Raw genomic sequence first — 95008 nt, 5'->3', positions numbered from 1 at the left:
CGTTCCTCATCTTCGATGAGGATTTGGAAAAGTGTTGAATTGTACCCCACCGCTTGTCAAGGAAGACGCTTGACAAGCTCACGCCGGAGCACGAGGCCCGGGAGCAAACGAAGGTTCGGGAGAGAATTTGCGTTGTCCGTTTGCACTAAGTTTTGAAAGAAACTGAACGTGCGTTTCTAGCTTGCAAGGGCTCTCCCTGACGAAGGCATAACATGTGGTAACCAACCCACGGATAGCAGCGTGCCGACCGTCGCTCGCATTTTTGCTCTCGCGCCACGTNCTCAGGCAGAGTTAAAACCGAGGGCTTGACAAAAACGTTCATAGCAACGGACTCCACAGCCCTTATTTAGGTTGTTTCAGTCGAATTCTTGCCCGTACCCGCCTTATAAAGGCATTCCGGTCCGTTAGAACAGGAAATCGCTGGGAAATCAGAGAATAAGGGCCATACGGTCCGTTAGCTGAAAACTCAAAAAAAGCACCAGGCTGCCAATAAGACAGCCTGGTGCTTCGGCCGGAGCGTCGCCTACCGGTCCGGCAGGCTGGCCCAAGCGTCCGGCGGGACGCGGGCCACGATGTCGTAGCCCTGCCCCCGGCCGCGCGAGTGTACAATAACCGCTCCCATTTCGGGGACAATCATTTCTGGATGGTTAACTCCATTCTTGTTATACTAAGACTATGAAAACCACGACAACTACAACCCAATCGGAACCAAAGCTTACGAAGAAGGGGAGAGAAACGCGCAGCCGCATCATTGCGGCCGCCGCTAAACTGATGTTCGAACGCGGAGTCGCGGGAACGAGCGTAGAGGATGTGCAGAAGGAGGCCAAGGTCAGCTCCTCGCAGCTTTATCACTACTTCAAGGAGAAGCGAGACCTGGTGCTCGCCGTCATCCTGTACCAGAGCGAGCAGGTGTTAGGTTCACAAGAACCGTTGCTTAGCCATCTGGACAGCATGGAGGCGCTGCAGACCTGGCGCGACGCCGTCATCCAATCGCAGGTTGAACGGCAGTATCAGGGCGGCTGCCCCATTGGTTCATTGGCCAGCGAACTGGCCGATATGGAACCCGCAGCCCGCGCTGCGCTGGCTACCTGCTTCCTGCAGTGGGAGCAGTCGATTAGCCACGGGCTTCGTGCGATGCGGGATCGCGGAGAAATGCGCGCCGACGCCGATCCGGACCAACTGGCATTAGCGCTGCTGACGGCGCTGCAAGGCGGCCTGCTCATGACGCAGGTTCGCAAAGATATCAAAGCCCTGGAGGCCGTGCTCGACGCGATGCTGGAGCATATCCGCACCCATTTAGTTTAGACACACCCGAAATAGAAACAGAATAAGGGCACTTTAGAAGGAGGGAAATCCGTAATTTTTATCACCCCGTAACCGGCGGAAAGCGCTGGGTTGCGGGGTTTTTGCGTTTTCAGAATTGGAGGGATGCCAAAGTCCGAAAAAAATGGAGTTGACAATCCAAAAAATTTAAAATACAATGAGTTCATTCATAAATGGAGTGTTTACTCCAAAAAAAGAGCGGAACTCCCATCAACCCTTCGCCAATCGCACGCTATAAATATGGGCCTCCGTAATCAACGAAAATGAGGTGTATAGAGATGACGTTCAAACAAGAATTGGAACAAATGAGACAAGAGTATGTCGCAAATTCCCCAGCGGATGTGTATAACGAAATCAACCGCTTGATTACTGAACAGCAGCAAGCAGGCCAGGCACTTGGCCTGGAGGTGGGCCAGAAAGCGAAGGATTTCACCTTGAATAACACGCTGGGGCAACCCGTGAATCTTTATGACGAATTGGCCAAGGGTCCGGTGGTGCTGACCTTCTATCGTGGCGGCTGGTGCCCGTTCTGCAATATGCAGCTGCGTTCGTACCAGAAGGTACTGCCTCAAATTGAGGCGATCGGCGGCCAATTGATCGCTGTCAGCCCGCAAAGCCCAGACAACACATTGACGCAAAAAGAGAAGGAAGAGCTCGAATTTCAGGTGCTGAGCGATACGAACGGATTAGTCGCCGCAGCTTACAACATTCTGTACGACGTACCGGATTATATTAAGGACATTTTCCTGAACAAATTCAACTTGGATCTGGCAGAATACAATGCCACCAATCGCTGGATTCTGCCGATTACGTCCACGTTTATGATCGACGAGTCGGGTATCGTCCGCTCCGCCTATGTGGAACCGGATTACATGAAACGTCCTGATCCAGAGGATATCCTGGAGCGGTTGAGACATCTGTAATTATCGTCTTAGATCCGCGATCCGAAGCATGTCCCGGTCGATACTGGAACCCCACCCGCGCCGTGTCAGGCGAAGGGCATTCAAAATCACCAAAATCACGCTGAACTCATGAATAAACATCCCCGAGGCTAAATAAATCCGCCTCGTTAATACCCCCGCCAGCAGCAAAACCACGACCGCGATGGCAAAGAATACGTTTTGCTTCATATTGCGAACCGTGCGCTTCGCCAGCTGGCGGGCATATACGAGCTTATCCAGCCGGTCCGCCATAATGACCGAATCCGCAGTTTCTATCGCAATGTCCGTCCCCGTGCCTCCCATGGCCAGCCCAATGTCCGCGGCGGCGATCGCCGGCGCGTCGTTGATGCCGTCGCCAAGCATCGCCACACGGCAGCCCTGCCGCTTCCACTCCTGAATCAACGCCATCTTATCTGCTGGAAGCAGCCCGGCGTGCACCTGATCCAACCCCAGCTGATCCGCAACCTTACTAGCCACATGTCGATTGTCGCCAGTCAGCATCACCACCCGCTTCACGCCTTGCCGCTTGAGCCCTTGGATCACTTCCTTCGCTTCGGCACGAATCGGGTCTGCGATGGCGATAACGCCAATCAACATGCGGTTAACCGCGGCAAATACCACCGTACACCCGCGCTTCTCTTGACGTTCTGCCTCGTCCCATACCTCCTTGCTTATGGACACGCCTTGCTGCTCCAACCACTCCCGCTTCCCGACCCGAACCGTCTGTCCACGAACCTCACCGTAAATCCCGCTTCCTTTGTGTACTTCCACCTGCTTCGGTCGATCCGCCGGCTCTACCTTCCGAGCCTTCGCCGCATTTACAATCGCTTGTCCAAGCGGATGCTCCGAGGCCGCTTCCACTGCAGCCGTCAGCTCCAACAGCTCGCGTTCCTGCATGCCGCCGTAGGTGTGTACCGCAACCACGGAAGGGTTCCCCTCCGTTAATGTCCCGGTCTTATCGAACGCAACTACCTCCGCCCGGGCCAGATTCTCCAGCACCTCCCCGCCTTTGATCAGCAAGCCGTTTGCGGCGCCGTTTCCCAATCCGGCAACCATTGAGACCGGTGCGGAAATCACCAAAGCCCCCGGGCAAGCGATCACCAGAAACGTCAGCGCGAGCTCGGGATTCCGAGAGACGAGGAACACCAGTACCGCCAACAGCAGCATCCCCGGCGTATAGTAGGAAGCGAACTTGTCCAAAAACCTTTGCGTCTTCGCCTTAGATTCCTGGGCTTCTTCCACCAGCTCAATAATTTTGGCAAAGGTTGTTTCCTCCCCAACCTGCTCGGCAATGACTTCCAGGTAGCCCGTATCCACGGTCGTTCCGCTGAACACTCGGTCACGGACCTGCTTGCCGACGGGTACCGGTTCGCCGGTAATCGCCGCTTCGTTAACTAGGGCTTGGCCGGAAGCGACCTGGCCGTCGACCGCGATCTTGCTGCCGGACGGCAGAAGCACCCGATCCCCGCGCACCACTTCGGACGCGAGCACTTTGACCTGAACGCCGTCCCGCAGGACGAGGGCTTCCGCCGGGGCCAGATCGATCAAGGCTTTCAAGGCGGAGCGCGTCTTGCCCAACGTAATCGCCTCAAGGTATGCCCCGAGCCGGAATAAGAAGGCCACCGCGGCAGCCTCAACGTATTCGCCGAGGATAACCGCCCCGATCATCGCGATCGTCACCAATAGCTCGATGCTGAAGACGCGCATGCGGAGCGATCGAAAGGCTCGGACAGCGATCGACCAACCGGATAGGGCCGAGGCCAGCAGCAGTGCGGCGCTTCGGGCCACCTCCCATCCCAGGAGGTAGAACACCCCCGCCAGGGCCAGTATCAGCCCCGACGCCAGCAGCGCCGCCGCTTTACGAGGCTTGGCCATCGCCATGCCCTCCCCCCGCCAGCACCGGATACCCCAGCTTCCCCAGCATGCTCTGCAGCGGCTCCTCCTGCACCAGATTCTCATCGAACCGGACCTTCACTTGGCTAGAGTGGAATAACACTTTAACTTCCTGTACCCCCGGCTGTTTCAACAGCGCGCTTTCGATTTTCTTGATGCAGCTTGGGCAGGTTAACTCTTCTACGTTCCATTTGACGGTGATCATTGGACATATCCCCTTTCGGTTATCGATGGCTTCATCGTAACTCGGGTTCCAGGTGCTTTCCTTGATTCGCGTCAATTTAAAGATGTCCTAGAGTTCAGAAGCTCTGCGCCAGCCGGTCAGCCGCGGTGGAGCGGCGGATTGATCAGGATGCCGTGCTGGCCCTCGCGACAACGTAATCAGGATGCTGCCACTTGCAACGGTTATTTTCGCGATACCGCCTCACGCACGATTGATCCAGGATAACACCTTTTGCGACGGTTTGAACGTGATGCCAGCCTTTGCGACAGATTGAACGTGATGCCAGCTCTTGCGGTGGATTGAACGCGATGCCACATCCTGCGACAGGTTGATCGCCGAATGCCACCTCTTTGCGACCTATTGATCGTAGTACCACCCCTCGTAAGTCTAACGCTTATGACAAACGCTATTGCCGCCAAAATACCCGATTTCTAAATCTAACGCTTGCCACACACTCTATTTGCTCCATTTTCCGCATTTCACCGCGCTTTTTCCGCAAATAAGCACGCTCACAAGCGTTAGAACGCCAGCCCCTCTGTTTTTCGCCAAATAAGACGCCTGGTAAGCGTTAGCGACACTCGAAGCGACACTCAACGGAATTCGAAGCGACACTTGGAACGAAACTCAAATCAAAACGCTAATCGAAACTGCGAAACGAAACTCAAACCGTAAACAAGTCCCTCACTTACCAAAAAATTATTTTAAATTTACTATTGCCCTCCGAATCAGTTCCTGCTAATATTAAGGAGCATGATTTTTGGAAAGGTTGTATTCAATATATCGCGAGTCTTTCCAAGCAGATAATTTTTTGACCACTTTCTTCGGAAAGTTAAGGCCATACGGACAGCCGGGTCAAATGCCGATTGGCAACTTAGTTGCCTTATTGATTGAGTTAAAAGCTCAAATTTTATAAGTTGGTTACTTTACAACCAGTGCATAATGCACATCAACTTGTGAAACGGTCAATAAGAGTGGTAAAGGCGAATTATTTGCTAAATAGACTCTGATCAAACATGATATATTGAATATTAAGAATTCCGGAGCGTGCGTTCGTGCGAAGTCATTTCGTGCGGCGATGAAGACGGGCGTTCGTCCGTTGTGATGGAGCTTTTCTTAATATTGACTATATCAGAAGCAAGTGATGCGCAGGTTATGCGTTGAATCACTTGCTTTTTTTACGTTTCACAGCACTTGTCAAATTTTAAAGAAGGTAGGAGATGGACAAATGGGAAAAGCATTAATCATCGGCTGCGGCGGCGTGGCTTCCGTAGCGATCCACAAATGCGTGCAAAACAGCGAGGTATTTGAAGAAATCTGCATCGCCAGCCGCACCAAGTCGAAATGCGATGCGCTGAAAGCGAAGCTGGACGGCGGCAAAACCAAAATCACGACAGCTCAAGTGGATGCCAACAATGTCGACGAGCTGATCGCATTGATCAACGAAGTGAAACCTGACATCGTGATGAACCTGGCTCTGCCGTATCAAGATTTGACGATCATGGAAGCCTGCTTGGCAACCAAAACGCACTACCTGGATACCGCGAACTATGAGCCGGAAGATACGGCGAAATTCGAATACAAATGGCAATGGGAATACCGCGAGCGCTTTGAGAAAGCCGGCATTACTGCACTGCTGGGCAGCGGCTTTGACCCTGGCGTAACGGGTGTATTTTCCGCCTATGCGCTGAAACATCATTTTGACGAAATCGAATACATCGACATCCTCGACTGCAACGCCGGTGACCACGGCTATCCGTTTGCGACGAACTTCAACCCGGAGATCAACATCCGTGAAGTGTCTGCGAAGGGCAGCTACTGGGAGAACGGCCAATGGGTCGAAACCGAGCCGATGGAAATCAAACGCGTCTACAACTTCCCGGAAATCGGGGAGAAAGATATGTACCTGCTGCACCATGAGGAAATCGAATCCCTGGCCCTGAATATTCCGGGCATCAAACGGATCCGCTTCTTCATGACATTTGGTCAAAGCTACCTGACCCACCTGAAATGCCTCGAAAACGTCGGCATGACTTCCATCGAGCCGATTGAATTCGAAGGCAAGCAAATTGTGCCGCTGCAGTTCCTGAAAGCCGTCCTGCCGGATCCATCTTCGCTCGGACCGCGCACGAAGGGCAAAACGAACATCGGCTGCATTTTCAAAGGGAAAAAAGACGGCAAAGAAAAAATGTACTACCTGTACAATGTCTGCGACCACGAAGAATGCTACAAAGAAGTTGGCTCTCAAGCCGTAGCTTACACGACGGGTGTTCCAGCCATGATCGGTGCGATGATGATCCTCAACGGCACTTGGAACAAACCGGGCGTCTACAACATCGAAGAGTTCGATCCAGATCCATTCATGGATGCGCTGAACAAGTGGGGCCTGCCTTGGAAAGAAAGCTTCAATCCGGTACCGGTGGATGCCTATCCGGAAGAGGAAGTGGCCGAAGAGCGTAAAGAAACGGAGTACGTTAGATAATATGCGCTTCGAGGAACTGCCAACACCTTGTTACGTGGTCGATGAGAAACTTTTGGAGCAAAACCTGAAGATCCTGGCCGGGATTATGGAGCGGACGGGGGCCAAAATTATTTTGGCGCAAAAAGCATTTTCGATGTACACGACCTACCCGCTGATCGGCAAATATTTGAGCGGCACGGCGGCCAGCGGCTTGTATGAAGCTCGGCTTGGCCACGAGGCGATGGGCAAGGAGAATCACGTCTTTGCCCCGGCCTACCGAGAGGATCAAATCGACGAAATCATCGAGCTGTGCGATCATGTGATCTTCAACTCGTTCTCCCAAGTGGAGAAATATCGCGATCGGGTGCTGGCGGCTGGCAAAAAAGTCGGTCTGCGCATCAATCCGGAATGTTCAACCCAAGTGGGCCACGATATCTATAACCCTTGCGCGTATGGCTCGCGGTTTGGCGTGACGATTGAGAATTTCCGTCCGGAGCTGTTGGATGGCATTTCTGGCTTTCATTTTCATACCTTGTGCCAGCAGAATTCGGACGACTTGGCCACGACGCTGGACGCGGTGGAAGAGAAGTTTGGTCCATGGCTGTCGCAAATGGAATGGATCAATTTCGGAGGCGGCCACCATATCACGCGCGAGGATTACGATATTCCGCTGCTGGAAGCGTGCATTCGGCGGATGCAGGACAAATACGGCTTAGAAGTGTATCTGGAACCAGGTGAAGCGGTGGCGCTGAACGCCGGTTACCTGATCACGACGGTGCTGGATACGATGAAAAATGGCTTGGATATCGCCATCGTGGACGCCTCGGCTTCCTGCCATATGCCGGACGTGCTGGAGATGCCGTACCGTCCGCCGCTGTTTGGCTCGGGCGAACCTGGCGAGAAGCCGTATACGTATCGGCTGGGCGGACCAACCTGCCTGTCCGGGGATAATATCGGCGACTACTCGTTTGATGAGCCGCTGAAGCCGGGCGACCGTCTGGTGTTTGGCGATATGGCCATCTATTCGATGGTGAAGAACACCACTTTCAACGGTATGCCGTTGCCGGCGCTCGTCCTGCAGCATAAGGACGGCGATTGCGAAATTTTACATCAGTTTGGTTATGAAGATTTCAAAATGCGGTTGGCGTAAAGCACCTCAATCGCTTAAGCGGGGACTGCCCGGTCAATGAACTGACGGGCGGTCTCTTTTTTTGTCCAAAACCATCAGTGCGGTATCTAAAATGACGGGTGCCGCCTTTGTGCTGAAGGAACGGGATAATGATGAAAAAGTCGATCAGGAGAGAGACCCTGACCGACCTTTTGGGTGAACCGGAGAGAGGACTTAGATCGGCAACAGCTTCATACGCTCCTTCGCTTTCAGGCCCTCCACCATGTCGTACCACGCTTGCGGCTTGTTCGGCAGCACCGTGTAATACCGCTCCAGGAATTGCACAATCAGCGCCGTTTCCAGGCTGTCATCGTTGCCGTCCATCGGCAGGAAGCAGAGGTTGAGCCCGCTGACCGCTTCTCCGTCATTGTTCCAGGACGGATGCACGTACGGGAAGTCCAGGCGCATATATCCGAGATGAGACAAGACTTCGCGGCGTACGTAGGGATCCATCGGCTTCACGCCGCCGAATTCGTGATGCTCCACCCGGTAAGGATCGTAGATTTCCGCGAACATGCCGCGCAGCTTCTTGCCGTTCGCTTCGGCTAATGCGTGTAAATCGCGCAACCGGTGATCTGCCAGGAACCGCCCGATGCCCAGCCCAGCTTGGCCGATAATCGTGAAGTCGGTCATCGCCACGTTGAAGTCCTCATAATAGCGATACTCCGTCGCCCCAACGACCTGGCCTTCGTGCACCGCCACAAAGACGCGAATGCCGGGGTCTTCCAGCGGCTCTTTCCATAAATCGAATTCCAGTACTTCTTCTGGCGGGAACACGTTTTGCATCAGCTGATGCATCGATTTGAATAAAGGATCCTGAATATTCGTAATTCGGATGTATTCCATAAAGGTACATTGCCTCCTTTTTTGTATTTTTATATTATATACCAAACAATACGGCTCCAGCTAAAATAACAGCCTTTCCGCCCCCTTACGGGAAGCGGAAAGGCTGTGGCAATTCCTTCATTGCATTATTGGATTTTTTGGGTCATTAATTCGACAATGGGATATTCTCCGCCGCTGGTGCAGGTTCAAACGCTCTGCGGTTCGTCCACCCCACAACAACAGCAATTGCGCTAACCGCAGCCGCCAGCAGATATATCGACGCCACGCCAAAGAGATCCGCAACGATACTCATTGCCATTAAGGAGATTCCATAAATTAAACTTAAAACCGTGTACTGCGCACTAAACACTTTGGGCAACAACAGCGGGTCAACACTCCTTTGCGCCAACGTTCTTCTGCAGATATTGGACATCTCAGTCATCGGTCCGGTCAGAAACATAATGAGCAGAGCTATGACAGGCACGGTATTAACGGCGTACAATGCTGTAATTGCCGCGTAACCGAAAGTTCCAAAAAGCAAGGCTGCAACTATTTTATTTTCCAACCGTTTAACCAACATAATTAGGACGATGCCGCCCAATACCGACCCGCCAAAATAACTCGCGTTGATATAACCCCACCACCGTTCGCCTTGTTTTAAGACATCGATCACGAAGACGAGCATAAAGGAACCGGCCCAAACCGCCCCTCCAAATTGTTCGGTGGCATCCATAATCAGCAGTGAGCGTAGCCTTCTCGATTTCCAGAGGAGTACCCAGCCTTCCTTCAGCGCCTGCCAATCCGAGGAATCGGCAACGTCATGCTTCCGCCTGCTTCTCAGGCTCCATACGGAGGTTCGCGGGGTCTCGGTTGGATCCGTAACAAAAATGGTGAACGTCATGGCTAATCCATAACAAACCGCTACGACGCCTATAACGTTGAGCGGCCCGGCAAAGGACAGTAAAATCCCGCCAAGCGCCCAGCCGGCAAATTGGACGATTTGATCGGATGTGGAAATCAGCGTATTCGCCTTCATCAATCCGCTGTCATCCACCAACCGGGGAACCAAAGCATTGCGTGATGGCGTAGACCAGCCGTCAAGAAATGATAAAAGCAAAACAATAATGAGGATAAAAATCAGGTTCGGTCCCCCGGATTGATCAAACCATAGATATACCGTCAGGCAAGCGAAAAGAACAAACTGCCCCATTTGCGAGATGAACAACAAAGCAGGCAACCTGAATCGGTTGATCAAAAGCGGGGCAAAAAAACCGCTGATCAGACGTGAAATGACCGTGATAAACGGGATTAACGTAGTCACAATAATCGAGCCGCTAGTATCCAGCACCAATATCGTTAAAGCGAGCGTATATAACAAATCGGCCATGTTGGCTATGGTTTGCGTACTCCATAAATAATAAAAGGATTTATGATACATGCCGGAACCTTCTTTGCCTATTTCTTTTTCTTGTGAATTTTCAAATCCTCACTGTATTTATAAATTAGAGACGGGCTGTCTATGATATGATTTTGCAAAGTTTTGGCTACGGCGTTTTGGCTTTGAACCGCGTAACAATACTGACAGTTAAACTTGCATGTATTGTACACGCCCACGTCTACCGCTGCGGTGCAAAGACAGGTATTCCGCTGATTTTTATCCTTGGCATAGTCCAGCTCCCGCCCGATGATGCTCGAGAGGAGCCGGGCATCAATACAACTGCCATGACGAATTCCGCAGTGCTCCAAATCGGCGGCTTCCGAGCAAGTCTCTACGGAAATACCATGAGCGGCTCCGATACGGCTTATGTTCGCGGCAAATTCGTCCAGTTGTTCTCTGTATTCGGGCAAAGTAATATCGGTGCATAATACCGCATGGTTTTGCTGCAGTTTATTGAATCTCGCCACCGTTTTCCCGTAATAATCCATAAAACTTATCACCAATCGATGGGTGTACCCTTCCAGTTGGCCAGCTAAACGTTCCAGGCGTTCAAGATGGTACTCCACCGGGGTGATATTGCTGATGATGATCGGATCGTACCTCCAGATAACCCGGTTTGCCCCAAGCCGCTCGCTTAACTCACGGAAATAGTCCACGCGGCTCGCAGCGAGGGGCAAATTAGGCTCAAAAATTTCCGGGTAATCATTTAGTGTGTATTGAAAATAGTACATGTAGCCTTTATCGTCCAATTGTGACAAGTGCCTCATGAACGGCTTGGGATTTTTAGTCCAAAACACCATGCCGTCCACATCTTCGGGCAATAAGCTAAAGGCCGTTACCTGCTTGTAATTAAACGGATTCACCCGGTGAAAATACCCTTCGGCAATTCTGCGCATAAACCAATCTCCGAAAAAGGCCGGGATATCCGTTCTTCTGCTGGCGCTAATAATCAACTTCGCTCACCTGCGGTTCACCATATATTTAAGTTAGGCTGTTCAACTTTAATTTTATCAAATAATCCAGGAAAAACAATTTTCCCCATATAAACCAGTTTGGCTGCCCTTTGCCCGGATTCCAGGGAGCGAATATAAAACTTCAGCGCTCTAAGTTTATGCAAGTACCTATTTGCGTAACCCAACGTAAAATATTTCTCCGCAATATTTGCCCCTAACGCGTCAAGGCATTGCCGATGAAATGGATCCTTCTTATTCCAGAACTTCTTTTTCTTCTCTTTATTACGAACTCTTATTTTACACAATTCAATTTTCGTCCATTTATCCAACAACTCACGGTTTAGAGCAAGCTGTTCCAAGTCGAGTTTTTGCCGATCAAGAAAAGCGTACAGATTATCTTCACCATGATGATATATAAAATGGTAATCTTTGATAAAGCAAATATCGCTGTTTTGAAACACCTTCAGTAAAAACTCCGTATCCTCACAAGCCATCAAGCTTTCGTTAAAACCGCCGACCTGTACAACTACACTTTTTCGAATTACGGCGGTGTTAATATGGTAGAAATAAAAGTATTCCAGCAAAGAATACTCATAGAAACGTTGCCGAAAGAAGTAGCGATTCCCTTGAATCTCCGGCTTCAACTCATCGACAGCGTTTTGAAAATAATCTTCCCCTTCATAAGGTTCGTCAACTTTTAACCGCTTGTTTTGCCTTTCCTCGTACCACAGAGACAAAACCGCCCCGACCTTATTTTCCGTTAAAATCGCGGCGCATTCTTCAAGATGATGGCTTAACCACTCATCGTCAGAATCCAGGAATGCAATATACTCTCCTTCGGCTTGGGCAATCCCTCGATTTCTTGCCGAACTCACCCCTAAATTCTCGGAAGAAGCTGTAAATTTGATTCTCTTGTCCATTTCCATAAAACGCGATACGATTTCGGAGGTATTATCGCTGCTGCCATCATCTGAAATGATCATTTCCCAATTTGAATACGTTTGATTCAAAACGGATTGTATAGCTCTCGGCAACAAAAGCGCCCGATTATAGCTCGGGATGATGACGCTTATAAGCGGTTTGGTTTTCACGGTCGCAGCGCTCCTTAAGATAACATCAGATCGGGACAATTCGCACAAGAGGCCGGTGTCTCCTGATCAAGTTTCTCCAGTACTCCGTTTCGCTGGTTTAATATATAATCCATGGATTGTTGCCCGACATTCCCAAAAGCATAATCCGTTTTTTTTATATAGGAGCATCCCGAGGCAAAACCCCGGTGATTGATAAAAATCCCTTGTTTGAGCCATGTGCATTTAGCTTCGCAATCCTTATCGTACAGTTCGTCAAAAAAACCTCTAACCTTGATCCCGTTAAGAAGCTCTTGAATCTCGGCGTCCTTTTCCAATCCCGACTGAAATTGCTTGATCGTTTCGACCGAAGGTATCTCTTTCATCATGCCATCGTTGTAAGCTTCGGTATAGGTGTCCATATTCTGCAAATATTGAATCGTAAACTCGCCGTCAAGCGATAATTGCCGATATAAACGGACGATATCCTTAAATTCGTGAAATGTTGAATTCAGCAAGGTAACGGCAAAACCCAATACGGGGCGAGCCCTTCCTCTCTTTTGTTTTTTATCCATAAACCCCAGCATATTATCGATGATTTTCGGCAGATTCCCGCCGCGGATAGACCTGAATCTATCGGGATTTGGCGACTCTATCGAAACTAAAATACTGTATACATTAGGATTGTCTAATAATCTGTCCGCATTTTGGGAAGTGAGGAAGGTACCGTTGGTTGTAATCGAAACTTTCGCTGCGGGATGGTATTGTGCGATAAGGTCGAGCATGGCGAATAAGTCGGGGTGGGTAAAGGGTTCACCCTCGCCTTGAAGCTGAATATGCTTAACGTTGGACACACTGGTTATAATTTTATGAAATGTGTCTAGCGGCATGATCCCTTGATCCATGGTTCTTCCTACACAAAAACCGCAGGTAAAGTTGCATTTGGTTGTCGGCTCGATTTGAATATACGGAACATCGTAAGTCATCAGGCTGTTGCCCCCCTTTAAAATATTTCCTGGATCAAACCTTCTCCAATCCGCGCGGACGGAACAAAGCGCGGCTCTTCAAATAAAGGAATATACATTTTAAACAAGTAATCATCCTGTAACAGATAGGTCCCGTATTCCCATGAATCCGGCATCTCACCCTCATCCAAAATAATCGAATCATGCTGGTCTCCGGACAAATCATAGGCATATATTTCGGCATCAATCTGGGTAATGCGGGAGCGAGCAAGTTCAAGCGCTCGCGAATGAACTGAAAGATCGTGAGTAGAAATGAGCCAATTATTTCCTTTTTCTAAAAAATGTTCAATTTCTACTCGGTTTAAAACAACTCTTTGCGTCATTCTTAAGTGATACCACCCGGAACATTTCGTCATGTTTCGCGGATATCCAGCATTACAGTTTTCTTTCTCTTGCAAAAACACGTTCCGTTTAATTTCACTTCCCGTATCGACCACCAGATTGCCCCTCGTTTTAAGCGCCCCCTGCTCTATCGCGGAACTTAAAATATTCAGCGCGTCTTTGTCAAACAGGTAATCGTCACCGTCGAGCTCGATCAGAAATGAATCGTTGTTTGGCACCAGCAGATGAATCATGTTATAGAAGTTTCTGGCCGCATATTTTCTGGACAAGTTTTTAACCAAGCAATAGTCCACCTTGTGCTTGTGCAGAATCGATTCCACTTCATCCAGGACGTCATATTCCGAAGCATCGTCAATAACCGCCACCCCAATATCGTGCCGTCCGTTCTGCTCGCAGATCGAAGCGACGCACCGCAGCAGCTTATGCCGCTGATTTCTGCAGCAAATGGTGAAGACGAACCGATTCATCAGAGGTTTACCGGCAATTACGTTTAGTTGGTTCAGCGAGTCGGGGATAACAGGCGTCTTAATGATACGGGAAACCTGGTTTAGCACTTGTTCTAACCGCTGCCGGAACATATTCATCGTAGGCTGATTCCCAATCAAGGGATTGGCCCTGCGAACCATGAAGTAACGCAAGATCTCAACCGAACATCCATTGCTGGAATAGAACAGCCCCGTCTTATCCCCGCGGCTCGCCCGCCTACTCAAATCTTCGCTTTTAAACGCATCGTCCAGAACCATAAACCGGGCTTCGCGGGGAAGTTCGTCCGGCCGCATCGCGCTCATATCCGCATACTCCAGCGAAGCGGGGTTAACCTTTGGTTTTTGCGGAGACAGAGAGACAAACAGAATGTTCATTTCTGATGGAATAAGCGGATAACCCGACTTTTGCAAATGTTCGATAACCACATCTTCATTCAGCAAATAATCCGAATAAATGACCGCATGGGAGCTCCAGCTATGATCCAGGTTGCACTCCGAAAACTCAAACCGCGGTATAGGCAGAATATCGGACGGTATCTCATACCCCATAGTGAGTTCAACCAACCGCCGCTGTTGTTCATTCTGGTAAATAACGTAATCCGCCAATTTAATGAGCGGGATGGTTTGATAGTTTAACTCAACGACGTAAGCGGCGACTTTTTTGCCGTAGAAGGAACAATAATTTTGTTGGAATACCTCTGCGGTGTGATGGTCCACGATTAGCAAAACCACATCGGATTGCTGCAAATCAGTCCATTCCGCCTCTTCTTCCAGCTGTTCTATAAAAAAGTCATTGATCATGCGGCTCGTTGGCGGGTAGATAGTTAGTTTCAACACTGCTAACACCCCTGTCATCTTTTTATCACGAAGCAGGTCACGAAAGTGGATTCGACGTCGAATCTTGAATTCAGCCGGGCCTTCCGTTGCTCACGTAGACTCACCTACGCTCCGCTACTCAGTCCCTAGCTTCATCCGACCTAAAGCGTTTTGAAAAAACGCACATCGTAAGCATACGCTTCGGTGCTAAAAACCTGACATTTGCACAAGCCCTTTTATGGCTTCGGCAATCTGCTGCACGCCTTTAAATTCACCTACGACATGGGACAATTTCGCGGTTTGGGCCCGGGCGAAATCCCGGCTGGCGTCAGCCGTCGCGATCTCCCCTAAAGTTTTGCCCGCAAGCGCTGAAAGCTCACGCAGAAGGGGCGAAGCTGCTCCGGTCAGCTCGTCCATGTATCGCCGGTAAAAATCTTCGATCTTAAATTGCCGGGCCTCCGGAACTCTGGTGGATAACATCAGCTCGGGGAACGCCTCCCAATCGGCCGCGTCGGATACTCCGTTGCGATATAAGGTCATATAGTTGGTATAATTGCCGTCATGCTGTTCGGGGAGCACCAAGAGCGGAACTTCATAGGCCAGACATTCAAACATCGTCGCCATCCCCGCGGGTGCAATGACCAGCAGACAATCATCAAGCCGCTGCAAAAACTCCGGATGAGTCAAGGCGTAGACGTTCTCCGTCCGGAATACTTTTTTTACCGTATCGGCCAGCGACTCATGCACGGCGTAAACCATCTCATGCCCAGTTCCATATCGGTCCAGCCCTTCTCTTAAAATGGAACGAACGACAAAGAGATAAACGATCAAATCCAATTCGGTCACATAGGGATTGATCATGCCGGAAAATGAAATTAAAATCGTGTTCCTATGCGGCAAAGCCTTCCGATAAGATAAATCCACCATGGGATCCACGAACTGAATTTTGTCCGCAAAACCTTCCAGACTAGCGGGAAGCCCCTGATCAAACTTCTGAAGAAACACTTTTTGAGCAAGGGTATACATCACGCTGTAATCAAAATACTCGCCGAAATGTTGGAGTTTATTGCGAATCTCGCCGAAGCTCTCCTCTTTGTCGATCACCGAAACCGAAGATTGCAGCAACGGTTCTTCCCACTCCCACATCCAATACAAATTGTCTATGCTGACGGAGGGAATATCCTGCTTATAAGCCCATAACAAAATATCAGGCTCCATCACGCTGATCACCAGGTCATAGTTTTCTTGTATGGTAGGATAGCTATCGAACACCCGATGAAATTGCGTCTTATGCCGTAAAGCAAAATCAAGCGCAACGGACTCCCCGACAAAATCCACTTCGGCAAAAACTCCGATTTCCCGAAGCAGCAAACGCAAGGTAGCGCAAGGCCCGTATCCCCAAGCGCCGGCGCCCGTTAAAATTTTCATTTTTTTCACAGGTATCACAACCTTATCCGCGATGATCGCAATGATGAAATCAAATGGCGTACTTGGCCGGTTCGCTTGCCTTTACACGCTCCGCCGCCATCGCCAATTCGGCGGCTTCCGTAGGCGAAGAAGCAAACTTAACTTCCATATTCCTGCGTTCGTCAAAATATTTGCCTTCGTACAAAAAGCCAGGCAGCTTATCCGCCCAACCTCCCGTACCCAAAAGCACAATGAGGGGTACCTGTTCCAAGTAAGCCACCGAGGCTTCCCCCAATGTTCCGTTTCCTCCTCCCACCATAATCACGGCGTCGCTGGATCTGATGGCGAGCGAGCTTCTGACATCGTACCCCATCCCCGTGGGAATAATGATATCCAAATAGGGATTGGCTTCCTGTTCAATATCCCGCGTAGCCAGAAATCCGATCGTTAATCCGTTGTGGCGTTTAGCTCCCTTGCATGCCGCCTCCATCACTCCCGGCCCTCCGCCGGTGACCAGGCGCGATCCCCTTGCGGCGATCATTTCTCCTACTTGCTCCGCAAGCCTCAAGGTTTCCGGGGTTTCATCCTTCCATTTGCCGATCACGCATATGTTCTTGACCATACACGCTTCTACTCCCCTTTAGAAGTAATTCTCGTATGCCCATTCGCGGCAATCGTCGAATAGGATTTAAGCTTGTCCATCTTTTTCCAAAATTCAGTTTCGATGTCGATATTAAAGGCAACGCAGTTGCCAAGCAGCAAAATGAGCAAATCGGCATGTTCCTCCGCTAAATTCCCTTTATGTTTTGTGAGGCAGGAACAGATTTCGCCTACTTCCTCCATAATCAAATTCATGCGAAACAGAGCGTCCTCTCCCCCATTGTTTTTAAAATTATGCCGCTCATGAAGTTCCCGTACAGCTTCCAATAGATCATTCAAAGTCCGCTCCCTCCTTTCTCAACTGCCGCAGGATCCGCTTATCCTCTTCGCTCATCAGTTCTTCACTCGTCAAAATAACGTTATTCAATACCAGATACTCGTTCCCGCAAACACTGCATTTCAGCAATCCGCCCTGAACATCTGGCCCTGCTTCCCTGAACTCCATTTCGGAATGGCCGTTTTTGCATACAACCAAATCGAACAGGTTTTTGCTTTTTGTACTAACTCCCATACTAATCCCCTCTTTCAATAGAAAAATAATAGTGAATATAATTTTTATCCTCTCCAAGCTGACCATGAGCCAATATGGAGAAACCTGAACGCTTCAGCATTTTGTGTACGCTTTCAATGGATTTATAGTTCGCCGGCGCCCCATACTCGTATTTGATGGAATGAAAATATCCGCGGAACAATTTTTGGAGCGCGGGGGAATGGTCCGACGGAAACAAATCGACAATCACCGCTTTTCCCTTCTTGCTTAACAATCTACCAATTTCATATAAAGCTTGCTTCTGGTTATAGACGCTATGAAACATAAAAGCTGAAAAGATCGCATCAACGCACTGCCCGTCCAAATGAATTTCCTCGGCGGAAGAATTGATCAAATAATCATATACGTTCTTTTGGGCGGCGATGTTTAACATTTCACGCGAAATGTCCACGCCGATCAAGCTGGCGTTGGATCTATTCCTGACCTCTTTTCCGAGCACGCCGGTACCAACCCCCAATTCTATGGCCCTCCGGCCTTCCCGCAACTCAAGGGTATTGACGATTAACTCCGCCAGCTCCGGGTAAGAGTAACCTCTTTTAATCAATTTGGGCACAACTTCATTTTCATATTGCGGCGCCCAGCTATTGAACGCTTTGTAAACCCGTTTCATGTAATACTTCCGAATCATGATAAGCATCCTCCCTCCGTTCGATTAAGGAGCTATACTTCCCCCATACTTCCCGCCTTTGGCATATGGCCACGACATATTCCCCGGAAACGTCGAAATTACGCGTAAAAACCAACATTTTCTCGTACAGTTTCAGCAGAGCGAAGGCCTCGGAATATTTTTCCTGGTTGTAATCAAACAGTTTTTGCAGTCCGCCTATATCTTTCATGAAGGTGATATAATCGTAGAAATTCGCAAATTTAAAAATAAAACGTTCCTTCCAAATACGATAGGGAAAAAGACCTCCTTCGCTTAGGACCTCTTCCAAACCATCCAGCGAAAACCGCCCCAGCACATCTTTCCCATTCTCATGGAATGGAAATATTTCGCTTTGGTATTGTCCTCCAGGCACCATTAAAATGACGATTCCCTCGGGTTTCAGGTATTCCCTAATCTTTCTTAATACAAAGACGGGGTCATGCAAATGATGCAGTACCTGCTTTAGGATAATGACATCAAAACTGGCTTGTCTAAAAATACCGTCCTCTATATCCCCTACAACGTATTGAACGATATTGTTATGATTACCCAGCCGGTCTATTTTTGCCTTGGCGGCCTCGATCATATCCTTGCTGATGTCAAGTCCGACGATACGGCAGCGGTCATAATGCGCAGCGATATGTTCGAGCAGTTTGCCCGATCCGCACCCAATCTCCAAAATCTCCTTTCCATTGCCTAATTCGAATTCCAGTTCTTTCATCATCGGGTTGTCGCAGCCTTGCACTTCCTTGATGTGGTTCCCTTTCTTTTCCCATTCTTTCGCCAATTCCTTACTGAATACGTTTCCAACCTTTAGGCTCTGTACACTCATTTTCGTCACCTCATCTAAATTTGTGAAATATATCACATTTAATCCGATGATGAAAGACGTTAAATCGAGAACATGATGCCGTTAATGCCGTTTGCGGGAGTAGATTTAGCAAGTAAGGTAGAAGTTTGTTTTGAAAATTACGGTTGGGAGGTCAATAGAGTAGAATTTGGGAGTGTCATAAATAATATATAGCATAATTGTAAATATATATCAACAACTACCAAAAAAACACGAACCTTGCTGCAGCAGCCCGATAGGAAAAGGCTTGCCTACTTAACTATTTAAGAAAAACGCCTGACGGCATCCTTTAGTTCGTGCGATTTAGTTCATACGTGCAAAATAGCCGGCTGTAGGGAACAATCTATATCCGGCTTATTTTCTTAGTCACTAATCCTGTACTCGTAACCATGAATTCCTTTGTAATATTCCGGGTACATGCCTCCTCCACATTCTTCGCAGCGGAATTGCGGAGGTACGGTTGGATCTCCATAATGTTACCCTTTCTCCGTCATAAGCTTCGATCCGGCTCACCGCTATCGCTGGTCTTCTCATGTATCGCCCGATATATCCGAGTTGCCGCTTGACGTTCCCTTTCTGTTTCGGAGCATGCACATAGAAGCCTTCTCCATTTTCGGAGTAGGCTTTTTGCAAACGGGACTGCACTTGCCTTTTCTCTTGTTCGCTTAACTTTCGGCGAATCAGCTTCAACACAACCGTCTGCCATTGTTTACGCAACATCTCGAACGGAATAAAGTCGTATGTTTTCCACTCGCCGTTCTTCTTCATCCCTCCCATGGTTACTAGCATATGGACATGAGGATTGAAGTTAAGCCGTGCCCCAAACGTATGCAATCCGGCTATGATTCCGGGAGTTACCTTATGTTTCTTCTCAAAATGTTCTTTGACTAAGCGCACCGCTTCATCCATAAATTCTTTGAGCAATTTTGCCCGATGAAGCAGAAAGATTTCCCGCAATCCTTCGTCAATCGTGAAGACGACATGGCGGTGGTTGACTTGGAATACATCTTGTTCCAGGAGACGTGCCCATTCCTCTGTTTCTCCGCATGAACAGGTCGTACAGAATCTTCCTTTACAACGATACGGAACGAGCCGTAGGTCATGACATCCTTCACATACCATCAGCTTAAAACCGTTTCGGGGATCCCCGCATCGACGGAACTTCTCTACTTCCTTCCGCACATTGGCACGCAGCTTGCCACCATGTTTTGCCACAAACCGATCCCAGTGCCCTCGCTCATCAAAAAAGATGCGTTTCAAGATGTTCGTCTCCATATCCTAACCTTACCAAAAATAGAAATAAGGCGGAAGACCTGCTCCCACCCCAAAATTTATAAATTCTATAATGTGGAGCATAGGCGCCTGAACGCCGCCTTTGCCCATGATTTGCGGACGCCCCTCACCGTGCTGCGGGGTTATGCGGATTTCCTTTGTCAGTACGTTCCCGAAGGAAAAGTCGGGCAGGAGAAGCTTCTTGCCACGTTATCCTCCATCTCAAGGCATACGCTAAGGCTGGAAAGCTACGCCCACACGATGAGCGAAACGAATAAATTGGAGGATGTGGCGATTAGAGCGGAGAAGATCCGCGTCTCCGATCTGACCGGGCAGATCAATTCCGCGGCCGAGGCGCTGAAAGCCCAGTCGGCCGTGGAGATCAGCATCGTGAACCGGATAAGCGCGGAGTATGTCTGCGCAGATGCCCAGGTCGTTCTCCGGGTGGTGGAAAATTTACTGTCCAATGCCCTCCGTTTTGCCCATGAAAGGGTGGAAATCGGGCTGTGCCTGGAAGGTCCCCATCTCATCACCGAAGTGGCCGACGACGGGGACGGCTTTACGACGGAGGCATTACGTGAAGCGGCCAGGCCATATTTCCGGGAAGAGGCGGTAGAGCCCGGCCGCGTCCATTTCGGCCTTGGCCTCTATATTTGCCAAACGCTGTGCGAACGACACGGAGGCCAGCTTGTCTGGTGCAACGAAGAGCAAGGGGGCGCCAGGGTAACAGCCAAGTTCCTTTGCACAACCGAAAGTTGATAAAAAGTTGAATCGTGTTCTATATACTCTCCTTGAAGCTAATGGAAGGAGAGTTTTTTGTGGGAAACATGAACATCGAAATTCACAACTTGAACAAGGATTACGGCCAAAAACAGGCGCTGCAAAATATAAGCCTGACGATCGGACAAGGTATGTTCGGTCTGCTCGGCCGCAACGGCGCAGGCAAAACAACGCTGATGAAGACGCTGGCTACGCTGCTCCGCAAAAAGAGAGGAGACGTGACGGTATGCGGCATCCCGCTTGAAAACGCCAAGGAAATCCGCCGCATTATCGGCTAATTGCCGCAGGATTTTTCCATGTACGGGAATATGAGCGTGTACGAGGCAATGGATTATCTCAGCGTTTTATCGGGGCTAACCCGCGAAACCCGTAAAAAGAGAATCCCGCTGCTGCTGGAGCGGGTGAATTTGATTAACATCTGCCATACGAAAGTAAAGGCGCTGTCCGGCGGCATGAAAAGACGGCTGGGCATCGCCCAGGCGATTTTGCACGAGCCGAAGGTGCTGATCGTCGACGAGCCGACGGCCGGGCTCGATCCGGAAGAGCGCATCCGCTTCCGCAATCTGCTGAGCGAGCTGGCCGGGGAGAGAATCGTCCTGCTGTCGACGCATATCATCGGCGACATCGAAGCGGCTTGCGAGGAGATCGCCGTCCTGGAAGCCGGCCAGCTGCTGTACCGGGGAACGGTGAAGGCGCTCGCAGGCAGCGCGGCGGGCAAAGTGTACAATGCGGTAGTACCACGGCCGGAACTGGAGCGGCTAAGGGAAACGTTCGTCGTCACGGGCATGTCTATGTTCGATGGACAGGCCAGCGTCCGGCTGTTGCCCGACCGGAAGCCGACCGCGAACGCGGTGGCGTGCGAGCCGGACCTGGAGGACGGCTACATGCTGCTCATGCGCGACCACGGGGCCCAAACGGATCAGGGAGGGACAGCTTATGTTCAGGAAGGAAAGTAAAAAGACGCTGAAAACTTGGACGTTCTGGATCTATGTCGCGGTACTGCTCTTGTTTGGATATACGCAGCTTGGCACGGAGCTGGCCAAAATCGAGCCGCCCCAGCCGGGGCGCGAAAGCTACGGCATGAAATACGTCGACGACCCGGGGCTGATCATGGACGGCGCGGCCGCTTCCTTGAGCGGGGAATTCGCGGCGAACGCGTATATTGCGTATCCTCCTCCCTCAATAAATTAATGTTTTCTCTGTTTTTCTTGCTTTTTCTCATGATTTCATCTTTGACTTACGAAACACCCTTGGATAAGATTTGACGGAGAGTGAAAATATGGGATCGACCAGTTGGCGGGAACAGAGGTGCTGGTCACCTCGTTTTTTCAGCCATATGATCGCAAATGGATCTCCACATATACCCTTGTGGTTTACCCTCCCATATCTCCCTGGGTCATAGCCCTTACATTCCTTCGTTCTACCTCTCAAGGGGTGGAGGCCAGGCAAGCTCCTTTACGGGGTCGATGCCCTAATGGTGATGATTCCTCCCGGCCTATCCGTGCTTCGCTTGTCAAAGATCAACATGTGGATAAAACAAGTAAACGATCGAGTTGCTAACCTGTGAATAAATTAAGCTGCTGCTTGCAACTGAGCCTCCCGATGAGGGCCGAGTACTTTGGTGGCATCATAGACTTTCTGCTTGCGACCGAGTTCAAATAATACGCGAATCAACTTGTTGCAAATGGAAATCATCGACTGTTTCTTCTTGAGCGGATTATCCCTGCGTGTCGTAAAATACGTATGCAGAGCGCGGAATTCCGGATTCTTTGAAACCAGCACAAGGGCTGCACGGTATAAGATGGCGCGAAGACGGCAACGTCCGCGTTTGCTAATCGTCGTTTCTCCCTTATGCATGCCGGAACTGTTCTCACGCAAGCTTAAGCCGGCGTGGCGAACAATTTGCTGGCTGTGTTCATACTTTGCCAGGTCCCCGACTTCCGCCAGAAATCCAGCAACGGTGACCAGTTTCACGCATGGAATCGTCATCATCTCCGCTGCCCCGGGGATTTGCTTAACCAATTCAGCGACAAGTACCATCAGTTCTTCAATCTGCCTGCACAGCATGGCGTATTGCTCCAAATACATGGCTAGCTCATGTTTGGCGGCCATAGCTCCTTCCGTGAGGCCGATGGATTTTCGAGCTTTTCGGAACAGCAAATCCGCTCGTTTGGGCCCTACAGCCCGTTTCACGCCTTCTCTTTTCCATAGCGCCACGATAGAGGTCTCGCCCGCTCGGACGATCTCTTGCGGCAGCGGAAAGTACTTCAGCGTGATGAGGGAAGCTTTGCCTTCCCAATCTTTAAACACTTGTGTATATTCGGGAAAGAAGCGATCCAACCAGTTGTGGATTCTTCCTTTCACGCGATTGAAATCCCCGTTCAGACGGTCTCTTTGGTTCATGAGCACACGCAGTTCGGCATATATTCCTTCCGGCAGCTGCGGTTCGGTGTAACGACCGTCTATGACGAGCTTGGCGACGACTTTCGCATCTTTAATGTCGTTCTTCGTCGGAGAGTTGTCGTCGAGTTCCTTGCTTCTCTTTACATGATGCGGATTGACCAGCACAACCTGAACACCTTGCGGCTTAAGAAAATGAAATAACGGAAACCAGTAGTGACCGGTCGGCTCAACACCTAGGATGGTGTCGTTCATTCCGTGTTTTTCTTTAAGAGATTCAGCCCAAGCTAGAAGGCTCAGCAGGCCATTCTCATCATTTTGGAACAAACAGCGCTCCCAAGCTCAATCCCTCGGTAATTAAAGGCGCGGGCTACATGGTTGTTCTTAGCGATGTCCGTACCAATTGATGAGAGTTTTCTCGGTAATTCTTTCAATACGTTGATTTTGTTTGCTGGATTGACTATGATTCATATAGAGCGTCCTCCTCATGAATAAGGGCTGTGAATGTGCATCATTCCGAGACCCAGTATACAGGAGGCGCTTTTTTGTGTTCAAACCGCAAATTAATTCATTACAGGAATAGCTCCTATTTAAAATTGCGCTGGAGAAACGGGTTTCTCCATTCCATCAATGCGGCGTAATTCCGTGACTCCTCATCTTCCAGATAATCACGCACGACCGTGACCGGCGTACGGCCGCAACGCAGCAGGAAGGTGATCACCGGATCCTTCAGCTCACCGCTCACAACGGCATTGAGATACTGCTCCGCCGTCATTTCCTCTGCATACTTGTGATAGCCCGGCATTCTGCCGCCGCCCAGCAATCGCTCAAGGCCTTGCTGCACCACCAACTCGTACATGGACAGCATTAACCACTTGCCTAGGCCCCATTTCCGATAAGCCGGACGAACGCTGATATCTACAACGTACAGAGTATTTCCATCAGGCCGGTGGTTGCGGATGTACCCTTCATCGGTGATATCCGCCCAGGCGTGCTCCGGCTTGCCGGGGTCAAAATCGACCTTGAGCCCGGTCATCGAGCCTACCAGCTCCCCGTTGACTTCCACGCATAACGCGCCTTCAGGGAACAACCGCACATGGTTGCGGAGCTGCTCCTCGTTCCACCATAATTCCGAAGGAAAAGGAGGCGGGAAGCTCTCCTGCTGAATGCGGATCAACCCCGGAAAATCCTTCTCTTCGTAGTTCCGAATGACCGCCGGCACCGGCCGGCCTTGATCATTAAACACGTACCATTCTTTCCGATACATCATGTCTCTCCTCCATGGACAACCTGTGTGGCTTGGTTTAGTTCCAATCGGTGTACAGATCGGTCCGACGATCTCGCCAAGTGGTCACCGAGCCTTTCTCCCGAACCTGATAAAGCAGCTCCAAATCGAGATCGGCGGTTACGATCATATCGTCGTTGATCTCACCTTCCACCAAAATGCCGCGCGGTGGGAACGGTACGTCGTTTGGCGTGATCACCGCCGCCTGCCCGAAGTTGCCCCGCATGAAGTCCACCGTCGGCAGCGAGCCGACCGTCCCTGTAGTGACGATGTATACCTGGTTCTCAACTGCTCGCGCATGGCAGCAGTAGCGTACCCGGTGGAAGCCGTGGCGATCGTCCGTACAGGATGGACAGAAGATTACGTCCGCCCCCTTCGCCTTCGCCATCCGGACGATCTCCGGAAACTCGATGTCATAGCAAGTCAACATGGCGATTTTACCCTTGTCGGTTTCGAACACTTCCAGGCCATCGCCCGGCGTCATGTTCCATTCCGTCACCTCGGTAGGCGTAATGTGCAGCTTGGCTTGCTCCGCGATTCGCCCATCGGGATAGAACAGATGAGCGACGTTGTACAACCGGTCGCCTTTGCGCAGCACATGCGTTCCGCCGATGATATGCATGCCGGTCTGTCGAGCCAATCCGCTAAACAGCGTACGGTATTGCTCTGTGAAATCCGGCAGCTCCTGGATGGTCAATGCTCTCCCCTCCGGTGTTCCAATCGACATCAGCTGCGTAGTGAAAAACTCAGGGAACAGCACGAAATCCGCGCTGAATTCCTCCGCGGTTTTGATATAGTGTTCGGCCTGCCGGGCGAACTCGTCAAAGCTGCCAATCGTATGCAAATGATATTGGACAGCGGATACTCTTAATTTCATGGGACTCCCCTCTCTTGTCTTACTCCATCTTCGTAAATTTCATCATAAAGTCAGCCAGAATGCAATTCCGCCGCCCTGCAGCGAACCCCGCTCATAGATGAACCGGGAGGCCGGCTCCCAATACAATCTCTTGTTCTGTCACTATGGATTCATATGCCAGAAGCCGCACCCCTTGCCGGGAAGCTTCCTCCAAAGCGTTCGCAAAAGCCGGATCCATGTCCCGGTAAGGAGTAAATTCGCGGCATCCCTTCATTTGGATGACGAACAGCACCGTCCCCGTGTATCCTTCTTGAACCGCCTTAGCCAACTCCATAACATGTTTGGTTCCCCGCGTCGTTGGGGCATCCGGGAACATGGCGATCCCATCCTGCTGGAGGGTCACGCCTTTGACCTCGATGAACCCTCGTTCCTCGCCTTTTTCATAGTAGAGATCAAACCGAGAATCCCCATAGGTGACTTCACGCTTCGCGCGGCTGATCGTTCCGATCTCCGCGATCCACCCCGCCTTCAGCGCCTCGAACGCCACCGGATTTGGCGCTTGCGAATCAACGTTCACCCAGGCTCCATCCTTGGCCGCTGCAATCAAGGAATATTTCGTCTTCCGCTCAGGCCGGTCTGACACCTCCAGCAGCACCTCGGTATCCATTCGCAGAAGCTCCTTCAGCCGACCGGTATTTTTCACATGCACCTGTTCTATAACGCCATCCACTTCTACCTCAGCGATAAACCGGTTCATCCGCCGCTGAAACCGCCCGTGCACAATGTTCCCATATTTCATCTGTCTTCACTTCCCTTAGACGTTACCAAGCCGCGATCATGCCGTCCGTTCGGGATTCCGTCCCGCCGGCCAACACGCCGGTTTGCAGATCCCGCCAAATGATTTGGCCGCGTCCGAAGGCTCCTCCGTCCGGCATCACTTCGATATCATGCCCTTTTTGCCGGAGCGCCTCAATGAGCTCGCCTGGAAACTCCGGTTCCACCTGCACCTTCTTCCCGCCAACCCACTGCCAACGCGGCACATCCAGGGCCGCTTGAGGATTCAACCGGTAATCCACCGTATTCATGATCACCTGCATATGGCCTTGTGGCTGCATATATCCGCCCATGACGCCAAACGGGCCCACCGCCTCTCCATCCTTGGTCAGAAACCCGGGGATGATCGTGTGATACGTTCGTTTCCCCGGCTTCACGAAGTTCGGATGCCGTTCATCCAGCGAGAAGTCGGCCCCGCGGTTTTGCAGGCTGATTCCCGTTCCCGGGACTACGACACCTGAGCCAAAGCCCATATAGTTGCTTTGTATATAGGACACCATATTGCCTTCCTCATCGGCTGCAGCTAAATAGACGGTCCCGCCCTTCGGCAGATCGATCGGCTTCGGATCCAGTGCGTTGTCGCAGATCTGTTGAGCCCGTAACGAGGCGTATTCCCGGGACAACAGATATTCGGCAGAGACCGGCATATCCGCTGGCTCCGTGATCGAGGCTTGGCCATCCGTAAACGCGAGCTTCAGCGCCTCAATCTGACGATGCACGGTCTCCGCGTTGAGCCACTCAGGCTGCTCCAACTGCTCATAGATGTTAAGGGCCATCAGCGCAACCATCCCCTGCCCGTTTGGCGGAATCTCCCAAACGTCATAGCCTCGGTAATTCGTCGAAATCGGCTCAACCCACTCCGGCCGGTAGGCAGCCAAGTCGGCTTTCCTTAAAAAGCCGCCATGCTCCAACATCAAGTCCTCGATTTGCTGGGCCAGCTCCCCTTCGTAAAAATCCCGCGCTCCGCTGGTTGCAATCCGGCGCAAGCTCTCCGCATGACCCTTCGAGCTCCACACTTCCCCGATCTCGGGAGCCCGGCCTTGCGGAGCAAAGGTGTGGAACCAGGCTTCGAACTCCGGTCCCTCCTGTTTGCGGTACGCCTGGTAAGCCCGAGCCCAGTATTTGCCCAGGATCGGTGTCAGAGGATACCCCTCCTCGGCATATCGAATCGCGGGCTTCAAGCTCTCCGTCAGCGGACGTCTGCCGAACCTTTCGGCCAGCTCCGCCCAAGCCGCTGGGACTCCGGGGACCGTAATCGGCACCAGCCCCAGCTTCGGCATTTGCTTGTGCCCCCGCTGTTTCACGGCCTCCGCCGTCAGTAAAGCCGGTGCCGGCCCGGACGCGTTCAGACCGTGGAGCTTCCCCTTCGTCCAGACAAGGGCAAACGCATCCCCGCCGATTCCGTTGGAGGTCGGCTCGACGACCGTCAACGCCGCCGCAGCCGCAATCGCCGCGTCAATGGCGTTCCCCCCTTGCTGCAGAATTTCAAGCCCGGCCTGTGCTGCCAGCGGCTGGGACGTCGCCACCATTCCTTTTTTTGCAAAAACGGTATAACGCTTGGATGCAAACGGGTGATGCAGATAATCCATTGACCTCACTCCTTTGCTTAGGGTTCATGAAGAAGCGTCTAGGTGCAATGCAGCTTATCTCATGCTGGTATAATAACATAGACCTTTTCGCAGGAGTAGAATGGCACAAAAAAGACCCCCATAGCCTAAACACGTTGCTCAAAGCGTCTAGTCTATGGGGATCAGTCTATCTAGAGCCCATCAATCGATCATGCCAAGAGTTTGTAGCATTCTCACGAACACGGTGGCAGCCTGGGCACGTGTCGTTTCACCCTTCGGACTAAAAGTATCCTCGCTTGTGCCGGTCATGATGTTCAGCTTAACCATCAGACGAACGTCCTCCAAGAAGGCTGCGTTCACACTCGCCAGATCCTTGTATTCATTCAGAGTCACATTTTCCTTTGTTATTGGCAGCTGCTCAAGGGAAATCCCTACAGCTAACATGCTCGCCATCTCCTCACGCGTAAGCGGCTGATCTGGTTTGAATTGAGTCCCGCTCACAAAGTCCAGCAGTCCAAGCTCCTTGGCTTTAACGACTTCATCGAAATACCATGCACCTTGTTTGAGATCGTCATAGGGAGCTGTATTACCAGTAGAAATGTCGCGTCCAAGCGCCCGGACCAACATGGCGGTAAACTCCGCCCTTGTTACGGATCTGTTAGGGTCGTACAGTCCACCGCCCACTCCTTCAACAAGCCCTTTAGCTGCAGCAAGCTGGATATACGGTTTACCCCAATGATTTTTCACATCGGTGAAGCTTACTGGATTTTGCGCTGCAATAAATACGCCGTTGAAATAAGAATGAATCGACGCATTCCACACATCGTCAGCTTTTACCGCTCGAGCGGGGACAAAATCAAACTTCTCCGTCGTTTCGTTATAGCGGAACACCCCCCATTGCTCCGACATGCCAGTGATGTTCTTCGGTATCGGAATTATCCGGGGAAGCGCCTTGCTGAACGAATCTGCCGTACCGACAACTTCTCTCGTCTTGGTGTTGATGATATCCGTGCGCAAATCTACGATCGCGCCCAGGACTTGGCCTTCTGGCACACCGCTTGCAAACGCCGCCAGGATGTCCTTGTCGTCAGATTTGTCGGTCAAGGTGACCTTGAAGCTGATATCCTGAGGTTTTAGATGGTTCGCGGCAAGCAAGTCCGTCAACCCCGGAATCAGCGATGCCAAATCGACCGGCACCTGGTAGCTGGCGTAAGGGGTTTTGAAGTCGATGATAAAAGCAGCGGCACGTTCTACGCTCACTATCAGGACAAATACGACCTGATGGAAAAGTGCGGACGTCCTGATCAATGAAGATGAATGCCTCGTTCCGCCCAAGTATTTTGCTACATATGTAGGATGGACGCACATCGGCGTAATTCAACAATGGCTGGAGAACGGCGGGCAAGAGTCGCCCGAGGAAATGGCGCGCATCCTGACAACGATTCTGGTGCACGGTCCATTGTATGCGGCAGGCTTGAAGAAACTTGCCGCGTCTGAACATCCGTTGCCGAATCTTCCAATAGGGAGCACAAACTAACTCTTGATATAAAAAAGTTCCGTGTAGTTTTGCACTACTTGTTCTCATTCTATGCCAAGGAACAACTTGTAAAGGGCATTCCACTACAAACCGTGGTATAATAGCCTCTGGCATAAACGGTTGGAATGCATATTCCTCGTTTGATGCGGGTGGGAGAGGGATATTTTGAAAGTGTGATTTTTATCATGAAAGGAGTTTTTAAGCTTAAGCAACACCAAACGAACGTGAGAAGAGAGCTCATCGCTGGATTGACCTCGTTCTTCTCGATCGTGTACATCATCGCCGTCAACGCCAACATCCTGAAGGATGCAGGAATTCCGCTGGAGGCCGGGATATTGGCCACCGTGCTGTCTTCGCTTGTCGGCTGTTTGTTGGTCGCGTTCGTAGCGAACGCACCGTTAATTCTCGTCCCCGGCATGGGGATCAACGCTTTATTTACCTATACCATAGTAGGATCGATGGGACTCAGCTACCAAGAAGCTTTGGGCGCAACAGTGCTTGCGGGCATCCTGTTCGTCGTGGTGGCTTTTACCGGTTTGTCCTCCCTGATCTCCAAAGCTATTCCGGCTTCCCTGAAGGAATCGATTTCCGTGGGAATCGGGCTGTTCATTGCCTTCATCGGCTTGCAGAAGAGCGGCATTGTCACCGGTAACCCCAGTCACTTTGTGGCGCTCGGGGACTTGTCCGCACCGCTGGTTCTCGCTTCGATCATCAACCTGATCCTGACGCTGTTCCTGTTCTTGAAGAAGGTTCCGGGGAATTTTCTGATCAGCATTATTTTAGGAACGTTGGTGGCTTGGTTGTTCGGCATCGTTGACCTGGGATCGTTCGCATCCGCATCGCTGTCGTTTCAAAGCTATCGTGACGTCTGGATGAGCGCGGACCTCCGTCATCTGGCCAGCATTCCGTTCCTGACGGCGTGCTTCTCACTGGTGCTGGTACTGGTCTTCGAAAATATCGGGCTGGTTCACTCGCAAGTGGATGGCATGCTGAATGCTCCAGAGAAAAATGGGAAATCGCTCAAGGCCGTATCGATCTCCGCAGTGGCTTGCGGTCTCTTGGGCACGAGCCCAACGGTTTCGACGGTCGAGACAGCTGCTGGTATTACCGCAGGCGGAAGAACCGGGTTGACCTCAGTGACGACCGGGTTGTTGTTCCTGGGCGCTCTGTTCTTTATGCCCTTGATCAAAATGATCCCGGACGCTGCCATCGCCCCGATCTTGATTATCATCGGCGGATTGATGCTGACGAATATCACGAAGATCGATTTCAGCGATTTTTCCGAAGCGTTCCCTGCGTTTCTTGTCATTCTGATGATCCCTTTAACGTATAGCATTGTTGACGGTATTGCTTTTGGCTTTATCGCTTATCCGCTGCTCAAGTTGTTCTCGAAGAAGCGGGAACAGCTGTCGATCTCCATGTTCGTCATCTCGTTCCTGTTCCTGGTGAACTTCTTGCTGCAGTCGGTTCTATAAATCAATTTTGCATAAAAAAGTCGATCAGGATATCCTCCTGACCGACTTTTTCTATTTATTGGGATGGCCTTATCGGCTCATTAATCATGGTCTCGCAAAAATTTCACCAATGCCGCGTTAAACTCATCGGCATGCGTTACATTAAATCCATGCGGGCCGCCTTTGATCACTACAAGCTCGCTGCCAGGAATCATTTCATGCGCTCTTTGACCGCTGACTTCGAGCGGTACGATCGCATCCGAATCCCCGTGCAGGATCAGCGTTGGGATGTTAAACTTGGCCAGATCGCCGCGGAAGTCCGTGCGGGAGAACGCCCCGATACAATCCAGCGTCCCTTTCGGAGAAGCAAATGCCGCAATATCGCGGTTATACAAACGGAATGGTTCGCTGACCAGATCGGTACGGTCGCCGGCTGCGAAGAAGTTCGTCGTGAACATATCCAGGAAAGCCAGCCGGTCTGCCTTCACACCATCCTCGAACGCTTTGATGGTTGCATCGTCGAGTCCTCCTTCTGGGTGATCTGCAGATTTGTACAGATACGGCGGAACCGCACCCGCGAGAACTGCTCTTTTCACTCGATCTGTCCCATAAGTACCAATATATCGGGCCACTTCCCCGCCGCCCATCGAGAAACCAACCAAAGTCACATCACGTAAGCCCAGATGTGTAATCAGCTGATGCAGATCGGCAGCGAACGTATCATAATCATATCCGTTCCAAGGCTGCGACGACTGACCAAACCCGCGGCGATCATACGTAATGACCCGGTAGCCGGCATTCACCAACGCAGGTACTTGTTTCTCCCAAGATCTGCCGCTCAGCGGCCATCCATGAATTAAAATCACCGGTTTCCCGGAACCTACATCTTCATAGTGAAGCTCTACCGGATGTCCATTCTCTTGCCCTACTGTTACTTTTGCCATTTGAAATCCCTCCAAATATATTTTTTGATATTATATTGTGCACAATGTTTATGTTCACATCATACTCCCGTTGTTTTAAATTGTCAACAATTAAATTGCAAAAAATATATATTCTTTTTGAATCATCTGCTATGATGAAGGTAAACCTTATAAATAAAGCCAACCGAGGTGCATCATCTTGAAAACGAATGAGCAAAATTTAAAATTGGGGGAACACCTTTGTTTTTCGCTATACGCCTGCTCCCGGGCCATCCTGCGGATGTACCGCCCCTATTTGGATGAGCTGGAGTTGACCTACCCGCAGTACCTGGTCTTGGTCACCTTATGGGAGAGGGAGAAGAGCACCATTAAAGAGCTCGGAGAGGCCCTTGATCTGGACACCGGCACCTTAACACCTTTACTCAAGCGGATGGAAGCTGCCGGACTCATTGAGCGACAACGCGATTCCATCGACGAGCGCGTGGTGAATGTGTTGATCACACCGAAGGGGAAGGCGCTGCAAGAGAAAGCATCCTGCGTTCCGCAATCGCTGATTGACGCCACGGACATGGATCTTAAAGAGATTAACCAGTTGAATGAAAGCATCAACCTGCTGCTGCAACAAGTGAATGCTGCAGCGAAGAAATAAAAGGTCAAGTCAGAGATAGAATACGGATATACGCCATGAGCTCAGCGATTCCTTGATATTGGATCCTGAGCTTTTCATTTAGCTTCTCAAGTGCCACCTGAAAGGAACGATCAAGTTTAGGCAACCGGAACATTTCCACATCCTGCAATAGCTTCCGCAGATTCTCGATATAATATACTGTTTTGCGTAAACTACTGATCACCAGAATCTTGCGTAGTTCAGTCACCGAATAGATTCGATACCCACTGACCGGGTGCCGGGTCGAGGTGACCAGCCCCTCCTTCTCCCAATGCCGAATAGCAGACGGATTCACCCCCGCCAGCTCCGCTACCTTCCCGATCGTCATCGCATTCGTCAGCTTCCGGTTTTTATATACCCTGAAGTCCGCATGGCGAACCATCGTTAACAACTCCTCCACCCGCTGCTTCTCATCCTCAACTTGGGCCAGTTGATGATTAATCAACCATAGGGCTTCCGTGACGCGATCAGCTTTGATTTTCCGCATCACTTCATAGACGGTGGGAATGTCATAACCCGCTAACAAGGTCCGGATGGCGACAAATGCCTGGTAATGCACCTTCGCATAGACTCTATGGTTGCCTGCCGTTCTACATACCTCCGGAATCAATCCTTGTTCTTCATATCTTCTCAAGGTCGTTGTGCTAATATTCAACCGCTCGGCAATTTGTGCAGGTGTATATGTATCTGTCATAAAACGACCCCCTTGCTTAAAGTAAAACCTTCAAGTGCTACGTTAACTTATTCATCTTTAGATGACTATAACATTGGGGATTCCATCGAGCAAAACCGAAAGATTGCATGAATGTTATATCCTGAAGGTATCACATGTAAGGGAGTGAAATGAATGAGTCAAATCAAGCTTGTTACTTTATCTGACGGTTCAACATTGGAGGTTGGTCTGGCCGGGAAACCTTCCCGTCCGATCATCATGTTGCCCATCGCCAAAAAATCCGTCACGGACCAAGAAGCAGAAAGTTTGAAAATGTGGGGCGTCGATCCCGATTTAGGCAAACACTTCGTCGAGGGCCTGTCCGATCTGTTCCAGGTGCTGCATTTTGATTATGAAGGCCACCGGTTTCAGCATCCCCAGCCTGATCATTTGACAGCGGAGTATATCGCCAATGATTTCTTACACATCGCTGATGAGATGGGAGTGGATACGTTCAGCTACTACGGCTATTCCTGGTTAGCCTTAGCCGGCTTACAGCTGGCACTCCGGACCAATCAGCTGGAAAGTTTGATAATGGGGGGATTCCCGCCTTATGAAGGACCTTATCAGGAGATGTTGACGGTCACCGCCAAAACTCACGAACAAGCGCTGCAATCGTCCCCGTCCTCGTCTGCTCAGAATTCACATCAGGACGCCGTCAGCCCAGAAGAATACGATTGGGATCAGGTTCAAGTCACATTAGATCCAGCACAAACGAAGCAATTTCTGACTCTATACCAAAGCTTGTCCGATTTCGATGACACCTCTGTGCATGGAGATCTCTCGTTGCCCAAGCTGGCTTTCGCGGGCGAAGCCGACCGTATCGTTTATGGCGAGAACTTTGGAAGGGTGACTGTGGACATCGCTGGGGCTTTACGAAAAAATGAACCCACCTTGCGGCAGTTCGGCTGGGATGTGGTGATTATACCGGGGAACGTGATGGATCATACGAAAGCGATGCAGCCAGAGACCGTACTGCCTGTGATCAAGCCCTGGCTGGCTGCGAACTTGTTGAAATAAAGGTTACCTTCGACCTTTCATTTGGGTACCTCTTTTCATGCCTCTTTGCCACCATTATCCCTTTTGATCCGCGTACCTTGTTCTTTCTATGACCTGATGCAACGGGATAATCCTCAAAAGTAAGCGCAAAAATAAAGAGCTAACCGCAGATTAACCACGGATTAGCTCTTCAACATTTCACTTATTTGAAATTAGGACACTGAAGCTTCTTCTTGCTTCGTTCCCGATAACCCAAGGGCCTGCGCGGTTGATTGCTGAAGCGTACGGAAGAGTTCTGGATTCTCCGACAGTGACAAGCCGTACGAAGGAATCATCTCCTTGATCTTCGGCTTCCAAGCTTCGAGGTACTGCGGGAAGCATTTCTCAATAACCTCCAGCATGACATGCACCGCAGTCGAAGCTCCCGGGGACGCACCAAGCAATGCGGCAATCGAGCCATCCGCAGCGCTGACCACCTCGGTGCCAAATTGCAGTGTCCCTTTTCCACCCTCAACCGTATCCTTGATGACCTGTACCCGCTGACCCGCGACGATTAGGTCCCAATCCTCGCTCTTGGCTCCGGGGACAAAGTCCCGCAGCTCCTCCATCCGTTGTTCCTTCGACAACATGAGCTGCCCAATCAAATATCTCGTTAATGCCATCTCCTTGACCCCGGCTGCCAGCATCGTCAGAAGATTATGCGGCTTCACAGAGGTAATCAGATCAAACATGGAGCCTGTCTTGAGGAACTTCGGCGAAAAACCGGCAAACGGTCCAAACAACAGCGATTTCTTATTGTCGATGAACCGGGTGTCCAAATGGGGAACGGACATCGGTGGAGCTCCCACCGAAGCCTTGCCGTACACTTTGGCATGATGCTGTTCCACCACTTCCGGATTGTTGCACACCATAAACAGACCGCTGACCGGGAAGCCCCCAATCCGCTTGCCTTCCGGAATGCCGGATTTTTGCAGCAAATGCAAGCTCCCGCCGCCGGCACCAATGAAGACGAACTTGGCGGTATGACGCTCGGTAGCACCGCTGTTCAAGTCTTTAACCATCAATTCCCACAACCCGTCCGTCGTCCGCTTCAGCTTCTTCACGCTATGCTTGTAACGGATGTCCACGCCCTTCTCCTTCAAGTGGTTTAATAGCATGCGGGTTAAGGCGCCAAAATTCACGTCCGTACCCGAATCGATCTTCGTCGCCGCAATGGGCTCTTCCAGCTTCCGATCCTTCATCATCAGAGGAACCCATTCCCTAAGTTTCCCTGGATCCTGGGTGAACTCCATCCCTTGGAACAGCGGATGGGCAGACATCGCTTCATAACGTTTGCTCAGAAATTTAACGTTCTGCTCCCCGCGCACATAGCTCATATGGGGAAGCGGCATGATGAAATCCTGCGGATTGTGGATCAGTTGACGCTGAACCAGATAAGCCCAGAACTGTCTCGATACCTGGAACTGCTCATTTACCTTAATGGCTTTGCTAATATCAATGGTTCCGTCCGGCCGCTCGGTGGTATAATTCAATTCGCACAGGGCCGCATGACCGGTTCCCGCATTATTCCACTCGTTCGAGCTTTCCTCCCCTGCCCGCGCAAGTTGTTCAAACACCGTGATGTTCCAGTCCGGCGCCAATTCCTTCAGCAGGGTCCCCAACGTCGCACTCATAATTCCGGCACCAATCAAAATAACATCTGTACTTGTTTGTCCGTGATTCATGTTTACCGTCCCTTATGACCTTATTTTGCTGAAAGGATGTAAGCGCTGTCGATTTATCCTCGTTGCAAACTTTGAGACGAGCTGGCCCACACCTTTTCCGTAATTAGTGATCTATTTTAAGTGTAACAACAATAGTGAGGGATTGAAATATTTATTTCTTTAATATTAATAATTGATTTTTTTAAGCTATCCAAAAAGAACTTATCGCTTCACTCTTCCAAATTTATTCTTTTTCGATACATACACCTCTTTTATTAATAAATATTTATTGATTATCGATAAAAAACATGATAAATTAACCTCACACTAATCACGCGAGGTGCTGTTGTGATATGAAACGTGAACAAGGCTCTACCCTCTTCTTAAGAGGCGTCGTCTTCCTGATGGGCATCGCGATCCTTGCGGTCTGCGTATTCGCGGTCCCTCTGGCAGCCAAAGAAATGGTGGAGTATTATCCGCCATACATTTATCTGACCCTGCTTATTCCTATGTATGCTTCGGCTATTCCGTTCTACTATGCGCTTTACCAGACGCTGAAGCTTTTGGGCTATATCGATAAAAATACCGCTTTCTCCGAAGCCTCGGTGAAAGCTCTAAAGAGCATTCGAAACTGCGCGATCGCAATCTGTATCTTGTACGCGGTCATTTTGCCGATTCTATTCATTATTGCGGAGAAGGATGATGCTCCGGGACTCGCCGCAATCGGGCTGGTCATCTGCTTCGCTTCCCTCGTCATCGCCGTCTTTGCTGCCGTGCTTCAAAGGCTCTTAAGAAATGCCATCGACATCAAATCGGAAAACGATCTAACGATCTGAGGTGAGAAATCCATGGCCGTAATTATTAATTTGGATGTCATGCTGGCAAAACGGAAAATGAGCGTCACAGAGCTTTCGGAGAAAGTGGGCATTACGATGGCGAATCTGTCGATTCTGAAGAACGGGAAGGCCAAGGCCATACGCTTTTCCACGTTGGAGGCGATATGCAAGGCGCTGGATTGCCAACCTGGAGATATACTGGAGTATCGAGATGATGAAGAGTAACTCAAATTCGATTCAAAATAAGAGGGTGCCTCTAATTGGCGTACATTTGGGATATGCTCTGCAGCAGTTGGTTCGCTTTGGCTGGCAGCAAGCGTTGTCCTGCGTTTTTCCCGTTGTGATCTTCGCTTCACTGGCATTGACGCAGTGGATTCCTCTTCCTTGGCTGCCCCGCTATGATTGGCTTCTAATCATCTGCCTCGCCATGCAGGTCTGGATGGTTCGGTCTGGACTGGAAACCCGCGATGAATTAAAGGTGATTACTGTCTTCCACCTGATCGGCTTGGCGCTGGAACTGTTTAAGGTGCATATGGGGTCTTGGTCGTATCCGGAGGAGGGCTGGACGAAGGTTAACGGGGTTCCCCTCTACAGCGGATTTATGTATGCGAGCGTGGCTAGTTATCTGTGCCAGGCCTGGCGGCGCCTAAAGGTAGATCTCGTTCGCTTCCCTCCGCTCTGGCTGGTGGTTCCGCTTGCTGCCTCCATTTACCTGAACTTCTTTACCCATCATTATTGGATTGATGTTCGGTGGTGGCTTTCAGCACTGGTGTTGATCGTTTTCTGGCGGACTTGGGTTACCTATGAGGTTGGCGGTAAGCCTTACCGAATGCCGTTAACCCTTTCGTTTGTGCTGATCGGGTTCTTTATCTGGATTGCAGAGAATGTGGCCACCTTCTTTAGCGCCTGGAGGTACCCAAACCAAGCCGACGGCTGGCATCTCGTCCATCTTGGCAAGATCAGCTCTTGGTTGCTGCTGGTCATTATCAGTTTCTTGATCGTCGCAGCATTAAAGCGGGTAAAGGGACGACTTGGATAAGTTCAGTAAGCATCTACGCATGAATTGGGATATGAGCCGGCTAAAGCCAGCGCATATCCCAGTGCTGTCTTTATGTACCCCAGGGAAAACTTAACGCTGGCTGAATGTTCACTGCAAAAGCGGACCTTGTGCTAAACTAAGATATAGAATTGAAGCCTGGCGGCAGAAGAAAGGAGTCCTTCCCTTGGGCAGAAAACAATCTTACTCCCATTCCGAATTATTAAACATTACGAAACGTTTGGTGTTAGAACATGGTTATGATGGGTTTAATCTTAAAATGCTCTCAGAGCACTTGCCAGGCGCTCGAAGCACAATCTATCAGTACTTTGCGAATAAAGATGAAATCGTTGCTGCATGCATGAAACGCGTGATTGCATCCATCGTTGATAAAGCCTCCGCCCTGGACGAGACTGACCCAATGCAGGCTCTTCAGGAGTTGCTGGGCATCTATCTCGAAGAATACCAGCTGCATCAGCTCTTAAACGATGCCTATAAAATCAAGACATCGAATTCCGATGTAGCGCGTCAGGATATCGAATATGTGGAGCAGGCCCACGAATTGCTCAAAGTTCAGCTGACCCGTCTGTTCCAGAGCGCCCAGCAAGAAGGTAAATTAAGAGACGATATCCCGCTTCCTGTCCATATCGGCGTTTTTTTCAACCTGATTAATACGCCAAATATGATGAACGTTCCAGTTCCCCAATGGAGCCAGATGTTATTTGACGTATGGATGGGAGGAGCCAAGAAGTAAGAGGTTTTTTTTCCATAAGTTTATTTTGACACACGTGTCAAAATAGTGTTTAATCAAAGAGAAGTTGTTAAGCTCGTACCAAATTCGACACACGTGTCAAAAATCAATGAGGAGTTGAACATCATGTTTCTAGCCATGAGAGAGATCATGCACAGCAAAGTGAAATTTGCCATGATTGTCATTATTTTTGTGATGATGGCTTGGCTCGTATTCATCCTGTCCGGTTTGGGCAATGGCCTATCTTCGCTGGCGGCGTCAGCTTTCAAGAATATGCAGGCCGATTATGTTATTTTCGAGCAAGGGTCCCAGTCTTCCATGAGCAAGTCCCTGTTATCCGATCAATTGGTGGAAGAAGCTGAGAAGCTGCCGAATGTAAATGCAGCAGCTCCTATGGGGAGCACGATGGCCACCGCTCTGAAAGGGGACAGCTCCAAGAGTGATGATAAAGTGGATATCGCAATCTTGGGAATTCTGCCTGGCAGCTTCCTTGAACCGCAAGTGATTGAAGGCGATAAGCTGTCCGAGGATAACCTAACGGGTGTGATCGTAAATGACAACATGAAAGACGAGGGGTTCCAGCTTGGCGATACGTTTAAATTGGACGGATCCACCGTGTCATTAACGATTATCGGTTTTGTTGAGAATCAAACCTATAACCACCTTCCAGCCGTGTTTATCCCCATGCCGAAATGGCGGGAAATTGCCTTTGCCGCCCCGGGCTCCGACAAAGGCATTGAGGGGCCGGTTAACGCGATTATGCTGCAAGGACCGGATATTGATCCGGATACAATCAACAGCAAACTTGCAAATATCGACACTGTGACACGTGCCAAAGCGGTACAAGGCATGCCGGGCTACAAGGAAGAGAGTGGTACCATCTTAATGATGCTGGCCTTCTTATTCGTAATCTCAGCATTTGTGTTGGGCGTGTTCTTCTTCGTCATGACGATGCAGAAGACCAATCAATTTGGCATTATGAAGGCGATCGGTGCCAAAAATGGATTTTTAAGCAAAGCGATCGTGTCTCAAGTCTTTATCCTTTCCCTGGTTAGTATTGTCATCGGCATCCTTCTAGCCTACGGGACAGCGGCGATCATGCCAAAGGGCATGCCGTTTAATCTTGACACTAATCTTGTCGTCGTCTACTCGATTGTCCTTCTGGTCATTGCCGTGCTAAGTTCCTTAGTTTCGGTTCGTAAAATCACCAAAATCGATCCGCTTCAAGCACTCGGGAGGGTAGAATAATGACAACAACAGGTTTGCAACTTACGAATGTATCGAAATATTATGGCGAGGGCAGCACTCGGGTCTGCGCGCTGGACAAGGTATCCATCACCGTGAAGCCGGGGGAATTCGTCGCTGTCGTCGGCCCTTCGGGATCGGGTAAAAGTACCTTCTTATCCATTGCTGGAGCGTTGCTTCAACCTTCTGAAGGTGAAGTTCACTTAAATGGACAACCTATTTCTAAGCTCTCGGATAAAGAGTTATCCAGTATCCGATTAAAGGAAATCGGGTTTATTATGCAGTCTTCGAACCTGGTGCCTTATCTCACCGTACTTGATCAGCTGCTGGTTGTGAAGAAGATGTCAGGGAAGATCCGCGCAGAGGATAAAGCCCTTGCGACGAAGCTGCTGGAGGAATTAGGGCTGGGTGCGAAGCTGAAGAGCTTCCCAGAGGAACTATCTGGCGGCGAGAAGCAACGTACCGCGATTGCACGTGCTCTGATGAATCAACCTAACGTGATATTGGCCGATGAGCCTACTGCCAGTCTGGATACTCGGCGTGCGCATGAAGTGGTCAACCTGATCGCGAATCAAGTGAAAACACGCGGGATTGCAGCTGTAATGGTCACTCACGATGAGCGCATGCTCGAATATTGCGATAAGGTGTATCGCATGGAGGATGGCAAACTGAAGCAAGCTACACAGGTGCATCTGGCACACTAAATTGGGCATAAGGAGGGGTGAAAATGATCGTCGTCACCAACCGAATTAAGGTAAGAACGGGAATGGGAGCGGTTATGGCTCCTGGCTTTACGGCCTCCGGTTCGCTGGATCAAACGAAGGGGCTTGTGAAAGTTGAAGTGCTTCTGGCGCAACACGCAGATCATGATGAGCTAAATGTGAACATGCATTGGGAATCCATGGACGATTTCACAGCGTGGAGAAACAGTGATAGCTTTAAAGAAGCCCATAAGCGTCCGGAACCAGGCACCCATGGGGAGGTCAAAGAATCCCCGATTCTCGAAAGCCAGCTGATCACCTACGAGGTCGCCTCACTGAAAGAAATCGCGAAATAACCTTAAGACGCAAAACCAGCTCATTCAGATGGAATGGGCTGGTTTTATTACATAAAAAAACAAGCATCGCTAACGGATGCTCGTTAAGAAGAAAAATCAGAACGTTATTTCTAAACATATTTCTTGCTCTGCATACCCTTGTTATTTAACTGATAGTGATTGTAACTCAAGAGAAATCGCACATGATTTATTGCACGAAACTTGAATTTATAGGTCTTTCCTTTCTGTTTTCGCGCATTTTTCCTTGTCATCTTAATAATTTTCAATGTTTTCTTTCTTTGGTTTATCTTTCTTTTGGATTGTCTAACATGCGGTTTTTCCTTCCGTTTGCAGCGTTTCCGTTTCTTCCGAATGATAATAAAGCCTCGGGGGCCCCGCTCACCTTGTGGGCCAGGAACTCCTTGGGGCCCCTGTGGACCAGGTACACCCTGCATTCCCTGAGGGCCTCGCATGCCGGGTTCCCCTTGTTGACCTTGCGACCCGGGCACCCCCTGAGGGCCTCGGGGGCCTTGCTCCCCTGGCAGACCTTGCGGGCCTTGTTCCCCTTGAGGCCCTTGGGGACCTTGAGCCCCTGGCAGACCTTGCGGGCCCGGTTCGCCCTGGGGCCCTTGGGGCCCTTGAGGACCGGGTGGACCCGGAACCGGTGAGAAAGTACCCAGTTTGGTGACAAATGCGTCTTGATCCCCCATAAGGGAGGTTTGAAAAGCTCCAGGACTCGTCGGGAAATTAACAGACGAAGTAGCGCCGGTTACGTAAATATTAAACGAGCTATCTACGGCAACTCCATTCCCCGCATCTCTTAAACTTCCCCCTAAATAGGTAGAATAGACGAGCGCATTGCCAGCCGTATTGAATACTGTCACAAAGGCATCCTCCGTGCCGCCGAATATACTTTGAAAGGCCCCTGGAGTTATTGGAAAATCAGCGGACTCTGTTGAACCTACTACGTAGGCATTACCTGCTGTGTCAACGACAATGTCTAAGCCTATATCGGAGTCTGTACCGCCCAAATAGCTCGAGTAAAGAAACGCCGTACCCGAAGCATTGAGCTTGGTCACAAAGGCATCCATTGAACCCCCAAGTACCGTCTGAAAAGCACCTGGCGTTGTCGGAAAATTCATGGAGCTTGTAGAGCCGGTGATATACACGTTTTCTTGTTGGTCAATCGCGATGGCATCCCCTGTTTCAAAATCGCTGCCGCCGATGTAAGTGGAAAATTCCAGTGTGGATCCCGTCGGATCGAACCTTGTAACAAAGGCATCTTCAATTCCTCCAAACGCGGGTTGAGCTGCGTTTGCCGTGACTGGAAAGTCATCCGAGAAAGTACTTCCGCTTACAATCGGATTCCCTAGCGCTGTAATGACAATTCCCGTGCCAAAATTAAAGGAGGATCCGCCCAGGTAGGTTGAAAAAACAAGCGCACTCCCAGCAGCGTTTAATTTAGTGACAAAGCCGTTAATGATTCCTGGTGCAGAGGTCTGAAATGCCCCGGGTGTGACCGGAAAGTCACTCGACGTGGTTACCCCTGTGACATAAGCATTACCTGAGGCATCAATCGCAATATCATTACCGGTCTCATCACCGCTCCCCTCCAGATAGGTAGAATAAATCAAGGATGACCCGGTTGCATCCAATTTGGTGACAAAGACGGAGTTGACCCCCAAAAATGTCGTTTGGAATGCCCCTGGCGTAACGGGGAAATCTGGTGATCGCGTCTCTCCTGTAATAAACACATTACCAGCCGCATCAATGGCAAGGCTCGTCGCTCTATCAAAGGCGCTGCCACCCAGATAAGTGGAGAAAACAAGTGCGGTACCTGTCTCATTCAGCTTGGTAATAAACGCATCTGTATCCCCGGCAAGGTCTGACTAAAGGCACCTGGAGTGGTCGGAAAGTTGTCAGAAGAGGTGCTTCCAGCAACATACGCTTGGCCTGAGTCATCAACAACAATATGAAGTCCTGAGTCAATATTATCCCCGCCAAGATAAGTAGAGTAAATTAAGACCGGATCAATAATGATGGGATATTCGGGATGATAATCAGAGTCCACTTGGAAGCCAAAGCTATGGCAGCCTTGAGCATTGCTATGAAGAACAAACCGGCTTTCTACAGGCACTCGTTCACCATCAATATCCTGATAACTTACCGGTTTAGCTTCCTGCTTTACGCCTTGTCTCATATGGATCTGAAGATTCCCATCCCTATCTAGGGATAGGCTCTCTGCACCACGGTACGCCAAGCGAATCGAAGCGATATCCGCTGATGGATGGACCACAAGATCATATTTCAGCTTATTGCCGTCGCCTTTGAAGATCAGATCTATACCTGCCCATAAGTCACGATAGATGATTTCATGGTAGGTTGGCAGGTTTCTCCTCCACTGCCCGGGATCGTTCCCAACTAAATAATGAATCTTTCCCTCCGCAGGGTCACGGCCTTCCATGGTTACGTTCGCATTGGACTCGAGAAACTGTAGAACAAGCTCCTCGTATTTTCCGCCTCCTTTGCTTACAAATAATACTTCCATTGGAGCAAAGTAAATCGATAAGCCGGGCTTCTTCGTCTGAAACCCTGTCGCCGAAGATCCTTGTTCCGTATATTCCCAGAAGGTCAACGGCAACTTGCCGAAATCGTACGTCGCCTTTTGCTGTATGTCCTGAACAGCCGTCAAAGGCTTAACACCTCTTTTCTTGGGATATAAGTCTATACGCTCCAATGTATGAGCTAGTTCATAATCACGACTGGACAATTCCCCTGAGTAATTAGCATATTTTTCCTCTATACAATAGGGATAGTTTAAGAGCAATGTCTCCTAACAAAAAAAGAGGCTGTCCCGAAAGTTATCGTCTAGGATGACTTTGGGGAAGCCTCTTCTTGTCGTTCTTAACTTGACAGACATTGTAGCCCTATATACAGTAATAATAAAACTGTACCGTACAGTATTAAATAGAGCTTGGAAACTTATTCCGGAGATTGGGGGGACCAGTATGAAGAAAACAATGATAAGGGCAATCCCGGCATTCCTTATCATTCTGATGGTGATGGGAAGCTTACCAGGATTGTTCACGAAATATGAGGGCAAAGCGTATGCGGCAGAGAGCTTTGCCGGAGGGGCAGGAACGGCCAATGATCCTTACCAGATCGCAACTGCTGAACAGCTTAATGAGGTCAGAAACCATTCGACAGCAGGCAAATATTTCGTCCTAACAGCTGATATTGATCTTTCAAGTATGGGTAACTGGGTGCCAATCCCTAATTTTCAGGGGGTTTTTGACGGCAATGGTTATGTGATTTCGAAATTGTATATCTATTCAACTCAATACAATGTAGGTTTATTTGAAAGAACCACAGGGGCAACATTGAAGAACATTTGGCTAGAGGACATCAGTGTTCATCGTGACAGTGTAGGTAATGTAGGCGGTTTGGCAGGTTGGATTGACGGCGGCATCATTGAAAACAGTTATGCAAGGGGGACAGTGAGTGGTGCTGATTTTGACGGCGGCTTGGTAGGATATAATAAAGGTACCATTCGAAACAGCTATGCAGCGGTAAACACAAGTGGTGGGGGTTATGTAGGCGGCTTGGCGGCATATAACCATGGTGTCATTCAAAATAGTTTTGCAACGGGTGCAGTAAGTGGTTATACGTTTACAGGCGGTTTGGCGGGATATAACTATGGTACGGTTCAAAACAGCTTCTATGACATCAATACGACTCGACAATCGGATTCAGGCAAAGGTATAGGCAAGTCAAATGAAGATATGAAATTGGCATCTACGTTTGCTGATTGGAATCATGTCATCTGGCGTATACAAGATGGTCAATATCCGGAAATCAGAAATATTCAGTTAACACCAGGCACGGATGCAGGAACAACGAAGCTGACGCAAGTTGAGAATGGAATGGAATTTTCGGTAGAGGCTTCATCATTCAATTCGATTACGAGTGCAGTATACGATAACATTCCGGTTAACGTGGGGGATAGAATTACGATTCAATTCGCCTCGCAACCAGAATTGGGTAGTGTAACCAAGACGGTCAGATATATCGACATCCAACCGGCAGAAGCACCTGCGGCCTTATTGGAACAGGGCTCAACGTCTGGTACGACGAAGTTGGTGGGCGTCTCCGATTTGATGGAGTATAGCGTTAACGCAGGCGAATATCAGGATATATCAGATACGTTCGTTGACAATATAGAAGTCGATGAAGGCGATCAGATATATGTTCGAATGAAGAAGACCCTGCTGCAACCCGCTTCGAAAGTGCGAATATTAAATGTAACATCAGCGGATATCAAGCCTGCGGCAACGATCAGCATAGCAGAGATTACTGGGGTGACGGTGCCGGCGAGGGGGCAGATTCCGGTTTCAACATTGCCGGGGACGTCTGAATATGCGGCAACGATCGAGTGGTCGCCGGCGAATAGCGTATTTAGGGCGAATACGGTCTACATCGCAACGATTACGGTTACGCCTAACATAGGATACACGTTAACGGGGGTTCCGGCGGATTTCTTTACGGTAGCAGGTGCGACATCGGTGACGAATGCGGTGAATTCGGGGGTGGTGACGGCTGTATTTCCGGCAACAGGGTCAGACCCGGTAAGTGACAACGGCGGCAGCAATGCACCTTCCGTAACTCCGGCAGATAATCCACCTCCAAGCGAAACTCCGGCAGATCCTGAGCCCGCAACAGAAGAGGATACGATTTATAATAAATACATTATTGATGAAGATGAACTCGTAGAGAGGCTTAAAATCAAAGCGGCAGAAGCGAAGGAAGCAAATGCGGAAAGCGAGTTTGCTGACACGAGGGAACATTGGGCTGTAAAGACCATTGAGATCTTCGACCGATTGAAATTGATTACCGGTTATCCGGATGGCTTATTCAGGCCGAACAATGCGATCACACGGGCTGAGTTTGCAAGGATTCTAAATCGCGTGTTCCATATTCATAATAGAGACGGCAGCAATATAAGCATGGAATTGAAGGATATAGAGGGGAGCTGGGCTAAAGAGGATATTGAGAAGCTTGCGGCAGCGGGTGTAATAAGAGGCTATCCAGACGGTACGTTCAGGCCGAATCAGACGATCACGCGTGAAGAGATGGTGGTCATGATATCGTTTATTGTCAATCTGGACGTACTGGAGAAGGATACGATCAAAGGTCATTTCAATGATCTGGACGGTGCTTATGCAGCAGAGAAGATCATAGCGGAAGCACAGGCAGGTATCGTCAGCGGCAAAGGGGCGGGAAGATTCGAACCGAAGAGCCGTGCCACGCGCGCAGAAGCGTTGCGGATAATCTTGAACGCGCTGCAGCTTCACCCAGAGCTCAAGAAATCGTTAGATTCGCTTCTCTGACCCGTCATCTTCGTCCGTATACGTAGTGAGGGTCGAACAAACATTAGGCACATACGTATGACGGGAGACCGCTATAGACCGAAACAAACTGAGGATGGCGCAGGTTATTTCTGCGCCATCCTCATCTTTTAGTTAAGTACTTTGATTTCTCATGACGAGCTGTCTTCTACAAGTGATTATTATTCACTTATGGGACAACTCCTTCCTGTTATTAAAAACATAACAACGTACTCTATCGCTTAAAACGGATTTGTCGCAATAAAGCTGGCTGTTTTCACATAAACGCGTTGGCTGAGCTTCAATTGATTGACGATGAATTCCGCCAAATCTTCCGCTTGAATATATTTGGACTCATTGTTGTCCTTGATCAGATTCAAGTCCAGGGCCAAATCCGTTGCTACGGTACTTGGCGTTAGTGCCGATACCCGAATGTTGTTGCGGCGAACTTCTTGCGCAAGCGACTCGGTAAACCCGATCACCGCGAATTTTGAAGCGCTGTAGGCACTTGCGGTGGCTGCCCCGTTCAGGCCGTTCGTCGAAGAGATGTTGATGATGTCTCCGCTATTTTTTTCGACCATTTGGGGAAGTACAGCTCGTGTTACATAATAGGTACCCAATACATTGGTGTCGATCATGCCTTTCCATTCAGCCGGATCCATCTCCAACACCGTACCAAACGTGGCGATTCCCGCGTTATTGATTAGAATATCCGCAGCTCCCAGCTCGTTCTTCAGCTTCTCAACCGCCGTATCCACTTGTTCCTTCGAGGCGATGTCGGCTGCCGCGTAAGCGACCTTAACCCCCAGCCCTTCCAGTTCAGCAGCAACTTGCTTCAACGTCGACTCCGTTCTTGCCATTAATCCAATATGAACGCCTTCCTTCGCTAAGGCAACGGCGGTTGCTTTACCGATCCCCCGTGCTGCTCCGGTGATGATCGCAACTTTTCCTTTTAAGGATTGTGCCATTTTCTTTTGGCTCCTCTCTTTGTTTGGTCTTCACTCCTCCCTTATTATACTGCACTTAGACAGGCAAACGTAAATGCGAAGAAGCACAGTTGACTTAAACTAAGGTTTAAGTCGTATCATATGGGTTGTCGACAAGAATTCCTTAAGATTAGGAGGCCTCCATGATGAAGTACTATACCATTGGCGAAGCTGCAGCCATGTATCATATACCAGAGTCCACCTTGCGCTTTTATGAGAAAAAAGGTCTTCTCCCGTTTATCAAACGGGACGAGGCGGGCAGACGATTATTTTCGGAACGTCAATTGGCGTTGCTTCAAATCGTCACCTGCCTCAAGAATACTAATATGCCCATCAACCAGATTAAGCAATATATGGACTGGGTTGTAGAGGGAGATTCTACAGTAGAGAACCGACTCGACATGCTATTGAAGCATAAGCAAAATGTGCTCGATGAAATCGTGCTAATGCAGGAACACCTGAAAGAGATTGATTATAAAATCGATCTTTATCAAAAACAACTACGAGGTGAAGAGAACCAATGAAACTTTCTGGAAATACGATCTTGATTACTGGCGGCGGCTCCGGGATCGGACTTGCCTTTGCAGAGAGATTTGTGCAAAGCGGTAATACGGTCATCGTTATCGGCAGGCGGGAAAGCGTGCTTGAGCAAGCTCGGAAGCGAGTTCCCGGTTTAATCACCCGGGTGTGCGACTTGGCCCAAGAAAGCGATCGTGTCGCCTTGTTGGATTGGGTAACAACCAACTATCCCGACGTGAACGTGCTGATTAATAACGCCGGGATTCAACTGCGCTACAACGTGCTCAAAGCGGATGTGAGAGACAACTGGCGCGAATACAGCAAGGAGATCACCACGAACCTCGATGCACCGGTTCATTTGTCCCTGTTGTTCGCTCCATATTTCGCGAAGAAAGAATCGGCAGCCATTGTGAACATCACTTCTGGTTTGGCGTATACTCCTTTTGCGATTGCACCAGTCTATTCCGCAACCAAGGCCGCGCTTCACTCTTTCACGATGAGCTTAAGACACCAGCTGTCTGCCACATCAGTTGAAGTGATTGAAGTTGCTCCTCCGGCAGTAAACACCGATTTGGGAGGAGGCGGCTTGCATACCCATGGGGAACCGCTGGATGCGTTCACGGAAGGCATTTTCCAAGGTTTAGCCGAAGGCAAGCAGGAAATTGGGTACGGTTCTTCGGTTGCCCGCCTGCGGATGTCCCGCGACGATATCGACAAATATACGGAACAGCTCTACCAAGCCACGAAAGATTCTATTGAGTAATGGAAATGGAGCGTAACAAGAAGAAGCCGCTTCGGGATGAAGCGAACTTGAAGCTCAAAAGGAGATTGCCTTCTCCACGGACAGCAAGCCAGCCGCCTCAAACTAAATGTAAATGCATCAAGGGACGCCCGCTCAGGCGCCCCTTTTTGTTTATTATGCGTGATCATTCTTTCTTAATTTGCTCTTGCAATTAATTGCTTGTCTCTCCGGCCATGCAGAAGCATATAAATGACCAGTGACAGGAGGGCAAGGACCGCTAAGCCGATAAACAAGGAGCTATAACCAATGATCGGTTCCACAATACCGAGAAGCGAAGGACCAAAGCCAAGCCCTGCATCTAAGGCAATAAAGAAAGTGGATGTAGCCAGACCCGTACGTTCGGCGGGCGTAACACGAACCGCTATGGCTTGCGCGCCTGATTGCAGATTCCCAAATCCAGCGCCAATGATTGCTGCCGCAACCAATAGAATAAATCCAGAATAAGCACCGCTAATTAAGACAAGGCCCCCTGCAAAGAGAATAAAGCATGGAACCATCACATAGTTCGATCCTCTGGTATCCATCAGACGGCCGCTGAATGGACGGGTTAACAAGATCGCTATGGCATAGACTAGGAAGAAGAAGCTCGATGCGGTGACAAGATCCCGTTCCTGGGCAAAGAAATTAATGAAGGATAGGATGGCCGCATAGCCAAAAGACATCAGGAAGGTCACAATGGCGATGGAAATCGCGTTCGGTTCAATATAGTGTTTAAAGCTGAAAGCCTGTTTTGGTTTCTCGGTTACCGTATGGGCTTTGGAGGTCGGTACTGCAGGTGCCTTCAGAATAAAACTAATGATGAACGCGACAACAGCCAATGCCAAACAGAACAAGAAGATGTTCGTGTAGGACGTATTCTGGCTCAGGGTGATCCCCAAAAATGGCCCAATGGCCGTACCCAGTGTACTGCTCATACTGAAGTAGCCAATCCCCTCACTCTTCCGGGAGATAGGGACAATTTGCGCAACCATCGTACCCGTAGCGGTGGATGCAATCCCGGCTGCCATTCCGTTCACTAGACGTATGATGAGAAACAGCCAGATCCCAGCATACACAACATAAAGTCCTGTCGTAATAATAAAGGCAATCAGGCCAATGACTAATACCTTTTTGGTACCAGCCGAGTTAATCACACGCCCTGTAAACAGGCGGCCGATCAAGGTTCCGACGATATAAATCCCGGTAGCAAGCCCGCCTTGACTGGCTGAAGCATGATATTCACTAACGACGAACGAGGCTGTCGTAACCATCAATAAGTAAAAGATTAGAATGACAAAGAAGTTAATCACCGAAACGGTAAGAAAATCTTTGGTCCATAGTTTCTCCTTAATTCCACTCACTGCCTTTCTCCCCAACTCTCTTGATTAGATTTTGTCGAATTCGATGGATGATGTTCAAAAACAATTGTTGTTCTTCCTCCGTGATGCCAGCCGTAATCTCTTTGTCTAAAGCATCAATAAAAACACGCACTTGTCTATATATGGCGCGGCCTTTCTCAGTTACATGGAGATGTTTCTTGCGCTTGTCTTCTCTGGAAATCTCAACACTCACATACCCTGCCTGTACAAGATCTTTGAGGATTCTTGTAACGTTCGGTTTTTCAATCGTTAGCCTTTGGGCCAAATCAGCAGCTGTTAAGGCTTCATCTTGAATCAACTCAACCAATACGATCCATTCCAAAGGTTGAATGCCATGTTCTCGCAATATTTCGTTGATTTGAACTGCGAGCGGTCTCATCATCAACCCAAGATCACGATATATTTGGGGTGGAGAATTCATCAAATCTCCCTTTCACCTCGAAAATCTCCAAATTAGTTATTAATGATAACTAAATTTTTGTGCATTTTCATCTTATTACATTAATTTTCATGTGTCAATGTATCATTTAACCAACAAATAGACCCAAGCCTGAAAGTTAGCTTGGGTCTGTTTTGATTTCGGATGTCGTATTTGCCTTTACTTTGCCGAGCGGCCTCAAGCAGATAACCCTACACCTTCCTCTGATACGGACACCGGCTTGACGAGTGCTTTCTTCTCCCAAGCCCGGCTTCTCCAGCGAAGCAGCATGATGAGTCCGCGCAGCCATTCATCCACCGCAAACGCAATCCATATGCCAAGGAGTCCTATCTCCAGGTGAACACCCAGCAGGTAAGCCAGCGGCACCGATACGCCCCACATCGAGCATACGCCCATCAGAACGGGGAAGCGTGCATCCCCGGCGGCGCGCAGCGAATTGATGATCACCATATTGAAGGTCCGACCAGGTTCAAGCACGATCGACAGCAGGAAGATGCTGGCTCCGGTTGCGATAATCGCAGGATCTTCGGTGAACAACCCGATGAGGTCATGTCGGAAGATCGAAGCCGTCCCCACAATGGCCAAGGTGAGCAGAAAGCTGATCCGTACGCTTTTCATCAATCGCTTGTAGGCGGCCTTCATCGCCCCTGCTCCAACCATTTGTCCGACGATAATCTCCGTCCCCGCCCCAATCGACGCGGCCAATGCCATAAAATAGTTGGAGATGTTCATCACATAAACATGCGTATTTAATGCAGTAATGCTAATCATATTAACGAAGCCCATGATCATCAGGTACTGCGATTGCCAAGCCAGATGCTCTCCCGCCGCAGGCAGCCCCACGCTTAGGATCTGCTTCGCATACGTCCCGTTCCAAGTCACGTAGTCTTTCCCGTGAATCGGAGCAGGAACCCGGCGATACAAGATGAAGAACAGAACAAGGATGCCGACAAACCGGCTGACGACGGTTGAGATCGCTGCACCGGTCACGCCCATTTCCGGAAATCCGAGGTTCCCGAAGATCAGCAGATAGTTGCCGGTCACGTGGAGAAGATTCACGCCCAGCGTCACATACATGACGCTTTTGGTGTTGCCGCTCGAACGAATAACCGACGATACGGCATAAGACAGCGCCTCGATCCACATAAAGCCGCCGATGATCTTCAGATAATGGCTGGCAATGCCAATTTGTTCCTCATTTAAGTTGAGCAGCCGCAGAAGCGGCTCGCCTAAGCCAACCAGAACGAGGCTGACGAAGATCCCGAAGATCAGGTTCATCGTAATGGCCAGCGCCGAGACGCGGCTTGCTTCTTTCTCTCGCCCAGCACCGATATACTGCGAAACGGCCACACTCGTTCCGATGCCCACAAATCCAAACATCAGAATACAGAAATAGATAATCTCATTCGCTAAGCCCACCGCGCCGGTTGCCGTATCGGAAATGCGGCTCAGCATAAACACGTCAACGGTGCCCAGCATCATCCGTAACACCGAATCGATAAAGATCGGCCAGGTTACAGCGAATAGGCTAAGTTTCTTCCATGATGGTATACGTTCAGTTAGTGTCACGGTTTTACAAGCTCCTACTAGGTAATTTGCTTTGACGCCTTCCCTAGTGTAGCTCGCGATCAATGATTCGTCTATGGGAAAAATTATGTTTAACGAAGCTTGCCAAAAGAATAAAGGCGCCCACTATGGCGCCCGTTCCATACCTTAGGATGCTTCCACATACTTTTTGAAGTTATCCATGATCGCTTGCCAGCCGGCTTGTTGGAATTCGACCGGATGTGTGTTCTCCGCATCAAACGTCTCAACGACCTTCGTCCCTTGGCCTTCGGCAGCGAAGGTGATCTCCACTCGTCTTCCATCCCCCATCGTATAGGAGATGAACTCATGCGTTTTCACGTCATCGTACACACCGCCAAAATCAAAGCCTTCACTGCCATCCTTCGCTTCCATCCGAGTCAGAAACTTCCCGCCGGGGCGCAAGTCATTCTCCGATCTTGGCGAATGCCAATCCTCGGATGCTTGATTCCACTTCGTAATGTGCTGAGGTTCCGTCCAGCAGCTCCACACCTTTTCTACCGGGGCTTGAATGACCGTTTGTACAGTAACTTTGGTTGGTTGATTCGTTTCCATTTTACAAAGGCACCTCTTTCAAATAGGATTGTTTTTTGACTTTACATTCCTATAGACGTAACGCAAATTCGAAATTCATCGGTCGATTTGCTCCGGCAGCCCTAAACGCAAAAATAATTTCGTATTAATAAAATTCTGCACATGCAAAATATGATCTTCTTTCGTTTCAAGGACATGAATCCCCCAAGGCACCAGGTGATCCCCTTCTCGGCTTGGCATGTACTGCGCAAGCGCCGGGTACCCACCGTTAACCTTTACCGGTATAAACCGAGAACCTTCGCAATGCCACCGGGTAAGCGAGAAGAATTTCGCCAAATCCTCTCGGCCGCGAATCCACATGGGAAACGGCGGCATGGACATGCAGCCTTCCTCATGAAATAAGGCGACCAACCGGTCGATATCAAATTGCTCGAAGGCATCTACATAACGCGACAGCAGCTCCGCGTCCGGCTCACCTGCCATGCGGCTGAGCTCATCGGAACGAAGCCGGGTCCGGTTCATCGTCTCTCTTGCTCTTTGCAACGCACTGTTCACGGCTGCCGCCGACATCCCCAACGTCTCCGCGATTTGCTTGGATGACCAATCAAAGACATCCTTTAAAATCAATACGGCTCGTTGTCGGGGAGGCAAAGTCTGCAGAAGCGCAATGAAGCAGAGTTGCAAGGTATCCTTGCGGATGAGCGCCTCCTCGGGATTCCCCCCCAAATCAGGGGCCAGCCATATCCAGGCGGAATCGGGTAACGTCTCCCGAGGTTCCACGATCGAGCTCGCCGGATCAGACAGGTCGATGGGAAGCACCCGGCGTTTCGCTTGCCTTAGTTTATCCAAACAGAGGTTGGAAGCTATCCGATAGATCCATGTCTTCGGCGAGGAATCCTGCCGGAACGAGCTCCAGCTCTGCCACACGCGAATAAAAATCTCCTGAACCGCATCGTCCGCGTCATCGATCGATCCTAACATGCGGTAGCAGAACGCGGTAAGCTCCGGCTTCATTTTTTCCAATAACTGCAGGTCCAGGGGGGTTCCGTTCATATAAGCCTCCTTACAGGAAAAATGGAGATATCTAACCGATTTCCTCCCTAGTCGCCGTTCGACTCCCGATATGAAATCGATTCGCCCAGGACACCTCATTGACAGGAAAAATCCAGAAGAGACCTCTATTATATTCTATTTCTCCTATGGAATCCCTTTCAGAGGAAGGTTCTTTTATTTAAAATTTTTAGCACTTGCTTGCCTCCCTAAAAAAAGAGCACCCTACCCGAAATCTGGTGCCTACTCATCAGATGACCGGATTGTTAGAATGAAAGCGTTCTCCTATGTAAGGATTTTCCTAGTGTGCACAGGTTAGGAGAATGAGGACAATAAAGGGAGGGTATTTATGAAACGGACTCACTTTGCAGAAAGGCGGCTTGCTCGAGGTGTATTCAGCATGCTCCTGGCGGTCATCATGGCAGTTGGCATCGGTTTTGTGCCGACACCGGCTCAGGCAGCCGAGACCACCATTACATCGATGAGCTACTTCTCACCCGCAGACGGGCCGGTCATCACCAAGTCGGGAGTTGGACAAGCGAGCTACGGCTTTGTGATGCCTATTTTTAATGGCGGTTCGGCAACCTGGAACGATGTCGTGCAAGATTTAGGCGTTAAGGTGAAAGTGAACGGCAACTGGGTCGACATCGACAGCGTCAGCAGCTTTGTCTACAACCAGAACTGGGGCCACTGGTATGACAGCGGCTTTACCGGATATTGGTTCGTCCTTTCCGCAACCACAGAGATTCAGCTCTACTCCAAGGCAAACGGGGTTACCCTTAACTACACTCTCGTCTTCCAAAATATCAACACCACCACAATCACATCAATGACACCTACGCAAGGTCCGGTTATTACCGCTGGTTTTACAGGCGGGGCAGGCTTCACCTATCCCGTGTTCAACAACGATCCATCGATTCCTTATGCTGCGGTTGCCGACGACTTGAAGGTGTATGTGAAGCCGGTGAACAGCAGCACCTGGATCGACATCGACAACAATCCGGCCAGCGGCTGGATCTATGATCAGAACTTCGGCCAATTCACCGATGGCGGCGGCGGCTACTGGTTTAACGTCACGGAGTCCATCAACGTGAAATTGGAATCGAAAACTTCATCAGCGAGCCTCGTGTATACGATTATTTTTAATGAACCGGTAAGAAATTCGTACACTCTAACGCCTTATGAGGGAACGACGTTCACCGCAAATGAAAGCGGCGCCATTGGTCTGCCCCTGCCGAAAATTGACGGAGGCGCTCCCATTGCCTCGGAGCTGGAGAACTTCGTGTATCAGATCAACATCAACGGTCAGTGGGTAGATCTGGCGGATTCCAGTCAAAGCGGGTTCGTCTATTCTGCGAATGGTTACAATAACCTGTCCAGCGCGAACCAATGGGGCTATTGGGCTGACTACATCTATGGCCTGTGGTTCCAGCCGATCCAACAGGATATGCAAATCCGTATCGGCTATCCTTTAAATGGGCAAAAGGGCGGTAACGTGGGCAACAACTACGTCACTTACACCTTTATCGGTAATCCTAACGCCCCGCGGCCGGATGATTCCGATCAAGAGGATATCCCGCTGAGTACGCCAAGCAATCCGAACATCGACGGGTTGACCCTCATCTGGCAGGACGAATTTGACGGGACTCAGCTGGATCTAAGCAAATGGAATTATGAACAGGGATACTACCTGAATGATGATCCGGGCACTTGGGGCTGGGGCAACGCGGAGCTGCAGCATTATACGGACAGTCCGCAAAATGTCTTCGTTCAGGACGGCAAGTTAAATATCCGGGCGCTGAACGATCCCAAATCGTTCCCGCAGGATCCTAGTCGTTATGCACAATACTCGTCCGGTAAAGTGAACACTAAAGATCACTTCTCGTTAAAATATGGCCGAGTCGATTTCCGCGCGAAGCTGCCTACGGGGAACGGCATTTGGCCGGCGCTGTGGATGCTGCCGCAGGATCAAGCCTACGGCACTTGGGCCGCTTCCGGTGAGATCGATGTTATGGAAGCTCGCGGTCGTCTGCCCGGCAAGTCTTCCGGCGCGATTCACTTCGGCGGACAATGGCCGGCCAATACCCATCTCTCGGGTGAATACAACTTCCCATCCGGGCAAACGATCGCCAATGACTTCCATGTCTACTCCGTCGTTTGGGAAGAGGACAACATTAAATGGTATGTAGACGGCAAGTTCTTCTTTAAGGCCACCCGGGATCAATGGTATTCCACGGCTGCGCCAAACAACCCGAATGCACCTTTTGATCAGCCGTTCTACCTCATCATGAACCTGGCGATCGGCGGTAACTTCGACGGCGGCATCGCCCCAGGACCTGGTGATATCCCGGCCACGATGCAAGTCGATTATGTGCGTGTCTATAAGGACAACGGCAATGGCGGCGGCGGTCAAAATCCCGGGAACCCGGGAGATCCGGGCACGCCCTCCACGATTGTGATCGGCGATCAAGTGAAGGGACTGAAGAAAACCGGCGATAACCTGTTGTTCTACGTCAACGGCGCGACTTTTGCGGATCTGCACTATAAAATCAATAACGGTGTGCAGCTCAATGTCGCCATGACCCCGGTGGGGAACGGCAACTATACCTATGCGGTGAACAACCTAAGCCAAGGCGATGTGGTGGAGTACTTCTTCACCTATAACCCCGGGCAAGGGGCGCTCGATACCCCCTGGCAAACCTACATTCACGGGGTTACTCAAGGAACGCCGGAATAACATATGAAAGATAGAAAGGCCGTTCCATATTGGACGGCCTTTCTGTCACCTTATTTAATATATGTTATGTCATCCCTCGGGGCAAACCGCTCATTATTGAAGGGCACCGCCGCTAACTAACAGACGTTGACCACTCACATAGGAAGATAAGTCACTGGCAAAAAATTCAGCTACATTGGCCACATCGTCCAACGTGCCTAATCGCCGCATAGGATGGGCTTGGATAAGAGCATCTCTAAGTTGTGCTCGATCTCCCGGGTTTGTCCATAATCCCGCACCCTCGATAACCGTTGGTACGATCGTATTCACAGTGACCCCTCGGTATCCGATTTCCTTCGCCAGCGCCTCGACGAGATACATCGGTGCTACCTTGCTGCTGCCATATAAGGAGTACCCAGCCATAGCACTAGTGGTTGTGCTTGATGAAACATAGATGATGCGTCCGTTATCTGCTACGTGTTTGGCCGCTTCTTGAATGGTAAAGAATGCACCCTTGGTGTTGACTTGAAATAATCTGTCAAATTGTTCTTCCGTAATATCAACTGTCGGGATGTTTACAAGCTCTATACCGGCGTTCGCAACGACAATATCAATTTTCCCTAATTCCTGGAGTGCGATTTGGAACATTTTCCGGACCTCGGCTACTTGGCTGATATCAGCTTGAATAGCAATCGCCTTCACTCCGTATGCTTGCAAGCTGGAAACGGTAGCTTCTGCGGCAGCCTTATCACTCGTATAATTTACGGCAATATCGGCCCCTAAAGACGCATATCTTTCTGCGATGGCTTTACCGATTCCTCGTCCAGATCCGGTTATCAATGCGACTTTGTTTCTTAGGTTGGTCAAGAAATGCGCCCCCTTCTGAGATTAAAGAGACATGCCTCCTGAAACCTCAATACGTTGAGCATTAACCCAACGGTTCTCGTCGGACAGCAACGAAGCGATAGCCCCTGCAACGTCCTCTGGTTCCCCGACACGACCGAGCGCCGTCATTCCCCCGATCAGCTTCTTGAGATCATCATTCGTGCGGAGTCCGCTAAAATCTGTAGCGATCGCACCCGGCGCAACAACGTTGGCGGTGATTCCACGTGGTCCCAACTCTTTGGCCAAATACTTAGTGAGAACCTCAATAGCACCTTTCACGGATGCGTAAGCACCACTCTCCGGAACCGCAAAGCGTGTAAGTCCAGTGGAGATGTTTACAATCCGACCGCCATCATTGATAAGCGGCAACAGTTTCTGTGTCAGGAAGAAGACTCCCTTGAAGTGTACTTCGTACAAACGATCCAACTCTTCCTCTGTTGTCTTCTCGAATGAGTTATGGTGAGAGATCCCCGCGTTGTTTACGAGGTAGTCAAATTTGGTAGCGCCCATTTCTTTTAGCGCATCTTGTACATTTTGTACAAAAGCGTCAAAAGTACGGACATTGCTTGCATCAAGTTGTAGGGCGATTGCCTTACGTCCGGTTTCTCGGATCTCGGAGACAACTTTCTCTGCTTCTTCTTGATTAGAACGATATGTGAAGATTGAATCGACACCATGGTTTGCAAGGGCTAAAACAGTACTTCTGCCAATACCCCGACTTCCCCCTGTGACGATAGCAATCTTTGGATTGGTTTGTGTCATTGTGCATTCTCTCCATTCTTCATTGGATTCACCAGATAGTTTATCCAGTATCACTAGTCATCATCCTGGTAGGGGACACTTCATTAACTAACTGGTTGGTTATATAATAATACTAATTAACTAGTTAGTCAACTGTGTTTTTATGATATAATAAATCCTAAATCCAGGCTTCAATAAGGAGGGGCACCCATTGAGAAACGCTGAGGCAACAAGAGAGAGGATCATGGAGGCTGCTTTGGATGAGTTCTCTGCCTATGGTATTGCTGGAGCACGTGTTGACCGCATTGCTAAAAACGCGGGTTGCAATAAGAATTTAATTTACGTTTACTTTGAGAATAAAGAAACGCTATTTACAACCGTCCTCGAAAGACACTTAACACGTGTTTATGAGGAAATTGATTTCACGCCCGAGGATCTTGCGGGTTATGCCAAAAGAGTATTCGATTGGGCGATGACAAATCCACAAATTGTAAGGTTAATGTCATGGTATAGTTTAGAGCGGAAAGAAGACACGCTATCCGAGCGCGCCTCCGTGCGTGACAAGAAAATCAAAGCGATCATGAATGCACAAAACGAAGGTCTGGTGGGAAAGACATTCACTCCCGGCTTTCTTTTGACTGCCATCATGGCTTTAGCAACTGCCTGGACGCCAACTCATCCTTTCGGGCCTTCGCACGACCCGAATGCTGTGAACTTTCCGACGGAAACGAGGGAAGCTATTGCTAAGGCCGTTCGTCTGATTGCTAAAGGTGAATAAGTTGATATTCTGCTTCACAACCACCAGCAATTAGGGCCCCCGATTGGGGGCTTTTTTTATGACCGTTTTGCATCCGTACGAAGTTCGTTGAATACAATAACTCGGATTGAGGGTGTTGAATCTGGACAGAAAGGATGTCACTTCCGTGGAATTTCTGTTGAAAGCCATCTACCGAGAATATATCAGCAGTTTGAATAAACGGGACTTGTCACAACTGGGCCGATTTGTGCATGAGGATGTTCGCTATAATGAGCAGCCAATCGGCTTAGCCGGTTACCGCCAAATGCTGGAGGGCGATTACCGAGATATTCCGGATCTCTATTTTAATATCGATATTCTCGTTTGTGAGCCGCCCTATCTTTCGAGCCGCTTACGCTTTGATGTCACACCTAAGGGGCAATTTATGGGTTTGCCGATCAATGGACGAAGCGTGTTGTTTTATGAAAATGTCATTTACAAGTATGAAGGCGGAAAAATCAAGCAAGTGTGGTCCGTCATCGACAAAGCCGCGATTGAAGCCCAAATTTCTTGATTTCGCCCGGTGTTGCATCAAGAAGAAAAGGCCGCTCAACGTTGAACGGCCCTCCTGTCAGTTATATGAATACTCGCCCTTAATCACGAAGAACGAGCCCCGGATCGTACCGGCCAATTTCGACTTCTGCCGGGCAAATTTGAACTTCTTCTCCTCCAGCTCCTTCGGAACCTCCATGCCTTCAGACAGCTTAAAGCCCACGGCCCGTTTCTTTGGATCGTCCAGGGTGTACATGACGTTAACCCCTAAGCCGTCCTCGTAGAAGACGAACGCCCACCGGATGTTTTCCACCTGAAAAAACGACGTTTCTAACGGCTTTGCCGAGAACTCGATCCCCCGTTCTTCTTTTAAGATTCGGTTCACGTAATCCAGGGTTTCCTGGCTTTCGCTGGCTGGCTCAACCGTAAACACATGCTTATATTTGTTCATAAAATAACGCGCCTCATTGGCTCGCAGTCCGGCTAATGCCTCTGCTACAGGAGAGGACTCTAAACCGACAGTAGATACATTTTTGAAATCAACGACATAGGACATGCTTGCCCCTCCTCTTCTTCTCTATTTCCTTACGACAGGGATCCACATTTCTCCCGCGACGCGGCCATTCGCTTGTTCCATCAAGACGGCGGTGTTAGGCCCGCCAACATAAGCAACTTGATTCAGTTCCGGCAGAACTTGGCCAAAAGCGATCCCCGCCAGCTGATTACTTAGTTCATCCGGCGCGGTGCCTTCCCCTTTGACAATTACGTACTCTCCCTTCGGGAACTGAATGACCCGGGAGCCTTCGGCATTCGGCAGCGTTTCACGGCTAAGTACGCCAACGTAATACATCATCTTGTTATTAACCGCTTCGTTGACGGTAAAGACATAATCGTTCTCCGCAATCGCTTTAAGCTGGTTGAGTCGACCGTCCTCAGTGACGGCTTGCCAGAAACTCGATTTTTCCTGATTGATGCCGGCAAAATCCGTGTAATGACTTTTTAATTCTGTGCCCAGACCAAAGACCGTAAAGCTGTCCTTCTCTTCCAAAACATAATTCGCCATGTTTTAAAACCTACTCTCTTTTTAAATTTGTTTTCTGTTCTTGATGGGTTTATCATAACTTTAAATCATGTCAAAAAATGAACCTGTTTAGGAGTCACGATGAAAAAAGTTGAACGGATTAACACCATCATGCGTTATATCAACAATCGGTCCCACTTTACCATCACGGAAATTATGCAGGAATTTAACATCTCCCGCTCGACGGCGATCCGAGACATCCGCGAAATCGAAGCTTTAGGAATGCCGCTCGTTGCTGAGGTTGGACGGGACGGCGGTTATTCGGTGATGCACAACTCGATCCTGCCTGCCGTGCGGTTTACGGATAACGAGGTCAAAGCGCTGTTCATCGCCTTCATGGCCACCAGAAATGCCCAGCTTCCGTATCTCAAGAGTCGCCAATCCTTAGCCGAAAAATTGCTGGGGCTGATCTCGAAAAACCAACAGGATGATCTCCTGCTCCTGGATGACATCTTGCTCTTTGAAGGGACCAACCCGCATAATCCCGATCTATTGGAGCTTTCGGACCTTCCCCATCCAATGCTGGAGAAGCTGATTCAACACCTGCTCATCGACAGCTATTTATGGATTACCCTGGAGGAAGGGGATGGAATCAACTCGTATCCGGTTTTTCTGTTGCACCTTTATCGTGAGAAAAGTCTGTGGTGGATGGAAGTGTTGGATTTACAGGAAGAGAAGAAACGAATGTTCTCCGTCGACCAGCTTACTCAAGTCGAGCTCTACTCTCCCAAGAAACGAATGAGCCGAAAGAAAATTCTGGAGCTCCTTGGCAAGCAAGAGGAAGCATACAACCTGATCCTGGAACTCGGCCCTCATGCCATTGCCCAGTACAAAAAATATCATCCCTTAAAAGCATTCATTTCCTATACCAATCCGTATCAAACCACCGCCATGCTGAAGATGGTTGTCCAAGTAAATCAACGGGACGAGATCACCGAGGCGATCAACTGGCTGCTGTTTCTCGGGGAGGATTTCAAATTCAGGAAGGTACCGGAGGAAATCATCGAGGAGTTACGTCATAGAGGTAAGGAAATAGAGCAGACAGTAAAAGCTAGATAAGGAGGTAAGGATAGATGGAGAATCATTCTTCTACATCCGCATTAGGGGAGTTCATTAAATCACGCCGTCATCGGCTTCAGCCTGAAGATGCCGGGATCCAAACCTTGCCCGGCCGACGACGGACCCCGGGGCTTCGGAGAGAAGAAGTCGCCTATCTTGCCAACGTGAGTGTTACTTACTACACCTGGCTGGAGCAGGGGCGCGAGAAGAATCCCTCCCCTGAGGTGTTGTCCCATATCAGCCGGGCGCTGCAGCTGGACGAAGATGAACGCAGACACTTGTTTAACCTGGCTTCACTGGATCAGGTCAGTTATCCTCAGGCACCCAAACCGGAGAAACCGGATCCAAGCCTGCTGCAAAGCTTGGTGGATCAATTGCGTTACCCTTCCTTTATTGCAAATGAGGTTGCTGATATTCTCGTTTGGAATCGCGGGGCGGAGCGGGTCATTGGGGATTTCGGCCGGATGCCGTCCAACGAGCGGAACATGGCGACGCATTTGTTTCTGGATCCCGAGTATCCAAAAAGGCTGGTGAATTGGGAAGAATTCGCGCGGTACATTACCGCGTTGACCCGAGCCACTTACGACCTTTACAAAAACAATCCGTTGTACGTGGAACGATTTGAGCAATTAAAGCAGAATAGCGAGGATTTCGTACGGATGTGGGAGTGGCATGAGGTTCGGCAAAAGAGTACTTTCCACTACCCCATCCATTATCGCCTGCCGGACGGTCAGGTGCTGTCGTTCACGATCCATTGCGCTACAGCGATCGACAATGATCCCGGACTGCACTGGTGCTTCTTTGTTCCCACCCCCGGCTCAGGAACGGAGGAGAAGCTGGCGCAGTTGCTGGCAGAGGACCAAGGCAGCGAAGCGTCCTCACCGTCTAGTCAGGAGCTTAGCTAACCGTATTTGCAAGGTAGCTTTAGGGTCATCCCTTTGGGGATGACCCTTTCTCTCTCCTGTTTACTTCACCTGCTCCGTTCCCATTAGCTCGAACAATTAGGACGGGTTGGCAGCGATGAATATCGAATATCTTCCGAAATCTGTCATATCAAAAGAATAAAGACGCCGATGGGCGTCTTTATTCGAATAGGGTGAGGCAACCATGCCTCCGGGCAAGGTCCTTGCCAGGGCCAAGTTAGGTTTGAAGATAACTCAAGAAATTCTTCGCCAATTCCTGCGGAACAAGCCCCGCAGGATCACGTCCGCTCAAGATCCAGAAGAAGCAAGGGCCGATGAACAAGGCGGTGGCCTGATCCAGCGGAATTGGCACCTGATTCTTCTCGAATAGGTGCTTTAGAATGACCTGGGCCGTATCGCCGATCGGGTCTTTGGCAGAGAGTAACTCCGCCACTGCGGAGTCCTGCTGTGCTTCACCGAGCAGAGCTCGATAAGCTGCACCCGCCGGAGAGTTCGCAAGAAAGTGGATGAGCGCTTCGAGATAAGCGGTGAGATCCGCCAAGGGATCGCCTGACAATTGGATCGACAGTTCCTCCTCCGCATCCGCAGCGCTCGCCTCAAAGAGAATCTCCGCTTTGTGAGACCACCAGCGATAGATCGTTTGCCGGGACACTCTCGCCTTCTCGGCGATCCCTTTCATTGTCATAGCCGCATAACCAATCTCGACCAGGAGATCGTCAGCTGCATTCAGAACAGCCGCCCTTGCCTGTTCACTGCGAGGACGGCCACTAGGGTGGGTTTCTTTGTTCATTTCCATGTTTCAAATATACATCGAGTCCAATGCCTTGTCTATTTCTTAACGACGTGAGGATATGGATGCGGCAAGCCCTCCTGTGCATTTTGTTATCATCCAAAAAATAATTACTGGACACGGTGTATTGTTTTTGTTATATTATGAGACATGGTGTCTCGTAATTGCAGGTTTGACTGTCGAAACGAATCCCAGCGATGCGATGGACCGAAACAAAACACAGCCTTCAAAGGTTGTAAGGAGGTCATATTGATGAAAGTTTTTGTAACTGGAGCAACAGGATGGATTGGATCGGCCACGGTGGATGAGCTCATGAGAGCGGGTCACCAAGTGATCGGACTGGCACGCTCGGACGCTGCCGCTGCACTGCTCCAAGAGAAAGGGGCCACCGCTCTTCGCGGAGACCTTGATGATCTGGATTCCCTCCGCCGTGGAGCTCTTGAAGCCGAAGCTGTCGTTCACTTGGCGAATAAGCATGACTGGGCGAATCCGGCCGAGTCGGACCGGGCCGAACGTGCCGCTGTCGAGACCCTCGCCAATGCGCTGGTTGGAACCCGTCGGCCCTTCGTGGTTGCCAACGGGATATCCGGCTTAGTCCAAGGCAGACCTGTCCTGGAGACGGATCCATCACCTGCTGTCGGTCCAGAATCTGCCCGGGGCGGTGCTGAGAACCTTGCTCTTGATTACGTTGACCGCGGGGTAGATACCATTATTGTCCGATTCGCACCCACCGTTCACGGAGCCGGTGATTGGGGCTTTATTAATTATCTAGTAAACGCTGCACGCAAGCAGGGCGTGTCCGGGTATATCGGCGACGGTTCTCACGCTTGGTCCGCTGTCCATCGTTCTGACGCAGCCCGACTCATCCGGCTGGGGATCGAGAAGGCACCTGCTGGATCGCGTCTACATGCCATCGCCGAAGAATCGATAAGCACCCGGACCATCGCCGAAGTGATCGGACGTGCTTTAGACCTGCCCGTGGTTTCCATCCCGCCGGAAGAGGCAGGAGCTCACTTCGGATTTGTCGGCAGTTTCTTCAAAATGCCTATGATTGGCTCCAGCGAACAGACTCGCCAGCTTCTGGATTGGGCACCGGCCGGACCCACTTTGATGGATGACATTCTATCCGGCGCTTATAAAGAACCAGAGAAAGCATGAGTACTCCAAAGACGACGTCCCCAAATACCGTGAACCCCTCACGGTACCCGGGGCTGATCCTGGCGTGCGTGTGTGCGTGCACCGTTCTGGTCGTGGGCCTGGTCGCTGCCATCAATCTGGCAGTTCCGATCCTCGCCTCCAGCAGTCTGCATCCGAGTTCATCCGAGCTGCTATGGATCGTTGATGCTTATGTCGTCTTATTCGCGTGCCTCGTGATCCCGGGCGGTGCAGCCGGCGACCGATTTGGACGCAAGGGCATCCTGATCGCCGGGCTCGTCACATTCGCAGCCGGTGCGGCAATCTCAGCCGCTTCGGCCAATGTGACGAGCCTGCTGCTTGGACGTGCGATCACAGGTGTAGGTGCAGCGCTGGTGCTCCCCAATTGCGTCGGAGTGCTGGTGCACGCAACCGCACCGGACCGTCGCGGACGTGCTCTCGCCATCTGGGGTATGACAACCGGCTTGGGCGGACTTGTGGGTAATATCGCCGGAGCCGCCTTGCTGACTGCCGGTTCATGGAGAACCTTGTTCTGGGCGATCGTGCCGTTTGCGCTTCTCCTCGCGCTATGGACCGCTCTTGCCGTACAACGGAGCAGCCGCAGCCCCCGCAGCCTTGATCCTGCCGGAACAGTATTACTCGTCGCAGCCATCGTCGCTCTCCTGATCGGCATCATTGGAGGTCCCGAATACGGCTGGAACAGCACGGTGGTCATCACGGCATTTACGGTCAGCGTTATTCTCAGCGCGATCTGGGTCGCGGTTGAGCTGAGAGTACGTTACCCCGTACTGGATCCGCGTCTATTTCGGATCCTTCTGCTCAGCACCGCCAGCCTAGGGATGCTCGTGCTGTTTTTCGGCAGCTTTGGCCTGTTCTATCTTAATGCATCCCTCCTGCAGTATGGACGCGGGTATTCCGTGCTGCAAGCCGGGTTAGCCATCGTTCCGATCTCGGTGCCCATGTTGCTTGGTACACGAATCGTTCCCGATCTAGTGAAGCGCATCGGGATCCCCGCAACGCTGACCACGGCCTTCCTTGCCATCAGCATTGGATTATTCGGCTTGGCGTCGGCCGTCTACCAGCCTTATCTCGCTTACGCGGCTTGGTTGGTCCTGATCGGGGTCGGCATTGCCCTTGCGCTGCCCTGCTTGACCGCAGAGATTACGTCGGCCTTGCCCGCTGAGCAGGCTGGCGTCGCCGGGGGGCTTCAATCGGCGACCCGGGAACTTGGAAGCGCCCTTGGCGTCGCGATCGTGGGTACGGTACTCACTGAATCCTTTACCCGGCATCTTCCAGTAAATTTTCAGCAACATGCCGTCCCCCATACAGTTGCAGATGCGATTGCAGCAGCCCCTAATCAACAAGCCGCCATCATCAGCGCCTTCGTCTCGGGAGCTCAATCCGCGCTGCATGTCGCTAGTATCATTACGTTCCTCATCGGCATTCTTGTCGTGGCGGCAACCTTTCGAGCCAGCCGTCACTTGCCCGATCAGGGCCTAAATGCAGCAGGTTCAACGACCGCTCCCAACAGATAGCACATACTGTCCCACAGGAGACCCCCAAAATCAAATCGCCGTCCAGATCCAAGCAGGATCGGGGACGGCGATTTTTTTCAACAAGGCTCCAATGATCTGGTCAAGATGAAACCTATCTTACAGTTAAGGTCTGCCATCTTATGATATACTATATTTTCCGTATCCAGTTGAAAATGGCTGATTCGGGGTATTCTTATATAGTGATTGCCGCTTAGGGAGGAAATGACAGCATGACGGATTTAAACAAACAGCAAGTTGTGGAGAGTGTTCCGCAACGAGGATTTTTTGGACATCCCAAGGGATTGTTCACTTTGTTCTTCACAGAGTTTTGGGAGCGATTTTCCTATTATGGCATGAAGGCCATTCTAACCTACTACATGTATTACGAATTAAGTCGAGGCGGACTTGGCATGGAGGAGAGCGTGGCCCTTGCCATTATGTCCATCTACGGCTCCCTGGTGTACATGTCCGGTATTATTGGCGGTTGGTTCGCAGATCGGATCTTCGGGGAGTCGAGAGCCATATTTTACGGCGGCATCCTCATTATGCTGGGACACATCGCCTTGGCGATCCCGGGAAGTGTCGCCTTATTTTTTGTTTCCATGGTCCTCATCGTCTTAGGTACGGGCTTGCTCAAGCCTAACGTATCGAGCGTGGTTGGGGAGCTTTATAGCGAGCAGGACCCGCGCCGGGATGCTGGCTTCAGCATCTTCTATATGGGGATCAACCTGGGCGCGTTTATCGCCCCGCTGATCGTAGGAACCATCGGCCTGGATTACAATTTCCACCTGGGCTTCGGCATTGCTGCAATAGGGATGTTCTTTGGACTTGCGATCTTTGCCTATACTCGAAAAAGAAATCTCGGCCTCGCCGGCACCTTCGTCCCTAGCCCGCTATCGCCAGCGGAACGCAAGAAAGTGTTCCTGCGCATCGGCCTTGGCGTATTGCTGCTCGCGATCATCGTCGCCATCGCCATCCCGTCAGGTTGGTTAACGTTCAATTCGTTTATCGTGATCGTAGGGATCCTGGGGCTCTTGATCCCCACTTCCTACTTTGTGGTCATGTACCGCAGTCCGCGAACGAGCAAAGTGGAGCGCTCCCGTCTGATCGCGTATATTCCGCTGTTTATTGCGGCGATTATGTTCTGGGCGATTCAAGAACAAGGGTCCACCATCCTGGCGAATTATGCCGATAAGCGGACGCAATTGGATTATGCTGGATTTCATATATCGCCGGCTTGGTTCCAATCGTTAAACCCTTTATTTATTATCACGTTAGCCCCCGTATTCGCCTGGTTCTGGCTGAAGCTGGGTAAGCGGCAACCTACGATTCCGAAGAAGTTCGCTTTGGGCCTGTTGTTCGCCGGCTTATCTTTCCTGGTGATTCTTTTGCCGGCTTACTTTGGCGGCGAGAACTCCTTGGTGAATCCGTTATGGCTGGTGCTGAGTTATTTCATTGTGGTGCTGGGAGAGTTGTGCTTATCTCCGGTAGGGCTGTCGGCGACGACCAAATTAGCGCCTTCTGCCTTCTCTTCCCAGACCATGAGCTTATGGTTCTTGGCCAGTGCGGCGGCCCAAGCGATTAATGCGCAAGTGGTGAAATTCTATTCGCCGGCCACCGAAATGGCGTACTTTGGGGTCATTGGAGGAATCGCGATTGTCCTCGGCATCCTTCTCCTCGCCCTCTCTTCGAAAATTCAGGGGTTTATGAAGGGAATCCATTAACTCAGGGATTGGAGTTATAGGAGGAACATAAATGCATCCAAATCGCTTGGAGGAGCATTTGGCAAGGATGGCTTAATCGGAACTTCCTGAGGACATGATCATCCCCACACGGGAAGCAACATCTGCCATGTGGGGATGAAGGGGAGGTTTAAAGCAACTGGGCGATTTCCCATACGTAACCGTCCGGGTCGGCAAAACAAGCTGTCCGTCGCCCCCAGGGACGGGTGATCGGTCCATTCAGCAATTTTACGCCTTGCTGTTCGAGTTCGGTGCAGATCTGATCCACGTCCGACACTTGGATCGTAAACAGAAACCGCGTTCCCTCCCCTGCCCGACCTACCTGCGCCGGCTCAACCAATTCAGGGGCATTCTGCTGATTCAAGAGATTGATGCAGGTGTTTCCATAATCAAATACCACACAACCCGCGTCTTCATAATGAATCGCAAGCTGAAACGTCTCTTGATAAAACGCCTTCGACCGCGGCAAATCTGCTACAAACAAAGTGATTTCGGTAATCGGGTTCACCCATCCCGATTTCTTCATGTTCCTCAGCTCCTCACGACGGGTTTGTCTAATACTCCTCTACCTCTATATAGACGAAACTCGACTCCCAAATTCATCGTTTCTACTCTGCAAACCCATTACGGCTTCGACACCGATACGAGAAGCTCGTGATCCGCAGAGATCACCGTAACTTCGGGCGGCAGGACTAAGTCTTTGATAAAAAGAGTATCCCCGATTTCCATGGCACTGATATCCAGCTCCACCGAAGTTGGCAGATCTTTCGGGAACGCCTCTACCTCCACATACGGGTCCTGAATTTGCACCACTCCGCCCGATTTGGTCCCGATCGGAGTCCCGATGAGCTTCACCCCTAGCTTCGTACGGATGATCTCCCCCGACTGGACGAGCTGAAAATCCACATGAATCAGCGCGCGAGTTACTGGATCGCGCTGAAGATCCTCCAGCAGAACCGTCATAGATCGGCCTTCTTCCATCTCTAGCTGAAGGAAACCGGATGCCCCTTGCTTCAGCCATTTCTCGAATGGCTTCGTGTCAATATGAATGCTTTCATTTTCGGCATTCTTGCCAAATACCACCCCCGGCAACCGTCCCTTCTGACGTAACTGACGGAGTCCCGAGGTATTTAATTGGGGACGTCTTTCGGTATGAATTGTTGCAGCCATGCTCTACCTCTCCTTTACATGAGTGATCTTAAGCTCTGAAACAGCAGCCATCGAATCTCCCCTGAACGGGGATCAATAGAGAAACATAGCATCCAAACCTCCATCCACTAGGCAAAACGCCATACATTTAATGTAAAAAACCCACATACATAGACGAAGGCACCCCACTCCGGAGAGTGGAATGCCTATGGGTTTTATCTACCATATCATATTTAGACTGAAAGGGGTATAGGAAGAAGGTGGCCGATCGGCTGGCTCGCCTCCTGCATGAGCTCAATCTTCTCTTTCTCCCGCAGGTCTTGGATTCGAATTTGTTCGGAGGCCTTCGCATACGCTTCCCATACCAACACGCTGTCCGCTTCTTCCCAAAGGGTCATATATTCGTTCTCCACCAGATTGTAGAGCCGGCTTTTCTTGATGAGATTGTAAGTGAAGAAGTCGTTGGCTGTAATCCGATGATCATCTTCATCCCGATTATGCATATAAGGGCCGGTCACAATATGTAAATCGACTTTGTAGGTATCGCTAAATAAAGGCTTCTGCGTAAACCGCACCTCGCATACTTCCTCAACCGGACGACCCGCCTCCCGGCAAGCTTTGGCGATCGCGCTGAACACTTTGCAGTAATTGTCGATGACGCGGTCATTTTCACCATAGACTAACTTGAACCCGTCCATCCAAGGAGGGGAGATCAGCAGCTTCAGGTTAGCGCCTTGTCTGATCGCCTGCGATAGGCTGGGGGCAATTTTACTTGTCAGAATTAATCGGTAGCCGGAAACCCAGACTTCCCTGTCGCATGATTTCAACAGATGCTCAAGCAACTGCTGCTTATTAAAATGAAGATCATTGATGCCGAACTCGTGAATCCCTTCGAGGAGCTTGTCGTTTTCAAGGTTTTTATATTTCACATAAATATCCGAGACGAGCTGGAAGATCGAGGCGAGCAGCGAAGTAGCGCAAGCCAGCGCCAACTCCGGGACGAAGCGGCTCTCTCGCAACGGTGAAACATAGATGAGGATGGACCCCGCCACGCTGACAGCTAACATAATAACGACATACACATTGTTGTGAAGCTTGTACGCCTGGAGCTTCTGCCAAATGGATCGTCTGCTATTCACGATGTTGGTCCCTCCTGTAGAGCCTTGCGATAATAGACTGTGTCCAGGCCCGGCCCCCGTCCATCTTGAATACGTTGGACTTCCCGCATCCCGATTTTATGCAAGACTCGAAGGTGGCTGTGATTCGTTGACCAAGTCCTCGTCATGATCGGTCGGTTCTTCTGCTGTGCGATGACTTCCAGCTCTCCATACAGGCGCGTTGTCATTCCCTGACCGCGATAGGCCTCATCTACAATAACGGTCGTTACGTAGATCGCCTCCACGCGCTCGTCCGCATGTTCAAACACATAATGAGGGCGAAATGACATAAATCCGATCACTTGCTCTCGATCCAGTATCAGCAAGAACGCTTGCTCCTTTAATTCGTCAAAGTATCGCTTGGGTAAAGCGGTTGCCGCTGCACCAGCGGTCAGATCGGACTGATAAGTATGCTCACGTGCGGATAAGGGCGGGATGAATTCATGATCGTAACGGCATAGCAAGTCCCATACCCCTTCCAAGAGAGCGGGGTCCGTCAGCGTTTCATCATATCGGTATTGGATCGGCAAAGCGGGTTCACTCCTCTAGAGGTCCTAAGATGTATTTATCTATTATACTGCATCCTTTGTGCACTTTGGCGATTAATCATCGATTGAAAATAGTAAAATAGAGCTACCCCAAGAGGGATAGCTCTAAACTTTCAAGCTTACAGCGTTCTGGTGCCGGACATACTGGAATGCGCCGGATGTGACCTTAGCGCCTCAGCCGTTTCAAAGGAATGGATGCAATCCAGGGTAAGCAGCTTATCGAAGACTCGAAGCAGATCCTTGGAGCGCGGTTTATGCAGCTTGATTCGCAGCGTTCGCACGCTTTCACCTTCATCTTCCTGATCATCGTTCGGAGCCTCTAGAGACATATTCACAATGAGCAGTCCCTCCTGCTCGAACAACTCCGCAACCTTAGCGACGCCGCCCTCCTTATTCAGGATCCGAACGGTGACTTCATTTCGACTGCGTTTGTTGTGGAAGCTCTTCTCAAACTTATTGAGCAGCACCAGTATAATAATAACCAGTACCGTCACAAGCACCGCGCCAAAGAAGAACCCTGCCCCTACGCATAAGCCAATCGCTGCCACCACCCAAATGGAGGCCGCCGTCGTTAAGCCTGAAATACTGGAGCCGTTGCGAATAATCGCCCCCGCCCCCAGGAAGCCGATGCCGGACACCACTTGGGCCGCCAACCGCGCCGGGTCCATCCGGACGTTATATTCGTTCGAAAAGTCGCCAAACCCATAGATGGACAGCAGCATAATCACCGTGGACCCTACACAGACGAGAATATGCGTACGGAATCCGGCGGCATGGTTATGCCACTCCCGTTCTAATCCAATCAAGCCGCCCAACAGAAGTGAAATTACGATTCGCAGCGATAAGTCCACATAGGAAATGTTCCACAAACCCGCGTCAATCAGTTTCATTGCATAGACATCCCCTTATCTACTCGTCATGGTCACTACACGGGTGACACCTCGGCGATCACGGGATAATGATCCGAAGGATATCGACCTCCATACAGTTCTCGATCCACCGTAACGTTCTGAATCTGCAAGTCAGGGGATACAAAGATATAATCAATCGGCTCTCCCGATTCTCCGCCTAAAAAGTTATGAAACGTCGCTCCCACTTCCTTATTTTCCAGGTGCAGAACGGAATAGGCATTTCGATATCCTTCCTGCTCCAGTCCTTGAATCACAGCGTTTGCCGGTTCAACATTAAAGTCGCCCGTTAACACAACCGGAAGCCCCGTCTGCGCACGAAATTGCTTCATCCGTTCTCGAATTAACTCCATGCCTTTCTGTTGTGCTTCTTCGCTGATATGATCTAAATGCGTATTAAACGCAGCAAATTCTACGCCCGCTTGCGACTTAAATGTCACCCAAGTGCACATGCGCGTGTTTGAAGTATTCCAGCTCTTCGTCCCAAGCTGCTCCGGGGTTTCCGACAAGCTGAAATGCCCCACACTCCCTGCACTCCACTTGCTCTTTTTATATAAAATGGCCGTATATTCGCCTTGCTTCCCGCCTTCTCGCCCTTCTCCGATCCAAGCGTATTCCGGGAGTAATGGCTCCAAATCCGTAAGCATATTATGCAAACCTTCTTGAATGCCAATGAGGTCTGGATCGTGACGTTTGATCACTTCAGCAACCGCGCTGACACGAAATGGCCAGGCATTGTCCCCGTCGGATGGTTCATTGTATCTTAAGTTAAATGTCATAATTTTCGCCATCATTGAGTTCCTCCACTTCTGGAAACATCCACATAGATTCTAGTGATACTTAATTATCTTTATTACTTCTACCGTAAACAAAGTACATCGTAATTCCCGACATAATCATCAACACGACGGAATAAACCAGTGACATTGCACGGGCCGCAACCCCTGCTTCTGCGTCTGTACTGCTCTTGATCACAAGCCCCAGCGTCTGATACACAGGATGATATAAGAATACAGTTAAATCGTAATCATCCAGTATTTTAATAAAGTTAAGCGCTAGTACGGCAAGGGTGGACGGCAAAATGATTGGCAGCAGAACCTTTCTAAAAGTATAGAACGTCTTCGCTCCCAGGTTCTTGGAGGCATCCTCCAGGTTGCTGTCCAAGCTGAAGAAAGACGCTTTGACCATTCGCATGGTAAACGGGATATGAATAATGATATAACCAATCAATAGCATCCAAAGCGTCCCCGTAAGCACCGTATTCCCCGTCACTAAACGCGGAACATTATAAGTAACCACCAAGCCGATCGCAATCAGCGTGGATGGCAGAACCCATGGAATCAGCAAGGAGTATTCCAGAGCTGCTGCCAGTTTACTATTCTTGTATCTGTGCAAGATTCGAGATGCAAACAAAGCCAGGGCCACAACCGAAAAGGACGCTGCCGCAGCATACAAAATACTTACCAAGTAAGGCTTGAACGCACTCATGGTGGTAAATAATCGGCCGTAGTTCTCCAAGGTGAAGCTGTCCAAACGGAGCGTCGCTGTCGCAATACTCTGCGAATCGGTAAAGGAGAAAATCACGATCAGCGTTACAGGAATCAAGTAAATAACAAACAAGACATATCCAATCATATGCGTGATCACATTGGCGACCTTGTTGTTAATCTTTTGCTTCACCAAGACAGATTTGACTTTGGAAACAGACATATAGTTACCTTGTTTCTCAAAGCGGATCATGATCGACAGCAAAATGATCGTAGCCAGACCGAGCACAAGGGCGAGCAGAGCAGCCAGATCCTTGGAAGTGGAGCTCTTCGAGAACGTCAAGATCATGGGCGTAATCGTTTGAAACTCCGTCCCCCCCAGAATCAACGGGGCCGACATCGCCCCAAGACCCGTCAAGAAGGTTAAGATCGTCAAAGCAAAGATCGTGGGTTTCAACACCGGAAGGACGACCCGCCATAAAATATAAAAGGTCGACGCCCCCATACTTCTTGCTGCTTCAATGGTTTGGAAGTCCACTTTACGAATCGCGTTTCCCAAAAACAAGATGTGATTGGAGGTACACGCAAATGTCATTACAAAGAGTACGGCCCAGTATCCGTGGAACCAATCGGTATTAAAGGAAGGGAAAATGCTGGCTAACACGCGCGTAATAAAGCCATTTTCACCATATGCAAACTTGTAACTAGATGCTACGACCACACCGTGATACAGCAAGGTTGTAAAGAAACCCAGCTTTAAAATGTTCGCACCCTTGATTTTAAAGTACTCTGTGAGCAGGACTAACGTAATTCCTACGATATTTACCGTAAACACTAGAGATACGGCTAACACAAAGCTGTTGGACAAGCTGGACATGGCACGTTTCGATGACAAGAGCTTGTTGACGGCATCCAGCGAGAAGCTCCCATTCTTGAAGAAAATCTCATAATATATGTTTAGGTTCGGGTAAATGAGAAAAGCGATAATGAACCAGGCCAGCAGGACGTACAGCAGCAGCTGCCCATAATTCAGGGAGGCAAATTTGTTCTTTAGGGTCTGTGCGTTCAATTCGCTCCCTCCGTCCGATCATATTGCATGATATCCGCTGGTCTAATATACACATCCGCTTCGGTCCCGACCTCAAGCCCTACAGCCCCATTTTCCTTCTCAATGGTCTTCAACAGACTGCCGCCGGGCATTTCTAATACATACTTGCTATATAGTCCGTAAAACTCCCGATCCACGACCTTGGCCTTCAGGCGGATCACCTCACTGTCGGGCAACGGAGTTAAGTTTACTTTTTCATTGCGAATATAGGCGATCTTACCGGCTTGAACCACATTTTTTAATGGACTGTTGGCGATCAATGCCGAATCGATCTGATTAATGTCACCGATGAAATTACATACAAACTCCGTTTTCGAAGAATTGTAGATTTCATATGGCGTCCCCACTTGTTCAAGGTTACCGTTGTTAAATACCGCAATACGATCAGATAATGTTAAGGCTTCTTCTTGGTCGTGCGTGACATAGATGGTCGTGATCCCAAACTGCTTCTGCAATTCCTTCAATTCATTTCTGAGCTGAACGCGCAGCTTCGCATCCAGATTCGATAACGGCTCATCCAAGGCCAAAATCGACGGTTTTAATACGAGCGCTCTGGCAATAGCTACACGCTGTTGCTGCCCGCCCGATAAATCCGACACACGCTTATGCAATTGTTCTTCCTTTAAGTCGACCTTACGCGCAATGTCTCGGACCTCCTGGTCGATCTCGGACTTTGATGCTTTCTTGACGCGCTTGCCGAATGCAATATTTTCGTATACCGTCATCGTCGGAAATAACGCATAACTTTGGAACACCATACCGATTCCGCGTTTTTCAATCGGAGCATGTGTAATCTCTTTGTCGTTTAATAGAATTTTGCCGCCAGATGGAGTGATGAAACCTGCAAGACTTCGAAGAATGGTAGTTTTACCACAGCCTGAAGGGCCTAAAAAGGTGAAAAATTCCCCCTCGTTGATTTTCAGATTAAAGTTCTTAATGGCATGGAAATCTCCAAAATGAATTTGTATATCTTGAAATGTGATCATCACGTTCACCTTTTCTATTTAGGTTGTTGTAAGAAAGAACTGCATAGCCTGAACTAGCGCTATGCAGTTCCCCATCCATGCTGTTTAGTTCATGATTTGCAATTCAATTTTCTCTGCCCAGGCATCCAGATGTTCTGCAATGAAGCTCCAATCCAACGGCTGCGCCTTCAACTCGGCAAACATGGCTTTAGCTGAATCCGGAGCTTGTTCGGCTGCTTCTGCGATAACAGGCATCGCATTAAATTCCTTCGCAAAGGCTCCTTGCATTTCAGCGCTGCCAAACCACTCCACAAACCGTTCTGCCGTATCCTGCTTCTTCGTGCCATTAATAATGGCGATATGTTCGACAACCATAGGGACACCAATTTCAGGAATGACATAACCTGTTTTGACGCCGTATTCTTGTTCTCGCTTGGCGCGTTCGCCGGATACGATCGTTCCGATGGGAACTTTTCCGCTGGCCATATTCGCATACAGCTCCTCGCCTTCAATGACCGGAAGCCCATTATCGTAGAGTTGCTTTAACGCGTCCCAACCTGCATCAGAAATGCCCAGGTCTCCATTGGCGTCTTGATGGGGCGACAAAATCCCTGCGACAACCAGACGCATGGTAGCTCTATCAAGTCGGGTAGGCGCTTCATATTTCCCTTTAAACGCTTCGTTGGTATATAAGTCAGTCCAATCTTTCGGAGCCGTCTCCGGGGTATACATGTCCGCATTATAGCCAATCAGAATCGCTTGTTTTACGAGGCCATGATAGTAGCCTTCCAGATCGTTTAAGCCCTCGTCAACTTGCGAAGCCCACTGCGGGACGTATTTCGTTAGAACTTCCTCTTTCTTCAGATTTTCATAGAGAATATTATTTAAGCCGAATACCACGTCAGCAATCGGGTTATTCTTCTCTGCAATCAAGCGATTGGTTAAATCCGCACCGCCTGCACCCACGATTTCAATATCAAATCCCGCTTTTTTCGCTTGCTCCGTCCACCACTCACCGCGGCCGTCCGAATTTGAATTGGTATATACGATCAATTTCTCATTTTTGACCTGGCTCCCCGAATTTTCGCCGGATTCCGCCGAGTTTCCGCCGGCATTTCCACTATTATTACTTCCGCAGGCCGTGATGACTAAACAGCTAAGCACCACCATTGCCAACGCTTTCATCATTTTCGACATCTCATACTCTCTCCTTATCAAGTGATAATAAGTGGCTTCGATCGAAGACCGATTTCCTTTCAACAATGTTCGTTTGTATTTTGATCGTGAGATGTTGTTCCTTCGAATGATTGATACGCTTCATGAGCAGATCTACGGCTGCTGCGGCAAGCCGATCTGTATCTTGACGAACTGTAGTTAATGGGATGGGTGTTAATGCTGAAAGATAAGTATTCGAAAATCCAACGATAGACAGCTTCTCCGGGACGGATATGTTCATATGAAGTGCAGAAAACAAAGTAGAAATTGCGACTTGGTCGTCCGCACACATGATCGCCGTCATTTGCGGATTGCTTCTAATAAATTCCCCTTGTTCGGCATCATACTCATGAAAGCGGCCCGGTTCACAGCGTTCCGTTCTAAAATGAATATATTCGCTCTTCACCGGAATCCCATGATCAAGCAAAGCTTGAATGTACCCCTGATATCTTTCCTCTCGACTTGTGATGTTCTCAAAAATGTTAGACGAATACCCAATGTCCCGATGACCCTTCGCAATCAAATACTGTGCCATTTCATAGGAGCCTTGAAAATGGTCGTGATAGACGCAATCAAACGGAATCTCACGAAAAATCCGGTCGATGATCACACTTGGAATTTGTTCCGTTTTTAATCGAAGCACTTGATCACTGCAGGTTCGACTTCCCCAAGGAAATAAGATGATTCCGCTGATCCCTGCAGCCACAAGCTCCCGTAAGCATCGGTCTTGGTCGTCTTGGTCGCTGCTAATTTTTAAAATGAGCTCAAACTGATGTTTGCGTAACTCGTGCTCAACAGCCGAAATGATTCTGGATGTATAGTCGGACATATGCGGAATGATCAGTGCAACTTGTTTGCTTGCCTTCTTTTCGGGTAACCGTTGTACAGGTTCCTGTAATAGCTCACGACGTCTTTCATGTCGATCACCGGAAAGGAACGTTCCTCTTCTCGGCAAGCGGTAGACGATGCCTTGTTCGGCGAGTTGTTCCAAGGCCAATTTACTCGTCATTCGGCTGACGCCAAACAACTTGGCCAGTTCACCCTCAGAGGGTACAGGATCATGCGCTTGAAGCCCCCGGGTCTCGATGATTTCCAGTACCTTCTCCGCGACTTGCAAATACAGCTGTTGTTTCTCTCTTTTGGAAGTGCTTTCAGAACTCATGTCCGGACATTCCTTTATTATTTTTTAGTTGGTAAACCGCGCGTGCTCTACCAATCCGTTAGCTTAAGCTGACATAACCATACAATATGTCACTGACACATTCAATGATATTGAGATAAGGGCTTTTGCATGAAATTATTGCCATTATGCTTTATTGAAATATGCTAGGATTGAAGATTTAAAGTCATTGACATATTTCAAGTCAAAAAGAAGACCCTGCACGAAACACCTTGATTTCAGTGTCCCTTGCAGGGTACCCGCTAACGTCAGATCCTCTTTATTTTTGCTGTATAGGTGTACTTCGCAGCTCAGGAGTTCCGTTCTCCGGCTCTTCCCTTTCATAACTGGTATCATAATAAGTTTTCATATTCCGCAATACCGGGAACAGATACATCCAGAGTACAGCCACAACCAGTGTCCCGATTCCCCCAATAACGGTGGCAACCACGGCACCAAACCAATTGGCCATCGTGCCGGATTCGAATTCACCGAGTTGGTTCGATGTGCCGATAAACAGCATGTTGACCGCATTGACACGCCCTTGCATTTCACGCGGCGTATTTAGCTGAACCAGCGTAGAACGAATGACGACACTGACCACATCTGAGGCGCCGATTAGGAACAGGGCGACCAGAGATAATACGAGATTTTTAGAGACGGCGAACAGCACGGTAGACAAGCCAAAAATCGCCAGCGAGATAAACAAATACTTGCTGATCGAATTTTGGATTGAATAACGGGTCAGAACCAGCGACATCAGCAATGCGCCAACTGCCGGAGCTGTCCGGAGCAGCCCGAGTCCCCATGACCCCGTATGCAGGACATCTTCAGCGAAGATAGGCAATAGTGCCGTAGCCCCGCCGAGCAAGACAGCGAACAAATCCAGTGAAATCGTGCCTAGAATAACTTTGCGCTGGAAGACAAAGCGCAGACCGTTCAGCAGCGAATCCATACTGATGGTTTCCAACTTCCGTACGGCACGCTTGACTTGGATGGAAAGAATCAAAAAGGCCGAAATCAACAAAGCCGCAATGGATGTGGTGTACACGACCGATGGACCGAAGGTCAGCAACAATCCGCCAAGGGCGGGGCCGATGATCGAGGCCGTTTGCCCTGCCGAGGCCGACCAAGCTGCAGCTTGAGGGAGCTCTTCCTTGTCTACGAGATCCGGCACCATCGCCGAGTTTGTCGGGTTCTCAAAAGACCTCGAGGCTCCAAGAATCGCAGCGGCAATCAGGATATGATGACCTTGAATCCAGCCGCCTAGCGTTAACACAAGCAACAGCGCCACCACAGCGCATTCTACAAGCTGGCAAATAAAGATGATTTTGCGGCGTTCAAATCGATCCGCCACTTGACCGGCGATTAAGGTAAGCAGCAGCATCGGAATAAATTCAGCCAGACCCACCAGCCCTAACTTAAAGGCATCATGGGTTAATATATACATTTGCCAGCTGATGGCAACGGTAAGCATCTGAAAGGACGTCGTTGTAAAGATCCGTGCAAACCATAACCGGCGATAAGAGCGGTTTGTTCGGAGAACGTTGGGTCTTGATGCGGTGATGATAAACCCCTCCTGTTGTATCATTTTGTCCCGTCTAGTGTAGCACACACATCTCTACTGCGTAAGCCATCTTGTGTAAGAATTGCAGGAGGGGATACAGCCGGTTCAACAGAACGGCATGGTCCCGATTAAGGGTTTCAAACGAATGAGAATTGCTGTCTCAACCCAAGGATCCGATCAGTTGACGCAGAATGCTCGGCCACCAAGAACGAGCGGGTATATTCGTGTACAGGGATCTTCAAGATTGACGCCTCCTGTCGCTGCTAATTAGAAGAAGAGCCCATTAGCAATATAAAAGTAAGCCAGCAGGTTGGCTGCAAAGTGGGCAAGCCAGGAGACCCAGACATTTCGGGTTTGATAGTATATGATCCCAAATACAAGACTATCTAAGAACACCGATATCAAATCGATCGACACGATTTGCACAGATCCCTAAGACACATGCATGAGCGCAAATATCATGGAGGTTAGAGGGATCGCAAAATAAGGTTTAACATACCAGTTGAGTCTTTCTTGCAGCAACCCTCTGAATAAAAAATACGGCTGAGTAAACTCGGTATACCTCGGGATTTTAAATTACTTATCAAAGGGCCTAACCTATAAAGAAATTGCAACCCAAATGCATTACTCAGAGGGAACTGTGAAAAATTATGTTTCCATCGTCTATTCCAAGATGAATGTCAAGAACCGCATGCAGGCGGTAAATAAATATCAAGAAGTGTAACGACAAACAAAACAGATTGCACAAAAATAAAGCCCCCGAGAAGATTCGGGGGCCGTATTAAATTATACCACCAAGATCAGCCCAAAACGTTACCTCCGACGCGCCCTGCTCCCCCTCTTCATTTTGAATCTGTCTATTACCACGGAAGCGGACCAAACTCGTTGGAGAACGTGCCCATTGGGCCATTCTCGTCCAGGAGCGCCAGACGCACCGGTTCACGTGCGGCCTGTTCAACGGTTCGCGTCCCCGCGTAGTTATTAAAATCCGTTCCGGTGAAGCCCGGGCACGCCGCATTCACCTTGATGCCGGACGACTCAAGTTCGATGGCAAAGGCAAGGGTTATCGCATTAAGAGCCGCTTTGGACGGGCTGTAAGATGCGGTGAACACCGAGCGATGCGGAAAATTCGGATCGGAGTTCATCGTTAATGACCCGGATTCGCTCGATACGTTAACAATGCGGCCTGCCGGCGCTTCACGGAGGAGCGGCAGCATCGCTTGGGTAACAGCGATCACGCCAAACACATTCGTCTCGAATACGGCGCGCACTTCATCGAGCTTGGCAACACTCGGAAGGCTATCCTTCACCACCTCCTCGAGCGATCTGCCCGGCTTACCGGCATGGGAGATACCCGCATTATTGACAAGTACATCGAGTCGACCAAATTCGTTCCGAATACGTTCTGCCGCAGCGTTGATAGTGTCCTGGTTCGTAACGTCAAGCTCGATGGCATGTGCGCTCTCCCCAATGCTCTTCGCTGCAGTTACCCCATTCTCAAGATTGCGTGACCCGACGAGTACAGTAAATCCGTGCGCTGCAAGGTCTTTGGCGATTTGAAGTCCAATGCCTTTATTTGCCCCCGTGACCAAGGCAACCGGTTTATTATGCATAACGACTCTCTCCTTTTTTATGGATTGATGAAACAAACTTCCCTAAGCGATTAGGTTGATATGTCAACCAATGAAAGTCTATCTCCAGCAACTTCCCGTTCCCCATCCCAAGATTGAGCTGCGTCTTTTTATGTCAATCTTGCTTGTATCGTTCCTTAAGAATACCCGACCCGATTCCGGAGACAATCATCAGCACCAGTGGGCCAAAATTCCATAGGAATTTGCCGCCAAGCAGGTCAATATCGAGCGAGAATACTTTGTTCAGAATGAGGACACCGATCTTAATAAGTAGCAGAACAAGAGCTGCCAAAAATAGAACATCAAAGAAAAATTTTAGTTTCGGATGAGCCAACTGTTTACTTTCTTTGATCACCTTTTTTGTCAGCTCCTCATCACTTTTTAATAACTCATCAAGACTAATATCAAACAAGTCGCTTATCTTCAAAAGGGTTTCAATGCTCGGATAATTCAGCCCTTTCTCCCATTTGGAGACTGACTGGCGACTGACAAACAACTTCTCGGCTAATTCGTCTTGAGTCCAGCCCTTTTTCATTCGCTCCGCTTTTAACTTCTCACTAAAGATCATCACAACACAGCCTTCCTGAAATTGATAAGCTCATTTTAAGTGATGCCATCTCTAATGTAAAAGAACGGATTGGTTACATCCCAGCGCAACCTCAGGTTGCAAGCGTGATATTAAGCTAGACACGGCCTCTACGTCTATCCGCGCGAACGGCGCTCCGCCTTAAATGCGTAAGTCTTGCCTCTCCATACCGTAAACCAGATGATCAGTCCAAGAAGTGCAACGGCCCAAGCAAAAGATCCCGCCCCGGTGGAATCCAACAACAGTCCGCCAACGACGCCCCCTCCAGCAACGGCCAGGTTAAAGACGGTCACCAGCATCGATTGTGCCACATCCGCTCCCTCGCCTGCCGCATCCGCGATAGCCGTCTGCAGCAATGTGGGTGCACCTCCGAAGGTCAATCCCCAAATCGAAACACACAGATAGGTGATCGCATGGATTTCGCTAACCAGCCCAAGTGCGATGGAACCCAATACGAACAAAGCCAAGCTGATCAGTGTCAGGAAACGAAGCCGGACGTCTATAAATTGACCTGTGATCCAAATCCCAACGATGGATGAGCAGCCAAAGATCAGCAGAATGAGGTCCAGACGATTCGCAAGCCCGATGTGAGCCATAAATGGCGCGATGTAGGTATAGAGGATGTTGTGAGCCAAAATCCATACAAAAACGACGAATAGTACCGAGCGAACCCCAGGAATTAGGAAAACTTCGGGGATAGGCTGCCGTTGATCATGTCTTTGGCCTGGATAATCCGGCACTGCGGCAAGGATCCACACGATGAGAGCCAGCGCAAGGATGGAGATCATTCCAAAGATCCCCTGCCAATCAAGCAAAGTGCCAAGCCAGGTGCCCAGCGGTACACCTAGAGATAAGGCAATAGGCTGACCCACGCCCACAATCGCGAGTGCACGCCCCTGCAGATGATATGGCACCATTCTTCTCGCATAACCGGCTAGCAGTCCCCAGGTCAATGCTGCCGCCATACCTGCAACGAATCGAGCACCCAAGGTCAAGTAATAGTTGGTAGACAACGCGGTTACCGTGTTAAAAAGAAACAAGCCGCCGACTGCCAACAATAATACATGTTTCCTGCGCCATCCACGCGTTGCAGCGATCAGCGGAATGGCCGCCACCACCGAGCCAAAGGCATATAGCGATACAAGCTGGCCCGCCATCGCTTCGGAGATGCCAAAATCCTTGGAGATTTGCGGCAGCAACCCTGCCGGCATCGTCTCTGTTAATATGGCGATAAAACCAGCCATAGTGAACGCAAGAAGTCGCCAAACGGGAAGTCCAACTGATGCAGGTGCATCCTGAAAGTGAATGCCTGTTGGTGTAGATTCAATATTTTTAACTTTATTCATAGCGTTATCGTTCTTCTCACACCAATCCGGATGCAGCCATATCTTTGTCCTGATGCCCCGCTTCGAGCGCCCGCCGGAATCTTTGCAGCCCGGCAGCGGCAACTTCTGCAGTGAGATCCGCCTGCTCCACAGCTTCCATCACCAGTTGGGCGTCTTTGAGCGCATTCGCCACCGAGAAGCTGACAGGATAATCATTCGCAAGGATTAAAGCCGCTTTAGACTGAAAAAATGCACTATCCATCGGTCCGCCCTTCACCACATCCACCACCAACGCGGGATCAACGCCCAGCCCCTTGGCGATAGCTAAGCTCTCCGCAACACCATGTGTCAGTGCGAACGCCCAGCTATTTAATGCAAGCTTGAGCCGGCTGGCCGCTCCAATCTTCTCCGACACCCACACGGTCCGTTTGCCAATTGCATCAAACACGGGTTGCACGGTATCTCGATCTTGAGTTGGCCCGGACGCCATGATAACAAGTTGGCCCTGTTCCGCCGGTTGACGAGTGCCCTGGATGGGGGCATCAAACAGTCTGAGTCCATGCCGCTCCGCGAAGCTCGCCAATTCTTCGATCGCTTGGATGCCAACTGTACTCATCTGAATCCAGATCGCTCCCTGGGATAAACCGGAGGCTGCACTTTTCATCACTTCCAGCACGGACGCCCCATCCTTCAGCAGCGTAAGAATTATATTCGCACCTTCCACTGCCTCCTGTGGCGAGTCAAAAACATCCAAACCGGATGCGGCAAGCGCCTCTGCTTTGGCACGTGTCCGATTCCACACACGCACAGAGAAGCCCTGCTTCTGCAGATTACGCGCAACGGGTGCCCCAATAATGCCGGTGCCAAGTACGGCGATCGTTTTTGGATTTGATTTCGTCTCTGCTGCTGTCATTCGAATAACCTCCTCTTTTTTGGAACGTTCATTACAATACTCTGCAAAAAAATTCCTGCAAGGTGTACTGCAGGTTTTTTCAAGATAATTTAGAGCGGTGCGATGTTAGCCATTATTAAAGTACCTGAAGAGTGACCTCCACAACATCGAGCAAAATTTGCCGCCGATCCTGCCCAAGATACCCTTTACTTAACACTCGCATCCCTTGAATTGCATTGAGGATAAAGCGAGACAGTGCGCGAACATCCTTGTCTGCAGCAATTTCTCCGCTCTCTTGGGCATATAACAAGGTCTCATAGATGGTTGATTCAAAGGATTTTAAATTTTGCGTCACAATGGCAGCCACTTCCGCATCATGGCTTGCAAGCTCAAGAGCTGCGCTGGCGGTCATGCACCCAAGCCCTTTATCATCGCTGAGTTCTTCATTCACCACTTCCATCAGTAAAGCTCTAACGCGCGCTTTAACTGAACCAGGTCCAGATAACACCGCAATTTTCTCTGCCTTCAACTCCTGGTATCGGCGCAGCGATTGCTCATACAGTTCATGCTTACTGCCAAAGGCATTGTAAATACTGCTTCGACCGAGTTCTGTGCCTTCGACTAAGTCTTGAATAGAGGTCGCCGCATAGCCGCGTTCCCAAAACACATGCATGGCAGCATCCACGATCTCGTCTGGATTAAACTCTTTGGGGCGCAAATGCTCACCTCCCTGCGTCATTTTGAAATGGTCATTACAAAATAGAACATAAATCTTTACCCTTTTTTTGTCAAGACTGATGTGCGTGAGATGAACCTGATTTGAAAAATAGCCGGTAAACATGGGAGTTGCATCTTTTACCGGCTTTTTTCAACATAGCGAGGCCTTGTCAGACTGCAGTATCTTCTCGCAATATAAATTTACTTAAATCTTCTTGCAATTTCCGGGACATGTCCCTCAACTCCTCGGCAGAGCTTTGGATTTGCTCCATAGAGGCCAGTTGCTCTTCTGCAGCGGCCGCCATGTTCTCCGCTTCATCCGAAGTCTGATGAGAAATATCGGAGATCTCCGCAATAGAGGCAGTTACTTCCTCCATCTCGGCCGACATTTCTTCAGAGGTAGCAGATACTTCCTGAATCCGTTCGCTGACGAGCTTGACCTCATTCAGAATTCGATCGATGGCCGCTTGAGATCGTTCAATGGAATCCATCCCCGCATTCGTCTCGGTCTGCATCGAATTCATGGCAGCTACGGTATCTCCAACAAGGGATCGTATAACATTTAACAGTTCCGAAATGGTCTCCCCGGATTTGGATGTTTCTTCAGCGAGCTTTCCAACCTCTTGTGCAACAACAGCAAAACCACGACCATGTTCCCCTGCGCGCGCCGCTTCGATATTGGCATTCAGCGCAAGCAGCTTGGTTTGATTCGCAATATCCATAATAACTTGAATGATTTGCTCGATCTGCGCGGAATGCTCATCGAGCTTAGTTACAATCTGGGAGGACTCCAGCTGCGTCTTCTTAATGCTTGTCATTTGATTTACGGTCTCCACCAACTGCTGATTCCCATGATCTGCGTGATCATTCGCTTTCATTGCGATCATGGCAACCTCGGATGCAGCCTCAGCAACCCGCTGAACACCAATCGCCATCTCATTCATGGTAGCCGACGTTTCTGCGGTCGTTCTCTTCTGTGACGTTGTCCCTTCCGACACTTCCTGTACCGCAACAGCCACCTGCTGCATCGCCATGGTAGATTCATTGGAGATTTCAGATAGTTTCAGGGAAGCCTGGAATGTGGTTGCCGCAATTTGCTGACTATTGCTCAGCACCCGATTCATCGATCTTTGCATTTCATTAAAGGCAATCCCGACAAGCTGCAGCTCATCCTTCGTAGGTAAGACAATATCCTGAGAGAAATCGCCCTGGGCCATGGCTTCGGCACGCTGTTTTAAAGTACGAACGGTTTCGATCACGCTTCGATAGAAGGATACATAGAATTGGAATACCAACAGCAGTACCACAGCTGTAATCAATAAGAAAATATTTCGCACCGTCGTAATATCATGGATACGTTCCTGAAGCTTATCGCCCAATTCGATTGCGGCCAACTCGAATAGCTCACTCGCTGATTTAATGGCCGTCGTTCCTTCCTCAAAGAACACATTAGCATCCATGCTCATCCCGTTAGGGTTTAAAATTTCTTCATCCAGCAAGCCGAGAAATTGCTGAAGGTTCTGTACAGTTTGTTCCCCCTTCTTAAGGAGTTCCTCATTCATGGTGTTGTTCAACTCGTAAATTTTGGCCAGCGACTTGTTCAGATTGTCGAGTTCGACCTCACTCATTGAAACTTCTACTTGCAACTGAACTGCCATATCATTCGACAGTTTTCCTGTGACGAGAACCCCATTTCCCTGTCCCCGGAAGACCGCTGCGCTCTCAATTAATTGAGGCAGTTCCTCGACGGTCATTTTCATCAAGTAATAGGAGTTAATCTCATTATCCAGAGATAGGCTCGACTCATCCGCACTGAGAACGATCAGCTCTTTAGCCAAGGACACCAGATCAGAATGACGATCAAAACTCTCGGTTGCCTTTAAGCCTTCATAAGAGTTGAGCAGGACTTCCCATTCTTTTTTGAGAGAATTCCATTTTTCATAGGATTGGGGAAGACCATGCTCAAGAAAATGATGGTCCATTTCTTCAATTAATTGAGAGATCTCTTGTTGCTTCGCCTCAATTTGAGCCTTGGCATCTTTATTTCCGTTCAGGTACCCGTTTACAAGTCCGCGATGCTCTTGAACCCTCAGGATGAAAGGCATCAAGTCTTCGACTTGCTCCAAGCCAATCCGCTCATTCTTCATTGTTTTCAGATCATTTTGCTGCGTTGAGATCCAGATAGCTAGAAGGATAGCAATCGGAATCAGAAATAACAAACTGATCAGCATGAATTTTTGTCCATATTTGAGCCTCGTAATGATTGAGGTAAATGGACTTAGAAATTTGTCTAGCATCTTACCACACACCCTTTGCATATATATGCATTTCCTTTGATGCCCTTGTGTGTTGCCAAGATATTCGACCTGAGATTTAGTAGAAAAACCACAATCTATCGATTGTGGACTGAGGTAAACGAACCGTAATCTTTATTCACGATATCCGATCTTGATGTGTAAACCTGCTAGCTCCTGCTCGAATCCGGTCATACTTGGCTTCATAATCTTGAAAATTAACAATAACCCGTTCAATCTGCACGGGTAATCTCGCTCTGATCATCCTGCTACATAAGTCCCCGCAACAAATTGGATCAGATCAAAGATGAATCCTTGAATTCCATACTCTTATATTTAAAGTATCGGCAAAATTTTCTCTATTGTGAATAGATGCACAAGTAAATCTAAAATTTCTCCTCGCTTATCTTCATGCAGACGCAAAAAAGTAACCAGCTTAATGGCAATCTTGAACATACGAACTCCTCCCAAGACCTTACAATACCTATGATACAGCTATCCGTACCGTTCACAAGAACATACTAAAGGCCATCCTTCATAGGATGGCCTCACGCTGGCTACCGTGATCATCATCAAGAAAACTCTCTGGTCAACCTACCCCTGCGCTTCCCTCCAAGCCTTGTCCAGACGCTGCTTCTGAAGCAAATGATGGCGATAGTGCATTTCGATCAGGTGGAGCCATTCCAACGCATTTAATCCGCCGAATTGCGGATGGGCAACTGTATTTCGAGCGATCTCTTTACTCGATTCTGATCGACCCTCGGTAACCAGATCAAACACCAACGTAATCTTGGACTCCATCTCGCTCATCTTGCGTAATGTATCCTGCATTCCACCCACAAGCTGTTCTTTGCTTTCCGGTTGCGGCGGTGTGTATTGTGGGGACGGGGGAACTCGGACTCGATCTGGCGGAAAGCTCCCCATTGTGAACAGCTTCTCACCCAGCTGCGTCTTCCCCTCCCGTGAGACTTCCGTGCCGCCGCCCGGTTCAAGGCATAGTGCGGCATTCCTCAACTGCCACTGTGCAGAGCGGATTAAATGCATGTACATCTGTCCCAGTGACCATTCGTCCTCCGCCGGCTTCCATAGCAGTTGATCCAGACTTACACCATCCAATTCGCGTATATAAGTGGTGACGGTCTCCTCGAATTTACCCAATATTTCTTTCGTATCCATTACTGAACCCAACCCCTTCCTGTTCAAGTTAGATTCAGCATACCTAAACACTACTGACAACAGTTTGTCAGTAGTGTTCCAGCATTTTTTGGATTTCCTCTCGAACTTGGGCACGCAACGATTCCGGCTCCAGTACACGTACCGCCGCTCCCCATCCAAGCGTCCATGGAAGAAGGTCCTCCACCCGCCGAACGCGGAACGTCGCCAACCCGCCTTCCTCCCCCAGTTCGAACGACTCCATATAGAAATTGTCTGATTCCTGAACCCGGTCTGCAATGGCATGATCGACCCACATGCGGACGGTCACATTCCGATCGTCTACAGATCGGTGATCCTGAAAGCTAAAGCCCGGCACGATGTTGAACGACTCTTCCAGTACAACAAGCTCGCTCATACGAGACAGCCGAAAGTGCCTGATGTCTTGCCTCAGTTCGCAGAACGCAACAAGCATCCACACCCCTTGAGAAAAAACGAGCCCATAAGGATGCACCATCCTCACGCTATGACGATCTCCATCCGGATCCGGCCATTTTTTGGAGTAGCCAAACCGAACCTTCCGCTTCCGCAGAACCGCTTGGCGTAACTGTTCGAACGTCTCTTTTTCCTGCCCGCGCGTTTTCGTTCCATGTTCATTCAGCAGTCGAATTGTCGATCGAATCCGCTCGGTCTCCTCGAATACGTTCTCCGGCAAAATCGCCTCGATCTTCTCCTGCGCACTGCGCGCCTTCGCCCCGTACTCCGCGTCCAACCTCATGTTGACGAAATCCGCCCCGATAAGCAGCGCCACCGCTTCCTCCGATGTGAAGCTAACCGGAGGGAGAAAGTATCCATCCATTAAGGAGTAACCAACTCCCGGTGCCCCCGCCACCGGAACCCCCGCTTCGCTGAGCGCTTGGATGTCACGGTATATCGTGCGGACACTCGTCTCGAACTTGGCGGCCAAATCCTCGGCGCGCAGTACACCTTTACGCTGCAACTCAATCACGATGGCCAGCATTCGATCGGTTTTGTTCACATCATCCGCATCCTTTTTTTGAAACATCAAAATGACCTTTGTCTTTTATTCGCTTTCAATTACCCCGTTGCGTGTTTTCATACAACTGAAACATATCCATCTGCGCACCCAGAGCCTTAGCATTTTGGAAAGCCTCCCTGACGCTTCGTTTGTTCTGAATCAGATCGTAAAAGAACCTCAGGACAAACATGAGCGCATCATTTCCATCTGGATAGTCATTAGGTCCAATATAGAATTCACAGCCACTGTCGAGAAATGCTTGTGCCGTCTCAAATGCTCCAACTGAGCACCCGGTGCCGATGACCGTTTTCCCTGCCAGCTTGGCAAAGCGTCTGATCTCCTCCGGCCCAAAGTTCCCCTTAGGTTCCTCCGGTTCGTAGATGCTTTCTTCCAGCTCTGGCATGATCAGTTGGCCTTCGTCGCCATGGAAGCTAAGAATGATCGTGTCCGTATTCGGATATAGATCCTTGCCGGATAGGATATCTATCAGATCGCTTGGTCTGCCGACCCAATAAGTAAACACTCTTGCACCAAAATACTCCAGCGTGGCTCGAATGGCTTGGACTTCCATATCGCAATCAGGCCCGCATACCAATGCGACGTTCATTTCAGGTTTACTCATCTTCTTCCCCTCAAATGGAGGTCCGTCTCCTCCTATCATTTCCCAATATTTTACCATCAGGTGAGATGCGGGGGCAATTTGGGTGAGCACGATAATATTAAGAGGCTCTCGATTTGCGAGAGCCTCTTGCTTTGCTTATGTGTTTATGTAATCAGCGATAATACGAAGTAGTCAACGGAACAAAGACAGCTCCTCCATTTTTCGCATTCCCATTAACATATAGGGAGTTGAAACCGCTAATATCAACCTCAATCGTCACAAGTCCATCTTCCGGTTTAATGACATCGACAGTTTTCAGTACCGTTGAACCTTCAGCATCTTTAATTTCAAACTTTTCAATGTTTTCCCCGATGGCTGCAATTTGAAGATAGAGCTTTTGATATTGCTTCTTGGGATACAGCATAAAGCTGCTGCTACGATCGCCGGAAGCAGAATTATAATATACCTCTTTGTAATCTTTGCCTTGATAAGTTGTATATTGAGGGTCTTTCGTATGGTACATATCATCGAAGCCTTTGGCAATGGATGTTCCTTCAACTTTTTCTCCTAAGTTGACAGTATTCGTTGCTGCATCGAAGCTGACCGCAACGCCTAGAGCTTCTGATACCGCACGAACGGGCAAATAAGTTGTATTATCGTAAGAGATTGGAACGACTGGCTTACCATTTTGATTTGTAAGTTGCACAGCAGTTCCATTGACTACAATCTTGATGTCATGGTTTAAGTACGCTTTAATTTCCTGGAGTTTGGAACCTGCGAATACGCCTGTTCCCATACTGGCCGCTAAAGACAGCGCAATTAGAATCGCAAAATATTTTTTCTTCAAGTGATAACTCCTCTCTATATTGAAATTATTAAAATTAATTCATTATACCAAGTATTTAAAATTGAAGGCAAGCAAGGAATGGCTAAATCATTTTGTGTCATTACGAGAGGCCCTAATGCTAGATATGATGCCGATTGAAGCACACTTGCTTCATGCAATATTGCTCTTTTACGGTTTTCTTGTCGTCATACATGCGTGTGTCACAAGTATGATAGAGTTGCTCATAATTCATGCCGTCTTCGCCCACAAAGGCAACTCCAATACTAGGAACAATCTCGATTTGGATTTGATCCTGTCTATACAAGTTATATTGGAAAGCGTTCCGAACCTTGTTAACTTGCTTAAGAAATAGATCCTCGGAATTGATTTCTTCAAAGAACATCACAAATTCATCGCCGCCTAAACGTGCGAATAGATGTGGTTTCGGCAAGTGTTCACGCCAAAATCTCGCCGTAAAAATCAGCACCTGATCGCCAATTTGATGACCATACGTATCATTGATTTCTTTAAAAAAGTTTAAATCACATATGATCATCGCACCGTCTGGTTTTCGATCTTGAGCTAACTTTCGCTTTACTTCGCCTTCGAAGTAGGCACGATTGTATACACCCGTGAGTACATCGTGATAAGCTAAGTACTCATTTAAGGTTCTGAGCTGAAACTCCTGTGTTACCTCATGAATCATGCAATAATAATATGTTTCGCAGCCCAGATTCACCTTAGAAGCATCAATCAAAACGATGTTCTCGTTGCCATCTTCATTTAAATAATGGATCCGATAACCTTTGATGGTGAAGTTCTCATCTAAATGAGCAAACATTTGATCCCAAGCATCGGGATCATTTTGATAATTAAAATAATTTCTAAAATCCGTCTGAATTCTCATTTGATAGTTCAACTTTCCAATGTCATTGACCTCTAGCAATTGCTTATTATTATCGAGAATCACCATCGGTGTCGCAGAAGATTCCATGAGGGAAGAATAACGTTTGGCAGCACTGGGGACTAGATTCAACTTTACGATGAAGCAAGCAATGAGCGTACAGGCCATAGCCGACAACCATAAACCTGGTGTTGCTGGCACAACAAACGGGAAGGAAACGACAGGGATCCCCGAGAGAACTATACCGAAACACGCAATCGCCGCAAAACCAAAGCATACCTTAAAGAAGAGTTGATGTCCCGCAGACACTACATATTTGTAACCCATACATAAAAGAGCTAACACAACGGTACACGATCCGATATTCGCCAAGGTAGAAATGAGAGGCTGTGTCATGATGGTACTTCCTACATACCCCATACCTAGCATCAGAATAGAGAAGCCATAAAAGATACGAGGAAGCCCTGCCATATGGGAGGGTTGCATGGTTTGTATCATGTCATAGAGGATATGAACAATGAAGGCAAAGCTTAAGTAAAGGGCGATCACCCCAACATAAAGATGGATCGAGCGACTCCAATCCGTTGACACCATTAAGGCAATCAACTCGGCTGTAAAACCACCCGCACTGCATAAAATTCCTGCCGCTAGGAATCTTGCCGTTTTATAAGGGTACGACCTAACTAAGATGTAAGTAGCGAAAATCCATAAAAAAATACTAGGTACAAGCAGCGTTAATACATCACACATTACATTCTCTGTCCTCAATATCAACACCCTCTTAATACAGCAAAATGAAGGACACCCCTGCCAGGCATCCTTCACAGATACGATCTAAGTGATTCCTGTCATGTTTTCAACTGTGAATGAAGCCCTGACTCACTCAAATGGATTAATTCTAATTTAGCATGGTTAATTCCCACATATACGAAATGTAAAGAAAACTTTAAGTAGAACGAACCCCCGATTTTTCAATTGTCTTTGCACCATAAAATCGTATAATGTATAAAACTGGATCTGAAGATCTTTATCGGAATGGAAGTTCGGAGATCATGATGAAAAAAATTCTACCTTTCATGGATTGGGGCATATTCGCTCTTCGTTCGTACCATTATATTTTGCTGTTGTCCCGGCTTTTCATTGACGGCATGCCCTCAACCCGCACATCGTTATACATGATCTGGTTGCTGGCAGCGTTTATCGTCCCTATCCTATTCTGGTTCCCTGGGCGGCGGATGAACAAAACCTGGTTCTGCATCATGGAACTGCTGCTAGGCGGCTCTTATTATGTGAACTCGGTTTTCCATCCTGATTTGGCATCCAAGGCAGACTATTTGTTGCCGAGTCTTGCAATGGGGTATTTGTGCACTCGATACACACTCTGGATCATTCCTATCGTTGCTTTGATTCCTTTTACCTTTCAATCTCACTTCAAATTGTCTTGGGAGCAGACCCTCGGTATCGGAACAGATAACCTGATCTTTTGCTTTATCGGGGTATGGGCAAGCTCCGTAGCCAATGCGTACGATCAGAAAAATAAACTGGTAGCTGAAGTGGAGCAGCAAAATAAGCTGTTAACCCACTACGCCGCGGAAGTTGAGAAGATGACTTTACTTGAAGAACGCCATCGCTTGTCCAAGGAGCTTCATGATACGCTTGGGCACTCTTTTATATCGCTTATTATGAGCCTCGATGCTGCCATTGCCCTGTTGGATCACAAGCCGGCCGAAGTCAAGGATCGGTTAAATCGCTTAAGAGAATTAGCTGAGCGCAATCTGAACGAAATGAGAAGCATCGTCCATGAGATGGGCGACGAAGGAGAATCAAATCTTTACCAACAGATTGAGACACTTGCGTTCAATTTCCGGGTACATACAGGAACTGATGTGGTTTTAAACCTGTCAGGAACTGAGCCAGCGTTGCGTTTCCAAGCACGTCAGACCATCCTGCGAGTCATACAAGAATCTTTTACAAACGCATTAAAACATGGAAAAGCAACTCAACTGCATCTGGAGCTTCGGTTTTCTGAGACCCACGTGCATCTATTCATCCGAAATAACGGCAAGCCGATTAATCGGCTGGAATATGGCTTTGGCTTGACTGCTATGAAACAACGGGTTGAGCATTTGGGAGGAACCCTGTCTGTATCATCTGAAGCCGGAACGGCCCCGGTTACCGAGGTCAGCTGTCAATTTCCTCTGGAAGGAGTAATCCTGCATGTCCAAAATTAAAATGCTGATTGCGGATGATCAGGAATTAATTCTTGAGAGTCTCCATATCGTGCTGTCGATGGAAGAGGATTTTGAAATTGTCGGGTTAGCCAAAAATGGCGAAGAAGCCGTCAAATCCTGCGAGCAGTTACAGCCGGATATTGTACTGATGGATATCAATATGCCAGTCATGGACGGCGTCGCTGCAACAGCAAAGATTAAAGAGCGAACACCTGCAACCAAAGTCATTATACTCACCTCTTACCGGGAAGTGGAATATGTGTTGACGGCATTAAGCCATGGCGCGGAAGGCTATTTGCTCAAAGCGATTCATCCCAAGGAACTAGCTGCGGGCATACGTGTCGTTCATGCGGGAGGAACGTTAATCACGCAGGAGATGGCCAGTAAAATGATCAAAAATTTGAACCTCAGCCCTGCCCCAAAAATAAACGAATACGGACTTAGCGCTCGCGAAATTGAAGTGCTGCATAAGCTGGCTTCAGGCATGCGTAATCAAGACATTGCCGAGGCCCTGCATCTTAGCGAGGGAACCGTTAAAAATTACATCTCAACGATCTATTCGAAGCTGAATGTGGGAGGACGGCAAGAGGCCGCCCGTAAAGCCCGAGATTCAGGGATCATATGACTTTTTAATGACGAATACTCACTATGGTTTATGACTTTTTCAGCCTACACTCGTAATAAACGAGCAAAAAAAGGGGCTGAAACAACCATGAACAGCAAGTTCTCACGTTTTCCTATCACATGGATGTTGGCGGGGGCTTTGGGCATCATTTTGATCGATTCCCTATTTCGACCCTTGGCCTATCAGGCAGGAGAAGTCGCTTCCCTTGCGATTACATTCGTGGAAGGTTCGATTGCTATTCTCGTATATAAGCTGACAATGAAATACCTTGCTAACCGTCCAACTCCTGAATTAACAAGACAACGCGCAGGTATTGAAGCTGGGATGGGGCTTGTAACAGGGGTACTCTTTATCCTAGTGTCCATTTTGATAATTGTTGCTGCGGGAGGGTACACCTTTCAATGGTCGAGCTCTGCAGATACAAGCTCCATTCTGGCATCCTCCATTACCTCAGCTTTAGGCGCAGCCTTTGTAGAGGAGCTCATCTTTCGCGGGCTTATGTTTCAAGCCATTACGAAATTGGCCGGGCCCTGGCTCGCACTCGCTGTAACCTCACTCTTCTTCGGAATAGCCCATCTTGGGAATACAGGGGCAACACTATGGAGTGCGTTCGCTATTTCCATTGAGGCGGGCGTTCTGCTTGGAGCGGCATTTATATGGCGGCGGAACCTGTGGTTTGTCATGGGACTGCATTTCGGCTGGAATGCCGTCGAGGGCTTGCTTGGTATTCCTGTTTCTGGGCACACAACAACCGGTCTGTTTACGGTGAAAGCAGAAGGTGCCGCACTTCTCACTGGGGGAATGTTTGGCCTTGAAGCCTCTATTGTTCCCGTTGTGGTCAGTCTGGCGATCGCCATTCCGATGCTGATGGTTGCCAAGCGGAAACAGCCCTCGTTTAAAGAAATTTGATCTGATCTTACCGGCTGCTGATCATATTCCTCTCCTGCTTCCGGGGCGGGCATCATCCTTGTTCACTTCCACTTTTTCGTATTATTTCTCACATCCACTAGGATTTTACAATGCTATGTTAATTGTGTATACCTTACCCTACTTAAGTCCAGCGGTATGATGTCAAGCTGTTGATTTAATCGAANTGGAAATTTCCCGTGCCTGTTGAGCGCGGAGTCACGAAAAAAGGGCGCATCAAACCAAACCCAGCCAAAAACCATGTCAGATACCAGATTTTTACTGGGAATTCGTGAAGGACTAAGGCAAAGGAGGCGTTAATCCTTGGCGCTATTCACCTTCCTTCGAGGCGTGTAGAGTTGGCCGCTGCGTAGCAGCACATCGACCAGACGCACGAGTTTTCTTGCCGTTAAGACGAGGGCGCGTTTGTGTTGATTCTTGGGCACTTCGTGATACTTCTTCCGGTAATATTCACCGAATT

88 protein-coding genes and 6 pseudogenes are annotated in these 95008 nt (G+C 49.3%); 33 read left to right on the top strand and 61 right to left on the bottom strand.

Features of this window, described 5'->3' with window-relative positions:
- The first annotated feature begins 675 nt into the window (after positions 1-675).
- Positions 676-1305, top strand: a complete 630-nt coding sequence (locus M891_RS0108065; RefSeq protein WP_028538458.1) for a TetR/AcrR family transcriptional regulator — start codon at positions 676-678, stop codon at positions 1303-1305.
- Between the two features lie 296 nt (positions 1306-1601).
- Positions 1602-2246 carry a peroxiredoxin-like family protein gene (locus tag M891_RS0108060; RefSeq protein ID WP_028538457.1) on the top strand — a complete coding sequence of 215 codons (645 nt, stop codon included), beginning with the start codon at positions 1602-1604 and terminating at the stop codon, positions 2244-2246.
- Here M891_RS0108060 and M891_RS23535 read toward each other — a convergent pair whose 3' ends face one another.
- A complete protein-coding gene (locus M891_RS23535) occupies positions 2247-4139 on the bottom strand; it encodes a heavy metal translocating P-type ATPase (RefSeq protein WP_036699694.1) in 1893 nt (630 codons plus the stop codon).
- Positions 4123-4362: a heavy-metal-associated domain-containing protein gene (locus M891_RS0108050; protein WP_028538456.1), complete on the bottom strand. Its 240-nt coding sequence runs from the start codon at positions 4360-4362 to the stop codon at positions 4123-4125. The genes M891_RS23535 and M891_RS0108050 overlap by 17 nt, the downstream gene beginning before the upstream one ends.
- A gap of 1243 nt (positions 4363-5605) precedes the next feature.
- Here M891_RS0108050 and M891_RS0108045 point away from each other — a divergent pair.
- Together M891_RS0108045 and nspC are read left to right on the top strand one after the other, a co-directional pair.
- Complete coding sequence (locus tag M891_RS0108045; RefSeq protein WP_028538455.1) at positions 5606-6859, top strand: saccharopine dehydrogenase family protein; 1254 nt, start codon at positions 5606-5608, stop codon at positions 6857-6859.
- Between the two features lies 1 nt (position 6860).
- Entirely contained in the window at positions 6861-7988 is a 1128-nt protein-coding gene (gene nspC, locus M891_RS0108040; RefSeq protein WP_016314464.1) for a carboxynorspermidine decarboxylase, read from the top strand.
- Between the two features lie 192 nt (positions 7989-8180).
- On the opposite strand, the gene M891_RS0108035 is transcribed toward nspC, so the two are convergent.
- The 13 genes and pseudogenes from M891_RS0108035 to M891_RS23520 form a co-directional block, all read right to left on the bottom strand.
- Positions 8181-8852 carry a GNAT family N-acetyltransferase gene (locus tag M891_RS0108035; RefSeq protein WP_028538454.1) on the bottom strand — a complete coding sequence of 224 codons (672 nt, stop codon included), beginning with the start codon at positions 8850-8852 and terminating at the stop codon, positions 8181-8183.
- 145 nt (positions 8853-8997) lie between these two features.
- On the bottom strand, positions 8998-10269 hold the full coding sequence (locus M891_RS0108030; protein WP_036699691.1) for an MFS transporter: 1272 nt from the start codon (positions 10267-10269) through the stop codon (positions 8998-9000).
- Between the two features lie 17 nt (positions 10270-10286).
- Positions 10287-11222: a DUF1848 domain-containing protein gene (locus M891_RS0108025; protein ID WP_028538452.1), complete on the bottom strand. Its 936-nt coding sequence runs from the start codon at positions 11220-11222 to the stop codon at positions 10287-10289.
- 17 nt (positions 11223-11239) lie between these two features.
- Positions 11240-12313 carry a glycosyltransferase family 2 protein gene (locus tag M891_RS24870; protein WP_157688694.1) on the bottom strand — a complete coding sequence of 358 codons (1074 nt, stop codon included), beginning with the start codon at positions 12311-12313 and terminating at the stop codon, positions 11240-11242.
- 14 nt (positions 12314-12327) lie between these two features.
- The gene (locus M891_RS0108015) at positions 12328-13275 is read right to left on the bottom strand and encodes a radical SAM protein (RefSeq protein ID WP_028538451.1); all 948 of its coding nucleotides are present in this window, start codon (positions 13273-13275) and stop codon (positions 12328-12330) included.
- A gap of 17 nt (positions 13276-13292) precedes the next feature.
- Positions 13293-14978 (bottom strand): glycosyltransferase family A protein, encoded by a 1686-nt coding sequence (locus M891_RS0108010; RefSeq protein ID WP_028538450.1) that lies wholly within the window; start codon positions 14976-14978, stop codon positions 13293-13295.
- Between the two features lie 186 nt (positions 14979-15164).
- The gene (locus M891_RS0108005; RefSeq protein ID WP_028538449.1) at positions 15165-16394 is read right to left on the bottom strand and encodes a hypothetical protein; all 1230 of its coding nucleotides are present in this window, start codon (positions 16392-16394) and stop codon (positions 15165-15167) included.
- A 40-nt stretch (positions 16395-16434) separates the two neighbouring features.
- Entirely contained in the window at positions 16435-16986 is a 552-nt protein-coding gene (locus M891_RS0108000; protein WP_028538448.1) for a TIGR00725 family protein, read from the bottom strand.
- An 8-nt stretch (positions 16987-16994) separates the two neighbouring features.
- Positions 16995-17303 (bottom strand): hypothetical protein, encoded by a 309-nt coding sequence (locus tag M891_RS0107995; protein ID WP_028538447.1) that lies wholly within the window; start codon positions 17301-17303, stop codon positions 16995-16997.
- Positions 17296-17535 (bottom strand): hypothetical protein, encoded by a 240-nt coding sequence (locus tag M891_RS0107990; protein WP_028538446.1) that lies wholly within the window; start codon positions 17533-17535, stop codon positions 17296-17298. The genes M891_RS0107995 and M891_RS0107990 overlap by 8 nt, the downstream gene beginning before the upstream one ends.
- Position 17536: 1 nt before the next feature.
- Positions 17537-18202 carry a class I SAM-dependent DNA methyltransferase gene (locus tag M891_RS0107985; RefSeq protein WP_036699687.1) on the bottom strand — a complete coding sequence of 222 codons (666 nt, stop codon included), beginning with the start codon at positions 18200-18202 and terminating at the stop codon, positions 17537-17539.
- Positions 18156-19052, bottom strand: a complete 897-nt coding sequence (locus M891_RS24595) for a class I SAM-dependent methyltransferase (RefSeq protein WP_028538444.1) — start codon at positions 19050-19052, stop codon at positions 18156-18158. Before M891_RS24595 ends, M891_RS0107985 begins: the two co-directional genes overlap by 47 nt.
- A 471-nt stretch (positions 19053-19523) precedes the next feature.
- Positions 19524-20345, bottom strand: a pseudogene (locus M891_RS23520) (IS91 family transposase); the annotation flags it as partial.
- A gap of 72 nt (positions 20346-20417) precedes the next feature.
- Here M891_RS23520 and M891_RS24865 point away from each other — a divergent pair.
- The 3 genes and pseudogenes from M891_RS24865 (at position 20418) to M891_RS0107960 (ending at position 22313) form a co-directional block, all read left to right on the top strand.
- A complete protein-coding gene (locus M891_RS24865; protein ID WP_176222432.1) occupies positions 20418-21101 on the top strand; it encodes a sensor histidine kinase in 684 nt (227 codons plus the stop codon).
- Positions 21102-21142: 41 nt separating this feature from the next.
- Positions 21143-22078, top strand: a pseudogene (locus tag M891_RS23510) (ABC transporter ATP-binding protein).
- Positions 22059-22313, top strand: a complete 255-nt coding sequence (locus tag M891_RS0107960) for a hypothetical protein (protein WP_028538443.1) — start codon at positions 22059-22061, stop codon at positions 22311-22313. The pseudogene M891_RS23510 and the gene M891_RS0107960 overlap by 20 nt, the downstream one beginning before the upstream one ends.
- Positions 22314-22694: 381 nt before the next feature.
- Here M891_RS0107960 and M891_RS23505 read toward each other — a convergent pair.
- From M891_RS23505 to M891_RS25750, 6 genes and pseudogenes are all read right to left on the bottom strand, one after another.
- Positions 22695-23993: pseudogene (locus M891_RS23505) on the bottom strand (IS110 family transposase).
- 115 nt (positions 23994-24108) lie between these two features.
- Positions 24109-24789, bottom strand: coding sequence for a GNAT family N-acetyltransferase (locus M891_RS0107950; protein ID WP_028538442.1), 681 nt, complete (start codon positions 24787-24789; stop codon positions 24109-24111).
- 37 nt (positions 24790-24826) lie between these two features.
- A complete protein-coding gene (locus tag M891_RS0107945) occupies positions 24827-25684 on the bottom strand; it encodes a carbon-nitrogen hydrolase family protein (protein ID WP_028538441.1) in 858 nt (285 codons plus the stop codon).
- A 91-nt stretch (positions 25685-25775) separates the two neighbouring features.
- On the bottom strand, positions 25776-26462 hold the full coding sequence (gene sfsA / locus M891_RS0107940; RefSeq protein WP_028538440.1) for a DNA/RNA nuclease SfsA: 687 nt from the start codon (positions 26460-26462) through the stop codon (positions 25776-25778).
- 22 nt (positions 26463-26484) lie between these two features.
- Positions 26485-28086, bottom strand: a complete 1602-nt coding sequence (locus M891_RS0107935) for a gamma-glutamyltransferase family protein (protein WP_028538439.1) — start codon at positions 28084-28086, stop codon at positions 26485-26487.
- Between the two features lie 180 nt (positions 28087-28266).
- Positions 28267-28974 (bottom strand): S-layer homology domain-containing protein, encoded by a 708-nt coding sequence (locus M891_RS25750; RefSeq protein WP_232228311.1) that lies wholly within the window; start codon positions 28972-28974, stop codon positions 28267-28269.
- Between the two features lie 391 nt (positions 28975-29365).
- Here M891_RS25750 and M891_RS25530 point away from each other — a divergent pair.
- Positions 29366-29602 (top strand): annotated as a pseudogene (locus M891_RS25530) (TetR-like C-terminal domain-containing protein); the annotation flags it as partial.
- A 185-nt stretch (positions 29603-29787) separates the two neighbouring features.
- Entirely contained in the window at positions 29788-31077 is a 1290-nt protein-coding gene (locus M891_RS0107925; RefSeq protein WP_028538437.1) for an NCS2 family permease, read from the top strand.
- Positions 31078-31157: 80 nt separating this feature from the next.
- Here the strand turns inward: M891_RS0107925 and M891_RS0107920 are convergent, their stop codons facing one another.
- Positions 31158-32000, bottom strand: a complete 843-nt coding sequence (locus M891_RS0107920) for an alpha/beta fold hydrolase (protein ID WP_028538436.1) — start codon at positions 31998-32000, stop codon at positions 31158-31160.
- 178 nt (positions 32001-32178) lie between these two features.
- Between M891_RS0107920 and M891_RS0107915 the strand changes: the two genes are divergently transcribed.
- Positions 32179-32628 (top strand): MarR family winged helix-turn-helix transcriptional regulator, encoded by a 450-nt coding sequence (locus tag M891_RS0107915; RefSeq protein ID WP_016314474.1) that lies wholly within the window; start codon positions 32179-32181, stop codon positions 32626-32628.
- Between the two features lie 4 nt (positions 32629-32632).
- Here the strand turns inward: M891_RS0107915 and M891_RS0107910 are convergent, their stop codons facing one another.
- Positions 32633-33340, bottom strand: coding sequence for a MerR family DNA-binding transcriptional regulator (locus M891_RS0107910; protein ID WP_028538435.1), 708 nt, complete (start codon positions 33338-33340; stop codon positions 32633-32635).
- Positions 33341-33493: 153 nt separating this feature from the next.
- Between M891_RS0107910 and M891_RS0107905 the strand changes: the two genes are divergently transcribed.
- Positions 33494-34378 (top strand): alpha/beta fold hydrolase, encoded by an 885-nt coding sequence (locus M891_RS0107905; protein WP_028538434.1) that lies wholly within the window; start codon positions 33494-33496, stop codon positions 34376-34378.
- Between the two features lie 191 nt (positions 34379-34569).
- On the opposite strand, the gene M891_RS0107900 is transcribed toward M891_RS0107905, so the two are convergent.
- A complete protein-coding gene (locus M891_RS0107900; RefSeq protein ID WP_028538433.1) occupies positions 34570-36081 on the bottom strand; it encodes a malate:quinone oxidoreductase in 1512 nt (503 codons plus the stop codon).
- Between the two features lie 332 nt (positions 36082-36413).
- On the opposite strand from M891_RS0107900, the gene M891_RS0107895 reads away from it, so the two are divergent.
- From M891_RS0107895 to M891_RS0107865, 7 genes are all read left to right on the top strand, one after another.
- Complete coding sequence (locus tag M891_RS0107895; RefSeq protein WP_028538432.1) at positions 36414-36896, top strand: DUF2975 domain-containing protein; 483 nt, start codon at positions 36414-36416, stop codon at positions 36894-36896.
- A 12-nt stretch (positions 36897-36908) separates the two neighbouring features.
- Positions 36909-37121, top strand: coding sequence for a helix-turn-helix domain-containing protein (locus tag M891_RS0107890; protein WP_009223422.1), 213 nt, complete (start codon positions 36909-36911; stop codon positions 37119-37121).
- On the top strand, positions 37111-37935 hold the full coding sequence (locus tag M891_RS0107885; protein ID WP_232228308.1) for a DUF817 domain-containing protein: 825 nt from the start codon (positions 37111-37113) through the stop codon (positions 37933-37935). The genes M891_RS0107890 and M891_RS0107885 overlap by 11 nt, the downstream gene beginning before the upstream one ends.
- Positions 37936-38119: 184 nt before the next feature.
- A complete protein-coding gene (locus M891_RS0107880) occupies positions 38120-38686 on the top strand; it encodes a TetR/AcrR family transcriptional regulator (protein WP_016314481.1) in 567 nt (188 codons plus the stop codon).
- 123 nt (positions 38687-38809) lie between these two features.
- The gene (locus M891_RS0107875; RefSeq protein WP_028538430.1) at positions 38810-39931 is read left to right on the top strand and encodes an ABC transporter permease; all 1122 of its coding nucleotides are present in this window, start codon (positions 38810-38812) and stop codon (positions 39929-39931) included.
- Entirely contained in the window at positions 39931-40632 is a 702-nt protein-coding gene (locus tag M891_RS0107870) for an ABC transporter ATP-binding protein (protein WP_016314483.1), read from the top strand. The genes M891_RS0107875 and M891_RS0107870 overlap by 1 nt, the downstream gene beginning before the upstream one ends.
- Positions 40633-40655: 23 nt before the next feature.
- Positions 40656-40985, top strand: coding sequence for a heme oxygenase (locus M891_RS0107865; RefSeq protein ID WP_016314484.1), 330 nt, complete (start codon positions 40656-40658; stop codon positions 40983-40985).
- 110 nt (positions 40986-41095) lie between these two features.
- Here M891_RS0107865 and M891_RS24590 read toward each other — a convergent pair whose 3' ends face one another.
- Both M891_RS24590 and M891_RS24585 read right to left on the bottom strand, forming a co-directional pair.
- Entirely contained in the window at positions 41096-42775 is a 1680-nt protein-coding gene (locus tag M891_RS24590) for an SBBP repeat-containing protein (RefSeq protein WP_269635576.1), read from the bottom strand.
- A 35-nt stretch (positions 42776-42810) separates the two neighbouring features.
- Positions 42811-43656: a DUF7948 domain-containing protein gene (locus tag M891_RS24585; RefSeq protein ID WP_028538428.1), complete on the bottom strand. Its 846-nt coding sequence runs from the start codon at positions 43654-43656 to the stop codon at positions 42811-42813.
- Positions 43657-43972: 316 nt separating this feature from the next.
- On the opposite strand from M891_RS24585, the gene M891_RS24580 reads away from it, so the two are divergent.
- Entirely contained in the window at positions 43973-46351 is a 2379-nt protein-coding gene (locus M891_RS24580; protein WP_016314486.1) for an S-layer homology domain-containing protein, read from the top strand.
- Positions 46352-46590: 239 nt separating this feature from the next.
- Here M891_RS24580 and M891_RS0107845 read toward each other — a convergent pair whose 3' ends face one another.
- Positions 46591-47316 (bottom strand): 3-ketoacyl-ACP reductase, encoded by a 726-nt coding sequence (locus M891_RS0107845; protein ID WP_028538427.1) that lies wholly within the window; start codon positions 47314-47316, stop codon positions 46591-46593.
- 164 nt (positions 47317-47480) lie between these two features.
- Between M891_RS0107845 and M891_RS0107840 the strand changes: the two genes are divergently transcribed.
- Entirely contained in the window at positions 47481-47858 is a 378-nt protein-coding gene (locus M891_RS0107840) for a MerR family transcriptional regulator (RefSeq protein ID WP_028538426.1), read from the top strand.
- Positions 47855-48616, top strand: coding sequence for an SDR family oxidoreductase (locus M891_RS0107835; RefSeq protein WP_028538425.1), 762 nt, complete (start codon positions 47855-47857; stop codon positions 48614-48616). The genes M891_RS0107840 and M891_RS0107835 overlap by 4 nt, the downstream gene beginning before the upstream one ends.
- Positions 48617-48789: 173 nt before the next feature.
- Here the strand turns inward: M891_RS0107835 and M891_RS0107830 are convergent, their stop codons facing one another.
- The 5 genes from M891_RS0107830 to M891_RS0107810 all read right to left on the bottom strand — a co-directional run bounded on the left by M891_RS0107830 (position 48790) and on the right by M891_RS0107810 (position 53623).
- Entirely contained in the window at positions 48790-49995 is a 1206-nt protein-coding gene (locus M891_RS0107830; protein ID WP_028538424.1) for an MFS transporter, read from the bottom strand.
- A complete protein-coding gene (locus tag M891_RS0107825; RefSeq protein ID WP_028538423.1) occupies positions 49982-50434 on the bottom strand; it encodes a MarR family winged helix-turn-helix transcriptional regulator in 453 nt (150 codons plus the stop codon). The genes M891_RS0107830 and M891_RS0107825 overlap by 14 nt, the downstream gene beginning before the upstream one ends.
- A gap of 195 nt (positions 50435-50629) precedes the next feature.
- Positions 50630-52021, bottom strand: a complete 1392-nt coding sequence (locus M891_RS0107820) for an MATE family efflux transporter (protein WP_016314492.1) — start codon at positions 52019-52021, stop codon at positions 50630-50632.
- Positions 52022-52165: 144 nt separating this feature from the next.
- Positions 52166-52591, bottom strand: coding sequence for an SRPBCC family protein (locus M891_RS0107815; RefSeq protein ID WP_028538422.1), 426 nt, complete (start codon positions 52589-52591; stop codon positions 52166-52168).
- Positions 52592-52666: 75 nt separating this feature from the next.
- Positions 52667-53623 (bottom strand): sigma-70 family RNA polymerase sigma factor, encoded by a 957-nt coding sequence (locus tag M891_RS0107810; protein WP_028538421.1) that lies wholly within the window; start codon positions 53621-53623, stop codon positions 52667-52669.
- Positions 53624-53969: 346 nt separating this feature from the next.
- Between M891_RS0107810 and M891_RS0107805 the strand changes: the two genes are divergently transcribed.
- Positions 53970-56357 (top strand): glycoside hydrolase family 16 protein, encoded by a 2388-nt coding sequence (locus M891_RS0107805; RefSeq protein ID WP_028538420.1) that lies wholly within the window; start codon positions 53970-53972, stop codon positions 56355-56357.
- A 93-nt stretch (positions 56358-56450) separates the two neighbouring features.
- Here M891_RS0107805 and M891_RS0107800 read toward each other — a convergent pair whose 3' ends face one another.
- On the bottom strand, positions 56451-57203 hold the full coding sequence (locus M891_RS0107800; protein ID WP_028538419.1) for an SDR family oxidoreductase: 753 nt from the start codon (positions 57201-57203) through the stop codon (positions 56451-56453).
- A gap of 21 nt (positions 57204-57224) precedes the next feature.
- Positions 57225-58037, bottom strand: coding sequence for an SDR family NAD(P)-dependent oxidoreductase (locus M891_RS0107795; RefSeq protein ID WP_307719224.1), 813 nt, complete (start codon positions 58035-58037; stop codon positions 57225-57227).
- 136 nt (positions 58038-58173) lie between these two features.
- Between M891_RS0107795 and M891_RS0107790 the strand changes: the two genes are divergently transcribed.
- Both M891_RS0107790 and M891_RS0107785 read left to right on the top strand, forming a co-directional pair.
- Positions 58174-58740: a TetR family transcriptional regulator gene (locus M891_RS0107790; protein ID WP_028538418.1), complete on the top strand. Its 567-nt coding sequence runs from the start codon at positions 58174-58176 to the stop codon at positions 58738-58740.
- A 145-nt stretch (positions 58741-58885) separates the two neighbouring features.
- On the top strand, positions 58886-59272 hold the full coding sequence (locus M891_RS0107785) for an ester cyclase (RefSeq protein ID WP_016314499.1): 387 nt from the start codon (positions 58886-58888) through the stop codon (positions 59270-59272).
- Between the two features lie 57 nt (positions 59273-59329).
- Here the strand turns inward: M891_RS0107785 and M891_RS0107780 are convergent, their stop codons facing one another.
- Together M891_RS0107780 and M891_RS0107775 are read right to left on the bottom strand one after the other, a co-directional pair.
- Positions 59330-59806, bottom strand: coding sequence for a hypothetical protein (locus tag M891_RS0107780; protein WP_028538417.1), 477 nt, complete (start codon positions 59804-59806; stop codon positions 59330-59332).
- A gap of 21 nt (positions 59807-59827) precedes the next feature.
- Positions 59828-60313 (bottom strand): GyrI-like domain-containing protein, encoded by a 486-nt coding sequence (locus M891_RS0107775; RefSeq protein WP_016314501.1) that lies wholly within the window; start codon positions 60311-60313, stop codon positions 59828-59830.
- Positions 60314-60412: 99 nt separating this feature from the next.
- Between M891_RS0107775 and M891_RS0107770 the strand changes: the two genes are divergently transcribed.
- Complete coding sequence (locus tag M891_RS0107770; RefSeq protein ID WP_028538416.1) at positions 60413-61390, top strand: helix-turn-helix transcriptional regulator; 978 nt, start codon at positions 60413-60415, stop codon at positions 61388-61390.
- Positions 61391-61404: 14 nt separating this feature from the next.
- The gene (locus M891_RS23485) at positions 61405-62295 is read left to right on the top strand and encodes a helix-turn-helix transcriptional regulator (protein ID WP_051416867.1); all 891 of its coding nucleotides are present in this window, start codon (positions 61405-61407) and stop codon (positions 62293-62295) included.
- Between the two features lie 235 nt (positions 62296-62530).
- Here M891_RS23485 and M891_RS0107760 read toward each other — a convergent pair whose 3' ends face one another.
- A complete protein-coding gene (locus M891_RS0107760) occupies positions 62531-63109 on the bottom strand; it encodes a TetR/AcrR family transcriptional regulator (protein WP_232228307.1) in 579 nt (192 codons plus the stop codon).
- Positions 63110-63355: 246 nt separating this feature from the next.
- Here M891_RS0107760 and M891_RS0107755 point away from each other — a divergent pair, with 246 nt between their 5' ends.
- From M891_RS0107755 to M891_RS0107745, 3 genes are all read left to right on the top strand, one after another.
- Positions 63356-64261, top strand: a complete 906-nt coding sequence (locus M891_RS0107755) for an SDR family oxidoreductase (RefSeq protein WP_028538414.1) — start codon at positions 63356-63358, stop codon at positions 64259-64261.
- Positions 64258-65793, top strand: coding sequence for an MFS transporter (locus M891_RS23480; RefSeq protein WP_051416866.1), 1536 nt, complete (start codon positions 64258-64260; stop codon positions 65791-65793). Before M891_RS0107755 ends, M891_RS23480 begins: the two co-directional genes overlap by 4 nt.
- A 230-nt stretch (positions 65794-66023) precedes the next feature.
- Positions 66024-67517, top strand: a complete 1494-nt coding sequence (locus M891_RS0107745) for a peptide MFS transporter (protein WP_028538413.1) — start codon at positions 66024-66026, stop codon at positions 67515-67517.
- Between the two features lie 148 nt (positions 67518-67665).
- Here M891_RS0107745 and M891_RS0107740 read toward each other — a convergent pair whose 3' ends face one another.
- From M891_RS0107740 to M891_RS26145, 12 genes and pseudogenes are all read right to left on the bottom strand, one after another.
- Complete coding sequence (locus tag M891_RS0107740; RefSeq protein ID WP_036699676.1) at positions 67666-68061, bottom strand: VOC family protein; 396 nt, start codon at positions 68059-68061, stop codon at positions 67666-67668.
- Positions 68062-68159: 98 nt separating this feature from the next.
- The gene (locus M891_RS0107735) at positions 68160-68705 is read right to left on the bottom strand and encodes a 50S ribosomal protein L25 (protein ID WP_028538411.1); all 546 of its coding nucleotides are present in this window, start codon (positions 68703-68705) and stop codon (positions 68160-68162) included.
- A 212-nt stretch (positions 68706-68917) separates the two neighbouring features.
- Positions 68918-69823, bottom strand: a complete 906-nt coding sequence (locus M891_RS0107730) for a hypothetical protein (RefSeq protein ID WP_028538410.1) — start codon at positions 69821-69823, stop codon at positions 68918-68920.
- Complete coding sequence (locus M891_RS0107725; RefSeq protein WP_028538409.1) at positions 69820-70371, bottom strand: GNAT family N-acetyltransferase; 552 nt, start codon at positions 70369-70371, stop codon at positions 69820-69822. The genes M891_RS0107730 and M891_RS0107725 overlap by 4 nt, the downstream gene beginning before the upstream one ends.
- Before the next feature lie 137 nt (positions 70372-70508).
- Positions 70509-71279: an MgtC/SapB family protein gene (locus M891_RS0107720; RefSeq protein WP_028538408.1), complete on the bottom strand. Its 771-nt coding sequence runs from the start codon at positions 71277-71279 to the stop codon at positions 70509-70511.
- A gap of 35 nt (positions 71280-71314) precedes the next feature.
- Complete coding sequence (locus M891_RS0107715) at positions 71315-72088, bottom strand: endonuclease/exonuclease/phosphatase family protein (protein ID WP_232228306.1); 774 nt, start codon at positions 72086-72088, stop codon at positions 71315-71317.
- Between the two features lie 49 nt (positions 72089-72137).
- On the bottom strand, positions 72138-73853 hold the full coding sequence (locus M891_RS0107710; protein WP_028538406.1) for an ABC transporter permease: 1716 nt from the start codon (positions 73851-73853) through the stop codon (positions 72138-72140).
- The gene (locus tag M891_RS0107705) at positions 73850-74878 is read right to left on the bottom strand and encodes an ABC transporter ATP-binding protein (RefSeq protein ID WP_028538405.1); all 1029 of its coding nucleotides are present in this window, start codon (positions 74876-74878) and stop codon (positions 73850-73852) included. Before M891_RS0107705 ends, M891_RS0107710 begins: the two co-directional genes overlap by 4 nt.
- A gap of 84 nt (positions 74879-74962) precedes the next feature.
- Positions 74963-76054, bottom strand: coding sequence for an extracellular solute-binding protein (locus M891_RS0107700; RefSeq protein ID WP_028538404.1), 1092 nt, complete (start codon positions 76052-76054; stop codon positions 74963-74965).
- A 1-nt stretch (position 76055) separates the two neighbouring features.
- Positions 76056-77234 (bottom strand): GntR family transcriptional regulator, encoded by a 1179-nt coding sequence (locus M891_RS0107695; RefSeq protein ID WP_028538403.1) that lies wholly within the window; start codon positions 77232-77234, stop codon positions 76056-76058.
- A gap of 277 nt (positions 77235-77511) precedes the next feature.
- Positions 77512-78822 (bottom strand): MFS transporter, encoded by a 1311-nt coding sequence (locus tag M891_RS23475; protein ID WP_084628841.1) that lies wholly within the window; start codon positions 78820-78822, stop codon positions 77512-77514.
- 243 nt (positions 78823-79065) lie between these two features.
- Positions 79066-79368, bottom strand: a pseudogene (locus M891_RS26145) (CPBP family intramembrane glutamic endopeptidase).
- Here M891_RS26145 and M891_RS26140 point away from each other — a divergent pair.
- Complete coding sequence (locus tag M891_RS26140) at positions 79367-79522, top strand: response regulator transcription factor (protein ID WP_084628839.1); 156 nt, start codon at positions 79367-79369, stop codon at positions 79520-79522. The pseudogene M891_RS26145 and the gene M891_RS26140 sit on opposite strands and share 2 nt — an antisense overlap.
- Before the next feature lie 136 nt (positions 79523-79658).
- On the opposite strand, the gene M891_RS0107680 is transcribed toward M891_RS26140, so the two are convergent.
- From M891_RS0107680 to M891_RS0107625, 11 genes are all read right to left on the bottom strand, one after another.
- A complete protein-coding gene (locus tag M891_RS0107680; RefSeq protein ID WP_016314515.1) occupies positions 79659-80411 on the bottom strand; it encodes an SDR family oxidoreductase in 753 nt (250 codons plus the stop codon).
- Between the two features lie 133 nt (positions 80412-80544).
- Positions 80545-80997, bottom strand: a complete 453-nt coding sequence (locus M891_RS0107675) for a helix-turn-helix domain-containing protein (RefSeq protein ID WP_016314516.1) — start codon at positions 80995-80997, stop codon at positions 80545-80547.
- Positions 80998-81131: 134 nt separating this feature from the next.
- Positions 81132-82361 (bottom strand): MFS transporter, encoded by a 1230-nt coding sequence (locus M891_RS0107670; RefSeq protein WP_016314517.1) that lies wholly within the window; start codon positions 82359-82361, stop codon positions 81132-81134.
- A 16-nt stretch (positions 82362-82377) separates the two neighbouring features.
- On the bottom strand, positions 82378-83259 hold the full coding sequence (locus tag M891_RS26135) for an NAD(P)-dependent oxidoreductase (RefSeq protein WP_416285453.1): 882 nt from the start codon (positions 83257-83259) through the stop codon (positions 82378-82380).
- 109 nt (positions 83260-83368) lie between these two features.
- The gene (locus M891_RS0107660) at positions 83369-84073 is read right to left on the bottom strand and encodes a TetR/AcrR family transcriptional regulator (protein WP_232228305.1); all 705 of its coding nucleotides are present in this window, start codon (positions 84071-84073) and stop codon (positions 83369-83371) included.
- Positions 84074-84119: 46 nt separating this feature from the next.
- Positions 84120-86246 (bottom strand): methyl-accepting chemotaxis protein, encoded by a 2127-nt coding sequence (locus tag M891_RS0107655; protein WP_028538400.1) that lies wholly within the window; start codon positions 86244-86246, stop codon positions 84120-84122.
- A gap of 591 nt (positions 86247-86837) precedes the next feature.
- Positions 86838-87419 (bottom strand): DinB family protein, encoded by a 582-nt coding sequence (locus M891_RS0107645; RefSeq protein WP_028538399.1) that lies wholly within the window; start codon positions 87417-87419, stop codon positions 86838-86840.
- A 67-nt stretch (positions 87420-87486) separates the two neighbouring features.
- Entirely contained in the window at positions 87487-88434 is a 948-nt protein-coding gene (locus M891_RS0107640) for a helix-turn-helix transcriptional regulator (RefSeq protein WP_028538398.1), read from the bottom strand.
- Positions 88435-88489: 55 nt separating this feature from the next.
- A complete protein-coding gene (locus M891_RS0107635; protein WP_028538397.1) occupies positions 88490-89056 on the bottom strand; it encodes a hypothetical protein in 567 nt (188 codons plus the stop codon).
- A 151-nt stretch (positions 89057-89207) separates the two neighbouring features.
- Entirely contained in the window at positions 89208-89882 is a 675-nt protein-coding gene (locus tag M891_RS0107630; protein ID WP_028538396.1) for a stalk domain-containing protein, read from the bottom strand.
- Between the two features lie 118 nt (positions 89883-90000).
- Complete coding sequence (locus M891_RS0107625) at positions 90001-91533, bottom strand: GGDEF domain-containing protein (RefSeq protein WP_028538395.1); 1533 nt, start codon at positions 91531-91533, stop codon at positions 90001-90003.
- A gap of 284 nt (positions 91534-91817) precedes the next feature.
- On the opposite strand from M891_RS0107625, the gene M891_RS0107620 reads away from it, so the two are divergent.
- The 3 genes from M891_RS0107620 to M891_RS0107610 all read left to right on the top strand — a co-directional run bounded on the left by M891_RS0107620 (position 91818) and on the right by M891_RS0107610 (position 94530).
- The gene (locus M891_RS0107620; RefSeq protein ID WP_232228304.1) at positions 91818-92996 is read left to right on the top strand and encodes a sensor histidine kinase; all 1179 of its coding nucleotides are present in this window, start codon (positions 91818-91820) and stop codon (positions 92994-92996) included.
- Positions 92983-93621, top strand: a complete 639-nt coding sequence (locus M891_RS0107615; protein ID WP_016314528.1) for a response regulator transcription factor — start codon at positions 92983-92985, stop codon at positions 93619-93621. Before M891_RS0107620 ends, M891_RS0107615 begins: the two co-directional genes overlap by 14 nt.
- A gap of 87 nt (positions 93622-93708) precedes the next feature.
- Positions 93709-94530, top strand: a complete 822-nt coding sequence (locus M891_RS0107610; RefSeq protein WP_028538393.1) for a CPBP family intramembrane glutamic endopeptidase — start codon at positions 93709-93711, stop codon at positions 94528-94530.
- 314 nt (positions 94531-94844) lie between these two features.
- Here the strand turns inward: M891_RS0107610 and M891_RS25270 are convergent.
- A pseudogene (locus M891_RS25270) lies at positions 94845-95008 on the bottom strand (IS110 family transposase); the annotation flags it as partial.

The sequence above is a fragment of the Paenibacillus sp. J14 genome, assembly GCF_000518465.1.
Taxonomy (GTDB): Bacteria; Bacillota; Bacilli; order Paenibacillales; family Paenibacillaceae; genus Fontibacillus; species Fontibacillus barengoltzii.
The sequence above is the reverse complement of the archived record's forward strand: the minus strand, read 5'-3'. Positions and strand labels throughout refer to the sequence as shown.

What these genes read in the sequence shown, in the direction of transcription:
- M891_RS0108065 (WP_028538458.1), top strand. Translation starts at nt 676, where the DNA reads ATGAAAACCACGACAACTACAACCCAATCGGAACCAAAGCTTACGAAG.
- M891_RS0108060 (WP_028538457.1), top strand. Translation starts at nt 1,602, where the DNA reads ATGACGTTCAAACAAGAATTGGAACAAATGAGACAAGAGTATGTCGCA.
- M891_RS23535 (WP_036699694.1), bottom strand. Translation starts at nt 4,139, where the DNA reads ATGGCCAAGCCTCGTAAAGCGGCGGCGCTGCTGGCGTCGGGGCTGATA.
- M891_RS0108050 (WP_028538456.1), bottom strand. Translation starts at nt 4,362, where the DNA reads ATGATCACCGTCAAATGGAACGTAGAAGAGTTAACCTGCCCAAGCTGC.
- M891_RS0108045 (WP_028538455.1), top strand. Translation starts at nt 5,606, where the DNA reads ATGGGAAAAGCATTAATCATCGGCTGCGGCGGCGTGGCTTCCGTAGCG.
- nspC (WP_016314464.1), top strand. Translation starts at nt 6,861, where the DNA reads ATGCGCTTCGAGGAACTGCCAACACCTTGTTACGTGGTCGATGAGAAA.
- M891_RS0108035 (WP_028538454.1), bottom strand. Translation starts at nt 8,852, where the DNA reads ATGGAATACATCCGAATTACGAATATTCAGGATCCTTTATTCAAATCG.
- M891_RS0108030 (WP_036699691.1), bottom strand. Translation starts at nt 10,269, where the DNA reads ATGTATCATAAATCCTTTTATTATTTATGGAGTACGCAAACCATAGCC.
- M891_RS0108015 (WP_028538451.1), bottom strand. Translation starts at nt 13,275, where the DNA reads ATGACTTACGATGTTCCGTATATTCAAATCGAGCCGACAACCAAATGC.
- M891_RS0108000 (WP_028538448.1), bottom strand. Translation starts at nt 16,986, where the DNA reads ATGGTCAAGAACATATGCGTGATCGGCAAATGGAAGGATGAAACCCCG.
- M891_RS0107990 (WP_028538446.1), bottom strand. Translation starts at nt 17,535, where the DNA reads ATGGGAGTTAGTACAAAAAGCAAAAACCTGTTCGATTTGGTTGTATGC.
- M891_RS0107985 (WP_036699687.1), bottom strand. Translation starts at nt 18,202, where the DNA reads ATGATTCGGAAGTATTACATGAAACGGGTTTACAAAGCGTTCAATAGC.
- M891_RS24595 (WP_028538444.1), bottom strand. Translation starts at nt 19,052, where the DNA reads ATGAGTGTACAGAGCCTAAAGGTTGGAAACGTATTCAGTAAGGAATTG.
- M891_RS0107960 (WP_028538443.1), top strand. Translation starts at nt 22,059, where the DNA reads ATGTTCAGGAAGGAAAGTAAAAAGACGCTGAAAACTTGGACGTTCTGG.
- M891_RS0107950 (WP_028538442.1), bottom strand. Translation starts at nt 24,789, where the DNA reads ATGTATCGGAAAGAATGGTACGTGTTTAATGATCAAGGCCGGCCGGTG.
- M891_RS0107945 (WP_028538441.1), bottom strand. Translation starts at nt 25,684, where the DNA reads ATGAAATTAAGAGTATCCGCTGTCCAATATCATTTGCATACGATTGGC.
- sfsA (WP_028538440.1), bottom strand. Translation starts at nt 26,462, where the DNA reads ATGAAATATGGGAACATTGTGCACGGGCGGTTTCAGCGGCGGATGAAC.
- M891_RS0107935 (WP_028538439.1), bottom strand. Translation starts at nt 28,086, where the DNA reads ATGGATTATCTGCATCACCCGTTTGCATCCAAGCGTTATACCGTTTTT.
- M891_RS25750 (WP_232228311.1), bottom strand. Translation starts at nt 28,974, where the DNA reads ATGTCGGAGCAATGGGGGGTGTTCCGCTATAACGAAACGACGGAGAAG.
- M891_RS0107925 (WP_028538437.1), top strand. Translation starts at nt 29,788, where the DNA reads ATGAAAGGAGTTTTTAAGCTTAAGCAACACCAAACGAACGTGAGAAGA.
- M891_RS0107920 (WP_028538436.1), bottom strand. Translation starts at nt 32,000, where the DNA reads ATGGCAAAAGTAACAGTAGGGCAAGAGAATGGACATCCGGTAGAGCTT.
- M891_RS0107910 (WP_028538435.1), bottom strand. Translation starts at nt 33,340, where the DNA reads ATGACAGATACATATACACCTGCACAAATTGCCGAGCGGTTGAATATT.
- M891_RS0107905 (WP_028538434.1), top strand. Translation starts at nt 33,494, where the DNA reads ATGAGTCAAATCAAGCTTGTTACTTTATCTGACGGTTCAACATTGGAG.
- M891_RS0107900 (WP_028538433.1), bottom strand. Translation starts at nt 36,081, where the DNA reads ATGAATCACGGACAAACAAGTACAGATGTTATTTTGATTGGTGCCGGA.
- M891_RS0107895 (WP_028538432.1), top strand. Translation starts at nt 36,414, where the DNA reads ATGAAACGTGAACAAGGCTCTACCCTCTTCTTAAGAGGCGTCGTCTTC.
- M891_RS0107890 (WP_009223422.1), top strand. Translation starts at nt 36,909, where the DNA reads ATGGCCGTAATTATTAATTTGGATGTCATGCTGGCAAAACGGAAAATG.
- M891_RS0107885 (WP_232228308.1), top strand. Translation starts at nt 37,111, where the DNA reads ATGAAGAGTAACTCAAATTCGATTCAAAATAAGAGGGTGCCTCTAATT.
- M891_RS0107875 (WP_028538430.1), top strand. Translation starts at nt 38,810, where the DNA reads ATGTTTCTAGCCATGAGAGAGATCATGCACAGCAAAGTGAAATTTGCC.
- M891_RS0107870 (WP_016314483.1), top strand. Translation starts at nt 39,931, where the DNA reads ATGACAACAACAGGTTTGCAACTTACGAATGTATCGAAATATTATGGC.
- M891_RS0107865 (WP_016314484.1), top strand. Translation starts at nt 40,656, where the DNA reads ATGATCGTCGTCACCAACCGAATTAAGGTAAGAACGGGAATGGGAGCG.
- M891_RS24580 (WP_016314486.1), top strand. Translation starts at nt 43,973, where the DNA reads ATGAAGAAAACAATGATAAGGGCAATCCCGGCATTCCTTATCATTCTG.
- M891_RS0107845 (WP_028538427.1), bottom strand. Translation starts at nt 47,316, where the DNA reads ATGGCACAATCCTTAAAAGGAAAAGTTGCGATCATCACCGGAGCAGCA.
- M891_RS0107840 (WP_028538426.1), top strand. Translation starts at nt 47,481, where the DNA reads ATGAAGTACTATACCATTGGCGAAGCTGCAGCCATGTATCATATACCA.
- M891_RS0107835 (WP_028538425.1), top strand. Translation starts at nt 47,855, where the DNA reads ATGAAACTTTCTGGAAATACGATCTTGATTACTGGCGGCGGCTCCGGG.
- M891_RS0107825 (WP_028538423.1), bottom strand. Translation starts at nt 50,434, where the DNA reads ATGAATTCTCCACCCCAAATATATCGTGATCTTGGGTTGATGATGAGA.
- M891_RS0107815 (WP_028538422.1), bottom strand. Translation starts at nt 52,591, where the DNA reads ATGGAAACGAATCAACCAACCAAAGTTACTGTACAAACGGTCATTCAA.
- M891_RS0107810 (WP_028538421.1), bottom strand. Translation starts at nt 53,623, where the DNA reads ATGAACGGAACCCCCCTGGACCTGCAGTTATTGGAAAAAATGAAGCCG.
- M891_RS0107805 (WP_028538420.1), top strand. Translation starts at nt 53,970, where the DNA reads ATGAAACGGACTCACTTTGCAGAAAGGCGGCTTGCTCGAGGTGTATTC.
- M891_RS0107780 (WP_028538417.1), bottom strand. Translation starts at nt 59,806, where the DNA reads ATGTCCTATGTCGTTGATTTCAAAAATGTATCTACTGTCGGTTTAGAG.
- M891_RS0107775 (WP_016314501.1), bottom strand. Translation starts at nt 60,313, where the DNA reads ATGGCGAATTATGTTTTGGAAGAGAAGGACAGCTTTACGGTCTTTGGT.
- M891_RS0107770 (WP_028538416.1), top strand. Translation starts at nt 60,413, where the DNA reads ATGAAAAAAGTTGAACGGATTAACACCATCATGCGTTATATCAACAAT.
- M891_RS23485 (WP_051416867.1), top strand. Translation starts at nt 61,405, where the DNA reads ATGGAGAATCATTCTTCTACATCCGCATTAGGGGAGTTCATTAAATCA.
- M891_RS0107760 (WP_232228307.1), bottom strand. Translation starts at nt 63,109, where the DNA reads ATGGAAATGAACAAAGAAACCCACCCTAGTGGCCGTCCTCGCAGTGAA.
- M891_RS0107755 (WP_028538414.1), top strand. Translation starts at nt 63,356, where the DNA reads ATGAAAGTTTTTGTAACTGGAGCAACAGGATGGATTGGATCGGCCACG.
- M891_RS23480 (WP_051416866.1), top strand. Translation starts at nt 64,258, where the DNA reads ATGAGTACTCCAAAGACGACGTCCCCAAATACCGTGAACCCCTCACGG.
- M891_RS0107745 (WP_028538413.1), top strand. Translation starts at nt 66,024, where the DNA reads ATGACGGATTTAAACAAACAGCAAGTTGTGGAGAGTGTTCCGCAACGA.
- M891_RS0107740 (WP_036699676.1), bottom strand. Translation starts at nt 68,061, where the DNA reads ATGAAGAAATCGGGATGGGTGAACCCGATTACCGAAATCACTTTGTTT.
- M891_RS0107735 (WP_028538411.1), bottom strand. Translation starts at nt 68,705, where the DNA reads ATGGCTGCAACAATTCATACCGAAAGACGTCCCCAATTAAATACCTCG.
- M891_RS0107720 (WP_028538408.1), bottom strand. Translation starts at nt 71,279, where the DNA reads ATGAAACTGATTGACGCGGGTTTGTGGAACATTTCCTATGTGGACTTA.
- M891_RS0107715 (WP_232228306.1), bottom strand. Translation starts at nt 72,088, where the DNA reads ATGGCGAAAATTATGACATTTAACTTAAGATACAATGAACCATCCGAC.
- M891_RS0107705 (WP_028538405.1), bottom strand. Translation starts at nt 74,878, where the DNA reads ATGATCACATTTCAAGATATACAAATTCATTTTGGAGATTTCCATGCC.
- M891_RS0107700 (WP_028538404.1), bottom strand. Translation starts at nt 76,054, where the DNA reads ATGTCGAAAATGATGAAAGCGTTGGCAATGGTGGTGCTTAGCTGTTTA.
- M891_RS0107695 (WP_028538403.1), bottom strand. Translation starts at nt 77,234, where the DNA reads ATGAGTTCTGAAAGCACTTCCAAAAGAGAGAAACAACAGCTGTATTTG.
- M891_RS23475 (WP_084628841.1), bottom strand. Translation starts at nt 78,822, where the DNA reads ATGATACAACAGGAGGGGTTTATCATCACCGCATCAAGACCCAACGTT.
- M891_RS0107680 (WP_016314515.1), bottom strand. Translation starts at nt 80,411, where the DNA reads ATGCATAATAAACCGGTTGCCTTGGTCACGGGGGCAAATAAAGGCATT.
- M891_RS0107675 (WP_016314516.1), bottom strand. Translation starts at nt 80,997, where the DNA reads ATGATCTTTAGTGAGAAGTTAAAAGCGGAGCGAATGAAAAAGGGCTGG.
- M891_RS0107670 (WP_016314517.1), bottom strand. Translation starts at nt 82,361, where the DNA reads ATGAATAAAGTTAAAAATATTGAATCTACACCAACAGGCATTCACTTT.
- M891_RS0107660 (WP_232228305.1), bottom strand. Translation starts at nt 84,073, where the DNA reads ATGTTTACCGGCTATTTTTCAAATCAGGTTCATCTCACGCACATCAGT.
- M891_RS0107655 (WP_028538400.1), bottom strand. Translation starts at nt 86,246, where the DNA reads ATGCTAGACAAATTTCTAAGTCCATTTACCTCAATCATTACGAGGCTC.
- M891_RS0107645 (WP_028538399.1), bottom strand. Translation starts at nt 87,419, where the DNA reads ATGGATACGAAAGAAATATTGGGTAAATTCGAGGAGACCGTCACCACT.
- M891_RS0107635 (WP_028538397.1), bottom strand. Translation starts at nt 89,056, where the DNA reads ATGAGTAAACCTGAAATGAACGTCGCATTGGTATGCGGGCCTGATTGC.
- M891_RS0107620 (WP_232228304.1), top strand. Translation starts at nt 91,818, where the DNA reads ATGATGAAAAAAATTCTACCTTTCATGGATTGGGGCATATTCGCTCTT.
- M891_RS0107615 (WP_016314528.1), top strand. Translation starts at nt 92,983, where the DNA reads ATGTCCAAAATTAAAATGCTGATTGCGGATGATCAGGAATTAATTCTT.
- M891_RS0107610 (WP_028538393.1), top strand. Translation starts at nt 93,709, where the DNA reads ATGAACAGCAAGTTCTCACGTTTTCCTATCACATGGATGTTGGCGGGG.